We start from the raw sequence: 113,184 nt of genomic DNA on the forward strand, positions 1-113,184 counted from the left end.
GGCTTTGGCGCCTCCCCGCGCGCTCCCGGAAGCGGGATTGCCGGGCTGTAGCGGCGGAAATGCCTTCGCGACCAAGGCATCGCAGGCGCGCGCCACCTGCACGTCGATCGCATGCGCGGGAACCATTGCGCTGGAGATCATGATCACGGCTGAGGCGATCGCAAAACCCGAGATAACTCGCATTGCCACACTCCGTTCCAAACTGAATCAGTTTTTTTCTCGAGCCCGGACTCGCAATGAGCGCACTAAAGCATGATCCGGAGAAGTGCGAAGCGGTCTTCCGTCGCAACAAAACGCGGATCGCGTTTGCGCGAAGATCAAGCTCTGACTGCGAGCTGAAACACGACGACGCTTCTCGCGGCGCCTAGGTCCGATCGACGTCGTGATAGGCCCGATACCAGGCGACAAACCTGGCAATGCCATCCTCGATCCGCGTCTGCGGGCGGAAGCCGATTTCACGCTCCAGGTCGGAGACGTCGGCCGACGTCTCCAGTACATCTCCCGGTTGCATCGGCATCAACTGCTTTTCGGCCTGCCGCCCCAAGCCCTGCTCGAGCAGCGCCACCACATGCATCAGTTCTTCCGGCCTGCTGTTGCCGATATTGTAGACCCGCCACGGCGCCCGGCTCGAGCCCGGATCGGGATGCGCTCCCGACCAGTTGACGTCGCCTTCCGGCGCGCGGCCGATCAACCGCACCATCGCCTCAACCACGTCGTCGACATAGGTGAAGTCGCGCCGCATGTTGCCGTTGTTGAACAGCTGGATCGGCTTGCCCTTGGTGATCGCGTCGGCGAACGCATAGAGCGCCATGTCCGGCCGATACCACGTCCCATACACGGTGAAAAACCGCAGCCCGGTTGCCGGTACGCGATACAGATGGCTATAGGAATGGGCGATCAACTCGTTGGCCTTCTTGGTCGCGGCGTACAGGCTGACCGGATGGTCGACATTGTCGTGGACCGAAAACGGCAATTTGGTGTTGGCGCCATAGACCGACGATGAGGACGCAAACAACAGGTGCTTGCACGCGGTGTGTCGGCAGCCCTCGAGGACGTTGAGGAAGCCCTCCAGATTGGAATCCGCATAGGCGTGGGGGTTCTGCAGGGAATAGCGCACGCCGGCCTGCGCGGCGAGATGCACCACGACCTCGAAGCGATAACGCTCGAACAGCGCCTTCATGCCGGCTCGGTCGGCGAGGTCGAGCTCCACGAAGGTGAAGCCACGGTGCTGCTTGAGCAGATCGAGGCGCGCGCGCTTGAGCGCCGGGTCGTAATAGTCGTTCAGATTGTCGAGGCCGATGACCGGCTGCCCTGCCCGCAGCAGATGCTCCGCCAGATGGAAGCCGATGAAGCCGGCGCAGCCCGTGACGAGTAGATTGCCTGCGATCACCACGTCTTGCCCGTGCCTTTCGCCTTGCGCCGGACCATTCGAATAAGCCGTTACACGCGGCAGCCGCAGCTGTCTTCGCGTTGCGCGCCGCCAGGCGTCAGTTGCTGGCGGCCGGAGGCTTGTAGTCTGGAAAGCGGCTCAGGACCGCGGCCTTCATGAACTTGAAGTGCGCAATCTCGGTCGCCAATTCCTTCAGCCGGCGCTGGCCGTTGGAGATCTCGGCGTCAAACAGGTCTTGATGATAGTTGTCAAGCGCCTCGCGTTCCAGATATTCGTCAGTGCCGTTGCCGAGAGTCACCGCGGCACGGGCCAGAACATCATCGACGCGGCGGCCAAGACCGGATTGCTCGCTTTCGGCCGCCTGCAACGCGGCCTCGATCGCGGCCATGATCGATCCGATCCGGGCGCGATCGGTCTCGGCATCGCGCTCGGCCGAGCGTGCCTTGAAACCTTCCTCGCCGCGCCGCGATTTGATCAGGTCCTGCGCGCGAGACCGCAAAAACAGCTGAAACATCTGTCAGTATCCGGCTCGGGCCCATTGAGGCAGCACAGGTCAAAATCGCCCGGTCTTAGTTAAAAAAGGGTGAATTGCCCTCGTGCCCGGCCCTCAGGTCGGCTTTCCACTTGATCCAGGCCTTGTCGTGCTTGTCATAGAGCTCGAGCCACCGTCCCTCACCGGCTGACGGCACCAGGCCCGTCCCGTTATCGTGCCCGTCCGCCAGTCCCGGCAGCGAGGAGTCCAGGTCCTCGAACTCCGACGTCTCCTCAAGCGTCAGCCCGACCAGCACACGCTTGCCACTGACATCGACGACATACCGCCTTGGCGAATGCCCCCTGAGATCACTCATGACGTGAAAGTTCCCTTGCGATCCGCGGGGCTGGCGACGAGATCAGGGGCACGCTGGCATGCAACCAACCCGCCTGCCCAACGGACGCCGACATGATGACCGATTGCATGTTGCCAGCCAACCCCAACTCACCGCACACCGTCGCGCTACCTCGATCGAACTACTCCGCTAGAACGCGCGACGCATGTGGCCGAACGCACTGACCGGCTGTTCCCGCCTCGCCGATTTCGCGGCTGATGGCGCCACATACGGTGCATAGATCCGATATTGCGCGCGGCGCTTGTGCGACCGCCACGAGCGCGCGGCGAAACCGGAGAAGAAGCCTGCGACGAACACCGCCGCGAGAATCAGAGCAGGAGAAACCATCACAACCGTCCACGTTCGCCCCGATGTTATTAACATTCGAAGTTGTGACGACATCATGATTGGACGCGCCGAAAGATTGTTCAGCCGCTGGAATTTTTGTGCAATCGAACGACGCATCAATGATCAGGCGTCGACAATAATTGTTCTCGCGAGAGAACGTCTCAGGAGAACCACCAGAGCATGAATTTCAGGAACATCGAGCTGAGAAGATAAATCCACCCCGCCATCGCCAGCACCGTCAGTCCGACGAAGACACCTGAAACGCTTTTCTCCTTGAAGCGCGCCAGCAACGAGTTTTTTTCTTCTTGCGAATAGAACATCTCAGGCTCAAGGCGTAACTGATTCAAATCAGCTAGCAGTCAATTTCGATGATCTCGTGACGCGTCGCAGCAGCCATTCGCATCGCGCATCACAGATCACTGCTGCAAAACGCCGCCAGGCCGCACGCCATCGCGCAGTGGAAATTCCGTTCGACACGATCAGGAATTTTACGTCGGCGATCGCGGCGGCCCGCGCGCCGGAATTTCCCTTCGGATCCTCGCCCGATCGACGTCACATACGTCGATCAAGACGGTCGTGCAGCTTGACCAGGCGATGTGGCCGGCATGCAGGATAGCCGCGCGCCGGAGGCCGGCGCGACCGAACGGATTCTTCCCGGGAGCAATCTGCCCGCTTCGCCCTGCCTCTCAGTTTAACAATCAAGTCCTCGCACGCGGTCAACCAATGATAATCGCCTCACACGCGGAAAAAGGCGAACCAGACAATGCCGAGGATCAGGACGGCCAGCCCTGTCGAGGCCGTGAGCAGCGCGAGAACCGAAGGTCCAGGCTCGGCCTGCCGCGCCTCGGTCGGGGTTTCGACGATTTGGCCGTGTCGTTCCGTTGCCATGGCAACCTCTTTGCTTAAGTGCCTGTAATTCCGGCGTTTGCCGCGCCCCTTCGACAGCCAACGCGTGATCGGGAGCGATGTTCCGAGAGCGTTGACGGCTGGGCCGACGGCAGTCCCGCCCGCCGCGTCAAACGGGCGCAGCGCGAGGACACGGTTAACGCCGTTGCGAGATTCACCGGGCCGTGTTGTTTCAAACTGGGGTTCCCGGTGTTATCCTTGACCGTTCCGTCGGTTGCGTAATCGGAGTTTCCCTGGAGTTTCCCCATGGCCCCTCGCGCCAATTGGAAGGGCTTTTTGCGCCTTTCGCTCGTGACTTGCCCGGTTGCCCTGTACCCGGCGACATCGGATACCGAAAAGGTCTCCTTCAACCAGATCAACCGTAAGACCGGCCACCGGATCAAATACGCCAAGGTCGACGCGGAGACCGGCGAGGAAGTCTCCACCGAAGACATCATGAAGGGCTACAAGGTCGACACCGACACCTATATCGAGGTCACCAAGGAAGAGCTCGACGACATCGCGCTGGATTCGACCCGCACCATCGAGATCGACGAATTCGTGCCGCGCAGCGAGATCGACAGCCGCTATCTGATCCGCCCCTACTACCTCGTTCCCGACGGCAAGGTCGGCCACGACGCCTTTGCGGTGATCCGCGAGACCATCCGCAGCCTGAACAAGGTCGCGATCGGCCGCGTGGTGTTGACCAATCGCGAGCACATCATCGCGCTCGAGCCGCTCGACAACGGGCTGATGGGCACACTGTTGCGCTACCCGTATGAAGTGCGCAGCGAGAAGGAGTATTTCGACGACATCCAGGATGTGAAGATCACCAAGGACATGCTCGATCTCGCCAGGCACATCGTCGAGCAGAAGTCCGCCGACTTCGATCCGGAGGAGTTCGAGGACCGCTACGAGCAGGCGCTGATCGACCTGATCAACCAGAAGCGCAACGGCATCAAGGTCGCCAAGCCCGCGGCGAAGACCAGCGGCAACGTCATCAACCTGATGGACGCGCTGAAGAAGAGCCTTGCCAACGAGAAGCAGGCCGCGCCCGCCAAGGCCGAGGCAAAGGCCGCGAAGGGCAAGAAGCCGAAGAAGCGCATCGAGGGCCAGCGCGAAATGCTGCTGCCGATCTCGGGCAGCGGCAAGCGCGAGCCCAAGGAGGCCGCCAAACCCGAGCCGAAGAAGGCCGAGAAGACAACGCGCGCCCAGGGCACCGCGGCGCGCAAGAAGGCAGGCTAGCGCAGCGACCGCAAGATGAGCCCGGTCCACAGCGCCTGAGATGTTCCGGTCGAGATGCCCTGGTCGACGCCGTTTGACGAACCGATCGCGCTGCATCACGGCGGCACACTGGTGACGCTGCAGCACGCCGCCGACTACATCATGAAGCTATCGGAAGACACCCAGCAGGAAACGCGCTGGCAGATCGCGGTCGAGCATCTGATCAATGCGGCGGAACAAGGCGCCGGCTGGTTGATGTTCGCGCGCATCGCGATGCTGCGCGCGTTGAACGGGGACGACTGAATCCGGAAAATGCCGAGCTGCCGGCAGGGCTTACTTGAATGCCGAGCTGACGGCATTGAATTGGCCGCTCACGCTGGTGCCGATGCCCCTGACGCCGGCGACGATCACGATGCTGATGCCTCCGGCGATGATGGCGTATTCAATGGCCGTCGCCCCGACCTCATCACGCAGAAACCTTGCCATCAACGCGCGCATGAAAAGCTCCTGTCCGACGCTCGCGGCTTTTTCTCCCGCGCCGTAGTAATATGCCGGCCAAACTAGGCCACATTGGTTGACGGCCCATTGAGGGAAAGGATGAACGGTCGCTTAAAAGTTGCAGCGAATTTCCGTGCTAGTTCTGCCTGCATCGGGTTGCCGCCGGGCGAGGCACTTGGCCGCGGCCGGAGCGCTTTCCAGCGAAGTGGACACCGGCTCGCGCAAAGAAACGCGTCAAAACAAGTATCTAGAGCTCCGTTCTGATCCTGTCTGACCGGAAACAGCTCCAGTCGTAAACGCATATCAGAACTACCTGATCCGGCCCCGGCCGCGCTTTACCGGTGCCGCGGAATCCTGTTCCTTTATCGGACAGGCGACAACGAGGCCGGAACGAACCGGCCGCATGCAAAGGGAGTGACCGTCATGAAGCTCGGCACCGCGATCGCGGAAATCATGAAGCGCGAGGGGATCGAGATCCTCACGGGCTACCCGGTCAACCACCTGATCGAATACGCCGCCAATGCCGACATCCGCCCGGTGATGGTGCGCCAGGAGCGCATCGGCGTGCACATGGCGGACGCGATCTCCCGCGTCACCTCGGGCGAGAAGATCGGCGCCTTCTGCATGCAGCACGGCCCCGGCGCGGAGAACGCGATGGGCGGCGTCGCGCAGTGCTACGGCGAATCCGTGCCCGTCCTGGTGCTGCCGATGGGCTATGCGCGTCGGCTGGCGAATATCGACCCGAACTTCAATTCCAGCCAGGCGATGAAGGCGTTTTCAAAATCGTCGGAGCCGATCAACATCGCAGCCGAGGTCTGCAACATCTTTCGGCGGGCGTTTACAAAATTGAAGAACGGCCGCGGCGGGCCGGTCATCGTCGAAATCCCCGCCGACATGTGGAACGAGGAGGTGCCGGAGCCTTTGAACTACACGCCGGTGCTGCGCACCCGCTACGGCGCCGACCCCGTCCATGTGAAGGAAGCAGCCGCCCTGCTCGTTGGCGCCAAGCGTCCGGTGATCTATGCCGGCCAGGGCGTGCATTATGCAAAGGCCTGGCCGCAGCTGAAGCGCCTCGCCGAACGGCTCGCGATCCCGGTCACCACCAGCCTCGGCGGCAAGTCGTCCTTCCCCGAGACGCACCCGCTCTCGCTCGGCTCCGGCGGCCTCGCGGTGCCGCGCGCGGTGCCGAAATTTCTTTCCGAAGCCGACGTGATCTTCGGCATCGGCTGCTCCTTCACCGAGACGTCATTCGGCATCGCGATGCCGAATGGCAAGACCATCATCCATTCGACGCTCGATCCGAACCACATCAACAAGGATGTCGAGGCCAAGGTCGGTTTGGTCGGCGACGCCGGCCTGGTGCTCGACGCGCTGCTGGAGGAGATCGGTAAGACCGTGACCTCGGACCGCAACGCAAGTGCGGTCGCCGAGGAGATTGCCGCTTCCCACAAGGAGTGGCTCGCCAAGTGGATGCCGAAGCTGACGCACAACGACGCGCCGCTCAATCCCTACCGCGTGCTGTGGGACCTGCAGCACACCGTCGACATCCACAACACCATCATCACCCACGACGCCGGCAGCCCGCGCGACCAGCTCTCGCCGTTCTGGAAGTCCGTCGAGCCGCTGTCCTATATCGGCTGGGGCAAGACCACGCAGCTCGGCTACGGCCTTGGTCTCGCGATGGGCGCCAAGCTCGCCAAGCCGGACAAGCTCTGCATCAATGTCTGGGGCGACGCCGCGATCGGCTTCACGGGGATGGACTTCGAGACCGCGGTGCGCGAGCGGATTCCGATCATGTCGATCCTGCTCAACAATTTCTCGATGGCGATCGAATTGAAGGTGATGCCGATCTCGACCGAGAAATACCGCTCGACCGACATCTCCGGCGATTACGCCGCGATGGCCCGCGCCTTCGGCGGCTACGGCGAACGGGTGACCAAGCCCGAGGACATCATCCCCGCGATCAAGCGCGGCATCCAGAAGACCAAGGAAGGCGTGCCGGTGCTGCTGGAATTCATCACCAGCAAGGAGACCGAGGTGTCGCGGCCGGGGACGTGACGGCACCTCACACGCCGCTCTGCCACTTGATTTGACCGCGCCAGCGCAGGCAAGCTCCCTCCGGTGCAACTTCGGAGGGAGAGATGGCGCGCATCCTGGTGCTGGGGGCCGGCTTTGCCGGGCTATGGGCCGCGCTCGGCGCAGCCCGCAAGCGCGACGAGATCGGTGCACGGGCAGCGGACACCGAGATCCTGGTCGTCGATCGCAACGCCTATCACAACATCCGGGTGCGCAATTACGAGGTCGATCTCGGCGATGTCGCGCTGCCGCTCAAGGACCTGCTCGATCCGGTTGGCGTCGGCCACATGGTGGCCGAGGTCGCGGCGATCGATTCGGCGACGCGCGCGGTCACGATCAAGACCAGCGCGGGCGCGGAGGTTGTGAGCTACGACCGGCTGGTGCTAACCACCGGCAGTGAGCTGGTCCGCCCCGCCATTTCGGGCCTTGCCGCCCACGGCTTCGATGTCGACACGTATGAGGCAGCGATGCGGCTCGACGCGCATCTAGCGGCGCTCGGCAACGAGCCGCCCTCAGAAGCACGCGCGAGCATCGCGGTCGTCGGCGCAGGGTTCACCGGGATCGAGGTCGCGACCGAGATGCCGGCCAAGCTGGCGCACGCCGGCATCACCGGCGATCATCGGGTCATCCTGATCGATCCCAATCCCGTCGTCGGCGCGACCTTCGGCGCGCATGGCCGCCCGGTCATCAACGAGGCGCTGGCCACGCTCGGCGTCGAGACGCGGCTGAACGTCCGGGTCAGTGCCGTCGGCGCCGACAGCATCACGCTCGATAGCGGCGAGATCATTCCGACCAAAACCGTGGTGTGGTGCGCCGGCATGCGCGCCAGCCCCCTCGCCGCCTCGCTGCCGGCCAGGCGCGACGCGCTCGGCCGCATCAAAGTCGACCACACCATGCGCGTCGAAGGCCTTGCGGACGTCTTCGCCGCCGGCGACGTCGCCGCCTGCCTGATCGACGGCGAGCACCCGACCGTGATGTCGTGCCAGTTCGCGCGGCCGATGGGCCGCTTCGCCGGCCACAATGTGGTGGCGGACCTGTTTGGCGAGAAGTTGCTGCCGCTCAATATCGACTGGTATGTGACCGTGCTCGATCTCGGCGCCTGGGGTGCGCTCTACACCACCGGCTGGGACCGCGAGGTGCACACCACAGGCGCCGCCGCCAAGCTCACCAAGCAGACCATCAACCAGCAGCGCATCTATCCGCCACGCAACGGCGACCGCGCCGCGCTGCTCGCGGCGGCCGCGCCGACGATCCAGACGGCGCCGCCGACGCGCAAGTAGTTTGGGACTCACATTCGCCGATCGTCATTGCGAGCCACCCGGTCGGCGCGAAGCGCCGCCGGATGACAGGCTCCGCGAAACAATCCACCCCGGGATAGATGGATTGCTTCGTCGCTACAGCGCAAAATGGCTTCGCAATTTTGTCGCGAGCTCCTCGCAATGACGGCGCGTACGCCTGCTACTGCGACAGCTTCACGAAGTTCGGAAACTTCATCTGGCCCTCGGCGATCGCCTTCGGCCAGACCGTGATCTGCTTGCCGCCCTGCCACTGGAACACGAGGCCGGTCACCGCGCCCGGACCGGACTTGATGCCGTGGGTGAACTCGTCGTTCTTGCCGTAGAACTGGATCTTGCCGATCGTGCCCTCGAAGTCGGTCTTCTCGAGCTCGGTCACCATCTTGTCCGGATCGGTCGAGCCGGCGCGCTGGATTGCCTCGGCGATGATGTAGACCTCGTCATAGGCGGTGTAGCCGGTATAGGCCGGCGGCGTGCCGAACTTGGCCTTGAACGCCGCCGCGAACGGCTTGGTCTTCGGCGTGACGGCAACATCAGGAGTCGCCACCGCGAGCGAGGGCACGCCCTCGGCCGCGCCGTTGGTATCGCCCCAGAAGGTCGGGCTCAGCGCCTGCGCGCTGATGCCGAACATCGGGATCGGCACCTGCTGGTTCTTCCACTGCACGGTCGGCTGCACGCCGACATGGGAGATGCCGGTGACGATCACGTCGGGCTTGGCGGCTTCCATCTTGTTGAAGATCGGCGTGAAGTCGGTGGTGTCGGGCGAGAAGCGAATGTGCTCGACCACCTTCAGGCCCGCTTTCGGCAGGCAGGCCTCGTAGCCGACGTCGAGCGGCTTGGTCCAGGCCGCGTCCTCGCTCATGATCGCGACCGACTTGAACTTGAGCTGGTCGACCAACAGCTCCTTGGCCGCGTCGCAGACCAGCTGCGCCTGCGCGGCCGAGGTCAGGTAGCCGTGGAAGGTGTACTTGTTCTTCTCATAGTCGTTGTGCACCGCCTTGGTGATCTCGTTCGAGGCGGCGCCGGGCGTGATCAGCGGCATCTTCAGCCGCGCAGCCCACGGCTCGAGCGCCAGCACGACCTCGCTGATGTAACTCGCGATCACGGCCGAAACCTTGTCCTCGCTCACCGCGCGCTGGAAGGCGCGCACCGAGTCCGCCGACGAGCTCTTGTTGTCGTAGGTGACGATCTCGATCTTGCGGCCCATCACGCCGCCCTTGGCGTTGATCTCGTCGGCTGCGATCTGCGCGCCGCCCGGCGTCGCCGCGCCCGCGATCGACTGCACTTCGGCAATGATACCGATCTTGATCGGGTCCTTGGACTGCGCATAGGCCGGTGCCGCGAGGCAGAGCGCGAGCGCCGAGGCCAACAGGCTCACGCGGGTCGCGGTTGAATATGCTGTCATCATGATCTCCCTTGCTTTGCTTTCTTCTTTTCAAACTGCGAACGTCAGAGAAAGTCCTTGCCGGCCTCCGCGGCGAACCGGCCCGGATCGCCCTCCCAGACGATCCGCGCGTGCTCCAGCACATAGACGCGGTCGGCATGCGGAAGCGCAAACGTCACGTTCTGCTCGCCCAGCAGCACCGTGATCTTGGTGGTCTGGCGCAGCTTCTCCAGCGCCTTCGACAGCAGCTCGAGGATAACCGGCGCAAGCCCCAGCGTCGGCTCGTCCAGGATCAGGATCTGCGGCTGCATCATCAGCGCGCGGCCGATCGCCAGCATCTGCTGCTCGCCGCCGGACAACGTCTGCGCCATCTGGCCCTGGCGTTCCTTCAGGATCGGGAACAGCTCGAACAGCCAGGCGAGTTGCTTGGCCCGCGCCGCGTCGTCGAGATGTTGGCCGCCGAGGTCGAGATTTTCCCGCACCGTCATCTCGCCGAACAATTCGCGCGATTCCGGACATTGCACGAGGCCGGAGCGAGCGATCTTCGCGGGTCCCGTGCCGCGCAGTGGCTGCCCGCCGCGCAGGATCTCGCCGGTATACGGCAGGAAGCCCGAGATGGTGTTGAACAGCGTGGTCTTGCCGGCGCCGTTGAGGCCGACGACGGAGACGAATTCGCCCTCATGGACGTGGATCGAGACGTTCTCCAGCGCCTGCGCCTTGCCGTAATGCACGCTGACATTCTCGACCTGCAGCAGCGGCACCTTATCCTTGAACGAGGTCTCGGGCCGCGCGTGGGTCTCGATCGCGCCGCCGAGATAGACCCGCCGCACGGTCTCGTTCTTCATCACGTCCTCGGCTCGGCCGGTCGTGATCTCCTCGCCGAGATACATCGCGAGCACGCGGTCGACCAGCGCCGCGACGCTCTTGACGTTGTGATCGACCAGCATCACCGCGCGGCCCTCGTCGCGGAAGCTGCGGATCAATGCGGAGAAGGTGCCGACCTCGGCGCTGGTGAGACCGGCGAAGGGCTCGTCGACCAGCACGACCTTGGGGTCACGCGCGATCGCCTTGGCCAATTCCAGCCGGCGCAGGTCGGCGAACGGCAGCGTCGGCGGGCGGCGGTCCATCACCGCCCCGAGGCCAACACGCTCGGCGATCCATTTGGCGCGCTCGGTCAGCGCCTTGTCGGGAAACAGCATGAACAGGCTGTCGGGCAACAGCGCGACCATGATGTTCTCCAGCACGGTCTGCCGGTTCAGCGGCCGCGAGTGCTGGAACACCATGCCGAAGCCCTTGCGCGCGATCTTGTGCGCAGGCAGCCCGGCGACGTTCTCGCCTTCGAACAGCACCTCGCCTGCGGTCGGGCGCTCGATGCCCATCACGCTCTTCATCGCGGTCGACTTGCCCGAGCCGTTCGGCCCGATCAGGCCGAGGATCTCGCCGGGATGCAGATCGAACGAGAGGTTCTTCACGGCGGTCAAGCCACCGAATCTTTTGGTCAATCCGCGGACGGTGAGCGTTGCTGTGGTCACAGTCTGATCCATTTAAGAGCGCGCCTCGCGTGACAGGGCCGCTCCGAGGAAACCGCCGGGGAAGAACAGGACGACGAGCAGTGCCACCGCCGAGACGATGAAGGTCGCAAGCTCGCCGGTCGGGCGCAGGAATTCGCCGGCCACGATCAGGAAGATCGCGCCCAGCGCGGCCCCCAGCACCGTGCGCCGTCCGCCGAGCACGGCGGAAACGATCACGTTCACGCCGACCGCGACGTCGACCACGGTGCCGACCGAGGCGGTGCCGAAGTAGAACACGAGCAGCGCGCCCGACAGTCCCGAGAAGAAGGCGCTGACGATGAAGGCCGCGAGCTTGTGCTTGACGATGTTGAAGCCGAGCGCGCCGGCCTGCACCGGGTCCTGCCCGCTCGCCTGCAGCACGAGACCGACCGGCGATTGCGACAGGCCATAGAGGATGGCCGCGCTCACGGTCATGAAGCCGAGCGCGATCCAGTAATTGGCACCGGCATTGATGGTGATGACGTCAGGAATGGTGAGCCCGATCTCGCCGCCGGTGAGATCTGCGAACACCACGACGAAGTTCTGCAGCATCAAGACCGCCACCAGCGTGGTCAGGCCGAAATACGGCCCCCTCACCCGCAGCGCCGGCAGCGCCAGCACGAAGCCCGCGACGACCGAGGCCAGAGCGCCGAGCAGGATACAGACATAGACCGACCAGCCGAACTGGTTGTTGAGGATCCCTGCGGTGTAGGCGCCGGTGCCGATCAGGAAGGTCGGGCCGAAATTCACCTCGCCGGCGAAGCCGAACAAGAGGTCCCAGGCCATCGCGAACACGCCGAAATAGAACGCGACGGTCAGCAGCCCGAGGATGTAGCCCGAGACGTAGAACGGCAGCGTCGCGGCGACCACCACGCAGAACAGCGAAATGAAGAACAGGCGCGAGGAAAAGAAGCTGGCCATCTCAGCGCCTCCCGAGCAGGCCCTGAGGCCGGACATACATCACGAACACCAGAAGCAGCAGCGCCGGAATGGTGCGATAGGCTGGCGAGATCATGTAGGCCGTGATGGTCTCGAGATAGCCGACGACGAAGGCTGCGATCAGCGAGCCCGACACGCTGCCGAGGCCGCCGAGCACGACGATCGAGAACGCGCTCGCGGTCAGCGGCCCGACGCTGTAGGAGCTGACGCCGAGGAACATGCCGAGCAGCACGCCGGCGATGCCGGCGAGAATGCCGTAGATGCCCCACACCACGATGTAGATCTGGGTGAGCTCGAGCCCGAGCAGCGTGACGCCGCGCGGGTTCATCGAGGCCGCCAGTACCGCCTTGCCGGTCCTGGTGCGGTTCACCAGGAGCCACAGCAGGCCGATCACGAGGCAGCAGACCAGCGCGGTGAAGATATTGTTGCGCGGTGTACGGTTGCCGAAGATATCGACGACACCCTCGACGATCGGCAGCACCGTCTTGGCGTTGTTGGTGAAGAAATAGGCGATCAGCTCCTGGATCATGATGCCCCACAGCAGGGTGCCGGTGAGGACGAAGATTTCCTTTTCCTCGTTGGGGATCCGCGTTGAATTCTGGATCGGCTTGACGACCGCGAAATAGGTCGCGAACGACACGATCAGCGCGACGCCGACACCGAACAGCGCGCCGGTGTAGATGTCGAGGTGCAGCACGCTGGCCGCGGCCCAGGCCGCGACCGCCGCGGCCACCATGATGGCACCGTGGGAGAGATTGAGGACGCCGGAGACACCGAAGATCAGGGTGAAACCGGTGGCGCCGAGCGCATAGAGCGCGCTGATGGCAAAGCCATCGATCAGGATTTGTAAGGCAAGCATCTCAGATTGGCCGCGGCAGCAGGGCTGCCTGTTGTGGAGGACACAGAACCGAACAGGGATGCTCCCGGGTGGGGCCCGGGAGCATGATCATCAGTCAGTTCGTGGTGACCTTGATGAAGCTCGGGAACTTGAGATCGCTTTTGGCGACCTCCTTCGGCCAGACCGCGACCTGCTTACCGCCCTGCCACTGCAGCATCAGTCCGGTGATCAGGCCCTTGCCGTATTTGATCGAATGGGTGAACGGATCGTCCTTGCCGTAGAACTGGACGCGTCCGATGGTGCCTTCCCAGTCGGTCTTCTCCAGCGCATCGACCATCTTGTCGGCCTCGACCGAGCCGGCGCGCTTCACCGCATCGGCGATGTAGTAGACCTCGTCATAGGCGGTGTAGCCCGCGTAGGACGGATAGTTGCCGTAGCGCTTCTTGAAGCCTTCCGCGAACGGCACCGACTTCGGCGTCACCGCGACGTTCGGGCCGGATACGCCCTGATACAGCACGCCTTCCGCCGCATCGTTGGTGTCCTTGCCGAAGGTCTCGTTGGTCGCCTGCGAGGAAATGCCGAACATCGGGATCGGCACCTGCTGGTTCTTCCACTGCACCGTCGGCTGCACGCCGACATGCGAGATGCCGGTGATGATCACGTCGGGCTTGGAGCCTTCGACCTTGTTGAAGATCGGCGTGAAGTCGGTGGTGTCGGGCGAGAAACGGATATGGTCGACGACCTTGAGCCCGATCTTCGGCAGGCACTCCTCGTAGCCGACATCGAGCGGCTTGGTCCACGCGGCATCCTCGCTCATGATGACCGCGGTCTTCATGTGCTTCTGATCGACCAGCAGCTCCTTGGCGGCGTCGCAGACCGACAGCGCCAGCGCGGCCGAGGTCAGGTAGCCGTGGAAGGTGTACTTGTTCTTCTCGTAATCGGCGTGGACGCTCTTGCTGATCTCGTTGGAGGCGGCGCCGGGCGTGACGAACGGCGTCTTCAGGCGCGAAGCCCAGGGCTCGAGCGCCAGCACCACTTCGCTGATGTAGCTCGAAATGACGACGTTGACCTTGTCTTCGTTGACCGCGCGCTGGAACGCGCGCACCGAATCCGCCGAGGACGAGTGGTTGTCGTAGCTGACGATCTCGATCTTGCGGCCGTCGATGCCGCCCTTGGCATTGATCTCGTCGGCGGCCAGCTGCGCCGCCTGCGGGATCGATGCACCGGCAATCGCCTGCGCTTCGGCGATCACGCCGATCTTGAGGGTGTCGGCAGCCAGCGCTCCGCTCGGCGCCGCAGCCAACAGGCCCAACACGGCCGCTCCTGCAAGTTTCTGCATCGCGTGCACGGGGAGTCGCAATGTTCTTGTCACCCTGTTTCTCTCCTCTTTTTCTTCGGCTGCTTCGAGCTCTTGGGGCGCGACTATAGCCGCGACAAAATGCGCAGCAAGTGAAACTGCGCGCAGATCGCCATGCAAGGACGGCGACTAAAGTAGTGGGTCGGCGCTCACCAAATGAACAAACATGAGGCAGCGGGGGAATAAAGTGGTGGTGCACCGATCGCTCAGATCGTCATTCCCCGCTGCGCAAATTACGCGGGGCGAGCGAAGCGGAGAGAGCGGAACGAAAAGCACGGCTCGGGCAATTCATGTCGCGAGAACGCGGATTGTTGCCCGCTGGCCGTGCGACAAGCTCAGTGCCGTCCCTGCGAAAGCGGGGACCCACAACCACGGATGCTCATTGTTACGCGATTTGGAACGACGAGTCCGATTCACAACATCCGCCGCGGCGACGACAGCGGTGTATGAGTCGACTGCCTCTACTCCGCCATCTCCGCCGGCGGGTGGGCGGCGGGACCAGCGAGCGGGCGCTCTTCCATCGTGATCATGCAGATCGAGGCGGTGGTCAGCAGCACGGCGGCGGCGCCGAACACGTAGCGGAACGCATGGATCATGTCGGCCATCGGGATCGCGCTGACGGTGCCGGCGGAGGCGGCATGATGCTCGCCGGCGAGCGAGATGTCGGTCCCCAGCGTCATCAGCAGGATGGTGGTGAAGGCGGCGACCGTGAAGGAGGCCATCATCGCGCGGAAGAAGTTCATCGCGCCGGTCACGGTACCGACCTGCGGCCGCGCCACCGCGTTCTGCAACGACACCACGCTGATCGGGAATGTGGTGCCGAGGCCGAGCGCGAACACGCTCATCAACAGCAATAATCCCCACAGCGGCAGCGTCGTCACCGCCATGCCGACGGCACAGATCGCGGCCACCGAGGTGCCGACGATGGCGACGCGCTTGTAGTGCTTGGCCTTCGCCATGGTCCGGCCGGCGATCGCCGCACCGAAGGTCGAGATCGCCGCGAGCGGGATCAGCGCGAGGCCGGCCTCGCTGGCGGTGAGATGATAGACCACCTCGTAATAGAGCGGCAGATGCACGGTGAGGCCGACCATGGCGCCGAGCGCACAGCCGCCCGCCCCCATCGCGAACGGCACCACCGAGCCGCCGAGCAGCGACAGCGGCAGGAACGGCTCGTCGGCGCGGCGCGCGTGCCAGACGAAGGCGCCGGCGAGCGCGATCGAGGCGCCCACCATCGCGGTGATGGTCGGCGACAGCCAGGACAGACGGGTGCCGCCCCAGGTCAGCACCAGCATCAACACGACGGCCGAGGCCATCAGCAGGATGCCGCCGAGCCAGTCGACCTTGCGCTTGCGGTGGAACACCGGGATCTTGCCCATCTTCGGCAGCAGCAGCGCCAGCGCCGCCGCCGCGAGCGGCAGGTTGATCCAGAAGATCATCGACCAGTGCAGATGCTCGGCGAACACGCCGCCGACCACTGGGCCGAGAATGCCGCCGGCCATCCAGACGCTGGAGAAATAGGCCTGATAGCGGCCGCGCTCGCGCGGGCTCACCACGTCGGAGATCACGGTCTGGACCACCGGCATGATGCCGCCGCCGCCGAGCCCCTGCAGGCCGCGGGCAACGATCAGCATCGTCATGCTGGGCGCGATCGCGCACAGCACCGAGCCGACCACGAACAGGCTGAGCGAGGTGATAATCATGACGCGGCGGCCATAGATGTCGCTCAGCGTGCCGAACACCGGCGCCACCGCCGTCGAGGCCAAGAGATAGGCCGTGATCACCCAGGACAGATTGGTGACGTCGTGAAACTGGCGCCCGATCGTCGGCAGCGCGGTCGCGACGATGGTCTGGTCGAGCGCGGCCAAGAACATCGTCAACATCAGGCTGATGACGATGGTGCGGACTTCGTCCGGATTGAGCGGTGCCGGCGGCGCCAGCGGCGGCGCTTCGCTGAGTTCGATCACCTCGCTCGGAAGGCGTGACAGCTCTTCGGCAATGTCGTCGGGCAATGTCGCTTGGTCGGCAGGAATCCGGCTCTGCCGTTCATACTTGTTCATTTGAGGCGTAATGCTGCTGCGCGGGCGCGTCCCGCGATGGAATCATTCTCTGCTTCGCAATTTATGCAGCAATTGAATGCTGAGGCAGGCACCGCAGCGCATGGGTGCATCCCGCCGCGATGTTCTCGCGGTGACGTGATCGCGGACGCGGCGACGACGTCACGCTTTGGTCGTCTTGCCCAGCGTTTTCGGCCGCTTCTTCAATTGTGCCCGTTTCGGCAGCAGCGCCGGCCATCGCACGATATGATCCTCGAGATCGGCGTCGTTGACATCGAGCTCGGTGCCCTCCACCCGCCCGCGCACCGAGACGCCGGCTTCATGGACGGTGTTGGGATCGCCCGAGATCAGCGGATGCCACCAATAGAGGTCCCGCCCCTCGGCCACCAGCCGGTAGCCGCAGCTCGGCGGCAGCCAGTTCAGCGTCCGGACGTTTTCGGGCGTCAGGCGGACGCAATCCGGAACCTGGTCGGAACGGTTCGGGTAGTCCTTGCAGGTGCAGAGGCCGGAATCGAGCAGCTTGCAGGAGATATGGGTGAAATAGATCTTGCCGGTGTCCTCGTCCTCGAGCTTCTCCAGGCAGCACCGTGCGCAGCCGTCACACAGGCTCTCCCATTCGGCGTTGGACATCTCTTCCAACGTCTTGGTTTTCCAGAAGAATCCCTCCTGGCCCGACGGGCGCTTGGGCGATGCGGTCATGATATCCCTGAAATGGCGGTGCAACTCTTCTTGGGATGCCGGCAACGCTTGCGCAAGGGGGTGGTATTGCGGGGTCGAAAAAGCCGGTGGGCAGCGTTAGGGCTCCCATTAAATTCACAAGCCGCGCCATTGGTTTATGGCAGCCGCTCGGATAGAACAACGAACGAGTCCCCATCGACGCAAAAGCGCCTTGGGATTGCCGCAACATCGAAGCAAGACGCTGCCCTGTGCCCGGTTTGGGCGCCCGCAGCGCAGTCGAACTGATCAAGGGTCCGGTCCTTTCAGATCATGCCGTCCCATTGGAAACAGAGGGTCCGGAACTTCTTCCTGGACCTCGATGCGCGTATCGACTCGACGCTGTTCTCGTCGGGCAAGGGCCTGCGCGAGCTCTACGAGCGCTATTCCACCTTCATGGACCGCTTCTATGTCGGCCGCTGGAAGCGCTGGGTGTTCATCGAACCGCTTTCGGAGGCCGCAACCCTTGGGCTCGGCGGCATGATCCTGATGCTGACGCTCGCGATCCCCGCCTTCCGCGAGACCGCCGACGAGGACTGGCTGAAGAAGTCCGACCTCGCGGTGACGTTCCTCGACCGCTACGGCAACCCGATCGGCAGCCGCGGCATCAAGCACAATGACTCGATCCCGCTGGAAGATTTTCCGGACAATCTGATCAAGGCGACGCTCGCGACCGAGGACCGCCGCTTCTACGATCATTTCGGCATCGACGTGCCGGGCCTTGCCCGCGCGCTCGTCACCAACGCGCAGGCCGGCGGCGTCCGCCAGGGCGGTTCGTCGATCACCCAGCAGCTCGCCAAGAACCTGTTCCTGAACAACGAGCGCACCATCGAGCGCAAGGTGAAGGAAGCCTTCCTCGCGATCTGGCTGGAGACGCGGCTCACCAAGAACGAGATCCTGAAGCTCTATCTCGACCGCGCCTATATGGGCGGCGGCACCTTCGGCGTCGACGGCGCGGCGCATTTCTATTTCAACAAGTCGGTGCGCGACGTGAATCTCGCGGAGGCCGCGATGCTCGCCGGCCTGTTCAAGGCGCCGACCAAATACGCCCCGCACATCAACCTGCCCGCGGCCCGCGCCCGCGCCAATGTCGTGCTCGACAACCTCGTCGATGCCGGCTTCATGACCGAGGGCCAGGTGTTCGGCGCCCGCCGCAATCCGGCGGTCGCGGTCGACCGGCGCGACGAGAACTCGCCGAACTACTATCTCGACTACGCCTTCGACGAGATGCGCAAGCTGGTCGACACCTTCCCGAAATCCTACACCGAGCGCGTCTTCGTGGTCCGCACCGCGATCGACATGAACGTGCAGAAGGCGGCCGAGGAAGCGATCGAGAACCAGCTGCGACAGTTCGGGCGCGACTATCACGCGACGCAGGCCGCGACCGTGGTGTCCGATCTCGACGGCGGCATCCGCGCCATGGTCGGCGGACGCGACTACGGTGCGAGCCAGTTCAACCGCGCCACGGACGCCTATCGCCAGCCGGGCTCATCGTTCAAACCCTATGTGTACACCACGGCGCTGCTGAACGGCTTCACGCCGAACTCGAAGATCGTGGACGGCCCGGTCTGCATCGGCAACTGGTGCCCGCAGAACTATGGCCATTCCTATTCGGGTCAGGTCACGCTGACGCAGGCGATCACCCGCTCGATCAACGTGGTGCCGGTCAAGCTCTCGATCATGATGGGCGGCAAGGAAGGGCCGAAGGCGGGCCGCGCCAAGATCGTCGAGGTCGCGCGCCGCTTCGGCCTCAAGGCGCCGCTGCCCGATACGCCGTCGTTGCCCATCGGCTCCGACGAAGTCACGGTGCTGGAGCACGCGGTCGCCTATGCGACCTTCCCGAATCGCGGCAAGGCGGTGACGCCGCATTCGGTGCTCGAGGTGCGCACCGGCGCCGGCGACCTGGTATGGCGCTGGGACCGCGACGGTCCGAAACCGCGGCAGGCGATTCCGCCGAACATCGCCGCCGATATGGCGGGCATGATGAGCCACGTGGTCAGCGAAGGCACCGCGCGCCGCGCCGCGCTCGACGGCATTCCGACCGCCGGCAAGACCGGCACCACCAACGCCTATCGCGACGCCTGGTTCGTCGGCTACACCGGCAACTTCACCTGCGCGGTCTGGTACGGCAATGACGACTATTCGCCGACCAACCGCATGACCGGCGGCTCGCTGCCGGCGCAGACCTGGCACGACATCATGGTCGCGGCGCATCAGGGCGTGGAGGTCAAGGAGCTCGTCGGCGTCGGCATGGGCCAGAAGCTGCCGCCGCAGCCGGCCCAGGCCAGTGCCCAGGCCAACGCGGCGCCCCGCGTATTGGAGACCAAGCCGGGCCCGCCGCCGGTTCTGACCAAGCGCGGCGCGGATATCCTGGTGCGGGTCGAGAAGCTGCTCGACGACGCGGCCAGGACGGCTGAGAAGACCACCGGCAAGACCACGCTGAACGAGTCCTCGAAGACCGGCAAGGCCGAGTCCTCGAGCGCGCTGGCGTTCCCCGAAAACTACGTTGCCGCGGCCGGGCCGGACGGCGCGACACCGGCACCGCCACGCAAGAACTGACGTGCGGCTCCTCCTCACCACCTTGTTGGCACTCGTCATCGCCACCGCCGTCGGCCTCGGCCTGACCTACGCGACGGCGACCCGCGGCACCGATCTCGGCACGCTGAAGATCGGCGCCTGGACCGCGCGGCCGAAGAGCGGCACCTCCGATGTCGATCCCTACTCGCGCGCCACCATCGCGCGCAGCGGCGAGTTGCCGATCGGCACCGGCGACGGCATCGCGTTCTCGGCGACCACAGACGACAAGAACAAGCCGCTCGACGGCCGCTGCGACATCGTGGTCAGCGGCGTGACGCCGGCGGCGCGGTTCTGGACGCTGACGCTGTTCGACCGCAAGGGGCACCTGGTCGCCAACACGCTGCAGCGCTACGGCTTCACCAGCCAGGAGATCATGCGCGCCTCCGACGGCACGTTCGAGATCCACATCGCCTCGCGCTCGCGCGCCGGCAACTGGCTGCCGACCGGCGGCATCGAGCGCTACGCGCTGATGCTGCGGCTCTACGACACGCCGGTCGGGGTCGCGACCCGCACCCAGCGCGACGCGCCGATGCCGTCGATCACAACGACGGGCTGCCCATGATCCGCGTGCTGCTCACCATCCTCGCAGGCGTGCTGCTCGGCGGCGTGGTGCATCTCGTCAGCGTGCTGGCGCTGCCGCGCATCGCCTCGCAGGACGCCTATTCGCGGCTGACGCCGATGACCAAGCTCAACGAGGTGACGCAGCTGCCGCTGGCCGACCCGAGCCACTCGCCGATGCCGCTGATGGATCCGGCCTTCGCGGTGGCGATCTGCCGCTACGATCTCTCGACCGGGCCGCTCAAGCTCACCGTGCCGGTCAGCCAGGCCTATACGTCGGTGTCGTTCTACACCCGCAACGAGGTCGCCTATTACGCGATCAACGACCGCTCGGCCGGCAAGAAGGTGATCGAGCTCGACCTGATGACGGAAGCGCAGCACAACGAGCTGCCGGAGGACGAGGAAATCACCGCTGCCGACCGGCTGATCATCGACTCGCCGACCTCAACCGGCCTGATCCTCCTGAAGGCGCTGGCGCCGGAGCCCGGCCTGATGCCGCAGGCGCAGGCCTCGCTCGCCGCCTCCTCCTGCAAGGTGCAGACCGAGCCGGTCGCGGCCAAGCAGGAGGCGCCGCCGCCGCTGCCTGTGCCGGCCCCGCCGCCTGCGGCACGCAAGCGCTAGCTCGCGGCGAGCGCGTGCCGGCCGCAGCGGCAGGTCTCGTAGTCGACGGGATCGTGGCTGTTGACGATCGTCACATCAGCGCCATGCGCCGCCTTCAATTGCCGCAGCCGCTCCTGGTTCTGGATGCGCATCGCGCGATCCATGTCCGCCCGGCGCTGGAACATGCCGAGCACCAGCGGGATCCGCGGCCTGGCGTCGAGCTGCGCGTGGTGGAAATAGGCGTCGCCGGCGTGCAGCAGCCAGCTGTCCTTGTCGCGCACCGCGATCCCGCAATGGCCGAGCGTGTGGCCCGGCAACGGGATCATCAGAATGTCCGGCTCGCGGTCGCCGAGCGCGCGCACGCCCTTGAAGCCGAACCAGTCCTCGCCGCCGGCACCGTAGAACGCCCAGTCCGGCCCGTGCTGCCACTGCGCCGTGATGTAGCGCCCCTGCGGCGGCGTGACCTGATGCGTTACCGCCATGTCGTACTCCTTGCGATCGACGTGCACCCTGGCCTTCGGAAAGTCCGGCACGCCGCCGGCGTGATCGCGGTCGAGATGCGTCAGCAGCACATGGCGCACATCGTCCGGCGAGAAGCCGAGCGCCTTGACCTGCCGCACCGCCGTCTCGGCCGGATCGAGCCGCGGCGTCGTCTGCCGCACCCATTTGCGTCCGAGCCGCGGCGGGTCGCCGATGTCGTCGAGCCCGATCCCGGTGTCGACCAGCACGAGGCCATCATTGCTCTCGACCAGCAGGCAATGACAGACCATCCGCGCCCGCTGGAAGATGCTGCCGCTGCCGTTCACGAGCCGCTTTCCGATCGGGCACATCGTGCCGGTGTTGAGATGGTGGATGCGCATGACAGGTCCTCCGCTGTAACAGGCGCAGACTTGCCACTCGCGTTTCCATAGGTAAAATATTGTCTTTCTATCCATGTGATAGGATACACCTATGGATATCCGCGAACTCCGCTACTTCGCCGCAGTCTACCGCGAGCGCAATCTGACCGCCGCGGCGAAGCGCTGCTTCATCTCGCAGCCGTCGATCTCGGCGGCGATCACCAATCTCGAGGCCGAGCTCGGCACCACGCTGTTCATCCGGCACAAGAAGGGCATGGCCCCGACCGCCTCAGCCGCGCAGTTTCACGGCATCGCCCGCAGGATCATCGACGAGGCGGACGCGGCGCGAAATCTCTTCCGCAAGCCCGCGACGCGGCAGGCGCTGACGCTCGGCCTGTTGCGGACGCTCGATCAGACCCGGACCATCGCGCTGCTGAAGCCGCTGACCGGCAATACCGATCTTGCGCTCCGGCTGGTCGGCGCCAGCGAGAAGGCCGACGCGCGGATCGTCGCCAAGACCATGGTCGGCGCCGGCGAGCACTTCATCCCGCTGTGGAGCGAGCGCTATGTCGCGGCATTGCCGCCCTCGCATCCCCTGACGCTGAAGGAGACGCTCCGGACCACCGACTTCGCCGGCGTTCCGATGATCGATCGTTGCCATTGCGAGCAGCAGGAATTCTTCAAGGGTGCCTCACCGCCGCGCAAGCCGGTGGCGATCGCGGAATCCGAGGAATGGGCGATGGCGCTGGTCGCGGCTGGGATCGGCGTCGCGATCGTCCCCGAGGGCGTGGCGCGCGGCAATCCGGACGTCGCAATGCGCGCGATCGATATCGACGTGACGCGCCAGGTCGGCCTCGCCTACCCCTCGGCCCACCCGCCCTCCGATGCGCTGAAGGCATTCATTGCGAGCTTGCCACGGCAAGCCAACAGTCGCCGGGTCAAATCGACGGCGAAGAAAACGAAGCGTGCCTAGACTAGCCCTTCGTCACCACGGCCTGGCCTGTCACCGGCGCGGATATGAGCGGCGCATTGGCGGTGAGCCGGGCGAGCTCGTTGATCTGGCGTTCGGCGTCGGCGGCCATGCCGTCGGGCGCCTGGATCACCAGTCGCTCCAGCGCCCAGCGATAGGACGAGATCCGCCGCTCCAGGGCCTGCTGGACCCATTGCACGATCAGCGTGTTCTCTTCCATCCGCGCCACCGCATCAGCCCGCTCGCGCGGCGACACGTCGGCGATCATGTGGAGGCTGGCATTGCGCTTGCGATCGAGCTCGATCACCTGGAGCGCGGTGGCGAAGAACGGCTCGAAGCGGGTGATGTCGTCGCGCACCTCGTCGATCAGCAGCGAATAGCGCGAGGCGAACGAGCGATGCGGCTCGTCGATCAAATTGCGGCCATAGGCGGTGCGATCGAACACGACCCTCTGCCGCCACGGCGAAGGCAGCGGCTGGTAGTCGCCGAATACGCTCTTCCACGCCGGACGCGACAGCGGCGGCTCGATGAACTGATAGGCGAGGTCGCGCAGCTGACGTTCGTGTTCGGTGAGCTGGAATTGCGAGGCGTTCTTGCCGATGCTGCCGGTCGCCTCGGCACCGATCCAGCGATGCATATCGTCGTTGCGGAAATCGGCCCGGGTGCGGCCGAAATCGCCGCCGCTGCAGCCGGCGAGCGCCGAGCCCGCCAGCAGCAGGATCAGCGCCGGGAGTGACCGCCGCGCGACGGTCCGCTGCACAAGCTCCGGCATTGCCCGATGTCCGCGATCAGGAGCGGCGTCGGCGACGGCGGCCCTGCGCAGTGCCCTGCTCCGGTCCGCGACCACCGCCGGTCTCCTCCATCGTTCGCTCGATCCGGACGACGGGAAGGATCAGTACGGTCCCCATGCCTTCGCCAGCAGCACCGGCCATGCTCGGCCGCCGTGCAGCCGCATCCGCCGGAAACTCAACGATGGTGCCCATGTTCCGTTCTCTCTGGCCCCGCACGGACATGATTTGCCCCGCGCATGCCGAGTTAAGAACGCGCATGGTTAATGACATCTTAAGCCGCCGGTACGGACGGTTACGGATATGGCGCTGTGCCTTAATAGACACGCGCAAATTCGAGCATTCACCTTCACGGCTTGTTTTCCTTAACTGCCTCTTAAAACAGCCTGCGTAGGCTCGCTGCCACAAGGCTTTCAAACCGAAGTTCACTGGCAAGTCGCGTACGCCCGAGATGAGCGCAGCTCCGCTATTTCCTGGTTTCGATGGGCTGATGACGCTCTCCCGTCGCGAGGGCGTCGACATCCGCCCGACGCTGCTGCGCGTCCTGACCGACCTCTATGTGCAGGCGAGCGCCCACTCCGCCGATGAAGAGCGCCAGTTCGTCGAGTTGACGACGCGCCTGATCGACGAGGTCGACGACGCGACGCGTGCCGCGGTCCGCGCGCGGCTTGCGATCTATCCGGCGACGCCCGCGCGGATCGTGGACAAGCTCGGGCTGCGCCGCGTCGGTCCCGACCAGCCGATGCCGGCGGCCACGCCAATTCCCGCGCCCGCCCCGTCAGCGCTGCCGGCCAAGGTCCCGACCGAAGCCGAGCTGCGGATGGCCGCGAGCCTTGCCATGCGGCCAAACGATGCCGCCGAAATCTCCGACATGTTCTTTGCCGCCAGCACGAGGGAGCGCGCGCAGATCCTGCACAATCTGCAGGAGACGCCGCTGAAGGCTGCGGCGCGGATCCCGGCCGCGCGCGCCGCGCGCGCGATCCATATCCTGGAGATGGCAGCGTTTGCCGAGGACCTCGATAACTTCACGCTCGAACTCGGCGAGGCGCTGATCCTGCCGTCGCGGATCGCCGCGGACGTCGTCAACGATCCCGGCGGCGAGCCGCTCGCCTGCGCGATGCGGGCGCTTGACGTGTCGAGCGCCGCGTTCCAGCGGATCCTGATGTTCCTCAATCCGGAAGCCGGCTCCTCGGTCAACTACGTCTATCGGCTGTCGCGGCTCTACGATCGCCTGAGCGAGCGCTCGGCGTTGGTGATGCTGGCGGCGTGGCGCGGCTCGACCATGGCGGTGGCCCGCGCCAGGTATCGCTCGTCGCTCTATGACGATGAGCGTCATCGCGTGCGCGCGACGGCGTCGCAGACGCGCCCCGCGTTGCAGCCCGGCAGCGCGCCCGCCATTCGCAACCAGAAGTCCGGAAGCTAGCTTTTCGCCAGATCAAGAAAGTGCCGGCCGGCACGGTCCTCGGTCTCGACGATCCAGGCGTCGGGATCGAAGCGGAGCTCCTTGGTCAAGCGCTCCTCGACAGATGGCTCGGAAACCGGCTGTGGTGCCGTCGGCACGAACAGCCGCTCGACCGGACGGCTGTCGTCATAGACCGTCTGCGGCGCCGGCGCATACAACATCGCGTTGCCGTCCATCAGCGCCACCTTGACGAACACGGCGCCGGCTTCCTCGGCGCCCTTCTTGCGGACTGCGCCGAACACGCCTTCGGTCTGGCAGCGGCGCAGATACGCCGCGACCCATATGCTGGTTTTCAATCGCATGCGCCGAGCTATAGGCCAGCGGCGCGGCCACGTCCAATTGTCACAGATGTCGTCACGCAGCGGCGGGTTGACCGAACCAATCGTCACCCATATCCTTGCATCTGCGGTGCAAGCCGCGCCCGGGTCCACGGGAAGGGTTGAACCCACTTGCACCAATTGAGCGGCCAACCAAGCCTTTGTGCAGCCGGTTTTGTGGACCATCGGCGATGATGCACGGAGGTTTCCATGGACCGATCGCCCGGGCGATTGAATCTCGAACATCTGAAGAAGCAGGCCAAGGAGCTCATCCGCCTTTATCGGCGGCAGGCGCCAGAGGCCTACGCGCGTTTCCGGCATGCGCTTCCGGCTGCGGCCGGGCGCAGCGACGATCAAATCGCCGCGCTCAATCTGCGGCTGCACGATGCGCAGTCCTGCGTGGCGCGCGATCTTGGCTTCGCCTCCTGGCCGGACCTGCGGCGCTATGTCGACGCACAATTGCCGTCCGGTAAAAGCAAGGCCGATCGCGTGCGGCGATGGCTGCAGCTGGTCTATGCCGCGGACGTCGCCGGGACCACCGACCGCGCCAATCCGCGCGTTGCGGCGCGGATGCTCACCGAGGATTCCAGTCTTGTCGCCGACGATCCCTATCTCGCCTGCGCCATCGGTGACGAGGAGACAGTGCAACGCACCGCCAACGACGATCCCACATGGGTCAACCGTGCCGGCGGTCCGTTCAAACTGCCGCCGCTGGTCGCCGTGACGCATTCCAGCCTGCTGCAGATTCCGGAATTTGAAGCGCGGCTGCATCGCTGCGCACGCCTGCTGCTGCAGGCCGGCGCCGATCCCGACCAGCACATCAGCAGCCGCTGGCCGCCCGGAACGCTCGACGCACCCGATGACAGCAATCCGCTGTCAGCGCTGTACGGCGCCGCCGGCCGCAACCACGATCTCGAACTGACCAAACTGTTGCTCGAAGCGGGCGCCAATCCGAACGACAATGAATCGCTCTACCACTCGCTCGAAGGCTCGGTGACGACTGGCCTGCTGCTCGAGCATGGCGCACGGATCGCCGGCACCAACGCGATGTACAAGGTGCTCGATGACGAGAACGTGGCGGCGCTCGACCTGCTGCTGCGGCACGGCGGCAATCCAAACGAACCCGCCGGCAACGCGCCGCTGACCGAATGCGGCTCGCCGTTGCTGTGGGCGATCCGCCGGCGGCGGTCGCGAACCTGCATCGCGATACTGCTCGACGCCGGCGCGGATCCGCGCATCACGACACCAGGCGGGCTCAGCGCCTACAGGTACGCGCTGCAGTTCGGACTGACCGAGGTCGCCGAGTTGCTCCGCGAGCGTACCGGCGACGAGACGCTTGCCGATGATGAGCGGTTCGTCGCGGCGTGCAGCAGCGGTGACGAGAGCGAGGCGCGGCGAATCCAGGCCGGTCGGCCCGATCTTCCAGGTTCACTTTCACCGCGGCAATTGCGGTTGCTCCCGGAGTTCGCCGCGGCAGGCGGCGACGATGCGGTGCGGCTGATGGTCGAGCTCGGCTGGCCGATCACGGTGCGCGGCGGCGATTGGGATGCGTCGGCACTCAATCACGCGGTGTTCCGCGGCAATGCCGGCCTGACGCGATTCCTGCTCGAGCACGGCGCGGAGTGGACCGAGCAGCACGGCTTCGGCGACAACGCGTCCGGCTCCTTGTCATGGGCCTCCTGCAACGAGCCGGTCAGGGGCGGCGACTGGGTGGCCTGCGCGCAGGCCCTGCTCGATCACGGCATGCCGCGCGCTATTCCGGATCGCGACGATCCGGAATGGGTGCTGGTGGCCGGCCGCAGGAAGCTGTTCTCCGACGAGGTCAGGGACGTTCTGCTGGGCGATGCGCCTTAACTCGTCATGGCCGGGCTTGTCCCGGCCAACCACGTCTTGGCTGCAACAAGTCTCAAAGACGTCAATGCCCGGGACAAGCCCGGGCATGACGAATACATATTCAATGCCTTCGCAGAGAGATTACTCGATCGAATGGCCGATCATCGCGCCGAGCTCGCGCACCAAGCGATCGGACATCTGTCCGGTCACCGGCAGCTTGCGGGCGCGCTCGAACTTCGCGATCGCGTGCTGGGTGTCGGCGCCGATCGTGCCGGTCGGCTTGAGCTGGCCGTAGCCATACTCGGTCAGTGTACGCTGGACCGCGGCGATGCGTTTTCCGGCCGGGCTCAGATGCTGTGTCGGAATCGACGCCGGCGGACGAATGACGCTGGACGGCGCGGCGGCCGGGGACGGTGCTGCGGCCGGTGGCGCAGTGGTCGATTTCAGCACCAGATTGGCCATCGGATCGACCGGCTTGGCCTCGACCTTGGGTTCTGCTGGCTTGGCTTCGACGGACCTGGTCTCGGCCGGCTTGGTCTCCACCGGCTTCACGTCGACGGGCTCGGCCGATCGGGCAGCCGCCTCGGCCGGACGCGGGCGCGGTATCGGGCTGGTGGCCGCGGCAACCGGGGCCGGCGGCGGCAGCGTCACAACCGAACCGCCGAACATCGGCGACGGATGACGGCCCGCCTGCAGGAACAGCGCATTGATCAGGATCGCAACGATGGCAGACGTCGCCAGCACGCCGGCGACCAGATCCTTCGGACTGTGCAGCAGCAGGCGCAGGACGAGGCCACGTTCCTCCTCGGCCGCGATGGCCACTGCCTTGGCGCCGCGGCGACGGCGCGGCGTTTCATCGTCATCCAAAGTCTGTCTAGGCACTCTTCTTCACCTGATGGGTTTGCTCTTGTAGTCCGGAACGCAGCGCGGGCTTCAGGGTCGAGACATTGCTGGACGGCTCGACGGCGGCGGGCGGGGTGAACGCCAGCGGCAGCGCGACCGATACAATGGTGCCCTCGCCCACCTTGCTCTCCACATTGATTTCGCCGTGGTGCAGGCCGACCAGCCCCTTCACGATGGAAAGACCAAGACCGGTGCCCTCGTGGCGGCGCTGATAAGTCTTGCCGGCCTGGAAGAACGGATCGCCGATCCGCTTGAGATCATCGGCGGCGATGCCGACCCCGGTGTCCGAGACACGCAGCACCAGCCGCGATCCCTCGACGCCGGCCGACACGGTGACCTTGCCGCCGCGCTCGGTGAACTTGATGGCGTTCGAGACCAGATTGAGCACGATCTGCTTGAACGCGCGCGGATCGCCGTTCACGATCGGCAGATCGTCGGGCACCCGGGTGACGAGATCGACGCCGCTCTCGCGCGCCTTCAACGCCACAAGATTGCAGCAATTGAGCAGCGCCGGCCGCGGCGCAAACGGCTCCGGCGAAATCTCGAAATTGCCGGACTCCATCTTCGACATGTCGAGGATGCCGTTGACGACCGACAGCAGATGCTGGCCGGAATCGTTGATCAGCTGCGCGTATTCCTTGCGGCGGGCCACGTCGAGGCCGAGCACGTCTTCCTGCGCGATCATCTCGGAGAAGCCGATGATGGCGTTGAGCGGGGTGCGCAGTTCGTGGCTCATGGTGGCCAGGAAGCGCGTCTTCGACGCATCGGCCTGCTCGGCCACATTGCGCGCCTGTTCGAGCGCCTGCTCCTGCACCTTGCGATCGGTCACGTCGCGGATCACGGCGACGACCTCGGCATCGGCGGCGGCCTGATCGAGCGGGCGGCAGCGCATCTCGGCCCAGATGAATTCGGCGACGGCTTCGCCCCGCGCACCGTCACGGCGCACGCGGAACTCGACGCTGCGGGAGTCACCGCGCGCGGCGTCCGACAGCGCCGTGAGATAGGCCGGGCGATCGGCGACATGAACGCGGTCGAACAGGCCATGGCCCAACAGCCGCGATGCCGGCACGCCGAGCATGTTCTCGGCCGTGGGCGAAATGAAGCGCACCGCGCCGTTGCGGCTGTGCCGCGACAGCACGTCGCTCATGTTATGCGCGAGCAGGCGGTAGCGCTCTTCCTCGACATAGAGCAGCGCCACGCTGGTGCGCGCCAGCGACTCCGCACCGAAGGCGAGCCCGGCGGCGTAGAAGATCGCCGACACGACGCCGAAACCGACCAGCGTGCTGTTCGAAGCAACCGTGGGATCGACGACCGGCAGTACATGATAATGGCCGAGCACGCTCAGCAGCGCCGCGCAGATCATCGCCAGCGCGAACGCAAACGCCACCACACGCCGCGAGGCCGACAGCGCCGCCTCGATCGGAATCACGACGAGCCACACGGCGGCGAACGAGGCGATGCCGCCGGTCGTCGCCGCGATCATCATCACGAGACCGGCGAGCGCCAGCGACGACAGCACATGCGCGCCTTCATAGCGGCCGGTGCGCGACAGGAACCACGACAGCAGAATCGGCGCGATCAGCCAGGCGAATGCCGCGACCTCGATCGCCGTCGGCGCACCGCGCATCGCAAGAAAGGCAGGGAACGAGGCAAGCGCCGCCAGGCTGCCGAGCAGCCGCGGCGCCATGAAGGCACGATGGCGCGCACGCGTCAGCGCATCATATTGCGCCGACGGATGCAGCAGCGCATCCAGGCAATCGCGGATCAGACTCAAACTACTCACAGCACTCGCGCTTCGGCTCAATCGTCAACACAGACGCGCCGGAACGCCTCCTTCGTGATTGCAGGTCAACGTGTCAGAGCGAACTTAAGCGAACGCTAAGGCTGGGCGGCCTGCCGCCAAACACCGTGCATTGGAGTGGGTTTGACCCGCTATTCACCGGCCATTTGTCGGGGATGGTGAACGGCTGGTTTCCGGATGCGACAATCTATGGTTTCGAAATGGTGGACGGGGCGAATCCTGCGTATCCGGCGCGCGTCGGCCGCCATCAATCGAAAATTTACGGCGAATCAATTCAGGCGAATTTTCCGCGATTTTTCGGCGGATTTACTTCAATGCAGATACTTCCGATTTATCGACCGATGCTAACTCTCAAGGCCAATAGCGGCATCGACCGCGCAAGAAGCAAGACAGACGACCGGGATCGCGCCATGTTCTTCCTGCTGCGTTTGGCATTCTGGCTCGGGCTTGTGCTCGTGCTGCTGCCGAGAGACAAAACACCTGAAGCGGACAAGGCGCCGCAGATCAGCGCGTCGGACGCGGTGTCGGCCGCGACCGCGACGATCAACGACATGGGTCAGTTCTGCAAGCGCCAGCCGTCCGCCTGCGAGGTCGGCGGCCAGGCCGCGACCGCAATCGGCCAGCGCGCGACCGACGGGGCGCGCAAGCTCTACCAGATCATCACCGACAAGAAGCCACCCGATCACACCGGCTCGATCGGCCAGGACAATACCGATTCAGCCACCGCGTTCCGCGACACGCTGACCGCAGAGGATCAGTCGATCGAATTCCGCCTGCCGCCGACGCCGTGAGCGGAAACCAAGGCGCTGTCGAGCGAGGCAGGCACCGGTTCGCGTGAAGAAAACGCGTCAAAACAGCCGGGAACCGGTTCCATTTTCATCGCTTTCGCGGCCCGCCTTCCTATATAAGCCGTCAAGGACAGGACGCGGGCCACGATGACGACGATCGACGAAATCAGGGACAATTTTGCGCTGCTGGACGAGTGGGACGACCGTTACCGCTATGTCATCGAGCTCGGCCGCACGCTCGAACCGTTGTCGGAGGCGGAGCACTCGGCCGAGAACAAGGTGCAGGGCTGCGTCAGCCAGGTCTGGCTGTCGAAGCGGATCGAGCGCGATGCCAACGGCGAACCGCGCCTGATCTATATCGGCGACAGCGACGCCCACATCGTGCGCGGCCTGGTCGCGATCGTGCTGACGCTGTTTTCCGGGCAAACGCCCAAGAAAATCCTCGGCACCGACGCGCTCGCGCTGTTCGACGAATTCGGCTTCCGCGACCATCTGACGCCGCAGCGCTCCAACGGCCTGCGCTCGATGGTCGACCGCATCCGCAACGATGCGCGCGAGGCGCTGGCGTCCGCCGCGTAATCTCCTATTTCCGCTTCCGCGCCTGCTGGCCGAGGCCCATTTTCTTGGCAAGTTGCGAGCGCGCCACCGCATAGTTCGGCGCCACCATCGGATAGTCGGCCGGCAGGCCCCATTTGTCGCGGTACTGTTCCGGGGTCATGTTGTACTGGGTGCGCAGATGGCGCTTCAGCGACTTGAAGCGCTTGCCGTCCTCGAGGCACACCAGATATTCGGGCGTGATCGACTTCTTCATCGACACCGCAGGCTTGGCCGGCTCGCTCGGCGTGTCGTTGCGTCCGCTCGACACCCGCAGCAAGGCGGAGTGGACCTGGCTGATCAGGTTCGGAATGTCCGAGGCCGGCGTCGGATTGTTGCTGAGATAGGCCGAAACGATGTTGGCGGTCAGCTCGACCGGCGTTTTGCCTGACGTATCGGACATGGCTCAATCTTCCCCGTGCTATCGACAGCCCGGCGCCCACCGGACAGTATCCATGCGCAGCAATACATTAATGGAATCGCGTACTACTTTGCGAATATGCACGAATTGCTGCAAATCTGACAACAACGGCTGCGTTTCCGGCTTCGGGCCGGCCGCGCGCAAGTATTGGCCCGGATCTTAAGGCCGCTGCTCCAGATGCGACCTGAGCTCGTCGATCGAGGCAAATCGCATCATGCCCTCCGGCATCTGCGCCTCGATTGATCCGTCCGAATAGAGCGAATAGGCCATGCCGTCGACGACGCCGGATTTGAGCACGGTCACCGGCGGCTGCTCCTGGGGCGGCGGCGGATGGCCCGACGACGGCGAGGCGGCGGCGGCCGACTGGGCCTCGCCGAAGGTCGATGGCGTCCGGGGGCCGCGCCGCGGGGCGACGTCGACCGGCCGCGGCCGGTCGGCCTTCGGCCAGGCATCGTCGAAGGTTGCCGACGCCGGTTCGGCCGAACCACCCGGATTCGGACGCAGTTCCGGCGACAACAGATCCGGCGTGAGCGGCTCGGCGGCACGCCCCTGGCTCCGCTCGCGCTCCTTGCGCGAGGAGGAAAACAGCAGATTGCGCCGCTTGGGCGGCGCAGCGCCATCCGCGGGCGCGGCCGCCGGTGCAGGCGGCGGCACCTCGCCTGATGCGCCGCGCGAGGCGATCTCGTCGTGCCAGGGCGGCGGCGCCGCGGGAGCGGATGGCGGGAACGCTGGAGCCAGCGGCGGAGGCGCCGAGACCTTCGGCTCAGGCGGCGGGAACACCGGATCGTCGGGAGTGCCGCGCGGGGAAGTTGCAGACGGCGACCCGGACCGCAGACCCACCGCCACGACGGCATCAAGCCGGTCGCCCATGGCCTGGAGTTCGCGAAGGATGGCGGCAAGGGCCACAACAATCACGCCGGTACATGCGCCGGTCACGCCTGTTGCGATCAACGTGCCGCCGACGCTGAATTCCTTGTTTGGAATTCCGAGGCCGATCGCCGCCAGGCCCGCCACGACCAGGCCCGCGCCGACGACCAACAGACCAACCTTCATCGAACTAACCCCCGGGAGACCCGACCGAAAATCGGCGCGGGCCACCAACGCCACGATACCGTCATATTGCCCACACCGCCAACCGCCAATTGTAGACAGAGTTCCCTAAAATCCCGCTTAACCAAGCCGCGATGCGTTGCTTCACCGCAGCCGCAGTGGCTATCGGGCAGCCAGCTCCCGTAGATTTACTGGCTACGAATTGCTGCCAATTTATTGCAACGCATCTGGGAAATTACGCCACAATTACCAATTACTCGGAAACGGAACTGCGCTATGGATGCCGGGGAATGAGGCCCTAAAGCGCCAATCTGGGCCACAGGCACGCCGGTATCACTAGCTATGTCATCGATTACGACGTCTGCCCTCGAGGCGCCTGCGCGGCGCTCGGTGGAGAAGACCTGCGACGATCTCGCTGTCCTCGTCCTCGGCGTGGTCGCCGTGGTCGCCGGCTTGACGTTCCGCGATTACGGTCTGGGCTGGGACGATTACACCCACGCTGAATATGCCGACCTCCTGCTGCGCATGTACGAGTCCGGGTTCAAGGACACCGGCGCGCTGTCGTTTGCCAATCTGTATATGTACGGCGGCGGCTTCGACATGGCCGCGGCCTTGCTGCACAAGCTCATTCCGCTTGAACTGTTCGAGACGCGCCGCCTGCTCGGCGCGATCGTCGGCGTTATCGGCCTTGCCGTAACCTGGCGCCTGGCACGCCGTGTCGGCGGCCCGCTGGCGGGACTGGCGGCGCTGCTGCTGCTGGCGCTGTGCCCGACCTTCTACGGCCACATGTTCATGAATCCGAAGGATGCGCCGTTCGCCGTGGCGATGGTGGTCCTGATCATGGGCCTGGTCCGCCTGATCGAGGAATATCCGGCGCCCTCGCCGCGCACCATCCTGATCGTCGGCCTGGGGGCCGGCCTGTCGATCGGCTGCCGCGTGCTTGGCGGGCTCGCATTGATCTACGCCGTGGTCGGCTTCGTCCCGCTCCTGATCGAGGAATTCCGCAAGCAGGGCCCGCGCGAGGCGACCCACCGCTTTGCCCATGTCGTCTATGTGCTGCTGCCGGGACTTCTGCTGGGCTATCTCGTGATGGGCCTGATCTGGCCGTGGTCGATCATGGAGCCCGGACATCCGCTCGAAGCGGTAACCTATTTCTCGCACTTCTTCGAGAAACCGTGGAAGGAGATGTTCGACGGCGCGCTGGTGTCGGTGCCGGACATGCCGTGGTCCTATCTGCCCACCTTGTTCGCGCTGCAGCTTCCCGAAGTGCTGCTAGTGCTGCTGGCCGCCGCCGTCGTCATCACCTTGATGTCGCTGTCGCGCTATGACGTCACCGCGAAGCGCAAGTCGATCATGCTGATGCTGACGCTGGCGGCGACGCTGCCGCTGGTGATCGCGATGGTGAAGCGGCCGGCGCTCTATAACGGCATCCGCCACTTCATCTTCGTGATTCCGCCGATGACGGTGCTGGCCGGCGTCGCATTCGCGCGCGGCATGGACTGGCTCGGCGAGAACCGCCGCGCCTGGCAGCCCGCGGCGCTCGCCATGTTCGCATTCGGCCTCTTGCTGCCGCTCAGCGAAATGATCCGCCTGCATCCGTATCAGTACACGCACTTCAACCACATCGCCGGCACGGTGCGGACCGCGGACAACTTCTTCATGCTGGACTATTGGGGCCTGGCGCTGAAGCAGGCATCCGACGGACTGCGCGAGCAGCTGGCGGAGCGGCAGGAAGTGCCGCCGCAGAACCGCAAGTGGAAGGTCGCGGTGTGCGGACCGCAGCGCCCCGCGCAGGTCGCGCTCGGCCCTGATTTCACGATCGGATGGGACAGCAATGCCGCCGACTTCGCGATGACACTCGGCGAATTCTACTGCAAGGGGCTGGCCGCGCCGGTCATGGTCGAGATCAAGCGCGACGACGTCGTGTTCGCCCGCGTCTACGACATCCGCGGCCGCAGCATCTCGAGCCTGCTGGCGATCCCAGCGCCGTAACGCATCACGCTGCCCACTGACGATTGCCGTTCCGATCGTGGGCCGCATGCCGACATGACTGTCACGCCGTTACCCTGCCTTGCTGCGGTCCGGCGGCGGCGCTACGCTTGGACCAAGCAATAACGCCATCAATGGAGCAATCGGTCATGTCGCCAGCGGAAGCGCGCCTGAAGGAAGTGCCGTCGGATATGAGTGCGGCGGAATGGGAGCAGCGGATCAATCTTGCTGCCTGCTACCGGCTGGTCGCGCTCTATGGCTGGGACGATCTGGTCGATACCCACATCTCCGCGCGCGTGCCGGGGCCCGAGCATCACTTCCTGATCAACCCCTACGGGCTGATGTTCGACGAGATCACCGCGTCGAGCCTCGTCAAGGTTGACCTCGACGGCAACCAGCTTTCGAAGAGCGACTACAGCATCAACCCGGCCGGCTTCACCATCCATTCGGCGATCCACGAGGTGCGCGAGGACGCCGGCTGCGTGCTCCATCTGCACACCGTCGACGGCACCGCGGTGTCGAGCGGCCCCGACGGGCTGCTGCCGCTGAACCAGACCGCGCAGCTCGTCACCCACGACCTCGCCTATCACGACTATGAAGGCATCGCGCTCGATCATGACGAGCGCCCGCGCCTGCAGCGCGATCTCGGCAGCAAGAACCACATGCTGCTGCGCAATCACGGCACCCTGACGGTCGGCCGCTCCGTCGCCTCCGCGTTCGAGCGGATGTACCATCTGGAGCGCGCCTGCTCGATGCAGGTGGCGACCCGCGCGCTCGGACCGATCGCCTATCCGGTCGACCAGCATGCGATCGACAAGAACACCGAGCTGCTCTCCAACCCGGACCGCGCCGAGCTGCGCTCGACCCAGCTGGTCTGGCCGCCGCTGCTGCGCAAGCTCGACCGGGTCAATCCCGGCTACCGTGATTGAAATTTCATAATCTTCGGGTAGGCTAACGGCCAACACCCTCTGCACTACCGAATCAAAACGCCGCCCAATTCCGGGCGGCGTTTTTACGTGAATTGCCGTTGCGCTATTTGGCGTCGGCGAACGCCGCCAGGATCCGCGCCCAGGAGCGGATGCCCTTGTGGTAGCTCTTGAGGTCGTACTTCTCGTTCGGCGAATGGATGTTGTCGTCGTCGAGCCCGAAGCCGATCAGCACACTGTCGAGGCCGAGCGTGTGCTTGAAATCGGCAACGATCGGGATCGAGGCGCCGGAGCCGATCAGCAGCGCCTCCTTGCCCCATTCGTCGGTCAGCGCACGGCGCGCGGCTGCCAGCGGCTTCATGTTCCAGTCGAGCGCGATCGCCGGCGCGCTGGAATGGTCGGTGAACTCGGCCTTGCAGTCGGCCGGCAGGCGCGCCTTCACATAGTCGCGGAACGCCCTTCGGATCTTCTCGGGATCCTGTCCCTCGACCAGGCGGAACGAGACCTTCGCTGACGCCTCGGCCGCGATCACCGTCTTGGAGCCCTCGCCGGTATAGCCGCCGACGATGCCGTTGATGTCGCAGGTCGGGCGCGAAGAGACCTGCTCGATCAGGAGCCGGTCCCTTTCGCCGGCGGGCACCGAGAGGCCGATCGGCTTGAGAAAGCTCTCCGGCGTCAGATTGAGCTGCTTCCACTGGGCCAGAATATCCGGCGGCAAATCCTTCACGCCGTCATAGAAACCGGGGATGGTGATGTGGCCGTTCTCGTCATGCAGGCCGCCGAGGATCCGCGTCAGCACGCGGATCGGGTTCTGCGCGCCGCCGCCGAACACGCCGGAATGCAGATCGCGATTGGCGGCCTTGATCTTGACCTCGTCATAGACCAGGCCGCGCAATGAGGTGGTGATCGCCGGCGTATTCGGGTCCCACATGCCGGTGTCGCAGACCAGCGCGAAGTCGGCCTTGAGGTCGTCCTTGTTCGCCTCGAGGAACGGCACGAAATTCTTCGAACCGATCTCCTCTTCACCCTCGATGACGATCGTGATGTCGACCGGCAGCGATCCCATCACCGTCTTCCAGGCACGGCACGCCTCGACGAAGGTCATCAACTGTCCCTTGTCGTCCTCGGCGCCGCGCGCGACGATGATCTTGCGCCCGTCGGCATGGTCGGTCACGACAGGCTCGAACGGCGGACGGTGCCAGAGATTCAAGGGATCGACCGGCTGCACGTCGTAGTGGCCGTAGAACAGCACGTGCGGGCGTCCGTCGGTCGAGCCGTTCAGCTTGCCGACCACGGCCGGATGGCCGGCAGTCGGCCGCACTTCGGTCTTGAAGCCGAGGGTTGCGATGTCCTTGGCGAGATGATCGGCAGCCGCCTTGCAGTCATCAGCGAAGGCCGGATCGGCCGAGATCGATTTGATCCGCAGCAGCGTGAACAGCCGCTCGAGACTGTTGTCGAAATCGGCGTCGATGCGGTCGAGGACGGGCTGCAGCTTGGCGTTGGACATCGCGGATATCCTTTTTGTTGGACGTTGCGCCAGGTTGTAGCGCGCCGGCCGCGGGAGGCAAAGCCGGTCTCCCGCTTCAGCCGACCGGCGCGGTGCTATCTGCGCAGCAATCCGCCGAGCGCGCCGCGCACCAGCGCCCGGCCGATCGAGCCGCCAACCGAACCGCCGAGCGATTTGCCGAGATCGGCGGCCACGCCGCCGATCACCTTGTCGGTCACCGAGCGCGTGACGCTGCGCGCGATCACCTGTCCGGTCGACATGCGGCCGCGCTTGACGTTGGTGCCGAAGATCGTGGACGCGATCGAACCGAGCTGGCCGAGGATGCCGCCACCCTCGCCGCCAGCGCTGCCGTCCGCCGGCGCCGCCGTCCCGGCGAGCCGCTTCTGGATGATCTCGTAGGCGGATTCGGCATCGACCGCGGTGTCGTATTTGCCCTTGACCGGGCTCGCATCCATGATCGCCTTGCGCTCCTCCGGCGTGATCGGCCCGATCCGCGCCGACGGCGGGCGCACCATGACGCGCTCGACCATCGACGGCGTGCCGCCGCCCTCGAGGAACGACACCAGCGCCTCGCCCTTGCCGAGCTCCATGATCACCCGCGCGGTGTCGAGCTTCGGATTGGGCCGGAAGGTCTGTGCGGCCGCGGCAACCGCCTTCTGATCGCGCGGCGTGAAGGCGCGCAACGCGTGCTGCACGCGGTTGCCGAGCTGCGCCAGTACCTTGTCCGGCACGTCGATCGGATTCTGCGTGACGAAATAGACGCCGACGCCCTTGGAGCGGATCAGCCGCACCACCTGCTCGATCTTGTCCATCAGCGCCTTCGGCGCGTCGGTGAACAAGAGATGCGCCTCGTCGAAGAAGAACACCAGCTTCGGCTTCGGCAGGTCGCCGGCCTCCGGCAATTCCTCGAACAATTCCGAAAGCATCCAGAGCAGGAAGGTGGCGTAAAGCCGCGGGCTCTGCATCAGCTTGTCGGCGACCAGGATATTGACGATGCCGCGGCCGTCGCGGTCGGTGCGCATGAAATCCTTCAGCGTCAGCGCCGGCTCGCCGAAGAACTTGGCGCCGCCCTGGTTCTCGAGCACCAGGAGCTGACGCTGGATCGTTCCGACGGTCGCCTTGGATACATTGCCGTAGCCTTGCGCGGCCTTACGGATCGGCGCCAGCGGATCTTCCTCGTCGTCGGCAGCCTTCTTGCTGCCGTCCGGGGCGATCGCATCCAGCAGCGCTCGAAGGTCCTTCATGTCGATCAACGTGAGGCCGTTCTCATCGGCGACACGGAAGGCAACATTGAGCACGCCCTCCTGCACGTCGTTCAGATCGAGCATCCGCGAGAGCAACAGCGGTCCCATCTCGGTGACGGTGGCGCGCACCGGATGGCCCTGCTCGCCGAACACGTCCCAGAATACGGTCGAGAACTGATCCGGCTGGAAGGTCAGGCCCATCTCCTTGGCGCGCTTCAGGATAAAGTCCTTGGCCTCGCCGACTTCGGAGATACCGGAAAGATCGCCCTTGATGTCGGCTGCGAAAACCGGAACGCCGGCGCGCGCAAATCCTTCAGCCATGACCTGCAGCGTGACGGTCTTGCCGGTTCCGGTCGCACCGGTCACAAGGCCGTGGCGGTTGGCCAGCGCAAGCGTCAGCCAGGCTGTTTCCTCGCCCTTGCCGATAAAGATCTTCTCATCGGTATCGGCCAACTTGGTGTCGGACGTCGCCATCGCTTCGCCTCTTAACGCGATTTTAAATCGGCTCGATCCATTCGAACCGATGACATCATATTGCATCTTGCAGGTCGATTGAAACCATCGGCGCGCACTGATGTATATTGTCGCTGCACCAGTTCCTCATACTTTATTCCCGGCCAAGATTCCGGGCCAAGTGACGAAAGGCATTGCGCATTGCGACAAGATGGTGTGAATCCGCCGCTCAATCTTGCAGAGGTGCAACACTCCCGACGCGATCGAAAAAGAAAACGAACTGAAATGCGCGGATCGCTTGTATTTCGTGACACAGGCGCTCAAGATAAATCTTCAAGAATGATCCGGCAAAAACCGGTTGAGGCGGGGCAATATGGACGAATTGGTTGGGCAGCTGGCCGCGAAGGCCGGCATCGACGGTGCTGTCGCTGAAAAAACCATCGGCATCGTTCTGGGTTTCCTCCGTAACGAGGGACCTTCCGACAAAGTTCAGGCTCTGATCGACCAAATCCCCGGCGCCGAAGCGGCAATCGCCGCCTCCAACAACAGCGGTGGCCTATCGCGGTTGATGGGTGGCGGTCTGATGGCTGTCGGCACCCGGCTGATGGCGCTCGGATTGAGCATGAGTGAGATTCAGAACGTCGCGCGTGAACTTTTCAGGTTCGGCCGCGACAAAATCGGAGCGGATCAAATGGGCGAGATCATCTCGGGGACGCCGGGCCTCAGCCAGTTTGCCTGAAGCATTCTCCCAAAACGCCATTGCACGTGCGCTCCCTTCTACCTGCATACGAGTATCATGACATACCCCCTCTCCGAGATCGAAGGCCTGTCCGCCTATTGCGCCACCAAACTGAAATCGCAGGGTATCCGCACGACCGACGCACTGCTTGAAGCCGCCCGCACCGTCAAGGGACGCAAGGCGCTCGCCGCCAAGACCGGGATCAGCGAACAACAATTGCTCGAATGGGCCAACATCTCCGACTACATGCGGATTCCCGGCATGGGCAAGGCGAAGGTCGGTCTGGTCCGCGCCGCCGGCGTCACCACCGTGCGCGAGCTCGCGCACCGCAACCCGTCGCGGCTCGCGCAGAGCATGAAGGACGCCAATGTGCGGCGTAAGCTCGTCCGCGTGATGCCGTCGGAGAAGTCGGTCGAGCTGCTGATCGAAGAGGCACGCAAGCTGCCTCCCAAGATCACCTATTAGCCTGTCTTAACGGCATTCGGCCGCCGGCCGCGTCACCCGCCATCGCCACACCTTGACTTGCCGCTGCGGTCAGCGCAAAGCCACCGCATGATGGCGAGCAAGCCCATGGCATCGACGGTGACCGGCCCGGCCGTATCGGCGCTGCTGCCGGCGCTGTTGTCGCGGCCCTATCCGGCCGTGATGGGCATCCTGAACGTGACGCCGGACTCGTTCTCCGACGGCGGCCAGTTCGCCGCACCCGAAGAGGCGCTGGCACAGGCCCGCAAGCTGGTCGCCGAGAGCGCCGATATCATCGACATCGGCGCAGAATCCACCCGTCCCTACGGCTCGCAGCCGGTCACCGCCGAGGCCGAGATGGCGCGGCTGAAGCCCGTGCTTGCCGACGTGATCGCCCTTGGCGTGCCGGTCTCGATCGACAGCATGAAATCGGAGGTCGTGGCCTGGGCGCTCGACCAGGGCGCTGTCATCGCCAACGACGTCTGGGGCCTGCAGCGCGATGCCGGCATGGCGCCGCTCGTCGCCGCGCGCGGCGTGCCCGTGATCATCATGCACAATCGCGAGCAGGCCGATCCGGCGATCGACATCATGCAGGACATCGCCGCCTTCTTCGAGCGCTCGCTCGCGATCGCCGCAAGCGCCGGCATTTCGCCCGACCGGATCGTGCTCGATCCCGGCATCGGCTTCGGCAAGACCCCGGAGCAGAGCATGATCGCGCTGGCGCGGCTTGCCGAGCTCGACGCGTTCCACCTGCCGCTGCTGGTCGGCGCCTCGCGCAAGCGCTTCATCAGCACGGTCGCGCCGTCGGAGCCGCAACAGCGGATCGGCGGCTCGATCGCGGCGCATCTGATCGCCGCGCAGAATGGCGCCCGCATCATCCGCGCGCATGACGTCGCCGAAACCGTTCAGGCGCTGCGCGTGGCCGCAGCAATCGAGGGACAGCAATGACCGATACGATCTTCATCACCGGGATCGTCATCCATGCCCGTCATGGCGTGATGGAACATGAAACGGAGGTCGGGCAGCGCTTCGTCATCGATCTCGAACTCTATACCGACCTCTCGGAATCCTCGCGCACCGACCGCCTTTCAGATACGGTCTCCTATTCCAACGTGGTGGCGACGGCGACATCGGCATTCAAGAACACCAACTACAAGCTGCTGGAGCGCGCCGCCGGCGCGGTGGCCGAGGACATCCTGGCGAGCTTCCCGCGCATCCGGGCGGTCAAGGTCACGGTGCACAAGCCGCACGCGCCGATCGCCGCGATCTTCGACGATGTCGGCGTCGTGCTGACCCGCTCGCGCCATCAACCGCCCCAGGGTTGAACGCAGATGGCTGACGTCCTGATCGCCCTCGGCGGCAATGTCGGCGACGTCCGCACCACGTTTCGCAAGGCGATCGCCAATATCTGCGGCATGACCCAGGCCGCGCTTATCGCACGCTCGTCGGATTATTCGACGCCGCCCTGGGGCGAGCAGCAGCAGGACAGCTTCATCAACGCCTGCATCGAGATCGAGACCAGTCTCGATCCGCATGCGCTGCTGTTCACGCTGCACAAGATCGAAGCCAAATTCGGCCGCGACCGCGCCAATGAGCAGCGCTGGGGGCCGCGCACCCTCGACCTCGACCTGATCGCCTATGACGACGTCACACTGAACAAGCCGGAACTGACGCTGCCGCACCGGCGTTTGTTCGAACGCGCCTTCGTCTTGGTGCCGCTCGCCGAGATCGTTCCTGACCGCGTCATCGCCGGGCGCCGCGTCGCCGATGCGCTGGCGAAGGTCTCTACAGACGGTATTTTCCGTCTAGCGGACCTCGATTAAAGCGAAACCACCGCAAACAACCGTTTGGCTTGGCCGCCCGCCCGTGGCAATTTCCGGCCAAATCAAGGGGCCCCGCGCGGGGCCGGTGAAGGACGATTTGGGCGGATGACGACCTCGACTGACGATTTGGCTCTGGCTTCGGATTTTCGACCTGCGACCTATGACGACTGGCGCAAGCTGGTCGACGGCGTGCTGAAGGGCGCCCCGTTCGAGAAGCTGGTCGGCAAGACCTATGACGGCCTGAAGATCGATCCGATCTACCGCCGCGCCACCAATTCAAGCCCGCTTGCCGGCCGCGCCGCCGCTGCACCCTGGCAGATCCTGCAGCGGGTCGATCATCCCGATGCCGCACAGGCCAATGCGCAAGCGCTGCAGGATCTCGAGAACGGGGCGACCGGCCTCGAATTCGAGTTCGCCGGGGGTCCCGGTGCGCGCGGCTTCGGTCTTGCCGACGCCAGCAAGAAGACGCTGGCGCGCGCCTGCGGCGGCGTCCATCTCGATGCCGGCATCATGATCGCGCTCAATCCGGTGATCGGCCGCGAGAACGCCGGCGAGACCTTTGCCGACATGGTCGAGGCCCGCAAGCTCGACCCGGCCAAGCTCGATCTGCATTTCAATTACCAGGCGCTCAGCACCATGGCCGTGCGCGGTGCTGCGGCCATCGCCTGGCCCGACTACGAAAAGTCGTTCGGCCAGGTCGTCAATGGCCTCATCAAGCGCGGCTTCAAGGGGCCGTTCGTGCTGGCCGACGGCCGGCCGGTCCATGATGCCGGCGGCTCCGAGGTGCAGGAACTCGCGTTCACGCTCGCGCTTGGCCTCGCCTATCTGCGCATGCTGGAGGGCGCCGGCATCGAGCTCGACGCGGCGCGCGCGGCGATCTCGTTCCGCCTCAGCGCCGACGCCGACCAGTTCCTGACGATGGCGAAATTTCGCGCGCTGCGGCTGCTGTGGGCACGTGTCGAGCAAGCCTGCGGACTTGCGCCGAAGCCGATCTTCGTCAACGCGCAAACCGCCTGGCGGATGCTGACCCAGCGCGATCCCAATGTGAACATGCTGCGCGCGACGATCGCGACCTTTGCGGCCGGGCTCGGCGGCGCCAATGCGATCACGGTGCTGCCGCACACGCTGGCGCTCGGCCTGCCTGATGACTTCGCCCGGCGCGTGGCGCGCAACACGCAACTCGTGCTGCTCGATGAATCCAACCTGGCAAAGGTGTCCGATCCCGCGGCCGGCGCCGGCGGCATCGAGACGCTGACCTCGCAGCTCTGCGAGGCGGCGTGGACGCTGTTCCAGGAGATCGAGAAGGCCGGCGGCATCTTCGCCGCACTCGAGCAGGGACTGCTGCAAAACAAGGTCACCGCGACGCGCTTGCTGCGCGAGACCAATGTGGCGAAGCGCCGCGACGTGCTGACCGGCGCCAGCGAATTTCCGGATCTGCGCGAGGCCGCCCCCGCGGTGCTGGATGTGAAACCATCAGCGCCGGCGTCCCTCGCCGGCGCCAAGGTGAAGTTCGACGCCCTCGCGCCGATGCGGCTTGCCGAACCGTTCGAGGCGCTGCGCGACAAGTCGGATGCCGCGCTGAAGGCGCATGGCGCACGGCCGAAGATATTCCTGGCCAATCTCGGCACCGCCGCGGACTTCACGGCCCGCGCGACCTTTGCCAAGAGTTTCTTCGAAACCGGCGGGATCGAGGCCATCGACAGCGAGGGCTTTGCCGACGCGGCGGCGCTGGCCGCGGCCTACAAGGCCTTGGGCGCCGCGATGGCGTGCATTTGTTCCTCGGATAAGGTCTATGCCGCCAGCGCCGTTGAGGCCGCCAGGGCCCTTCAAGGCGCCGGTGCAAGGCATATCTATCTGGCAGGGCGGCCCGGCGACCAGGAAGCGGCGCTGCGGGCGGCCGGCATCGGCGAGTTCATCTTCGCCGGCGGTGATGCGCTGGCGACATTGCGCGACGCCTATCGGCAGATGGAGCAGACATGAGCGCAGAGGCACCATCGACACCCGTTCTGACCGGCGGCTGCCAGTGCGGCGCCGTCCGATTTGCCGTCTCGGCGGCACCGACCCGGATCAGCATCTGCCACTGCCGGATGTGCCAGAAAGCGTCTGGGGCGCCATTTGCCTCCTTCGCCGACATCGATCGCAACGACTTCAAATGGACCCGCGGCAAACCCGCCGCGTTCAGGTCCTCCTCGATCGCCGAGCGCGACTTCTGCGCCGCCTGCGGAACACCCCTGAGCTTCCGCCGCATCGACGGTCCGCGGATCGAGATCATGACCGGCGCCTTCGACCGGCCCGACCGGGTGATACCGACGCAGCAATTCGGAACCGAGTCCCGCCACGGCTGGGTGGTCGGCATCGCCAATCTGCCGAGCCAGACCACGATGCAGAATTACGGACCGGATAAGATGGCGACCATCGTCAGCCATCAGCATCCGGACCACGATTGAGTTAGAAGCTACAGCGATTGATCGAACGCAATCGCCAGTTTGAGGAAGCCCAGGAATGACCCGCATTCCCAATTTCGCCGATGTCGCCTTCCAGCCCGTTGCCACCGCGGCCCCGGCGGCGAGCGCCGAGCCGTGGCTGACGCCCGAGGGCATCCCGGTGAAATCCGTCTACGGCGAGGCCGATCTCGAAGGCATCGACTTCCTCGAGACCTGGCCGGGCATCGCGCCCTATCTGCGCGGCCCCTACCCGACCATGTATGTCAACCAGCCCTGGACCATCCGGCAATATGCCGGCTTCTCCACGGCAGAGGACTCCAACGCGTTCTATCGCCGTAACCTCGCGGCCGGACAGAAGGGCCTGTCGGTCGCCTTCGACCTCGCCACCCACCGCGGCTACGACTCGGATCATCCGCGCGTCTCCGGCGACGTCGGCATGGCCGGCGTTGCGATCGATTCCATCTACGACATGCGCACGCTGTTCGCCGGCATCCCGCTCGACCAGATGAGCGTGTCGATGACCATGAACGGCGCGGTGCTGCCGATCCTCGCGCTGTTCGTCGCGGCCGCCGAAGAACAGGGCGTGCCGCCGGAGAAACTGTCGGGCACCATTCAGAATGACATTCTGAAAGAGTTCATGGTGCGCAACACCTACATCTATCCACCTAGCCCCTCGATGCGGATCATCTCCGACATCTTCGCCTACACCTCGCAGCGGATGCCGAAATACAATTCCATTTCCATTTCCGGCTACCACATGCAGGAGGCCGGCGCGACGCAGGACCTCGAGCTCGCCTATACGCTGGCCGACGGCGTCGAATATCTGCGCGCCGGGCTTGCCGCGGGCCTCGACGTCGATCGTTTTGCCCCTCGCCTCTCTTTCTTCTGGGCGATCGGCATGAACTTCTTCATGGAAGTCGCCAAGATGCGCGCCGCGCGGCTGTTGTGGGCCAAGCTGCTCAAGCAGTTCAATCCGAAGGATCCGCGCTCGCTGTCGCTGCGCACCCATTGCCAGACCTCGGGCTGGTCGCTGACCGCCCAAGACGTGTTCAACAACGTGATGCGCACCACGATCGAGGCGATGGCGGCAACCCAAGGCCACACCCAGTCGCTGCACACCAACGCGCTCGACGAGGCCCTGGCGCTGCCGACCGACTTCTCGGCGCGCATCGCCCGCAACACCCAATTGTTCCTGCAGCAGGAGAGCGGCACCAACCGCATCATCGATCCCTGGGGCGGCTCCTATTATGTCGAGCGGCTGACCCGCGATCTCGCGCAGAAGGCCTGGGGGCACATCCAGGAGGTCGAGGCGCTCGGCGGCATGGCCAAGGCGATCGAGGCCGGCGTGCCGAAGCTCAGGATCGAGGAAGCTTCCGCCAAGACGCAGGCGCGGATCGATGCCGGCCGGCAGGCGGTGATCGGCGTCAACAAGTTCAAGCCCGAGAACGAGAAGCCGATCGACGTCTTGAAGGTGGAGAACTCCACCGTGCGGCGGCTGCAGATCGACAAGCTGGCGCGGCTCAAGAAGGAGCGCAACCAGAAGGACGTCGATGCGGCGCTCGCCGCGCTTACCCGCTCGGCGGGCGAAGGCAACGGCAATCTGCTGGCGCTCGCCATCGACGCCGCGCGCGCCAAGGCCACCGTCGGCGAGATTTCAGACGCGATGGAAAAGGTGTTCGGCCGCCACCGTGCCGAGATCAAGTCCATCACCGGCGTCTACAAGCGAGAGGCAGCGGCGATGTCCAACAAGGTCGAAAAGGTGCAGGCGCTGATCGATGCGTTCGAGGAGGCCGAGGGTCGTCGTCCCCGCATCCTGGTGGCAAAAATCGGCCAGGACGGCCATGACCGCGGCCAGAAGGTGATCGCGTCGGCGTTCGCCGATGTCGGCTTCGACGTCGATATCGGACCGCTGTTCGCAACCGCCGACGAAGCTGCGCGGCAAGCGGTCGAGAACGACGTCCACATTCTCGGCGTCTCCTCGCTCGCCGCGGCACATCTCACCGCGGTGCCCGAACTGAAGGCCGCGCTGAAGAAACACGGCCGCGACGACATCATGATCATCATCGGCGGCGTGGTGCCGCCGCAGGATTACGACGCGCTGTATGCCGCCGGCGCCGAGGCGATCTTCCCGCCGGGCACGGTGATCTCGGATGCCGCCGAGGAGCTGATCCACAAGCTCAACGCCCGGCTCGGCCATAGCGCTGCAGCGGAGTAACGCTGCCGCGCTTGCCCCCTGCCACCTGGAGTTTTTCATGCGCGCCGATCGCTTGATGACGCCTGCCCGCATCATGGCTTTTACCGGCCTGCTGGCCTGCCTCTGCCTGCCCGCCATCGCCGCCGATCCGAAGCCCGACGCGTCGATCAAGAATGCGAGCATCGAGGCGAGCGTCTATCTCGACGACAGGATCAAGGCGGATAGCGCGCTGGCGGCCGATTGCCTCGCCGAAGGCAAGACGTGGATCGACAAGAATGCCGCCGAGGCTGCGGCCGACCGCAAGCAGGAGCCTGACCTCTTCAAGGATCGTGGTGGCTACTCGTTCGACCGCAAATACTCGGAGCGCTCCGTCGTCGACGGCCGCTATGTGAGCGTGCTGCGCGATGACTACATGGACACCCACGGCGCGCATCCGAACTCCGACGTCAACACCATCCTGTGGGACACCACCGCGAAGAAGCGCATCAGCATCCGCCCGTTCTTCACCGAGACCGCAGACAACGGCCCAACCCTGACGGCGATGCGCAAGGCGGTCATCGCCGCGCTGAACGCCGAGAAGAAGCGGCGCGATGCCGGCGAGACCGCAACAGCCGAGTGGTACAAGGAGATGAAGCCGACCCTGCTCAAGATCGGCGCCGTGACGCTGGCGCCGTCGACCGAAGCGGGCAAGAGCTCCGGCCTCACCTTCCACTACCCGCCCTATGCCGTCGGCCCCTACGCCGAGGGCCAATACGTGATCTTCGTGCCGTGGGAGACGCTGAAACCCTATCTGACACCGGAAGGCGCAAAGATCTTCGCCGGCGCACGGCCGAAGGGCGATGCGGACGAGCAGCAATAGTTCGTAGCCCGCATGAGCGAAGCGATATGCGGGGCCGGTTTCCCCTGACATCGCGGAGCCTGTCATCGGGCGCGCGTTCGCGCGACCGTTGGCTCACCCGGGCTACGGGTGTCTGCACGATTTCTGGATAATGGAAGAATGCCGCTGAGTTGCCCGACGTGTCAAGTAGCCTTGTCGCACGTGCCTTGTCGCACGCCGGCTGCCAGCCGCCGGCTCCTTTGCATGGGGTTGTTTTCGACATTTTGGCAGTGCGCCCCTGCGACGTGCCGATCCGCGTTCCCCTCGCCTGCCATGGCCAGCCGTTGTAAACCAACACCATGACCTCACCGAAGCCTGCCGCTCCCGACATCCGCGCCCTCGCCAAGGACCTCCGTGCCGGCCACCGTGCCGCGCTGGCGCGGGCGATCACGCTGGTCGAGAGCCGGCGCAGCGACCACCAGGCGGCGGCGCGCGAGCTGGTGCAGGCGCTATTGCCCGACACCGGCAAGGCGGTGCGGGTCGGCATCACCGGCTCGCCCGGCGTCGGCAAATCGACCACCATCGATGCGCTCGGCATGTTCCTGATCGAGCGCGGCCACAAGGTCGCGGTGCTGGCGGTCGATCCCTCCTCGGCGCGCACCGGCGGCTCGATCCTCGGCGATAAGACCCGGATGGCGCGGCTCGCCGTCTCCGACCAGGCCTTTATCCGTCCCTCGCCCTCCTCGGGTACGCTCGGCGGTGTCGCGGCGAAGACCCGCGAGGCGATGCTGCTGTGCGAGGCGGCCGGCTTCGACGTCGTGCTGGTCGAGACCGTCGGCATCGGCCAGTCCGAGACCGCGGTCTGCGATATGACCGATTTCTTCTTGGCCTTGATGCTGCCCGGTGCCGGCGACGAGCTGCAGGGCATAAAAAAGGGCCTTGTTGAGCTCGCCGACATGATCGCGATCAACAAGGCCGACGGCGACAACCTCAAGCGCGCCAACCTCGCCGCCGCCGACTATCGCAGCGCGCTGCACATCCTGGCGCCGCGCTCCGAGCATTGGCATCCGCCGGTGGAGACCTATTCCGCGCTGACCGGCGCCGGGCTCGACCGGCTCTGGCAGAAGATCCTCGACCACCGTACCGCGATGAACGCCTCGGGCGAGTTCGCCGGCCGCCGCCGGGAGCAGCAGGTGAAGTGGATGTGGTCGATGCTGGAGAGCCGGATGATGGCGCGGCTGCGCTCGGATGCCGCGATCCGCGCCAAAGTGAAGAAGATGGAGGCCGAGGTCGCCGGTGGCCGCATCTCGCCCGCGGTCGCCGCCGAACAGATCGCGGAGATGCTGCATTGAGCGGCAGGCTGCGCATCCTCGTCACCGGCTTCGGGCCGTTTCCGGGTGCGCCGTTCAACCCGACCATGCCGTTGGTGAAGCGGCTGACCGCCCTGCGCCGCCCGGCCTTCGACGACGTCGCGCTGTCGAGCCACATCTTCGACGTCACCTACGCGGCCGTCGATCGCGAATTGCCGGAGCTGATCGCAGAACACCGCCCGCAGGCGCTCTTGATGTTCGGCCTCGCCGGCCGCACCGACTATCTGCGGATCGAAAGCCGTGCCCGCAACGCGGTGACCACGCGCTTCCCCGACGCCGGCCGCCAGCATGCACGCAAGGGATCGATTGAGGGCGGCGCCGATGCGCGCATGTTCGGGCCTCATACTGAAAAATTACTGCGCGCCGCGCTGGCGACCGGGATCGACGCGCGAGCCTCGCGCGACGCCGGCAGCTATCTCTGCAACTATCTGAGCTGGCGCGCGATCGAGGCCGTCAACGGCGACAATGACTTGCGCCTCGCGCAATTCGTCCACGTCCCGCCGCTCGCCCATGACGGCACGGCTGCACCCGGCAAATCATCGATCACGCCGGAAGCGCTCGTCGATGCCGGCGAGGCCATGCTGATGGAGCTGGTGAAACTGACCCGGCAGGCCTCGCGCGCGTGAGCGCGCGGATCGGGCGGTGTAAGTACACGTCCCTAGTTGGCATCCTCCAACTCACGCGTACGCAAGCTGCGCATCATTTCAATGAACTCAGGCTCCGCAGGATCGATCTTGCGGAATCTGTAAGGCTCGAACCCAATCATCGGAGGAGGTAGCGCGACGCCCGCTAGCCCGACGGTCAGACTCCCCGTCCAGGTCGTCCCGATGAAATTGACACGGTAGATGCGCCCCTTGTGCAGCAGATGATGGATGGGCACTACCGGCCCAATGGCTCCTTTCTTCGGGCCATTGTCGATGCAGACAACCGGGTCTCCTACGTCAAACACCGGTCTCTCCTCTCAAGCCAGCGGGCGAGCAATACTCCAGACGCGTCAACCGTGGACCCCGGCAAATACTAAAATTGGATCGAATGACGAGGTCTGCAACGGGTTGAATTCAGTGTCGTCCCGGCGAAGGCCGGGACCCATAACCACGAAAGATCATCGTCGCTGCGATGATGAGTAGCGTTCACAACACAAGCCGCGGCGTATGGGTCCCGGTCTTCGCCGGGGCGGCCTGGGAACGAGTCGTGGGCCCGCATTCTCCCCGGTGTCAGGCCCGCGAAGGCGGGGCATCCAGTACGCCGCGGCCTCTCAATTCAAGCACCGGCGGCTCTGGAATTCTGGATCACCCGCATGCGCGGGTGACGATACCGAGGAACGACTGTTTGACAACGTGAATCGGTTGCACCCGCGATTAACCCTACCGCCAACAATCGCCGCGCTGCCTCGGCGTGTTCACCATGCCGCGCCGCCTTTCGCGCTACCACTCGACCCGCGAACGTCACCGCTCGCGAATGTTGCGAGGGCCTTGCCCATGGACGTCAACCGCCGCCATCTGATCGGAGTAACCGCCGCCGGCGCAGCCGGCGCGCTTGCGATGTCGCCGGACGCCGCGCATGCCGCCGCGCCATCGACCGGCTCGCTCGGCCGCGACGTCACGCAATATGGCGTGCACCCCGGCAGCCCGGACGACCAGACCCGCAATCTGCAGCGCGCGATCGACGACGCCGCGCGGGCGCAGGTGCCGCTGGCGTTCCCGCCCGGCGTCTACCGCACCGGCCTGTTGCGGCTTGCGCCCGGCAGCCAGCTAATCGGCGTGCGCGGCGCCAGCCGGCTGGTGTTCAATGGCGGCGCCTCGCTACTGGAGGGCGAAGGCGCCGGCGGCGTCGTCCTGATGGGCCTCAGCTTCGACGGCGGCAACGTCCCGCTGCCGAACCGGCGCGGCCTCGTGCACTGCCTGTCCGGCCGCGACATCCGCATCACCGATTGCCGGTTCACCGGCAGCGGCGGCAACGGCATCTGGTTCGAGCAGATGTCGGGCGACGTCAGCAACAACGTCTTCACCGACATCGCGACCACGGCGCTGGTGTCGTTCGACGCGATCGGCCTGATGGTGTCGCGCAACACCATCAAGGGCACCAACGACAACGGCATCGAGATCCTGCGCACCGCGATCGGCGACGACGGCTCGATCGTCGCCGACAACCGCATCGAGGACATCAAGGCCGGCCCCGGGGGCTCCGGGCAGTACGGCAACGCCATCAACGCCTTCCGCGCCGGCAACGTGATCGTGCGCGGCAACCGCATCAAGAACTGCGACTTCTCGGCGGTCCGCGGCAATTCGGCCTCCAACATCCACATCACCGACAACAGCGTCAGCAATGTCCGCGAGGTCGCGCTCTATTCGGAGTTCGCGTTCGAGGCCGCGGTGATCGCCAACAACACCGTCGACGGCGCCGCGATCGGCGTCTCCGTGTGCAATTTCAACGAGGGCGGCCGCATCGCTGTGGTCCAGGGCAACATCATCCGCAACCTGCTGCCGAAGCGCCCTGCAGGCACCGACCCGAACGACGGCGCCGGCATCGGCATCTATGTCGAGGCCGACAGCACCGTGACCGGCAATGTGATCGAGAACGCGCCGACCTTCGGCATCGTCGCCGGCTGGGGCAAGTACCTGCGCGACGTCGCGATATCAGGCAACGTAGTCCGCAACGCCTTCGTCGGCATCGGCGTCTCGGTGGTGCCGGGCGCCGGCACCGCGCTGATCAACAACAACATGATCTCGGAAACCCCCCGCGGCGCGGTGGTCGGGCTCGACCATGCCCGCCCGATCACGCCGGATCTGTCGGCAGGCGGCGCCCAGCAATATGCGCAGCTCGTGGTCGGCGCGAACGCGGTGCGGCGCTAGATCCGGAAAAGGGCGAAGCGGTTTTTCCTCGCGACAAGCACGGAGATCACGCTCAAAAAATAAGCGAGAGCGGTCGCCTACAGCGTGTTGCGCAGCAGCGGATAGCGCCGCTGGATGGTGTCGAGATCGAGCACCGGCGGCGGCGCAGCCGGAGCGGGCATTTCCAGCGGCGGCGCGTCGGCGACCGTGGGCGGCTGCTCCAGCACCTCGGCCGCCGTTTCCAGCGCGGCCGCGACCGCTTTCATCGCCGCCTCGGCCAAGACCGAGGCCTCCGGCCGGCGCTCGAGCGGCGGCGAGATGTGGGGCGGCGGCAGTTTCGACCTGCCGCGACCGAGCCAGGACAGATCGATCGGCGAATTGTCGAGCGAGGCTTCGCGGGTCAGCAATTCGCGCCAGATGTCGACCGCGGCGCGGGCTTCCCTGATGTTCTCGAGAAAGGCCTGCTCGCTGTGATAGCGCCGCCAGCGCCCGGTATCGAACAGTTCGGTAAGGTGCTCCAGCCTTTGCTCGGCGAGGTTGCACCAGCGTGCAACGATCTCCTGGCCTCTGGCCACGTCGGTCCGATGTGTCATTCAAATTGCCCGCAGGAAAAGAAACGGACGCAGACGCAACCGAACGAACCGAACCGAATCAACTGGACGCGACGCCGATATTCTGTGGAAAAGGTAAATAAAGTCTAACTAAATTCTTAATCGCGAACGGGCGATCGAAGAAGTCCGCTCTACTACGGAGTTTCTCGCTCGAACTGCCTCAAGTCATCGACTTGCCGTGGTGGCGATGCGCACCGCTCCTGGGGCGGAATGATCCACAGCAAACCGTCGCAGCCGTCGCGCGTTTGCCCATCCCGTTGCGATCGGTCGGCGCCATCGCGCCGCGCACCGTCGAGTCCGTCATGCAAGGGTGCCCCCAAATGAAAGACCCGTCCGGGGGGACAACCGGACGGGTCAAAGCCATATGGGCGCTTGGGGTGGATGGGCGCTCGCGCCTGATATAGCCGGGGAGGGTTAAACCGCTCCCACACACATAAGTCGTGAGAGGAAGGCGGACGTTCAAATCGCCGGCGATTTTTTTAACCTTCTCGCGCCGCGGTTCCATCGCACCGTTGCAGGCGTTCGGCGTCGAAAATCACTGCGCAGCACGGCGATTTGCAGCGGAATCCTCCGATGCGATCGACGGCGCGGGTTCATTCGGCGTGCGGCTCACGGAAGTGTTATTGCCGTCGGCCTGCTGTGCAGGCTGCGACGGTTTGTCCGCGGCAGAGGCAACGGTCGCCGCCATCACCGCGCCAAGCGCATCCGCTTCCCCCGCACCGAACAGATCGTCACGTCCTGGTGTCCCGAGATCGCGCGCCGTGCTGGTCAGGACCCGTCGCACCTCGGCGGGCTTCAATGCCGGATTGCGTTCCAGCACCAAGGCCGCGATGCCGCTGACGAACGCGGCCGAAAATGATGTGCCCGACATCAGCTGGTATTTGCCGGCGGGCACCGGCACGAGGAGGTCGGCGCCCGGGGCCGCCAGCGCGATATGGCTGCCGCGGTTCGAGGCCGCCATCAGCCGGTCGCCGGCATCGGTGCCACTCACCGCGATCACATCGGGATGGGCGGCCGGATACAGCGGCGGCGATGTCGGACCGGCATTGCCGGCCGCGGCGACCAGCACGACGTCCCGTGCCGCGGCGGCTGCCACGGCGCGTCCGACAAGTGCGTCCTGCGGTCCGGCGAAGCTCATGTTCACGATCTGCGCGCCATGCGCCACCGCGTAGTCGAGGCTCCTGAGGATCACATAGGAAGTGCTCCCGGCGCCGCCCGCGACCGCACCGAAGGCGCGGATCGCCAGGATCCGCACTTCCGGCGCGCTCCCCGTGAGCCTGACACGCGCCGCAATCGCGCCGGCAATGGCGGTGCCGTGGGCGTTTGGAGCATCCTTGCTGCCGAGCGCATCGAACGTATCGGCGACCGTGTTCGCCAATTCCGGATGGGCGGCGTCGACGCCGGAGTCGATCACGGCAATGGTGACATTCATCCCGCGCGCCAGCTTGTGAGCCGCGGGCAGATGCAGCTGTGTCTGGGCATATTGCGCCGGATCGCTGCCGCCCGACGCCTTCTGGTCCTGCAGCGCGTAACGGTAGTTGGGCTGTACGGAGCGGACGCCGGCATCGCTTGCGAGCTCGCGGCTCGCCGTTTCGGCCGAACGATTGCCCAGGATGCGGAACAGGCCGATCGTCGCACCCAGCAGCGCGACATTCTGCGAGGCGATCCGCCTCAACCCATGACGGCGTGCGAGTGCATCTGCTTCCGCCTCCGTCAATGCACCGTCGATTTCGGCCACGAGCTCATTTGGCACGGTTCGCACGCTCGACGCATCCTGTGCACGCAAACTGCCGCCACCGCCGGCCCTGCCCTTCCGCGTTGCGCCCTTGCCGCCGTTGCCGGCGACCGGCCGGTCGGAACATTGGCCTCGATCGCCGTCATCGCAATTAGCGGAGAGACGGGGCGCGGGGCGCACAGGGGGCGGCACGCGCGGTCGCGGCCCATCGTCGGTCCACGACGTGGCCGGGCCACGGTCCACCGATAGCGGCGGCATGCGGCCAACTGGGCCGCCGAACCCGCCGGCGGGATTGCCACCAAGCTTTCCGATGCCGGGATTGGCCCGCAACCCGGGCGAGACCTGTGGCGCGCCGCCACCGGTCGGCGATCGCATGAAATTCTGGGCGGAGGCGGAGCCGGCAACACAGACCAGCAACAATGCTGTGGCTGCGGCGATCGCGTGGTTCGTCGATCTGGTCCGGCCGTTGGCGGCCATGGTGACCTCAACTCGGCGCAGACCGTCAGCCGCCGATTACGGCGTTTCGACCGCGAGGCTGACGATCTTCTCCTTCTGCAAACGCGCAATCAGCGCAGCGACGCTGCTCTTGTCCATTGCGCGGAACTGCAGCCGGAACATCCCGCCCTTCCCGTCGAGGATCGAGGCCTGGTAATTGTCGAGCAGCGACGTGATGTCGGCGACCCTGGCATCGGGTGTGAAGCGCACCAGCAGCCGGGTCGGCGTCGCCGCCACGCTGGCGCCAAGGTCGCGCGTGATCGGCGCACTGGGCGCGACCGGCGCACTGCGCTCGGCGACATCGAGCGACGCCGTCTGGAACAAGGCCGGCTGGCTGCGCATCAGCACCGCGCCGATCACACCCGCCTGCAACAACACCACGACCGCACCGAGGCCGGACGACCACGCCAGCGTCCGCGGCGACAATTTCGAAAAGAACTCCGTGACAGAGGCCGACATGCGCGCGCCCATCGACGGCTTGTGCTCCGGCTCGGCATCGATCGCGGCGAACAGCTTCTGCATCGCGCGCGCCGAGGGCGCACCGAGGCTCTCGTTGAGGCCGATGGTCTCGGCATATTCCTCGCGAATGACGGCATATTGCCGACCGAGCTCCGGATCGCTCGCAAGCGCGTCCTCGACGCGGCGCGTGTCACGCGCGTTCAGCGTGCCGGCCGCGTGCCAGGGCAGCAGCATCTCGATATCGTCAGGCTCTTGCACCTTTGTTCTCGCAGCCATCATGGCCAACCTCGCTCGACACCGGCTGCCTTCAGCAACTCGGCAAGTTTCTTGCGCGCATAGAACAGGCGCGTCTTCACGGTATTCTCCGGAATCCCCACGATCTCAGCGACGTCTTCCACGGATTTCTCGTGATAGTAGACAAGATCGACAATTTCCCGATGTTCCGCCGATAGTCCCGTCAGGCACCTACGCAGCGTGTCACCGGTGTCCTTCTTCTGCACCACCGTTTCCGGATCGTCGGACGTGTCCTCGATCGCGTTCGCGGCCTCATCGTCCAGCTCGGCGTCCTTCCTTCGCCGCAGCGAAGACAACGCCTTGAACCGGGTAATCGCCAGAAGCCAGGTCGAAACGGCGGATCGTCCCTCAAACTTGCCCGCCTGACGCCACACGTCCAGGAAGACCTCGCTGATGAGATCTTCCGCCACCTGCTCGTCCCGCACGAGCCGAAGCCCGAAGCGGTACACCCTGACATGGTGCCGCCCGTACAGCACCTGCATGGCAAGCCGGTCGCCTTGAGCGATCCGAGCGATCAGAACGTCGTCTGAAGCCGCCTGTGTCGCGCTCAATGCCCGTCTCGCAAAGTTGGTCTGAAGGGGGCGGTGCGTGGTTCGACGCGAGAGCCAAGATTCTTCACATTACGGCAATGTCCGCACTGCATGTGTGATCTATGCCACAGTCGGCGCTTCCAATGAGGAAAAATCAGCCGAGACTCGATAAACGGTATCATAGTAGTTAAAACTCTCGCGGACAGGCACCATCCGGCGCGACCATACCAAGGCTTTATCGGCACGCCAGCACCGTCACGCAGTCCGCCACGGCGCAGGCTTGCCGCACATTGCTCCCGCCTCGCCTCTGCGAACGGATTCCCCTTACGAAACAAGGGCGATGACCGGGTTACACCGGGGTAGATTCGGTTCCAAAAGATACCAAACCTAAAGGCTTTCCCACGTAGATTTTTGCCGGATTTCACCAATGGCGAGACCATGGGCAGCGCTGCGTCGTCACTTCCCAGCCCGATCGCGGGCGCATCGGAAAGCGGCCGTCCCAGGCTGACGGCCGAGCGCCTGGCGCGCCGGGCCAAGCAGCGCCGCCAGATCCAGTCGATGATCGCGGCCTGCTTCGTGCTCGACGCCGTAGTGTTGCTGATCTACGCGCACGGCGGCACCACGTCGGCTTGGGTGGCGGCCGCCTACGCGCTGACCGGTCTGTCTTTGGTCGCCGTCTATGTGGTGCTCTCCGAGCGCGGCTTTCACGAGCGCTTCCGCGACCACTATCTGGTCGCGCCGCAATCGGCGATCAACATGGTGAACCTGCTGGTGTTCACCTACATCGCGCCGGAAGTCGGCGTGCTGTTTCTCTGCAACCTGTTCGTGGTGTTCGGCTTCGGCGCGCTGCGCACCTCGGCGCGGCAGACCGCGATCGTCTGGACCGTCATGGTGCTGGGCCTCGCCGCGCTGTTCCTCGGCACCGACAAGGCGATCGGGATGCCGACCGCGACCCGGATCGATCGCCTCGCCACCATGCTGGTGTTCGCGCTGACGATCGGGCGCTGCATGTGCCTCGGCATCTTCTCCAGTTCGATGCAGCAATCGCTGTACCAGAGCGGACTGAAGCTGAAGGAGGCCTATCGGCGCATCGAGGAGCTCGCGGAGCTCGATGAACTGACCGGCGCCTCCAATCGCCGCAGCATCATGCGCACGCTCGAGGAGGAGATCGCGCGCTGCGCGCGCAACGGCAGCTCCTGCGCGGTCGCGCTGATCGACCTCGACCATTTCAAGCGCATCAACGACGTCTACGGCCATCCGATCGGCGACGAGGCGCTGCGCACCTTCGCCATCGGCATGTTCGCCAACCTCCGCAGCGTCGATCGCTTCGGCCGTTACGGCGGCGAGGAATTCTTGCTGGTGCTGCCCGACCTGTCGCAGGATCAGGCGATGCGCGCGCTCGAACGGCTGCGCGCGATCATCGCCGATCTCGACTGGAGCGCATTCTCGCCCGGCATGCGGGTGACGATCTCCGCAGGCGTCACGACGCTCAAGCCGCGCGAAAACTCTGACACATTGCTCGCCCGCGCCGATGGCGCGCTTTACGCAGCCAAGGCCAGGGGACGCAACCGCATCGCCAGCGCCTGAAATCCATTTCCCTCTTCGGCGCCGGAGAAGCCGTCGCCACCGCTCCAGGATAGAGTCATGAGTTTGAAGCCCGAGACCGCCCCCGAAAGTCTGCTCGACGAGCTGCAGACGACGCTCGCGCACGGCACCGTCGCACGCCGCGTCGAGACGCTGCGCCGCGTGACCGACCTCTTCATCAACGGCTCGGTGAACTATTCCAACGAGCAGATCGTGCTGTTCGACGATGTTTTCCAATGCCTGCTCGAGCACATCGAAAACTCGGCCAAGGCGTTACTCGCCGACCGCCTCGCCCCGATCGACACCGCACCGCCGCAGACCATCCGCACCCTTGCCTTCGACGACCTGATCGAGGTCGCGGGCCCCGTGCTGACGCTGTCGCCGCGGCTCGACGACGACACCCTGATCGAAACGGCGCGCAGCAAGAGCCAGGCGCATCTGCTCGCAATCTCGAACCGCAAGACGCTGAGCGGCGCCGTCACCGACGTGCTGGTGCTGCGCGGCAATGACGAGGTGATCCAGAGCGCGGTCAACAATCCCGGCGCGGAATTCACCGAGCGCGGCTTCACCCGCCTGGTCAGCCGCGCCGAGGGCGACGACAACCTGTCGACCTGCGTCGGCCTGCGCCCGAACATCCCGCGGCATCTCTATCTCAAGCTGGTCGCCAAGGCCTCGGACGCGGTCAGGCAGCGGCTTGAGGCTGCCAATCCGCAGCAGGCCAAGGAGATTCCGATCGCGGTGAAGGAAGCGACGCGGCGCGCGCGCTCGGCGCCGGCCGCCGTGACGCCGAACACCACGATCGCGCATGCCTTGGTCAAGTCGCTCTACCAGGATGGCCGGCTCGACGAATTCCAGCTCGCAGCCTTCGCCGAGGCCGGCAAGTTCGACGAGACCAACGCCTCGCTCGCCGCACTCGCCAACGTCTCGGTCAGCGTCGCCGAGAACATGATGATCGAAACCCGCGCCGAGGGTGTCATGATCCTGGCCAAGGTCTCGGGCCTGTCATGGTCGACGGTGCGGGCGATCATCAACCTGCGCGACGACATCTCGGGCGGCGAGCCGACCGATCTGCAGGCCTGCAAGGACACCTATGAGCGGCTGCGGCCGTCGACCGCGCAGCAGGTGCTGCGCTTCCATCGCATGCAGCAGTCCGCGCCAGCGGCCTAGTAGCGTAGCGCCCGGTTTCCCATCAGTGCGCCGACGCTCGCAACGATCGCGGTCGCCAGCGTGTACCAGGTGGCGACGAACAGCGGCGAGTCATCCGTGCAGTGCGACGCGTAGACGGTTGCCGCGAGCCCCGCCGAGAGCAGGCCGGCTATCGCACCCGCGACCGCCGGCCGCGCCGGCGCGCCCTGCCGCAGCCCGTACAGCGCGCCGACCAGCAGCGGCAGCGACATCGCGGGGATCGCGGTCATGCAGGCCATCGAATTCTTGCCGATCAGCCGCGTCATCATCGGCGTCCGCTGCGGCATCATCATCTCGCCGCTGATGGCGGCGACGAGGATGCCGGCGGGAATCAGCAGCCACCAGCCGAAGCCGCGCAGCGAAGCCTCCGGGCGCGACAGATGCAGGCTGACCGCGATCGCCGAGGCGGCAAGCGCCAGCGTCACGGCGAATTTCAGGTCGAAGAACGGATTGTGCATCGCGATCATCACGTCGGGCCGCACGCCGAGTTCGGCGAAGAAGATCAGGAGCGAGACCGGCGCCGCCGCCAGTAGTGCCAGCATCAGCGCAAGACCGATCGGACGCGCGCGATAGGCATTGTCGGCGGCCAGGGTTCGAATGAGTTGATCGGTGTCCATGCTCATCGATCCCGTAATTTCGCAGTGAGGCTCGCAAGCCCGCGATGCAGCGCGACTCGCACCGCGCCCTCGGTCATCGAGAATTTCGCCGCGGTGTCCTTGATCGAGGCGCTGTCGACCGCAATCGATTGCAGCACCTCGCGCTGCCGCGCGGGCAAAGCCTGCAACTGGGCGCTCACCTCGCCCGGTGAGGCCGTCGGTTCCGGTGTTTCCCCGGGCAGCGTCTCGGCGAAATCATCGATGTTGACGAAGATCCGCTTGCCGCGGCGGCGCAGCGCGTCGATCAGCTTGTTGCGCGCGATCGCGAACAGCCACGGCGCGAACGCCGCGCTGGTGTCCCAGGTCTGTCGCTTCAAATGTACCGCCAACAAGATGTCCTGCACGATGTCCTCGGACTGATCGACCGGTTGTCCCGCGCGCGCCAGGCCGCGGCGCGCCGCAGCACGGAGTACCGGCGTGATGGCCTTGAGCAGGCGATGGTACGCCGCATCATCGCCTGAAATGGCCGACCGCATCAGGCCGGTCCATTCATCCTCACGTTCGCGCACGCAGGCTCCTGAATTGCAATTCGGCCGATCTTTCAGTTCGTTACGCGGCATGCCAGACGATCACGAATTCGTGATCTCTATCCTCCAGCAAGACCGCGCCGAGGATCGGCCTCAAAGAATCGCTCCGGCGGGTTTCCAGACGTCACGGCTCATAACACCGATCGGTCCGACAAGCATCGGTGCTGCTGCCGTCGATGGGCCACTGGGAAGAAATTGCCCAGCTTTTGCCCCCGGATGCCCGAAGATTCCCTTTTTCTGCCCCGGTGTGGACACGCAGCGGGGTCTCTTTTCGCCCTTGGGCGGGCGACATGGGGAGATCATCAAAATGAAGATCAAAGCCAGCGGGCGCTTGGCATTGATGGTTGCGACAGGACTGACAGGGCTTCTTGTGTGTCTCGCGGCTCCGTTGCCGGCGCATGCGGCCGGATCGGACGCATCGGCATCGAAATCCGACAGCGCAACGACCGACAAGTCCGCCGGGCAGAGTTCGCGGCATGGCCGGCGCTCGGCACGCCACCGGTCCTCCAGGACCGCTGACAAGACCGCCGACAAATCCGACAGCAAGAAGGCCACCAATAACGACGCCGGCAGGGTCACCTCGGCAGGCATTCCCGCCACCGTCGCCAACGCCAATGCGGAGCTGACCTCCGGCGACGACAATGCAGCGGCGACGCCGGTGAAAGCCAATGTGTTGATTGCCGCGGCCGACAAGCCCGCAGACCAGTCCGACGGTAATGTGGTCGCATCCGACCAGCTCAACGAGGTCGACCGAGCCCTGCAGCAGGAGCAGCCGGCGGAACAGCCGCAGCCGGCCCAGCCGCAGACCGCTCAACAGGAGGCATCGCCGGCGCCGCCGCCGACGGTTACCGTGGCTGCACCCAAGCCGGCCCCGGTTCTGGCGAGCAGCGACAGCGCGAGCTGGGACCAGACCTCGCTGATCGGGAAGATCTTCATCGGGTTCGGCGCTTTGCTCACGGTGGCCTCCGCCGCGCGCATGTTCATGGCCTAGCGGAGGCGCCTGCGGTGCGGCGCGGGGGGCGCCGCACCGCAGCCCAAAGCCTCGTTTCAGCCACTTGAAGCGCATCCCGTCAGCGGGCACATTGCCCGGCAAATCAGGCACGGGGTTTGCGTCCATGGCTACGTTCGAATTCATCATTGTCGAAAGCAAGGGACCAGTCGGCGTCATCACGCTGAACCGGCCGAAAATGCTGAATGCGCTCTCGTTCGGCGTGTTCCGCGAGATCGCCGCGGCGGTCGACGATCTCGAGGCCGACGACAAGATCGGCTGTATCCTGATCACCGGCAGCGAGAAGGCCTTCGCGGCCGGCGCCGACATCAAGGAGATGCAGCCGAAAGGCTTCATCGACATGTTCAACAGCGATTTCACCGCCATCGGCGGCGACCGCGTCGCCCGTTGCCGCAAGCCGACCATTGCCGCGGTCGCGGGTTATGCGCTCGGCGGCGGCTGCGAGCTCGCGATGATGTGCGACATCATCATCGCCGCCGACACCGCCAAGTTCGGCCAGCCGGAAATCACCCTCGGCACCATTCCCGGCATCGGCGGCACGCAGCGCCTGACCCGTGCGATCGGTAAGTCGAAGGCGATGGACCTCTGCCTGACCGGGCGGATGATGGATGCGGCGGAAGCCGAGCGCTCGGGCCTCGTGTCGCGGATCGTGCCGGCCGACAAGCTGCTCGAGGAGGCGCTCGCGGCAGCCGAAAAGATCGCCTCGATGTCGCGCCCGGCGGCCGCGATGGCCAAGGAAGCCGTCAACCGCGCGTTCGAGACGCCGCTCGCAGAGGGCATGAATGTCGAGCGCAATCTGTTCCACTCGACCTTCGCGCTCGAGGATCGCTCCGAGGGCATGGCGGCGTTCATCGAGAAGCGCAAGCCGGTCAACAAGAACCGCTAAAGCATGATCCGGAAAAGTGCGAAGCGGTTTTCCGGACAAGATCATGCTCAGACAACAGGCTAAGGCGCGATGATCTCATCGCGCTTTAGCCATTCGGCTCCGTTGCAATGCCGCGGTGACGAGCGCGCGATAGGCGCGCTCGGCGAAATGCGTCGGCTTGTCGAGACCGAGCCGCGCCAGGCATTCGCGGTCGGCGGCATCGGGCGGATGTCGCATGCCCTGCCACAGCAGGCCGGCGAGTTGCAGCGGCGTGTGCTGCGCCTGCTGCAAGATCTGCAAGGCCGGAATCAACCGCTGCTCGACATCGGTGAAGTCGCTGCCGAACGGGAATGACGGCAGCAGCCCGGCATCGCGCGCGGGCCTCAGCGCATCGCCGATGCGCTCGGGATAATTTTCGCGATGCGCCGCAGGAATCTCGTAGCTGAGTTGCAGCTTGCCGGCATCCTTTGCCCGCCGCATCAATTCGCCCTGGAAGCGGGAGTCCGAGACCTGCAGCATCGCGGCGATCACGTCGGCATCGGATTTCCCCCTGACGTCGGCAACGCCATATTCCGTGACAAAGACATCGCGCAGATGCCGCGGGATGGTCTCATGTCCATAGGACCAGCGGATGTTCGACTGCGCTTGCTTGCCGGACTGACGGGTCGCCTCCAGCGCCAGCACAGAACGTGCGCCCTCGAGCGCGAATGCTTGCGCCACAAAATTGTACTGGCCGCCGACCCCGCTCACGACCTGGCCGTTCTCGAGACCGTCCGAGATCGCAGCGCCGAGCAGCGTCGCCATCATCGCATTGTTGACGAAGCGCGCATCGACCCGGGCGCGACGCTTGCCGTCCTCGTCGCCGAAGATCTCGTTGGTGAAGGAAACCGGCATCATCTGGATTCGCGCCAGCTGCTCCGGTGCCATCTCGCGCAGCGCCCGGTAGAATGATGGCGGGCCCAGGAAGAATGCGCCGTGCAGGATCACGCCGCCGACCTCGCGCTTGAGGATGCCGGCGTCGATCAACCCGAGGAACGCCTCGAACAGCATCTCGCTGACGCCGTAGAGACCCTTTTCGAACGACCCGGTCTCGGCCGCGGCGAGTTGCCCGGTACCGGGCGCAAGGCGCTGCATGATGCCGTGGAATTGGGCGTTGTCGCGATGGCGGACCACGAGCCCCTGCGCCAGCGCGTCGCCGACCTGCCCGATGCCGATCTGCAACGTGCCGCCGTCGCGGACCAGACCGGCGGCGTGCAAGCCGATCGCATATTTGGTGTCGCTGATCGGCTCGGACGGCGGCGCGAACAGCGGGAAATCGGTCTCGGGACTGTCGAGCACCGCGGCGAGTTCATCCGCCGGCAGGTCGCCGGCGCCGGGCATGAAGGGCAGCTCGGAATTGACCTGGCCGATCAGCTTGAACGACGCCCGCCCCTGCGCACGGGCGCGCAGCACGTCGAGCGTGGTGTCGGTGTTGCAGCTCAGGCTGTAGCGCGGCACGCCGTCGACCATGCGCTTGGCAACGAGCTGAGGCACGACATTCAGTCCGCGCGACAACAAATATGACGCCGCATGGGTGTAGTTGGCGGAAATGTAGTGCTGTTGCGCGAATGGCTGGTGCAGCCACTGCCCCGCGAGGAAGAAGAACTCGATCACCTTGATGTTGGGCGGAAGTGCGCCATGATGCAGCGCATCCGCGTAGGCGAGATCAGGATAGCCGCCAAACAGGCGGTCGATCACCGGACCGATGAAACGCCGTTCGAGCAGGCTCTTCGGTTTCGGCTTTTCCAGCGTCAGCGCGGAGAACAGCGTCAGGTTGATGGAGCGGTCGGCCACTGCTCGCGCATACAGCGCGTTGACGATGTGGTTGGCCTTGCCGAGGCCGAGCGGCAGCCCGACCACCAGTTCAGTTCCGACGTCACGAATGATGTGCTCCGCGATCGCCTCGGGGTCGGAGAAGAATATCGGCATCAGCAATGGACCCGGAAGAGACGGTGGATAACCGGCATCGTTGAATCGACGGCCGGCGGTTCAAACTTATACTTCATATGACCGATACGTGCGCCTGTGACGAACCGGCAACAGACAAGAACTGAAATGATGTGCAGATGTCGCGCGGCGGTTTGTCTGTGGCGGCACCGCCCCGTAAACAGGTAGATGTGTCGGCGGCGTCGGCGGGGGCGCACTGCCGGAGTTTTGGTTTGCGGGATCACATGGTTGAGCGTGCCGCGAGGGTCGGCGACGTAGCGAGGCGCGTGCTTTTGTCGGGCATCGGCCTTGGCGCGCTGGCATGTGCGCTGCTGACGGAGACCGCGGCACGCGCCGAGAGCCTGCCGGACGCCCTGGTCAAGGCGTATCAGACCAATCCGCAACTCAACGCCGAGCGGGCGCGCCAGCGTGCGACCGACGAGAACGTGCCGCAGGCGCTGGCCGGCTACCGTCCCCAGATCATCGCCGGCCTGTCGGTTGGTCTGCAAGCGGTGCGCGACCAGCTGCCCGGCAATGTGATCCAGACCGCAACGCTGAAGCCGTGGCAGATCGGCGTCACGGTGACGCAGACCCTGTTCAACGGCTTCAAGACCGCCAACAGCGTCCGCGTCGCCGAGTTGCAGGTGCAGTCCGGCCGCGAGGCGTTGCGCAATGTCGGCCAGGGTGTGCTGCTCGACGCGGTCACCGCCTACACCAACGTCCTGGCCAACCAGACCCTGGTCGAGGCGCAGCGCGCCAACGTCGCCTTCCTGAAGGAGACCCGGGCAATCACCGAACGGCGCCTTAATGCCGGCGACGTGACGCCGACCGATACCGCCCAGGCCGAGGCGCGGCTCAACCGCGGCCTTGCCGATCTCAACGCCGCCGAGGTCAATTACGCGATCAGCCAGGCCACCTATGCGCAGGTGGTCGGCAACGCACCATCCCAGTTGCGCCCGGCCGAGACCATCGACCGGCTGTTGCCGCGCAGCCGCGAGGATGCGATCGCGCTCTCGCTCCGCGAGCATCCCGCCGTCACCGCGGCAGGCTTCGACGTCGACGTCGCCTCGACCTCGATTCGCGTCGCCGAGAGCAGCCTGATGCCGAATGTCTCCGTGCAGGGCAGCGTCAGCCGCAGCCGCGACACCGACACCACGCTCGGCAGCTTCGGCACCGATCAAGCCTCGGTGATCGGTCAGGTGACGCAGCCGATCTATGACGGCGGCACCGCCGCATCGCAGACCCGGCAGACCAAGGAGGTCGCGGCGCAGAGCCGGCTGGTGCTGGATCAGGTCCGCAATCAGGCCAAGACCGCCGTGGTCAGCGCGTGGGTCGCCAATGAGGGCGCCAAGATCGCGGTGTCGGCTTCCGAGTCCGAGATGAAGGCCGCGGAGGTTGCGCTGGCTGGCGTGCAGAAAGAAGCCGCGGGCGGCCAGCGCACCACGGTCGACGTGCTCAACGCGCAGCAGGATCTGATCACCGCGCGAGCACGGCTGATCGGTGCGCAGCGCGACCGCGTGATCGCCTCCTACACGCTGCTCAGCGCGACCGGGCGCCTCGACGTCAAGACGCTGAACCTGAAGACGCCGGACTATCTGCCCGAGGTGCACTACCATCAGGTGCGCGACGCCTGGCACGGCCTGCGCACGCCGTCGGGACAATAGGCATCGTGGAACCGTTCGCACCGCGAACGGGCCCTTCCCGCCCGCTCTCTCCGCCGATAACCTCCGCCCCCGCCGGCAACCCATAATGCCGGCGCGCGTATGACGCGCATAACAGCCGAGCACGCAGGGAGACGTCCAATGCTGACGCGACGCGATATGATGCTGGCTTCCATCGCAGCCGGAGTGACCATGACCAGCAGCAACGCATTTTCCAAGGCAGCGCAGCCATCGACCGCGGTGAATTTCGACATGCCCGCCGGGGCGTGCGACTGCCACACCCACATCCATGGCGACCCCGAGAAATTCCCGTTCTTCGCCGGCCGCGTCTACACGCCGGAACCGGCCTCGCCGGAGGAGATGAGCGCGCTGCACAAGGCGCTCCATGTCGAGCGCGTGGTGATCGTGACGCCGAGCGTCTATGGCCCCGACAATTCGTCGACCCTGTTCGGCATCACGGCCCGCGGGCCAACCGCACGCGGCGTCGCCGTGATCGACGACAAGACCAGCGAGAGCGATCTCGATGCCATGAACAAGGCCGGCTTCCGCGGCATCCGCCTCAACCTCGCGACCGGCGGCGTCAACGATCCCAATGTCGGCCGGCAGCGCTTCTCGGCCGCGATCGAGCGGATGAAGGCGCGCGGCTGGCATGTGCAGCTGTTCACCAGCCTCGCCATGATCTCCGCAATCAAGGACCTCGTCGCTACAGCGCCGGTGCCGGTCGTGTTCGACCATTTCGGCGGCGCCGAGGCCGCGCTCGGCACAGGCCAGCCGGGATTTGCCGACCTGCTCGCGCTGGTCAAGTCCGGCAAGGCCTATGTCAAGATTTCCGGCGCCTACCGCGCCTCCAAGCTTGCGCCCGATTATGCCGACGCCACGCCGCTGGCACAGGCACTGATCGCAGCCAATGCCGAGCGCATCGTCTGGGGCACCGACTGGCCGCACCCGGATTCGGTGACGCCGCAAGGCAAGAAGGTCACCGACGTGACGCCGCTGTTTCAGATCGACGACGGCCGCCTCCTCAACCAGCTTCCGGTCTGGGCGCCGGACGCCGCGGTCCGCAAGGCGATCCTGGTCGACAATCCGGCGCGGCTCTACGGCTTCACCTGAGGCCGTCCTTCGGCCGGCGCGAGAAGTAGGAGATCAAGACCGGCAGCGTGATCAGGATCACCAGCGGCGCCAGCATCATGCCGGTGACAACGACGATGGCGAGCGGCTTCTGCACCTGCGAGCCGATGCCTTCCGAAATCGCCGCCGGCAACAGGCCGACGCCCGCCACCACGCAGGTCATCAGCACCGGACGCAGCTGCAGCTCGCCGGTGCGGATCACCGCGCGCATCCGGTCGTAGCCCTCGTCGATCAGCTGGTTGAACTGCGACAGGATGATGATGCCGTCCATCACCGCGATGCCGAACAGCGCGATGAAGCCGATCGCCGCCGAGACGCTGAACGGAATCCCCGAGATCAGAAGCCCGAGCACACCGCCGAAGATCGCCATCGGGATCACGCTCATCGCGAGCATGGTGTCGACCATCGAGCCGAAATTGAAGAACAGCAGCACCGCGATCAGCGCGAGGCTGATCGGCACCACGATCGACAGCCGCCTGATCGCATCCTGCAGATTGCCGAACTCGCCGACCCACTCGACGCGCGATCCCGGCGGCAGCTGCACCTGCTCGTCGATCTTCTGCTGCGCCTCCCGGATCGCGCTGCCGAGGTCACGCTCGCGGACCGAGAACTTGATCGGCAAATAGCGCTCCTGCTGCTCGCGGTAGATATAGGCAGCGCCGGAGATCAGGTTGATCGAGGCCACTTCGGAGAGCGGGATCTGCGTGATGCCGCCGTTGGCGTTGGCCACCCCGATCCGCAAGTTCTGGATCGCCTCCGCGCTCTTGCGATATTCCGGCGCAAGGCGGACGATAATCGGAAAGTGCCGGTCGCTGCCGGGCTCATAGAGGTCGCCGGCGCTGTCGCCGCCGACCGCAACCCGGATCGTGGCGTTGATGTCGCCCGGCGACAGGCCATAGCGCGCGGCGCGCGCGCGATCGACGTCGATCTGGATGGTCGGCTGGCCGAGCGAGGTGAACACCGCAAGATCGGTGACGCCCTGCACCGTCGACAGCACCGACTTGATCTTGTTGGCGGTGTCGGTCAGCGCCTGCAGATCATTGCCGTAGAGCTTGATCGAGTTCTCGCCCTTCACGCCGGACACCGCTTCCGACACGTTGTCCTGCAGATACTGCGAGAAATTGAATTCGACGCCCGGGAATTTCTCCTGCAACTGCGCCAGCAATTGCGCGGTCAGCACGTCCTTGTCGTGAGTATTTGGCCATTCGCTGGCCGGCTTCAGCGGCGCGAAGAATTCGGCGTTGAACAGGCCGGCCGCATCGGTGCCGTCGTCGGGACGGCCGTGCTGCGACACCACCGATACCACCTCGGGACGGCTGCGGATCAGCTTCCGCATCTCGTTGACATAGGCATTGCCCTCCTGCAGCGAGATCGTCGGCGGCAGCGTGGCGCGGATCCACAGATTGCCCTCTTCCAGCTTGGGCAGGAATTCGAGGCCGAGGAAGCGCGCGAAGATGATGGTCATGACCACGAGGCCGGCCGCGCCGGCCATCACCAGCTTGCGGTTGGCGATCGCCCAGTTCAGCACCGGCAGGTAGATCGCGTCGAGCTTCTTGACGATCCAGGTCTCGGTCTCGTGGATATGCGCCGGCAGGATGATCGCGCTGAACGCCGGAGTGACCGTGAACGTCGCCAGCAGCCCGCCGGCCAGCGCGTAAGCATAGGTGCGCGCCATCGGGCCGAAGATGTTGCCCTCGACGCCGGACAGCGTGAACAGCGGCAGGAACGCCGCGATGATGATCGCCGCGGCAAAGAAGATCGAGCGCGACACATCGGCGGCCGCCGACAGGATCGCGTGGCTCTTCATCCCCATCACCGTGTCCTCGGAGATGTGGCTTCGCTCGTGTTCCGACAGCGCGGTGGTCTGCGACAGCCGGCGGAAGATCGCCTCCACCATGATCACGGTGGCATCGACGATCAGGCCGAAATCGATCGCGCCGACCGACAGCAGATTGGCGGATTCGCCGCGCAGCACCAGGATGATCACGGCGAAGAACAGCGCGAACGGGATCGTCGCACCGACGATCAGCGCGCTGCGGAGGTCGCCGAGGAATATCCACTGCAACAGCACGATCAGGAGGATGCCGACCACCATGTTGTGCAGCACGGTGTGGGTGGTGAGCTCGATCAGGTCCTTGCGGTCGTAGATCCGCTCGATCTTCACGCCGGGCGGCAGGATCGAGGAATGGTTGATGTCGTGGACCAGCTGCTCGACGCGGGTAATCGTCGGCGAGCTCTGCTCGCCGCGGCGCATCAGGACGATGCCCTGCACGATGTCGTCGTCATTGTCGAGGCCGGCGATGCCGAGCCGCGGCTTCTCGCCGATCGTGACATGGGCGATGTCGCGCACCAGCACCGGATTGCCGCCGGACTGCGAGACCATGGTGTTGGCGAGGTCGTCGATCGAGCGGATCAGGCCGACGCCGCGCACCACGGCCGATTGCGAGCCGATGTTCACGGTGTTGCCACCGACATTGATGTTTGCGTTGGACACCGCCTGCAGCACCTGCGGCAGCGTCAGTCCGTTGGCGACCAGCTTGTTGAAGTCGACCTGGATCTCGTAGGTCTTGGTCTTGCCGCCCCAGCCGGTGACGTCGATCACGCCGGGCACCGCGCGGAAGCGGCGCTGCAGCACCCAGTCCTGCAGCGTCTTGAGGTCGAGCACGCTGTAGTTAGGCGGTCCCTTCAGGCGGTAGCGGAAGATTTCGCCGATCGGGCTGAGCGGCGAGATGCCGGGCAGCACGTTGCCCGGCAGCGGCGCGAGCTGCGACAGGCGGTTGAGCACCTGTTGCAGCGCCTCGTCATAGGTGTAGTCGAAGGAGAACTGCAGCTTGACGTCGGAAAGGCCGTACAGCGAGATGGTACGGATGGTCTTGAGGTTCTTGATGCCGGCGACCTGGGTCTCGATCGGGATCGTGATGTAGCGTTCGATCTCCTCGGCCGAGAGGCCCGGGCTCTGCGTCACGATATCGACCATCGGCGGGGTCGGATCGGGATAGGCCTCGATGTTGAGCTGCTTGAACGCGAGCAGGCCGCCGATCAAGACGGCCACGAACATGGCCACCATCAAGTAGCGGCGATTGACGGCAAGGGCGACGAGGCGATCCATTCAGATCGGCGCTTTCAACTGGAAGGGAATTTTCTTGTTGAGCGTGATCTCCGCGCAAACGCGCTCTGCGTTTGTCGCGAGGGAAAACCGCTTCCCACTTTTCCGGATCATGCGCTTAGGTGCCTGATGCGGCGCGGTCGATGAAGAGGCTTCCCTTCGTCACGATCTGCTCGCCCGGCTTGAGGTTGCCGGCCACCTCGACGAGGTCGCCATTGATGAGGCCGGGCTTGATCTGACGCAGCTCGATGGTCTTGTCGTCGGCCCTCGCGACCCAGAGCCGAACCTGGTCGCCCTCGTAGATCAGCGCCTGCTTCGGCACGCCGACTGCCGGGTGATCGCCCTTCGAATACAGCGTCACATTGGCGAACATCTCGGGCTTCAGCCGCTTGTCGGCGTTGTCGATGGTGGCGCGAACCAGGAGCCGGCGCGAGGTCGCGTCGATCGCCGCGGCGACATAGTTGACCCGGGCGTTCAGCGTCTTGCCCGGCAGCGCCATCACGCTGAAGGTGAGGTCCTGGCCGACCGCGACATTGTCTGCGTCGGATTCGCGGACAAAGGCGATCAGCCAGACCGTCGACAGATCGCCGATCACGTAGACCGGGTCGCTGGCGCCGGTCGAGACATACTGGCCGGGACCGGCCTTGCGCTGGACCACGGTGCCGCCGATCGGCGCGAACACCGTCGTCTCCGGATTGAGGCGGCCCTTCTGCCGCAGCGTCGTGATGTCGTCGTCGCCGAAGCCGAGAATGTGCAGCTTGTTCTGCGCCGCTTCCAAAAGCGTCTGCGCCGAGCGCGCATCGTTCTGCGCTTGCACGAGCGCGGTCTGGGCCTGCTGATAATCCTTCAGCGGGATCGCCTTGCCCTCGGACAGATCCTTGGCGCGCTTCTCCTGGATTTGCGCCAGGTCGAGCGCCGACTGCGCCTTGTTGAGGCCGGTCATCGCCGCGATGTAGTCGTTCTGTGCCTGCACGGTGTCGGCCGCCTCGATCACGAACAGCGGCTGGCCCTTCACCACGGCATCGCCCGGCCGCACCATGAGGCGGGTGACGCGCCCGGTATAGGGCGAGTAGACCGGGGTGGAGCGGTCCTCATCGATGCCGATCTTGCCCTCGGTCACCAGCTCGGAGCGGAAGGTGTGCTCGCTCACGGTCTGGAAGGTCAGGCTGGCCCACTCGGCCGCCGACGGCGCATAGCGCGCGCCGCCCTTGCGGGACTGGCTGGAGACTTCCGAAGATGTCTGCTTTTCCGAGCCGAAACGCGTGTAGCCATAGGCACCCGCGCAGGCAACCGCCAGCAGCGCCGCGGCCACGACCAGGCGCGGGCGGCTAAAGCTCTGCATTCTCTTGGTAAACTCTTTCACCATGCGGTCCGCGGGGTCAATCGTTGCAGCATCCGGCGGGACGGCCCCAGCGGTGCGCTAATAGTGCTGAATTGGCGTCTCAAACAACCTAAAAATCGCCCTTCGGCGATGCCTGTCGTTAAAGTTTGCATAGCCTGAACGGCAGCTGAATGTCTCATCCGGGAAACTCCGGGGCAGGAAACTCCGGAGGGTGGCTGCCGAGCGGCATGGCCGGACGGGACCAATGGGCCGGGGTCCTGGACAGCACGGCGGCATGCCGGACCGAGCTCAGCGTGCCAAAGCCTGACCGCAGCCGTTCGATGAAGGGCTGCACCGCATCCGCCTTCAGGTCCTCGGTCGCAAGGCCTCCTTCGAGGCGGCCGAGATTCCACAGCCAGCGTCCGGTCTGCGCCAGCGATACCCGGACGTGCCAGCTGCCGCCTTCGCGGGCCTGGCGGGCCTTCGCCATCATGGCACCGAACGCCATGAAATATCCGGTGGCGTGGTCGAGCATCTGGGCCGGCAATTCCTTCGGCCCATCTGTGCCGGCCGCCTGTCCTTCGGCATGATTGAAGCCGGTCGTGGTCTGCACCAGCGAGTCGAAGCCGCGGCGCCCGGCCCACGGGCCGGCATGGCCGTAGGCCGACAGTGTCACATAGACGATCCCGGGATTGATCCGCGCCGCTTCCTCCGGCGAGAAGCCGAGCCGCGCGATCGCCTGCGGCCGATAGCCCTGCGAGAGAATATCGGCCTGCGCCAACAGCCCCTGCATCACACCCCGCCCCTCCTCGCTCCGCAGTTCGAGGAAGCTCGTGAGCTTGCCGCGGCCGGTGTCGATGGTGAGCCAGGGGATCGCCGGCAGATCGGGACCGGAGATCAGGAGTACGTCGGCGCCATGCGCCGCGAGCGTGCGGCCGGCGACGGGACCGGCGATTACGCGCGACAGATCGAGCACACGGATGCCGGCCAGCGGCCGGTTGCCCGCGGGCCACGGCTTCGGTGCGGCCTCGCCGATCTTCTCGATCGAGATCAGCGGCAGTTTTGCCAGTTCTTTGGCATGCGTCGTCGCCGACCACTCGTCGTGCGAGCGCATCAAGGCGACGACGCCGCCGGCGGCGTAGGCCGCGGTCTCGAACGCCTCGCCGTCCCATTGCAGCAGCGCGGCCTGGACCTCGTCACGCTCGGCGTTGCAGCCGAGCACCTTGCAGACGGCGTCGCGATGATGCGGGAAATTGGTGTGCAGGCGGACAAAGCGGTTGTCTTTGACACGATAGACGCCGGCGATCTTGTCCCAGGCCGGCGGCGGCGGCTTGTCGTCGACGCGCAAATAGCGCTCGCTGCGGCATTCGACGACGGCATGGCGGATGTCGACCGCGACGTCCTGCTGCTCGCCGCTGCGGGCCTTCCAGATCTCGGCCGCGGCGAGGCCGGCTGCTGCGATCGGCGCCTGCGCTGCGGCTGCGACCCGAAACGACGACGGCAGCTGCGGCTCGCTGCCGGTCAATGTGACCGCATCGAGCGCGGCCGGCGCGCCGCCGGCGCCGGTCCAGACATCGGAAAGGATTTCACGAATGTCCTGCATGCGCATACCCGTTTGCGATTATCCTATGCCCGAGCATGATGACAAAAAGGCGGTGCCCGATCCCAACAATCATTTCCGGCCCTGCTTATATCCAGCTCTGCCCGACCCACACAGGAGTTGCAATGGCTGCCATCGATCCTCTCACCGCCGGCGCTGTCTTCCTCGCGACCGCAGCGACCGACGCGGTCTATGTCATGTTCACCTCGGCGGTCGTGGCGCGCAAGCGCGTGCCGGCGGCGACCTGGAGCAGCGTCTGGTATGTGCTCTCCTCCTATGCGGTGATCAGCTACACCGAAAACTGGCTCTACGTCGCCTTCGCCGCCCTCGGCTCGTGGGTCGGCGCCTACGCATCGATCACCTTCCTGCACCGCCCGCCGGGCGGACCGCCGGTCGGCGCCGCGGTGGAGTAGCATGCAGCGGCTGAGGAAGTCATCCGCCATCGATGCGACGGTGAGACCCGCCCGACAGGGACCAGCTGTAAGCTACGTGTCAGCATTGGCGTGTAGGCTACACGTTCGCATTCGCGCGACATCAGTCGATGAACCGACTGGATGGACACTGGCGTTCACGCCGCTGGACTCAGACAACCCATACGCCGCAGCGCACGTTGTAGCGGGGCTCGCCGTTGCAAGAGTGCATAGCAATTTGCTTCGGTGGTCCCAGGCGTCGTCCCGGCGAAGGCAGGGACCCATACGCCGCAGCGGATGTTGTGGATGGCACTCGTCGTTCCAGCAGAGCGTAACCATTTGCAACGGTGGTTGTGGGTCCCGGCCTTCGCCGGGACGACGATGAGTGTGTGGCGCGGTATGTGAGTCATGCTTCCGCGTTCTCACGACATGTTTTGTCCGAGCTTTGCATCTCGTTCCGCCCTCTCTTTTGAACAGAGGGCGCAGGGAAAGCCGGGTGCCGATCGCACCCATGGGCCCCGAGCAATGGGTAGAAAGCTCGGGGGTAGGACCACAGGTGTCCTCAGGGTGACGGTGAGAGAGCCGTCGCACGCGGTTCAATGAAAATCGCGGGACGGCGGCAGGATGCGGACGTTGCGTGGGTGGCGGATCTTTTGCGGCGAGTTGTCGCCGTGATCGCGGCGGTCGTCGTTGAGCGGCTCGATCAGCGCGGGGCCCGCCGGCACCGGATGCTTGCGGCTCAAGGATTCGTTGGCGAGGCCGATCAGATCGTGGGAGCGATCGGTCATGCGCTGCGCCACCAGATGCGTCACGCCCTCCGGGCTGCTCTGGATATAGCCCTCGACCAGGATCAGGCGCGCGCCCATCACCTCCTTGCGGTACTGCTCCATCACCTTCGGCCACACCACGATGTTGGCGATGCCGGTCTCGTCCTCCAGTGTCATGAACACGACGCCCTTGGCGCTGCCCGGCCGCTGCCGCACCAGCACGACGCCGGCACAGCGGACGCGGCGGCGGTCGTTGCTCCTGTTGATGGTGTGACAGGCGACGACGCGCTCCTTCGTAAAGGTGTCGCGCAAAAACTCCATCGGATGGCCCTTCAGCGACAGGCGGATGGTCTGATAGTCGGCGACCACCTGCTCCGGACGCGGCATCTCCGGCAGCGGCTTGGCGCCCTCATCCGGCTGCTCGCGTGCGGTGGCGGCCTCAAACAACGGCAGCGGCACGTCGTCGGGCAGCCGGCGCACCGCCCACAGCGCCTCGCGGCGGTCGAGCCCGAGCGAGCGGAACGCATCGGCGTCGGCGAGCAGGATCAGCGCGCGCTTGGGCAGGCCGGTGTCGCGCGCGAAGTCTTCCAGCGAGGTGAACGGCCGGCGGTTGCGCGCGGCAACGATGCGGTCGGCCCAGTCTGTCTCAACACCGTCATTCCGGGGATCGCGAAGCGAGAACCCGGAATCTCGAGATTCCGGGTCTGGTGCTAGCGCACCATCCCGGAATGACAGTTGAAGCTGTTTCAGCCTCTCCTCGTCCTCATCCAGCCAGTGAAATCCGTCGATCTGGCGAAAGCCGAGCCGCACCGCGCAATGATCGCCGACCTTCTCCTCGAGCGTGTTCTGCGCAAAGCTATGGGAGACATCGACTTCGCGCACCGTGACGCCGTTCTTGCGGACGTCGCCGACGATCTGGGCCGGGGCATAGAAGCCCATCGGCTGCGAGTTGAGCAGGCCGCAGCAGAACGCATCCGGATGATGGTGCTTCAGCCATGAGGAGATGTAGACGAGTTGGGCAAAGCTCGCGGCATGGCTTTCCGGGAAGCCGTAACTGCCAAAGCCCTTGATCTGGTCGAAGCAGCTGCGGGCGAAATCCGGATCGTAGCCGCGCGCCACCATGTTGCCGACCAGCTTCTCCTCGTAGCTGCCGATGGTGCCGAGATTGCGGAAGGTCGCCATCGAGCGGCGCAGGCCATTGGCTTCCTCAGAGGTGAAATGGGCCGCCTCGATCGCGATCCGCATCGCCTGCTCCTGGAACAGCGGCACGCCGAGCGTCTTGTGCAGCACGTTGTAGAGTTCGTCCTTGTCGCCCTGGTCGGGCGCTGGCGATGGATAGCTGACCTTTTCCTGGCCGTTCCGCCGGCGCAGATAAGGATGCACCATGTCGCCCTGGATCGGCCCCGGGCGCACGATCGCGACCTCGATGACGAGATCGTAGAAGGTACGCGGCTTCAGCCGCGGCAGCATGTTCATTTGCGCCCGGCTCTCGACCTGGAACACGCCGAGCGATTCACCGCGGCACAGCATGTCGTAAACTTTCTTGTCGTCCTGCGGGACCGAAGCTAGCTCCCAGTGCTCGCCCTTGTGGTCGGCGATCAGGTCAAAACATTTGCGGATGCAGGTCAGCATGCCCAGCGCCAGCACGTCGACCTTCATCATGCTAAGGGCGTCGACGTCGTCCTTATCCCATTCGATGAAAGTGCGGTCGTCCATCGCGGCGTTGCCGATCGGCACATAGGTGTCGAGCCGGTCCTGGGTCAGTACATAGCCACCGACATGCTGCGAGAGATGACGCGGAAACTCGATCAGCTCGGTGGCGAGCTCGACCGCGAGGTTGATCATCGCATTTTTGGGATCGAGCCCGGCCTGTCGCACCTGCATGTCGTTGAGGCCCTTGCCCCAGCTGCCCCACACGGTGTCGGCGAGCGCCGCGGTGACGTCCTCGGTCAGCCCGAGCGCCTTGCCGACGTCACGGATCGCGCTGCGCGGGCGATAATGGATCACGGTGGCGATGATCGCGGCGCGGTGGCGGCCGTAGCGGCGGTAGACATATTGCATCACCTCCTCGCGCCGCGAATGCTCGAAATCGACGTCGATGTCGGGCGGCTCCAGCCGCTCCTTGGAGATGAAGCGCTCGAACAACAGATCGACCTTGGTCGGATCGACCGAGGTGACGCCAAGCACGAAGCAGACCGCGGAATTGGCTGCCGAGCCGCGTCCCTGGCACAGGATGTTCTGGCTGCGCGCATAGTGCACGATGTCGTGCACGGTGAGGAAGTAATGCGCGTATTTCAGCTCGGCGATCAGCGCGAGCTCCTTGTTCAGGGTGGTGCGAAGCTTTTCGTCGATCTCGCCGCCGAAATATTTGTCGACACCGGCCCAGGTCAAATCTTCCAGATGCTGCTGCGCGGTCTTGCCCGGCGGCACCGGCTCGTCGGGATACTGATATTTGAGCTGGTCGAGCGAGAAAGAGATGCGTGCAGCAAAGCGCATGGTTTCCGCGATCGCGTCCGGCAGATCGCGAAACAGCCTGATCATTTCATGCGCCGGCTTGAGATGCCGCTCGGCATTGGCCTCGAGCCTGCGGCCGACCGCCTCGATCGTGGTCTTTTCGCGGATGCAGGTCAGCACGTCCTGCAGCGGGCGGCGCGCCGGATGGTGATAGAGCACCTCGTTGGTGGCGATGAGCGGCACACCGGCGTCGGTGGCGAGGCCATGCAGCCGCGCGAGGCGGCGCCTGTCGTCGCCGCGATAGAGCAGGCTTGCGGCGAGCCAGACGCCGTCGGCGGCGCTTGCCTTCAGCTTTGCAAGCAGATCGAGCGTGCCTGCCTCCTCAAAGCGATGCGGCAGCGCCAGCACCAGGAGCTGCCCCTCGACGAAGTCGAGGAGGTCGGCGAGCTTCAGATGGCACTCGCCTTTCTCGATCCGCACGATGTCGTCGCCGCGCTTGCCGCGGGTCAGGAGCTGGCACAGCCGGCCATAGGCGGCGCGATCGCGCGGATAGACCAGGATGTCGGGCGTAGAGTCGATGAAGACGATGCGGGCGCCGATCAAAAGCTTTGGCGGATGGGCAACCTTCTCGCTGTCGAGCTCCTTCCAGGCGCGCACCACGCCGGCCAGCGTGTTGTGATCGGCGAGCCCGATCACGGGAATCCCGAGTTCGCTCGCCTGATGCACATAGGCGCGCGGATCGGAACCGCCGCGCAGGAAGGAGAAATTGCTGGTGATGCCGATCTCGGCATAATCAGGTGGAGGTGCGCTCATGCGAACAGCCCATGCACATACCAGTTGGCCGGAACGGGCTTGCCCTCCTCGTCGCGCAGCTCGCTCTCGTAGAGACCGTCGCGAAAGATCCAGAAGCGCTGGCCTTCGGCATCCTCGACGCGGAAATAATCGCGCGTCAGCGACGCGCCGTCCTGCTTCCACCATTCCATCGCGATGCGCTCGGGGCCCTCGACCCGCACCACCTCGTGCTGCGCGCGCCGCCAGGTGAATTGATGCGGCGGACCGTCGGGCACGGTCGCGAACGGCACCTTGATCGGTTCGGGCTGCTCGAATAGCCGCAAGGGACGCAGCGGTGGTTCGCTCGCAACGTGCTCCGGCCAGGCGGCGGCGCTGGCCGCGGCCAGATGATGCTGCGCCGGCAGCGCGAGCGCCGATCGTTCGGGGATGTGGCTCTCCAGCGGCAGATGCACGACGACGCGTTTTCCGCCGATGCGGGCGGCGATGCGGTCGATCAGCGCCGAGAGCTCGTCATTGTCGTGTATGGTGGCGTCGAGATCGCGCTGCTGCTGTACCACGATCTCGGTACGCCCTGCGGCGAGGCGAATGAGATCGAAGCCGAAGCCGGGATCGAGCGGATCATTCAGCGCATCGAGCCGCTCGCGGAACAGGCGATCGATCATCTCGGGCCGCGTCACCGGACGCCCGGTCTCGACCATGATCGCGCGCACCGCACCGTCAGTGCGGAAGAAGCTCGCTTCCAGCTGCCGCGCACCTTTGCCCTGCTTGTCCATCGCCGCAACCAGCATCTTGGCAAGGCTTGAGAGCGTCAGCGCGATCACGGTGTCGGTCGCGATCGGCTCGGGGAAACGCTTCTCGACGATGTAATCGGGCAGCGGCTTGCGCGGGCTGATCGGGGCATCGCCCTGCCCGAGCGCGTGGCTGAGCAAGGTGGTGAAGGCCGCACCGAACCGCGCCGAGATTTCATGCGGCGCGCGCGAGGCGACATCGCCGATGGTCTTCAAGCCGGCGCGGCGCAGGCCGGTGGTGACAGCGGCATCGGCACCGAGCGCCGACACCGGCAGCGGGCCGACCGCCGCCGCTTCCTCGCTATCGGGGACAATCTTGCCCGAGGCGGTGCGCGTCAGCGTACGCGCCGCGATCGAGGTGCCGGCAATCGCCGCGCTGACGGCAAAGCCTCGCCGGCTCAGCGCCCCCGTCACGGTCTGCAGCAGCGCGCGCTCGCCGCCGAACAGATGCGCGCAGCCGGTGATGTCGAGAAACAGACCGTAAGGCAAATCGAGCGCGACCAGCGGCGTGAAGCGATCGCACCAGTCGGCGATGTCGTTCAGCGTCTTCAGATCGGCGGCGGGATCGGCATCATAGACCGTGAGCTCCGGACAGATCGCCCGCGCATTGGCGAGCGGCAGCCCGATCGACAGCCCGGCGCGCACCGCGGCCTCGTCGATCGCGTGCAGCAGGATGGCGTTGTGGTCTTTTGCGACGACGACGCTGGGGAGTTCTGCTTTCTTCGCCTCTCCCGCTTGCGGGAGAGGGAGCCCTGCCACCTCCCGTGCATCAGCTTGCGAGGCGATGTCCTGCGCGAGCTTGCGCTTGATGCGGTCGATGGGCAGGCGTGGCAGCCACAGGCTGAGGATACGCCGACGGTTCACTGAATTGGCACTCATCACATTTCCATTCCATGATCCATCGCCCGACCGGGCCATGACGATTGCGCACGAGTTCGGCCTCGAAGGACGGCGCGCCCCACACGCTCGCGGCATTGCCCGGCGGCGAATGCGCCGCGCGCACGATCCAGCGCGTCTCCGCGGTCGAGGGGATCGGGGTTGCCGCGATCCGCAGCACCAGCGCGGTGACGCCGGAGGCCTGCGCGGCCAGGGTCAATTTGCGGCTGGCGACGAGATCGAGCTGGCGCGCCTGGCCCCAGACCTCGAGCACGACCGCGCCGAGCGCATCGCAGGCGAGCGCGTCGGCCGCGGCGCGCAGGCCGCTATCGACATCGGCAGCGCGCACCGTGACCAAGAGGCGCGGATCGAGGCCGAGCTCGGCAAGCCCGCGCATCGATAGCGCGCCGTTTTCGCGATCGGAAAAATCCTGCCGCACCCAGACCAGCGGCTTGCGTGCCGACAGCCGTCCGGCGAGCCCCGCAATGAAGCCGGTCGCCGCGCCGCCTTGATGGCCGGCCGCGAACACCTCGTGCAATGCCGCCGGCGCAAGCCCGCCGCGCAGCATCGCATCCGCGCCGGCGTGTCCGAGCGCGACGCGGTTCGGCATCGCCGCATCCGATGGCGCCTCGATGCGCGCGATGCTGCCGCGCAGAGACGCAAGCGTACCCATGCGTGCGGCGGCGCATGATCCGCCAAAGTGTGAGCGGTTTGGCGACAAGATCATGCGCCTTTCTTAAAAAAGAGGAGCGCGATCGGACGCAAAACCGGCGACCACTTTTGCTGATCGCGCTCCGGCATATGCGCCGCTCCTTCCAACCAAAATTTGAGGCCGTCACTGGTCTGAACAGAGAACCAGGGACTGGCTCATTTGTTCATGATATGTTCTAATATAAAGCTAACAGGGCCCGCGGAGTCAATCGGATTGGTGAACTCATCGATTCATGAGTGGAATCAATGGGATTCAGCAGCCGCCGAACCGGACAGGCCCTGATCTTCCGCAAGTCAGGCACGCAGGCCCCGAAAATGACGGCGTGACGGAAACGGAGCAATCGCATGCGCATCATCGTGCTCGACAACGACACCGATTTCGAGGGCTGGCGCAAGGCCGCGCGGCGATTGGCGCTGAACGATGTGAAGCCCGCGGAGATCACATGGACCGTACGCAGCGACGACGAATTGTCGTCGGCATCCTGCGTGAATGAATTGCCGGATACGCCGCAGGCGCGGTTCAATGTGTCGGCCAAATTCGTCGAGCTCGCAAAGGCCGCGATCCTGCATCGCAGTGACGAACGCTTTGCCCTGCTCTATCGCCTGCTGTGGCGGCTGCGCAGCCGTCACGATCTGCTCAGTGCGACCGATGATCCCGATATCGCCGAGGTCCACGCGATGGCGCGCGCGGTCTATGTCGATATCGACAGGATGCATGCGCATCTGCGCTTCCGCGAGATCGGCCGCGAGCGGACGGCTCATTACGTCGCATGGTTCGAGCCGGAGCATCACATCGTCGAGCTTGCCGCGCCGTTCTTCGCCGGCCGCTTCGCCGACATGCCGTGGTCGATCCTGACCCCCGACGTCTGCGCACATTGGGACGGGCACGCGATCTCGATCACGCCGGGCGTCGCCAAATCCGAAGTGCCGACCGAGGACCGGCTCGAGGAGGCCTGGCGGCGTCACGACAACGGCCGCTTCAATCCCGCACGGCTGAAAGTGATGGAGATGCCGCAAGCCTATTGGAGGAACCTGCCCGAGGACTCGATCATTAAGCCTCTGATCGAAGACGCAATGCGCATGACCAGCGGCCCCTTCATCGCACGCAAGGCGGCCGAGCCGCAGAAGCGGCAGGATACGCCGATGCCCCGCAAGCAAGTTCAAGGCAAGCAAGTTCAAGGCAGGCAAGCTCACGACACCATCGCGGCCTTGCGCGAGGAGGCCGCCGATTGCCGCGCCTGCCCGCTGTGGAAAGACGCAACCCAGACCGTGTTCGGCGAGGGACCGCAAAGCGCAACGCTGATGCTGGTCGGCGAGCAGCCCGGCGACAAGGAAGATCTCGCAGGCCACCCCTTCGTCGGACCGGCCGGCCAGATGCTCGATCGAGCGCTGCAGGAAGCCGGCATCGATCGCCGCAAGGTCTATGTCACCAATGCAGTGAAGCACTTCAAATTCGTGCCGCGCGGCAAGATCCGGCTGCACCAGAAGCCGAGCACACCGGAGATCCGCGCCTGCCGCCAGTGGTATGAGCGCGAGCTCGCCACCATCAAGCCGGACCTCGTGATGGCGCTCGGCGCCACCGCGGCGCAGAGCGTGCTCGGCAAGATCACGCCGATCAACAAGAACCGCGGCCATCTGATCGACCACGACGGAACCAAGGTGCTCGTCACTGTGCACCCGTCCTATCTGTTGCGGCTGCCGGATGAAAAAGCCAAGGCGCTGGAATATCAGCGCTTTATCGACGACCTGAAAATCGCCGCACATCAGTTGCGCAGATCAGTCGATGCAGCTTGAGTTCCGTAAAACCAGCGGAACCTGAGGAACCACATCGCAACGAGAAATTGTTCTAAGCCGCGGACAAATACCTACAACCTTTAATTGATCCGTGGTAGGGTAGCATGTTCCGCAGGTATCGGGCGTCATGTTCACGCCATGACGTACCCTGAGGCGGGCGCGCTGCGCGGTTTGCTAGCCCCGATCGTGCGGCGCGCCACCTCATCTCTCAATCCCCCTCCCTCATTTCGCAACCTTCCACTCGCAGGCGCCCGCCGAATTCTCCGGCTGCCCGGCCGGCCGGATGCCGGTGTGATGTCCTCCGCACATTGTCTCGTCCCGCGAAACGCAGGCCAGAGGTTTCCGTCGCGATCGGCAATCCCTTTTTGCTGAAGATTGCCACGAGGCCGCGAAGGCACGTGCGCGCTCAATGCGTTGCACAAAACTTCGGCTCGATGTCCACCGCCACGGGAGACCGCGCGTCTCGCGGGCCGGATTTCAATTGCTTGTCATATGCATCGATCAAAATCGGGAGCATTGGGACAGGAGTTTACCATGAGCGATATGGCGTTACCCGGCTCGATCGAGCCCGCCCTGAAAAAGGGTCCGGACCTCGACAAGGGCTTTCATCCTCTCACCGGGGTTATCTATTTGGGCGTGGTTGCGGCCGCGCTGCTGTTCGTTGCCTACAGCATCTATGCCGATGTCGACGCCACCGGCACGCGCATCACCTCGTTCCTGCCGTATATCCTGCTGTTCGTCGCGCTGCTGATCGCGCTCGGCTTCGAATTCGTCAACGGCTTCCATGACACCGCGAACGCGGTCGCCACCGTGATCTACACCCGCTCGCTGCCGGCGCATGTCGCCGTGGTGTGGTCGGGCATGTTCAACCTGATCGGCGTGCTGCTCTCCAGCGGCGCCGTCGCGTTCGGCATCGTCTCGCTGCTTCCGGTCGAACTGATCCTGCAGGTCGGCAGCAGTGCCGGCTTTGCCATGGTGTTCGCGCTCTTGATCGCCGCCATCATCTGGAATCTCGGCACCTGGTGGCTCGGCCTGCCGGCCTCGAGCTCGCACACCCTGATCGGTTCGATCATGGGCGTCGGCATCACCAACGCGCTGCTGCGCGGCCGTGACGGCACCTCGGGCGTCGACTGGTCGCAGGCGACCAACATCGCGAAGGCGCTGCTGCTGTCGCCGCTGTTCGGCTTCGCGCTCGCCGCCGGCCTGCTCTACCTCCTCAAGATCGCGCTGCAGCGCGCGACGCCGGCGCTGTTCGGCGAACCGGTCGGCGACCAGCCGCCGCCGTGGTGGATCCGCGGCATCCTGATCCTGACCTGCACACTGGTCAGCTTCTTCCACGGCTCCAATGACGGTCAGAAGGGCATGGGCCTGATCATGCTGATCCTGATCGGCACCGTGCCGACCGCCTATGCGCTGAACCGCGCAATGCCCTCGAGCCAGATCGAGCTGTTCACGGCGCACTCGACCGCGGCCAGCAAGGTCATCGAAGGCAAGGCCGCCGGTTACAACGTGATCGGCAACCCGCGCCCGGCTGTGACCAACTATGTCGCGCAGCACCAGATCAACGAAGGCACCTTTCCGTCGCTTGCGGTGCTGGTGCGCGACATCGGCCAGCAGGTTGCCCAGTATGGATCGCTGGCCAAGTTCCCGGCTGACGCGGTCGGCAACACCCGTAACGACATGTACCTGGCGTCCGAGGCGATCCGTTTCCTGATGAAGGACAAGGAAGCCGAGCTGACCGCTGCCGACATCGCCACGCTGAACCAGTACAAGGGCTCGCTCGATGCCGCGACGAAGTTCATCCCGAGCTGGGTGAAGTTCGCCGTCGCCATCGCGCTCGGCCTCGGCACCATGGTCGGCTGGAAGCGTATCGTCGTCACCGTCGGCGAGAAGATCGGCAAGACCCACCTGACCTACGCGCAGGGCGCCTGCGCCGAGATCACGGCGGCCGCGACGATCGCGGCGGCCGACGGCTACGGCCTGCCGGTCTCGACCACGCACGTGCTGTCGTCAGGCATCGCCGGCACCATGGCCGCCAACGGCTCCGGCCTGCAATGGGCCACGATCCGCAACATCGCGATGGCCTGGGTGCTGACGCTGCCGGCCGCGATGATCATCTCGGGCGTTCTGTACTACGTGTTCTACCACCTGTTCTGACGCCCCACGCTTTCGGCGCAGCAACGCGCCGGACAAAGGCCCGCACTCCGGTGCGGGCCTTTTGCTTTGGACCTGCAGCCCGGCTCCTTGCTCAGGCGGCGCAGGCCTTCGCAACCTCGGCCAGCAGGCCGCGCGCCCATTTGTGCAAGCCGGATTTGGCCGTCCTGGCGCCCCAGTGCATGTCGATCGAGATCGGCACGCGGAACGGCAGCGCAGCGACATGGAGGCCGCCGCGCATCGCCCGCGCCAGATGATGCGGGATAGTCGCGACGAGCCTGGTGCCTGTGATGATGCGCTCCAGACTGTCGTGGTTGGGCAGGCTGACCACTGGCTCGATCTCGATCTTCCTCGCCCTCAGCGCCGCGAGATAGAGCGGCTGCCACTCACCGCTGTGGGTGATGAAGACATGCTCGGCCCTGGCATAGGCCGACAGCGCGATCCGGCCGCGCGCCAGCGGATTGGCCCGATCCATCACGCAGACGTAGTGGTCGGTGAGGATATGGCGCCGGAAGAAGCCTTCGCCGGCGATGCCGACCGGACCAAGCACGATGTCGCACTGGTTCTGCTTGAGATGGACATCGCCGTGGCCCGCGGCATCGAGCAGGACGAGACGGACTTGCGGCGCGCCGGCGCGCAGCCGCGTGCTGAACTGCGGGATCAGGGTCTGGCGTTCGTGATAGTTGCAGGAGATCGTCACGCTGCCCTGCGTCGTCGCCGGATCGAATTCCGCCGGTGAGGCAAGCCCGTCGATCTCGCCGATCATCTCCCGCGCCCAGGTAACCAGCGTCGCGCAGCGCTTGGTCGCCGTCACGCCATTGCCGCTGCGAACGAACAGCGGGTCATGCAGCGCGCCGCGCAGCCGCTCGATCGCATAGCTGATGGTGGACTGGTTGACGTCGAGCCGTTTGGCCGCGGCGGAGAACGACTGCAGGTCATAGACCAGCACAAGGGTCCGCAGAGTCCCGATGTCGATCGGATCGATCGAGGAATTGGCCGCCACCCTTGCACCTCCCGCATTGCTGGCGGCCCAGCCTAGCACAAGGTCATGGAATATTTCGATGGTCCGGATCAATCCCATCGAATTGAGCGATCGTGCACCCGGAGCTAGCCTTGGCGAAAAAGCGCTTCCGGGAGGACCAATGACCAGCGCCGTGCCTGTCGTCACCGATATCGCGTATCAGGATCTGCTCGACGACCCCTATCCGATCTTCCGCCGGCTGCGCGAGATCGCGCCGGCGGTCTTCGTCGCGCCCGCGAAGCTGACGCTGGTGACGCGCTTCGACGACATCATGCGGATCGAGCGCGATCCCGCGACCTACTCGGCCGATAATCCGGCCTCGCTGGTCAACAAGGTGATGGGGCCGACCTTCATGCGCAAGGACGGCGCCGAGCATGCGATCGGCCGCAAGGCGATCGAGCCCTCGTTCCGTCCGGCCACAATCAAGGAGCATTGGGCGCCGCAATTCACCGCGATCGCAGAAAAACTGATCGATGATCTGTTGGCGACCGAAGAGGCCGATCTGTTCTCCGCCCTTGCCGCGCCGATGGCCTCGCTCAGCCTGATGGCAATGATCGGGTTTCGCAAGATGCCGTGGCAAACCCTCGCCGAGTGGTCGCAGGCGCTGATCGACGGCGCGGGCAATTACGCCGCCGACGCCGAGATCGAGCGCAAGGCGATGCAGGCGAGCGCCGAGGTCGATGCCGCGATCGACGCGGTGCTCGACGATCACCGCCGCCAGCCGAATCCTTCGGTCCTGTCCTCGATGATCAATGCCGATCCGCCGATGCCGATCGAGGGCATCCGCGCCAACATCAAGGTGATCATCGGCGGCGGCCTGAACGAGCCGCGCGACGCGATCCTGACGCTCGTGCTCGGCCTCCTGGAAAACCCGCCGCAGAAGAACAGCGTGCTGGCAAAGCCGGATCTGTGGCCGGCCGCGCTCGAGGAAGCGGTGCGCTGGATCTCGCCGATCGGCATGTATCCGCGCCGCGTCACCCGCGATGTCGATCTTTCCGGCATCACGCTGCCGCAAGACCTTCAGATCGGCCTTTGCGTCGGCGCCGCGAACCGCGACGGCAGCCGCTTCGCCGAGCCGGATCGTTTCGACGTGACGCGGCCCAAGCAATCGCATCTGGCGTTCGGCGCCGGACCGCATTTCTGCGCCGGCACCTGGGTGTCGCGGCTGACCGTCGGCAAGATCGTGGCGCCGATGCTGTTCGCGCGCCTGCGCAATCTGCGCCTCCGCGCGGAGGCTCCGCCGGTCGTGCGCGGCTGGGTGTTCCGCGGTCCGGTGACGCTGCCGGTGCGCTGGGACGCTTGAGCCTCACGCCGCCAATGCGTTCTCGACGATCTTCACGAAATACGACGTGCCGAAGACGATCGCCTCGTCGTTGAAATTGTAGGCGGGGTGATGCAGGCCGGCGCTGTCGCCGTTGCCGCAGAAGATGAAGGCGCCGGGCCGCGCTTCCAGCATGTAGGAAAAATCCTCGGCGCCCATCAGCGGCGGCATCTCGTGCACGTTGGACGCGCCCGCGACCTCGCGCGCGATGCGGCTCGCGAATTCGGTCTGCGCCTCATGGTTGACGGTGACCGGGTAGCCGCGCTCATAGGTCAGATCGATCTTCGCGCCGGTCATCTTCGCAACGCCGTCGACCACCTCGCGCACGCGCTTCTCGATGAGGTCGCGCACCTCGCGGGTCAGCGTGCGCACGGTGCCGCGCAACTCCGCGGTCTGCGGGATCACGTTGCGGGCGTTGCCGGCGTGGAATTCGCACATCGAGATCACGGCGGAGTCGAGCGGATCGACGGTGCGCGCGACGATCTGCTGCAAGGCGGTGACGAGCTGCGCGCCGACCAGCACGGAATCGATGCATTTGTGCGGACGCGCGGCGTGACCGCCGAGCCCTTCGATCTTGATGTCGATCGCATCGGTCGCGGCCATGATCGGGCCGGTGCGGATCGCGAACGAGCCGATCGGAATCCCCGGACCGTTGTGCATGCCGTAGACCTGCTCGATGCCGAAGCGGTCCATCAGGCCGTCCTTGATCATCGCGGCGGCACCCGCTCCGCCCTCCTCGGCCGGCTGGAAGATCACGACCGCCTCGCCGGCGAAATTGCGCGTCTCGGCGAGATAGCGCGCCGCCCCCAGCAGCATCGCGGTGTGGCCGTCATGGCCGCAGGCGTGCATCTTGCCCGGCGTCTTCGAGGCGTAGGGCAAATTGGTCTGTTCGTGAATCGGCAGCGCATCCATGTCGGCGCGCAGGCCGATCACCTTGACGTCGCCCTTCGCCGGCCCCTTCTTGCCCTTGATGACCCCGACCACGCCGGTCTTGCCGAGCCCGGTCGCGACCTCGTCGCAACCGAACTCGCGCAACCGGTCGGCGACGAATGATGCAGTGCGGTGCACATCGTAGAGCAGCTCGGGGTTTTCATGGATGTCGCGGCGCCAGGCCTGGATATCGGGTTGCAGATCGGCGACGCGGTTCACGATGGGCATGAGAATTCTGGCCTCAGAGGTTGGACGTAAGTCATCTCTAGCATGCAAGAGCCGGTCCACCCAAACAGATGTGGCATGCTCGCGGCTGGAGCCTGCATTCGCAATCGGGATGCGGGCCGTCCCTCGCTGGACTTTGCGCAGACCTCAGGTCTGATATCATCGCATCCGACCAAAGCCTAATAGTGCGGCACATATCCCGCACGGATACTACCCCAGGTTTCCCGCACCGAAATCCTCTCGCCTTCCAACACGGAGCGGCTGCATGACGCCGGATCAAGCGGTCCTGTTTTCCACCATCATCCTGCTGGTGCCGATGGGATACTTCCTGCTGGCGGCGCCGGCGTTCCTGCTTGTGAAGCTCGACGTCCCGCCGGTCACACGGCTGCTGCGTGGCATGTTCAATGCCTACTTCCTGGTGCTCACTGTTTCGGGCGTGATCGGCACGCTCGCCTTTGCCACGGCCGGCCGGTTCGCCGTTGCGCTTGGCATCGCCTTGATCGCGGCGTTCGCGGTGCTGGCGCGCCGATGGTTCTTGCGGCGGCTCGATGCTGAGGCGGACGCGCGAGACTCGGGTGATCCCACCGCGGTGCGGCGGCTGCGCCAGCTGCATTGGGGCGGCATGCTGTGCAACGCGGTGCAGGTGTTCGCTCTGGTCGGCAGCATTCCCTACATGGCGCCGCTGCCCTGATCGCGGTTTGCTCGCTCGTCCGGATGCGGTTCCCGGCTGTCCGCTATGCGTCACGTTTCCGATGCGGATCGTACTTCGAAAGGACGTCCTTGAGATAATCCCGGCTTTTCCATTCCGGGGCGGGCGGCTCGTACCCGGGCCGAGGCACGTAAAGATTCGCCGGTACGTCCGCTGAGGCGCCCATCAGGTCCGGAACGTAGCGCGGGCAATTTGGAAAGATCTCGCATTTGACGCGCACGACGACCTTCGCGCCATGATGCCCGGCAAGCACTTCGGCGCTGTCGTGGATCGTTGCCTTGCCTCGGATGCGCGTGCGAAACGTCTTGCCGTCGAGCCGTACAAACAGCAACCCGACGTTCGGGTTGCGGTGAATATTGCCGAGCGTGCGGTACATGTTGTTGCCGTCGTATTCAGGGAATTCAAGCGTATCGGGCCCTGTGATCCTCACGAAGCCGGGATCGCCGGAACGCATCGAGCAATCGACGTTGTCCTGGTAGCTGGTCGCGATGAAAAAGAAGCGCGTCTCCTCGATGAGCTTGCGGTCCTGTTCCCAGAATTCGAAGTGGAGGCGATGCTTCTCGAGGCCGTCGGCGACACGCCGACCGTCGAAGCGGTCCTGCAACTCACGCATTCCGTCGTGATAGAAAGGGGCGCGGACTGGGTCGGCCACGGCAATCCTCCGGCAAGTTGAGCAATCGATCTGCACTTTGACGTGGCCGCGATTTTCCTTGGCAGTTCACCCGGCCAGCAAGGCGAAAGACTATTCATTCGGCATGGGCGTGGAAAGCCATCCAGGTCCGGAGCGGGTGAAAAGGCGTCGATAACGGCCGTCCCCTACCCTGATGTCAGCATCTGGCTGCGGATCTCCTGCGCGGTGCGGCGCAGCGGCAGCAGGAACTTCTTGCGCGCGCCGGCTTCGCTCACCGTCCCCGAGATCGTGTTGACGCTGAGCGCGGCGACCACCGCGCCCGCGGGATCGCGCAACGGCACCGCGATGCCGCAGATCGCCGGATCGAGCTCGCCATCGACCCAGGCATAGCCGTCGCTCTCGACGCGCGCGAGCAACTCGCCGAGACGCTCCGGATCGGTGACCGTGCGCGGCGTGACCTGCCTGAAGCCCCCGGTCGCGAGATAAGCCTCGCGGGTGCCGGGCGGCAGCGCCGCGAGCATGACGCGGCCGAGCGAGACCAGATGCGCGGGCAGCCGGCTGCCGACGCCAAGATTGGCGGAAAGAATCCGCCGCGCCGGCAGGCGCAGCGCATAGACGATCTCATCCTCGTCGAGTACCGCCATCGCGCAGGATTCGCCGATCTCGTTGCGCAGGTTTTCCAGCGCACGCTGCGCATGACCCCAGTATGGCAAGGCGTTGAGATAGGACAGGCCGAGCCCGAGCGCGCGCGGCCGCAGGCTGAAATAGCGTCCGTCGGAGGCGCAATATTTCAGCGCGATCAGGGTCGCGAGGATACGCCGCGCGGTGGCGCGGTTGAGGCCGGCAGTATCGGCGGCCTCCGCCAGCGTGTGCCGCCCCGGCGGCTTGCCGAGTGCCTCGATGATCGAGAAGCCGCGCGCAATCGCGCGCACGAAGCCGTCACTCTCTTTGCTCATGGCGGGCGCCCAGCTGGTTCCGTCATCGCGCTCATGACATCGCAGCCCGCATGGCGGCCTGCACATGACGCGGCCCTGCGCGCTTGTCAGGGGCTCCCGACCGCGCTAGCGTGAATTCATATAGCGAATGAATTGTTCGCCTGGCGAACTCAATAGCAGGAGGATGCACGATGGCGCAAGCAGAAAGTTCTGCGGCCACCCCGTTCGAAACCGATTTCTGGAAGGACGCGAAGCTGCGCAAGGTGTGGGACGACATCGTCCCCGGCGAGCCGCGCAAGACGCTGCCCTACAAGCTCACGCAGGAAGCGATCGCGCTGTACTGCCGCGCAGTCGGCGAGACCAATCCGCTCTATCTTGACGAAGCAGCCGCCAAGGCCGGGCCCTATGCCGGGCTGATCGCGCCGCCCGCGATCCATATCCTGCTGATGTTCGCCTGCACGCCGGCCGACGACTGGATGCGCTCGCCGGGCACCGTCAATGCCGGGCAGTCGTGGAGCTACAACATCCCGGCACGCCCCGGCGACACCATCACCCTGCAGGCGCGCGCGCTCGACAAGTTCATCAAGCGTGAGCGGTTGTTCGTGGTGCACGACAATGTCTTCTTCAACCAGCATGGCGACGTGATCTGCTCGGGTCGCGGCCAGACCATCCGTCCGATGTAAGGAGGATCACCATGACCACGGCGAATTTCGAATCTCTCAAGGCCGGCGACACCATCGACGGCCCGGCATTTGCGGTTTCGCGCGAATCGATCCGCCTGTTCTGCGACGCGTCGCTCGACTACAACCCGCTGCATCTCGACGACAACTACATGAAGGGCGATTTCGGCAAGACCAATTTCGGCGGCATCATCATGCACGGCATGAACAATTTCGGCCTGATCTCGCGCATGCTGACCGACTGGGCAACGCCTGCCGGCGCGATCCATCGCAGGCTCGAGACGCGCTGGCTGAAGCCGGTGAAGCCCGGCGACACCATCCGTCCGGCCGGCACCATCAAAGCCAAGCAAACGACCGCGAAGTCGCGCTGGGTGCTGGTCGACGTCGCCGTACAGAACCAACGCGGCGAGACGGTCGCAGCCGGCGAAGCGATGCTGGAGTTTCCGCCGAACGCGAAGGCAGGCTAGCCGCGCGCACTCGATCGGAGCAACGGGCTCTTTCGCCCCGCCTGCGGGGACAGGTCGGAAATGCATCGCTAGATGCATTCCGGGTGAGGGCGAGCCTCCGCGAGGGTTGCTGTCACCGTCTATGGGGAGACGGTCCCTCACCCCAACCCTCTCCCCCTAAGAACGGGGCGAGGGAGCCTACCGCCGTCGCGGCACCAACAAACAATCAAATAATCACTTGAGGAGACTTTCATGCAGGATGCGGCCCATTCGCGGCTCTATGGACGGATCGCCTGGCGCCTGATCCCGTTCCTGCTGGCTTGCTACACGGTTGCGATCATCGACCGCTTCAACATCGGCTTTGCCAAGCTGCAATTCCTGCACGACCTGCAGATCGACGACGCCGTGTTCGGGCTTGCTGCCGGCATCTTCTCGGTCGGCTATGTCGCGCTCGAAGTGCCGAGCAATCTCCTGCTGGTCAAGGTCGGTGTCCGCAAGACACTGCTGCGGATCATGGTACTGTGGGGCGCAGTCACCGTGCTACTCGCGCTGGTGCAGAACCAGTATCACCTCTATCTGCTACGCTTCCTGCTCGGCGCCGCCGAGGGCGGCTTCTTCCCCGGCATCCTGTATTATCTGACGCTGTGGTTCCCGGATCGCGTGCGCGGCCGCATGACGAGCCTGTTCGTGATGGCGGTCCCGCTCGGCGGCGTCATCGCGGGTCCCTTGTCGGGCCTGATCATGGATCACATGCAGGGCGTCCATGGCCTGCATGGCTGGCAGTGGCTGTTCATCCTCGAAGGCGGCCCGGCCGTGCTGCTCGGCATCGCCGCCTATTTCTACCTCGCCGACGGACCGCAGGTCGCGAGCTGGCTGAGCGCCGACGAGCGGCGGCAGGTCGCAAGCGATCTCGCCCGCGACCGCGCCGCCGTTCCCGGCACCACGCGGAGCTTCGCGGCGGCGCTGCGCGAGCCGCGCGTCTATCTGCTCTCCTTCATCTACTTCGCGTTCTTCTGCTCGCTCAACACCATCCTGCTGTGGACTCCGACGCTGCTGAAACGCGTCGGCGTGGCGACCACCACCGAGATCGGCTGGCTGAGCGGCGCGATCTCGGTTGCGTCCGCGATCGGCATGGTGCTGATCGGCTACAGCTCCGACCGCACACGGGAACGGCGCTGGCACGTGGTCTGCTGCGGCCTCGTCGCAGCGGCCTGCTTCATCGCCTTGCAGGCCGCGCAAGACAGCGTGCTCCTGACCGTCACGCTGCTTGCCGTCGCCTCGATCGGCATCTTCGCGATCCTGTCGCTGTTCTGGACGATTCCGAACGCGATGCTGGAGGGCAGCGCCGCGGCCGGCGGCATCGCGCTGATCTCGGCGATCGGCTCGTTCGGCGGCGCGGTCTGCCCTGCCCTGATCGGCTGGATGACTGCCGCAACCGGGAGCATCTACGCACCGCTCGCCCTCGTCGGCGCCGTGCTCGGCATCGGCATGCTGACGCTGATCGTCTGTGTTCCCCGCGCGAGCCATGAGGTCACACTGGCCGAACCGAGCCGCCCCTGATCATCCAGCGCACGCCCGGCATCCACTGCCGGGCTTGTGTCGGCCCGCTGCGTCTGGATAGAACTCGGTCCTGACTCTGTCAGAACCGAGTTCTATTTTCTTGTGTTGACGCGTTTTCTTCACGCGAACCGGGCTCCACTTCGCTCGAAAACGCTATAGAAGGGGCCCAACAAAAGACGCTTGCCGGGAACGAGGACATGCCGCGAAGGCTCGAGGGTGATTTCGACTACATTATCGTCGGCGCAGGCACGGCGGGCTGCATCATGGCCAACCGCCTGTCGGCCGATCCGAAGAAGCGCGTGCTGCTGCTGGAAGCCGGCGGCAAGGACAACTGGATCTGGTTTCATATCCCGGTCGGCTATCTCTTCGCGATCGGCAATCCGCGATCGGACTGGATGTTCAAGACCGAGGCCGAGCCCGGCCTCAACGGCCGCGCGCTCGCCTACCCGCGCGGCAAGGTGATAGGCGGCTCCTCCGCCATCAACGCCATGATCTCGATGCGTGGCCAGGCCGAGGATTACGACCACTGGCGGCAGCTCGGCCTCACCGGCTGGAGCTACAGCGACGTGCTGCCGGCGTTCAAGCGGCTCGAGGATCACTTCCTCGGCGAAAGCGAGCATCATGGTGTCGGCGGCGGCTGGCGCATCGAGGCGCCGCGGCTGTCGTGGCAGATCCTCGATGCGGTCGGCGATGCCGCCGAGGAGATGGGCATCAAGCGCATCCCGGATTTCAACACCGGCGACAACGAGGGCACCAGCTACTTCCACGTCAACCAGAAGCGCGGCCGGCGCTGGTCGTCGGCGCGCGGCTTCCTCAAGCCGGTGCTGAACCGCAGCAATCTCAGGCTCGAAACCGACGTGCTGGTCGACCGCCTGGTGATCGAGAGCGGCCGCGCCGCCGGCGTGCTGTTCCGGCAGGGCAATGAGACGGTGGAGGCGCGCGCCCGGGGTGAAGTGATCCTTTGCGCCGGTTCGATCGGAACCACGCAGGTGCTGCAGCGCTCCGGCATTGGTCCGTCCGAATGGCTGTCGCCGCTCGGCATCGACATCGTGCTCGACGTGCAGGGCATCGGCCATAATCTGCAGGACCATCTGCAGCAGCGCGCGATCTACAAGGTCTCCGGCGTGCGTACGCTGAACGAAACTTACTACAATCTCGTGCGCCGCGGCCTGATGGGCCTCGACTACGCATTCCGCCGCCGTGGTCCCCTGACCATGGCGCCGTCGCAGCTCGGCATCTTCACGCGCTCGGACGCGACGCGCTCGCGCGCCAATATCCAGTTCCACGTGCAGCCGCTGTCGCTCGACAAGTTCGGCGATCCGCTGCACCGTTTCCCCGCGATCACGGTGAGCGCCTGCAATCTGCAGCCGAGCTCGCGCGGCACCGTGCGCATCAAATCGTCCCTTCCCGACGACAAGCCGTCGATCGCGCCGAATTATCTGTCGACCGACGACGACCGCCAGGTCGCGGCCGACGCAATCCGCACCACGCGTAGGCTGATGAAGCAGAAGGCGCTGGAGAAACATCATCCCGAGGAATTCCTGCCCGGCCCCTCGGTCGGCGACGACGATGCTTCGCTCGCCAAGGCTGCCGGCGACATCGGCACCACGATCTTCCACCCCGTCGGCACCGCGAAGATGGGAACGGCCAATGATCCGATGGCCGTGGTCGACGAGCGGCTGCGCTTCTACGGCCTGCACGGCCTGCGCATCGCGGATGCCTCGGTGATGCCGACCATCACCTCGGGCAACACCAATACGCCGACGGCGATGATCGCCGAAAAGGCCGCGGCGATGATCCTGCAGGATGCACGATAAAACAACGATGAACGCCCCGAAGCGCTTTCTGGTCGGCGATACCGGTGCACAGGTTGCGGTGGCGCAATGGGGCGAGCCGGCCTCGGACAAGCCGCCGGCGCTGCTGCTGCACGGCACAGGCTTTGTCGCGGAGGTATGGACCGAGGTCGCGGAGGCGCTTGCTGCCGATCACGCCGTCTATGCGCTCGACCGCCGCGGCCATGGCTTGAGCCACAAGCCGCCGGCCGATCGCTATCACTTCCAGGATTTTGCCGAAGACGTCCGCATGGTGGTGGAGCGCCTCGACCTCCATGACATCTACGCCATCGGTCACAGTGCCGGCGCAACCGACCTGCTGCTCGCAGCCAGACTGATGCCCGGTCGCTTCGCGCGCCTGCATGTCACGGAGCCGACCGCGATGGATCCGCGCGCGCCGCGCGCCGGAGGCCTCAGCGACATCGCGAACGGCTCGGTGCAGGGCGTGCTGCGCCGCCGGGCCGAGTTCGACAGCGCCGACGATCTGTTCCAGCGGCTGCGCGCCGCGCCGGCCTTCGCACCATGGACCGAACGGTCGCTGTGGGCCTATGTCCATCACGGCTTTGCGCGGCTCGGCGACGGCCGCATGCGGCTGCTTTGTACGCCGGAAATCGAGTCGGCCCTGCTCGGGCCGATCTTCCAGGCCATGGAGCAAATCTACACCGGCGACGCCCGCGGTAATCCGTTCCCCTGGTTCTGCGACATTGCCTGCCCGGTCTGCATCGCGACCACCGAGCAGTCATGGCCAATCTACAAGGAAATGGCCGACCGCGCCGCGGCGCTGATCCCGCATGCGAGCCGCTGGACGTTCGACGGTGTCGGACATTGCGTCGCGCAGGAAGCGCCGGAGTTGATGGTGGCAGCGCTCACGACATTTGCCGCGCGTGCGCGTTAAGGCGTGCACGTATCAATGCGTTGCGTCTAGCCGTAGTGATCGAACTCGCTCAGGGCAATTCGGACCTCTCGCGCGAAATCGACCAACGACACGATGAAAGCCACAACGGCAACAATGAAGAGAATGGCAACGCCCCGCTCGTGCTGGATGTGAAGGAACGCACTCACAAAGCCGACGACGATGACAACGCTGATCGAAATGCTTCCCATGATGGACCAGAAGATCGCGCGATTGATCATGGTGGCGCGCCGAGCAAGACGCGGCAGGTCTGCCTTGAGCCGGCATCTCGCCTGATCCTGATCCGAAATTTGGTTCAGGTAAATCGATCTGTCGATGATCCGGTTCAGGCGGGAAATCAGCACCGCGATAAAGGCCGCCAATGCGCCAAGCAGAAATGCGGGCGCGGCCGCTTGAGAAATCACTTGAGAGAGCTGACTGACCGACGGCGTATCCGGTAACATCGACTCCACTTTCGGGTTGGCGCGGCTGAAACCAATCGGCCGAGCATTGGCAGCGTGGACCCTGCTGACAATCACGACGCCCGCGTATCGAACCGGCGTCGGCTAATTGCCGGGCGGCGTCCGAACGGCGGGCATCGACACGGTTGCGGCCCATAGTGGCGTGATCTCGGCACAATTGAAGGCGCCAGCAGCGCTGCTATTTTGTCACGACCCGTCGGGTCGGCGTCACGGTGCTGGTCGGCGCCATCGGAGAGATCGAGAACGTCAACCAGGTATTCCAGCCGGCCGGGCGATTCTCTGCTGCAAATTCTCCATACCCTTTGAGATTCAGATAACCCTGCATGTCGCCTACGGGAAACAGGAAGCCGATCTGCGGACCAACGCCAAGCACGCGGGACCGGAAGCCTCCCAGGACAGGGTGCTGGCCGAAATCGTCGGTGACCTGCTGATAGGCATATCCAACCAGGCCAACGAAAACCTGCTTTGACAGGAATTGGGAGGCGCCCCAATCCAGATGGAAGTCGACCCCGCTCTGGTACTGGGTATCCGGATTCTTGAAATTGTAGGTGAAGCCCGCGACCGCGGAAAATTCGTGGCCCGCCTGCTGGTTGAAGTAGGTGTAGCCGCCGCCGGCATCGATGGCCGCGTGACCGATGCCGAGATTGGCAAGGCTGCTCGGGCTGTATGCTCCGACCGGGATGTCTCCCGTTACATAGCTCATGAAATTGTGCACCCCGGCGTTCCACTTCAGCGTCGCCTGCGGGTAGAGGTCGCCGACCGATGTGATCGAATCGCCGAAGCTGCCGGTGCGGGTTGTCGCCAGCGGACCGACGGCCGCCGTCAGCGTCCCCGCAAGATCCGCGCTCGACCGTCCGAACAGCCCGGTCACGCCGATGGCAAGTTGGCCACCCAGCACCGGCGTTGCGAACGTATAAGTGGGATTGAGAAGGATGAGATCCGCCTGCGCGTTGAGATGCAGGTTTAGGTTGACGTTAGCCGCGGCGGGGATTCTGCCGACCTGGATCTCCCTGGCGGCCGCGGCATTGCCGAATGCACTTACGCTGGTGTGATAGTAGACCTCCGCCATCGACCAGCCAGGGACCTGCGGGGTCGCAGCGAGGCTGCCGAAGCGGCCGGGAAGCCAGTATGAGACGCCGGCCTCGTCGGCACGCGCGGTCTCAGACGAAACTGACGCCATGACCAGTATCATGGCGATGCCGACATCCCTGAGTGTCTTGCCTCGCCCGTTTGGTCGCCGCCTCATCGAAAGACCGCGAAGCCGCATGTCACGCCCCCTTTGGTGCGGTGCGACCTGTACGGCTCGCTCAAGCGCACGATTCGCCCCAAAATTGTAGCACATTGATTCATGCCGGCCCGGTTGGAGCCGGCATGAATCCAGTTTCTCAGGCCCCGATCTTCTTGGCGGCCGGAATCGTCCAAGTGCCGTTGATGATCGAGGGGTCGGTTTCCTGCGGCCAATACATCCGCAGCATGAGTATGAAATCTCCCTCGGGCGCAGGAAGCCAGTTCGATTCCTTGTCTTTGCCGGGCGAGTCTTTCTGAATATAGAGATCGGTCGAGCCGTCCGGATTTTCCTTCAGATTTTCCCGCGCGCTGATCGAATATCGGTTGAGCGGATTGTTCACAAAGAAGTAGCTGCTGTCGTACATGGTGAGCGACCAGAATCCCTCGACCGGAGGCAAGTGGCCTTTGGGAAACCGCATGACGTATTTGTTCGCACCATTGTACTTGCGGCCATCCGCATCCTTTTGCGAGGTCGGATAGACGGCATCCTGCGGGCGGTTGGCGCCGAGTCCGATCGCGGTTACCAGGGCCCGCATCGGGTAGTCCGTCCCGTAGATGCCGGTTTTCGTCGTGAACGCAAAGCCGTTCTCATCCGTGATGGCCTTGTTGACCTTGAACTGAAGCATGATCCTGTCGAATGACACCTCGGGCACACGCTTCAGGAAGTCCGCCTTCAGCTTGGTCTCGTCAAAGTCCCGCCCGGGTACGATGCCGATGCGGGCAAATTTGGCGAGCTGGGCCGCGTCTGCCGCGTTCGGCGGGTTGCTTTTCATGAGCGCGCATAGCAGCTTGAAATACGACACCGCGTCCATGCGATTGACCTGTTCGCGGACGGCCGTCTTCATGTCGATCGAAGGATCGACCTTTCCTGGAGGCGGTGTGTACGGCTTGCCGTAAGCACTGAGCGGAACGAGCTTGCACTCATCCTGCAGCTTGTGGACGGCGGCGTAGTCCTCCGGCGTTCCGGTGCAATAGATGCGGCCGAGCAGCCACACGATATTGGTGGGCGATTTGTACTCCTTCACGCCGTCCGGCAGCGTGCCCTTCCAGCCGGGCCCGGTGATGGCATAGGTTTGTGCACCGGTGCCGGTGGTGCGCTTTCCCGGCACCTGGAACACCGTCGTCCAGCCATCAAGCATGGGCATCAGGAAATAGCGCCCCTTCATGTCCGGGATGCTGAGGACCCACGGCTCTTTGCCGACGTCGAAGAAGGACGTGGTGTAGAGCGTGTCCGCGTTGGGCGCAGTGACGTCACGGAACGACGCGTCCGGATATTGACGCAGCTTGATGATATGGCCCATCGGCCCCCGCGTGCCCACGGGCTCCGCGACGTTGGTGATGATCCTCCGCGTCATCTCCATCGTCACCAACGGATAGCCGAATATGTAGGCGTCGCTCGCGAGCCAGAAGTCCTCCAAGCCCTGACCGACACCCAGGAAAGCTCCCTCCTCGGCGACGGCTGGTCGACCTATCGCCGCTCCGGTGAGCAGACCCATTCCGCCGAGCGCAAGATTGCGACGCGTGATCTCCATTGTTCTCTCCTTTGCAAATCGAATGGTCTTCAAACAATCGTCAGGCTGCTCCGACTGTCGGCCTGCCGTAAAAGGTGTCCGATCCCGCGGGTCAGGGCTGCATCCTGATCCCGAGCGCCGCTCTCATATCCTTGAAGACCGCCGCGATCGCTTCGATGATGAGTTGATCAGGATGCGCCTTGCAATGTTGGATTACTTCGTGCTCGGCCTCGCGGGACTTCTTGATGTCGAGGTAGTGCTTGCGCGCAAGCCCGTTGTACCAACCGCTGTACCAGGCAGTGAGAAGGTCGGCGTCTCCCTGCCATGTTCCGGCGAGTTGCGCGCAGGTCAGCTTCTGAACGTCCAGATAGCCTTCGGCGTTGGCGTAGGCGCTGAGGTCTGTCTGCGCGTGCGCCGACTGAATGCCGGCGACGATCAGCGATGCTGCGATCATAGCGGTTCGTCTCATGATGCTCTCCTGTGAGCTCGCGTGCCCGGCTTAGATCGCGGCCGATCTTCCACCTGTCGGCCCAGCGGCTTCGACGCGACGGTCGCGTTGCTCAGTAACAAGGCGGATAAGGATAGTATCCGCATCGGGGGGCGTAGTACGGATAGGCTGCCGCAGCTCCAAGCGCGGCCGCACCCGCGACTGCAGCGCCGCGGTAGTAAGCACCTCGCCAGGCGGTGCGGCGGGCAACGCCGGCAAAAGACAGCGGCGTGAATGGACGACCGATGATGTCGATAAAGATCGACGCCGGTCCATCAGCCCCCGCAAGGTCGCCTTCGAGCATATCGACATCGAAAGTCAGCCTGTCGCCTTCGAGCTTGGGCGATTTCAAGACGACGACGGCGTCCGCTACCGATGATCCGTCTTTCCTGAACCCGGACACCGTGGCGTTTGGAGGGTCCTTTGCGAAATTGTCACTGCCATTGCCCCAATCCTCGACAATGCGCGATGTGAGATCATGACCGGCTGCCCTCACGGGCCGATCGGCGAACACGATCGCATTCGGTGAAACCCCCGTCAGCACAAGCTTCCCGTCCTTCAAGCTCGCACCGCGCGAGTTGAGGACGAAGAGCGATGGCACGACTTCCGGCTTTGCCTGACCTATCGACTTCTCGAGCGGTACGTGTGGTTTGTTCTCGGGTGCAGTTTGGGAAAGCACCTTATGGGGAGCGGCAATCAATCCGGCGACGCAAAATACCAACAGAGCTGAGCGAAGGGTCATGTTTGTTATTCCTTTGGGGAGCGCTATCTCGGCAATCAGCTTCGCTAAGCATTTCGCGCCAATTCAAATCGCGCGTCTTGCCATTTCGCGCCAATGATCGGAATTGTCATGGCCCAGCGGTGTGGGATCTCTTGCGATGGCCCGCTTGGCCCTGCCGATCGGCAAGTTGCCGCTGCCTGTAAACGATAGGTTGGATTTTCATCAAACGGACGAACCTGCGGCTGAAGCTGCTGGCGTTGCTGTAGCCGACGAATTTCGCGATTTCCGACAGTCGCTTGCTTGAGTCTACGAGCAAGCGGCAAGCGATGTTCAAGCGAACCTCCGCGAGTATGTCGCTGTGGCTGGTGCCCAGGCGACCAAGGTGTCGCTGCAACGTGCGCGAGCTGATCTTGAGGGCGCGAGCGGTGCTATCAAGAGTTGCGTCACCGTGTCGCAGCGACGCGACAATGACTGCGCGGACCGCCTGGGCTGAAGGCAATCGGACAGCTCTCATCGGTTGGTTTGAGGCGTGAAGCCCGTGCTCCTGCAAGAAAAACGACGCTTCAAGATAAAGCAGCTTCGTCCACCGATCTGGCCATCGGCCGCCAAAACTTTCGCGAACCGGAATTCGTCGAACGCGTCGTCGCAGCTGGTTTCGCGATAAAGACAACGCAAGACGAGTTCCGGCCTGCTAAGCTGCGATCGCGGCAAAACTTCTTGGGTAGGTAGTAATGACCGTCATTCCATTGACCCGTTGTCAATTTCTGATCCCGTTCGCTGAGCTCCATTCTGAAATAGGCGGCCCGACGGCAGCACTTCTCGCCAGATTTCAACTCCCGACGTCCTTTGAAGAAAAAGCGGATCATTACGTGCCTTTGCTGCCGGCGGTTCGGTTCGCGACGGCCGCTCAGCAAAAGCAGGGCCTATCGGAAATCGCCTTTCGCGCAGCCCAGCGGCTCTCGTTCGAACATTTGAGCGAAGCCATGCGGGCGCGGGTGCGCCATGCGCCAACGCTTCTGGTTGCCCTGCAGCAAATTTGCCGGTGGGCGCCGTGCGAAGATACGATCCTCCAGCTATGGCTCGAGCCAAGCGGCGAGAGCTTGAAGATTTGCAGCAAGCTTACTGGAACGGAGGGCATTTCCCATCTTGAGATATCCCAGTGGCTTCAGAACATATTCGTCCTGCACATCGTCCGTCAGTTCGCCGGGATCAGTTGGTCTCCGAGAGTGATTGCGTTTGAAGCACTCTATACGCCGAGCCCGGAGGTCCAGTCGCATTGGCCGAACACGCGCTTCATGTCGGGTCAAAAGGCGTCATGGATCGAAGTGCCGGCAGAACTCCTCAGTCTTGCAAATCCCGCAAACGACGTTCGGCCGACGCCCGCCGATCACGAGCCGCAGTCATTCGGAAAGGACGTCGTCAGCGCACTGAAGCTAAGCTTGCCCTCCTACCTTGATCAAGGAGGCCTCACGATCATGCAGGCCGCCGAGATGATGGGCGTGAGCACCAGGAGTCTGCAGCGGAGGCTTTCGCTCGCTGGTCTGACATATTCGGGTCTGCTTGAGCAGGCTCGCTTCAACAATGCGGCCAAGCTTCTGGGCAGCACAGAAATCAAGATCATCGACGTTGCATTCTCGTCGGGCTATGCCGACCCTGCCCACTTCACGCGGGCTTTCCGCCGGATTTCCGGCTGCACCCCACGGGAGTTTCGGCAAAGGTCGAGCAACGGACAAGCCACGATCGATCGGCCTGCCTCCCGATCCAATGGCAATCGCCGCGCCTAGGCAAGGTTCTCGCCTTGAACGCGCCGCCACGTAACAACGCGGGGCTCCTGGCTCCCGGATCGATCTTGAGCGCGGCATTGTGCGCGCTGCTTATTGCCGTCCCGGTTGCGCAGGCCTTTGCCGCAAACGATGATGGCCTTGCCAATGCTTCGGTGCCGACGATCTATCTCGACCTCAGGACGATCTACGCACAGGTTCCGGCAGGATCGCTCGCGTTCGGCTTTGGCCATCCGACGCTGTTCAATACGCAGACGCTTGCGACATCAGGCGGCGCGGTATTTCCGGTCGGCCTGCCAGCAGCGAAATCTCTCAATATGGATTTTCCGCTGATGGTCGATGTCACCGAGAGCGCCTCGCTTTATGCCGGCGTCTCCGGTAGTTCGACGAGCTTTGGAAGCGCCGGCTTTTCGTCCTTTCAAATCACAAGCTGGAACATCGGCTTCCAGGCCGACCTTTACGAGCAGAACGGTGGAACCTTTCCTACCGTGACGCTGCAGTCGACTATCACAAAGTCGATTCCCGATGGTCCACTGAGCACAACCTCCTTCAACAACATTCTCGAATTTGACTATGCGCTCGATTCCGATGAGACCAGAGGCTTCCTCGGCGGTTTCCAATACACGCGAACCGACGTCGACGGTGCGCTGGGAAGGATCAACCCGAACACGATTGCCTATGTCGGCGGCTACTATCAATGGCCGAACAATTGGAAATTTACCGGCCGCGTGGGCGTGCAATCCTTCGAGGGCGCGCAGCTTCTGAACCTCGCATCCATTCAGCCCTTTGCGCAACCGATCGTGCGGATCGATCTCGACCGCGTGGACGATAATGACAACCGACTGTTTGGCGTCACAGCCGAAATCATGTGGGTGCCGAAACCGGCCTATCAACTGACGTTCAGAACGCCTCTGTATGCCGTCAAGAACTAGCCGACGCCCCGGCGCCCGAGCAAGCCAGCACCGAGACCATCCGACGAGGGTGCGAGCGACCCGCCCACGGCCGTACTCCGACGACAGGTAGTTCTGCCCAGGTCACTTTGTCCTCTGCGGCCATCACCGGGTCGGCCATCGCCCCGTCGGGATGCTGCGCCAATCGGTGCAGTGACACGGCCAAACAGTCATGGCGTCAGCCGTTACCTCAAAAACCGAAGCGCGCTCGCGGCAACCAATCGTCCGGCTATTGTTGATCGTCGATCGGTTTGACCGAGTAGGCCGGCGCGCGCACCGGCTGGATCGTCAGCCGATAGGCGATCAGGTTGGTGCCATCGAATGCCTCGAGCAAGTAGTCGCAAACGGGACAGTGATACTCACCTTTGGCGCCAGGTTCGGACCATAGCTCCAACCGCCGGAAACCTGCGCCACAGCACGCGCACGTCACATCCGCTTTCCGCACGTTGATCCTCTTGGCTGCGTTCTGCAGGACGTAAAAGCACCAGGTGAACTCGGCAAAGAAACGACGGCTGTCGCCTGACTGAGGCGAAAGCAAATGTCATGGAACTCACGTTCGCATTCCAGGCAAGATGCTTCGGCAGCAAAGTACAGATTGTGCCTGGGGTTGATGACAGCTGCCTGACCCTTTTCGAACGCGCGCCCTGCTGCATTCCGTTGATCTACGTCAATCTCGCGAGGCGAAATTGTCGCAGTGTCGCCGTTCGCAAATTGTCCCATAGGGAGGACACGCCATGCTTCGTTGCATCCTCGCCGCTCTGGCGGCTCTGGTTCTCGTCGCTGTCTGCCTGATTCCTGATGACGCCTATGCCCGTCGCGGAGGAGGCGGCGGCTTCCGCGGCGGCGGAGGCGGCTTTCACGGCGGCGGGATGCGTGGCGGTGGCATGCATGTAGGCGGCGGAAGAGTTCACGGTGGAGGATATCGCGTTGCCGGCCGTCCAGGTGGCCGACCGATTGCAGGGCGTCCGGGCTATCCCGGTCGACCGATTGCAGGGCGCCCTGGCCGCCCGGTCGCCGGCTATCCCGGCTACGGCAGAGGCTACTATCGGCCGGGCTGGGGTTATGGTGCTGCCGCCGTCGGCGCTGCAGCCGCAGCCGGCGCGTATGGCGCCTATGGCTACTACGGCAACCAAAGCTGCTACTACAATGAATACGGGCAAATGGTCTGCCCGCAGTATTGATCCGGCTGAGCTGCAATGGATGGACGTGCGGTTGCACCGCACCGGCTCGCTGTCGAGCTTCGGTCAGGCATCGGCATGTCCATGTTGAATGGATCGATCGCAAAGAGACGCCATGATCGCCATCGTGGCGGTCCCTTGCATTTTGCTTTTCCAAGGAGACGGCTCGATGGAGTACGACGCCTTCACCGACGCGAGCCTTAAGATGATGTACGAGGCTGTTCGCGGCGCGCTCGAAGCCGACGATGAGTTTGAGGCAAACGGTGAAGATCCAAAATTCCGGGTCCGGTCGACGGCCGAATGGAAGCGGCATGCCAGCAATCTTGAGGCCGAGATTCTGAAACGGGGGCTCCAGATCGACATCATCGACTGGACGCGCGGTCAGAGCGAGCTACCGCTCTAAAGCCATCAGGGGTCCGCGTGAACGCGACGAAGAACACGCGCCCTCGTCCGGATTGGTGCCGGCAACGCTCGCCGTTGATCAAACCGGGCCGTGCGATCCAGGTGGCACCATGTACAGGGTCATGGCGAAAATCACATAGATGAGCACGAGCAAGGCGCCGATAAACCATGCCGACCGTCCGCTGTTGGTGATGAAGCAGGACGTCACGGAGGCGATCATGACCATCGTCACGGCGCCCGGCCAGAACTGCAAATCCATCGGCTTCGGACCGACGACGTAGCTCAGAAGCACCAGTGCCGGCGCGACAAACAAGGCGATTTGAGACGCGCTGCCGAGCGCGATGCTGACGCTCATATCGAGACGGTTCTTGCGCGCCGCAGAAAACGCGACCGCCATTTCTGCCGCGGCGCCGACCAGCGCGACGATGATGAAACCGACGAACGCCGGGCTCAATCCCAGCGTCTCGCCCGCTTTCTGCACCGAGCTGACGAATATTTCGCTGACCAGCGCAACCAGCACCGTGACGACGAGAAGGGTGCCTAACGCAAGTCCGATCGGCCAGCCGGCGCCGCCGGTTTCGCCATGCTCCTCGCTTGCGAACAGCTCCTTGTGTGTCTTGAGCGAGAACAGCAAGCCGAGCCCATAGGCGCATATCAGTAGCACAGCGAGGCCCGTACTGAGAGCCAGCGCCATGGCCTCGCCGCGCGCCGGATCGAGGTCGGCGACAGCCGAGGGCGCAAGCAGCGCAATCGTCGCCATCAGTAGCAGCGCTGCATACATCCTCCCGCCGGCCCGGTTATATTCCTGAACGTGATGGCGGAGCCCCCCGAGCAGGAACGATGCGCCGAGCATGAAGAGTGAATTGGTGACGATGGCACCAGCGATCGATGCCTTCACCAGCATGTATTCGCCGGCATGCAGCGCAGCGATCGCGATAATCAGCTCGGTCAGATTGCCCAGGGTTGCGTTGAGCAAGCCTCCGATTGCGTCGCCCGTTTTCTCCGCGACGCTTTCCGTCGCGTGGCTGAGAAGGGCAGCCAACGGCACGATGGCCAGCACGGCGAGCACAAACAGTGCTGTGTGGGCGGACGGAGCTGCCGTCTCGACCACCAGCACAATCGGCACGAAGACAAGCATCCAGAATAATGGATTGTGACGAATTTCCTTGAGCAGAAGGTGCATGGGACCGCCCGGTCGGTGGGAGTTGGACAGCAATTTCTGAACACCATGGACCGCCCGCGCTTAATCTAGCTCAACCCGCAAACAGCCGACGTCGCTCGGTATTTTGCGAACGGTCAGAAGAGCGTTCCTGCCTCCGGCTCCCTGCCCCTTTGACCTAGATCAACCGGCAGCCGATCCGGCTATGTTTTCCTTCTCGGGACGTCCAAGAAAAGCAGCTCAGGAGTTTGCAATGACGAGGAACGCAGCCGCCGCAGCGATTGCACTTTTGATGACAACCTCGTCTCTCGCCATCGCAGCAGAGACATCCCCGACTGTCGGCGTTGCGCCACCCAGCGCCGCCGACCTGAAGAGCCTGACCGACATGCGCGTCGGCATCGTCAAGGCCGCCTTGCAGCTGACTCCGGATCAGGAGAAGTACTGGCCGGCCATCGAGGATGCGATCCGCACCAGAGCGAAAAATCGGCAGGCTCGGTTGGAGCGCATTGCCGAATTGCACGAAAACGGACCGATGGACGGAATGCATGAAGGCAATCCGGTCGAATTCATGCAGCGCAGGGCGGATCGGCTGATTCAGCGCGGGACCGACCTCAAGAAGCTCGCCGATGCCTGGGAGCCGCTCTACAAGACATTGAGCGATGATCAGAAGAGAAGGATGGCGTTCGTGTCGTTCGCTGTCATGCGTAGCGTGCGAAATGCAATCGAGCAGCGCGGCGGTCCGGAAGACGAGGACGAGTAAAGCCAAACGGGCGCAGGCGTCTACGTTGCGGGGCGATTCCATGTCGCGGCGCGCATCGCCTCTTCGCCAGAGGCCGCGCCGCGTTCATCAACCGGCGGTCATTCCGGCGGCGGAAAGCGGTCGAAGGTCGGCAGCTCATGCGCATCCTCCATCCAGCGCAGCCGCTCCGCGACCTGGATATGCATCGTGGCCGGCACCGCGTCGGGATCGTCATAGGTGCCGCTCTGGATGTCGATGAACCCGGGCAGCATGTTGCCATTGGTATAGAAAAGTCCGCTGCCGCAGTTCGCGCAGAAGTGCCGCCGGCCATGCTCCGAGGATCGGTAGATCCTGGGCTGCCCCTTGGTCACCTTGACCATGTCCTCGGCAACCATGATCCAGCCAACCATCGGCGCGCCGGCGTGGCGCCGGCAATCGGTGCAGTGGCACAAAGCATGGACGACCGGTTCGCCGGTCACCTCGTAACGGATCTCGCCGCAGTGACAGCCGCCGGTGACGTCAGCCATGTTTTCCTCCGCTTGATCAGTGGTTTGCCGGATCGATAACGCTGCGAGAAGCAATGCTTCAATTGCGTATCTTGCCCTTGCGTCGAGCTGTCGCGCGGTCCCCTGCGCCTGCCGATCATGCGGGCCGGCGTCGCACCTCACGAAATCGTCATCCCTGCCCTCGGCCCCGCCGAGGCCTCGGGAATAAAGCCCCAGCCCCGCCGATCACCTCCCCGGAAACCCAATCCCTGGGCCCACGGGAGACTTGCCATGAGCGGACACGATCACGACCATCGCGATGAGGAAAAAGGCGTCAGCCGACGCAAGGTGCTGGAATGCATGACCTGGGCCGGCACCGGCGTGCTGTGGACCGTCACCGGCGGCGTGCCGCATTCGCTCGGCATCGTCGGCTCGGCCGCGGCTGCGGAAGCTGCGCCCGGCATGACCTTCATGCAGATCAGCGACAGTCATGTCGGCTTCGACAAGCCGGCCAACCCGAACGCCATCGGCACGCTGGAAGAGGCCATCAACAAGGTCCGGGCGATGCAGGTCAAGCCGTCCTTCATGATCCACACCGGCGACATCACGCATCTGTCGAAGGCATCCGAATTCGATGACGCCGATCGCATCATCTCGCAGGCCAAGCTCGACGTGCACTACGTGCCGGGCGAGCACGATTTCATCGACGAGGAGGTCAAGCTCTACAAGGAGCGCTACGGCCGCGGCACCAAGGGTCCGGGCTACTATTCGTTCGATGCCGGCGGCGTGCATTTCATCGGCCTCGTCAACGTCGTCGACCTCAAGGGCGGCGGCCTCGGCAATCTCGGCAACGAGCAGCTCGAATGGCTGGAGAACGACCTCAAGGGCCGCTCGAAGTCGACGCCGATCGTGCTGTTCGCCCACATCCCGCTGTGGACGGTCTATCCGCAATGGGGCTGGGGCACCGAGGACGGCGCCCGTGCGCTGGAATACGTCAAGGGCTTCGGCTCGGTCACAGTGCTTAACGGCCACATCCACCAGGTGATGCAGAAGGTCGAGGGCAACGTCACCTTCCACACCGCGCGTTCGACCGCCTTCCCGCAGCCGGCGCCGGGCTCCGCCCCCTCGCCCGGCCCGATGAAGGTGGAGGATGCCAAGCTGCGCAGCATGCTCGGCGTCGCCAGCATCAACTTCAAGCAGAACAGCCAGCCGCTGGCGATCATCGACACGCCGCTGCAAGGCTGAGGGACAAGACCGATGAGTTCGATCAATCGACGCGACTTCGGGATCGCCGTGGTCGCGACCATGCTGCTGCCGGTCACGGCGGCCCGCGCCGAAGATACCGCGGTTCACATCGACAACTTCTCGTTCACCCCGCCCCAGCTTGACGTGAAGGTCGGCACGACCGTGACCTGGACCAACCGCGACGACATCCCGCACACCGTGGTGTGCGCGGGCAAATTCCGCTCCAAGACCATGGATACCGACGGCACCTTCTCGTTCACCTTCACGGAGCCCGGCGAGTACAAGTATTTCTGCTCGCTGCATCCGCACATGACAGGCAGTGTCAAGGTTGGGTAACGTGACAACTCATACAATCACAACCATGCCCGGCCGGTGGCCCTCCGCCCCCGGCCGGGCACGAGCCGTCTCTCGACATGCCGGACAGGACACGATGGTTGTCAACGCGTCGCAAGACGATCCCGAAAAGGCGCGGCGCTTCCGCGAGGCCGCGCTGCCGTACCTTGACGACGCCTATACGCTGGCCCGCTATCTGCTGCGCGATGCCGCCGACGCCGAGGATGCGGTGCAGGAATGCTATCTGCGCGCCTACAAGCATTTCGACAGCTACCGCGGACCTGCGATGAAGCCGTGGCTGTTCGCCATCCTGCGCAATGTCTGCCGTGCCGAATATGCAAGGCGCAAGACCGCCCCGACCGCGGTCGAGGAGTTGCCCGAAGGCGGCGAGCAGACCCCGTTATGGAATGAAGCCCCGGAGACCCCGGAAAAGCAGCTGCTGCGCCGCTTCGACGGCGAAACCGTGCGCAAGCTGGTCGCGGCGCTTGCCGAGCCGTTCCGCGAGACCTTCGTTCTCAGGGAAATCCAGAATCTTTCATACCGCGAGATCGCCGATGTCGCCGCCGTGCCGGTCGGCACCGTGATGTCCCGCCTCGCGCGTGCCCGCGCCATGCTGCGATCGGCCTGGCTTGCGGAACAGGAGCAAGCGAAATGACCTGCGAGGAAGCCGAAGTGCTGATCCACGCGCTGATCGACGGCGAACTCGACGCCGGCCATGCGCGCGAAGTGGAAGTCCATGTCGAGGGGTGCGCGCATTGTGCCGCGCTCATGAAGGAGTATCAGGAGATCCGCCAGGCGATCGCCGAGAGCGATTTGCGCTACAAGGCGCCGCTCGAGCTGCGCCGCAAGATCGAGAAGTCACTGCCGCAACCGCAAGCGCAGGCGGCGCCGACCCGGCGCTCGGTGCTGCGCGGCTTCGCGCTGGGCTCCGCGGTGTCGGCGATGGCAGCGACCGGCCTTGTCGCGATCGTGCTGCGCAACGATGATGAGCAGCGCATCGAGAACGAGGTGGTGTCGGCGCATCTGCGTTCGCTGCAGGCCGGCCACCTCACCGACGTGATCTCGACGGATCAGCATACGGTCAAGCCCTGGTTCAACGGCAAGCTCGACGTCTCGCCGCCAGTGATCGATCTCACCGCGCAGGGCTTCACGCTGATCGGCGGCCGGCTCGACTACGTCAACGCCCGCGAGATCGGCGCCGTGGTCTACAAGCGGCGCCAGCACGTCATCAACCTGTTCGTGGCGCAGACCGCGAACACCGAACGCAAGGCGGCGAAGATCTCGACACTGCAGGGCTTCAACATCCGCCGCTGGAGCGACCGCGGCCTGAACTACTGGGCGGTCAGCGATCTCGGCGCCGACGAGCTGAGCGAGTTCGGCGACAAGTTCGAGGGCGCAATGCGCGCCAACAAGGAGGGGTGAAATCTTGTAGCCCGGATGGAGCGAAGCGCAATCCGGGAACGGTCTTGCCGGTTGTGAGAATCCCGGATTTCGCTTCGCTCCATCCGGGCTACATCGTGAGGCCTACGCCGACTTGCGCACCGCGTTGTCGACCAGCGTCTTGCCGAGCGACCAGATCGCGCCGGGCACCTTGTGGCTGCCGGCGATCACGTCGTCGAACGACTTCTCGATCCAGGTGCAGTCCTCTTCGGTGATCATGAGCGGCGGCAGCAGCTTGATGGTGTGGAGGCCGTGGCCGGCGACCTGGGTCAGGATCTTGTGATCCTTGAACAGCGGTACCGTGATCAGCTGGCAGAACAGGCCCTTGTTGGCGGTCTCCAGCAGATTCCACGACGCCTTGAGCCGCAGCGATTTCGGCGGACCGAACTCGACGCCGATCATCAGGCCCTTGCCGCGCACTTCCTTCATCAGTTCATAGCCGGGCACCATGCGCGTCAGCGCAAGACGGAGCTCGGCGCCGCGTTTGGCGGCGTTCTCGACGAGCTTCTCGGCCTTGATGACGTCGAGCGTGGCGATGCCGGCGGCCATCGCCAGATCGTTCTTGGCAAAGGTCGAGCCATGCACGACCGCGCGGTCCATCTGGTTGAAGATCTTGTCGAAGATGTTCTTGCGCGTCAGCAGCGCGCCGATCGGCACATGACCGCCGGATAGCGCCTTCGCCAGCAGCACCATGTCGGGCTCGATGCCCCAATGCTCGATCGCGAGGAATTTTCCGGTGCGGCCGATGCCGGTCTGGATCTCGTCGGCGATGAACAGCGTGCCGTATTTGCGGCACAGCGCCAGCGCGCCGGGCAGGAACTCGTCGGTGGGCATGTTGACGCCCTTGCCCTGGATCGGCTCGACGATGAAGGCGCCGACCTGGCGCGACGACAGCGCCTTCTCCAGCGCTTCGAGATCGTTGAAGGGAATCGGAGTGCAGCCCGGCAGCAGCGGCTCGAATCCGCCGCGGAAATTCGAATCATCCGTCAGCGACAGCGCGCCGTAGGACAGGCCGTGGAACGAATGCCCGCAATAGACGATACCGGGGCGGCCGGTCGCGCCACGCGCGAACTTGATCGCGGCTTCGACGGTTTCGGCGCCGGAATTGGCGAAAAACACCTTGTCCAGGTATGGAACATGTTCCAGAAGACGTTCAGCGAGCACGCCGGCGAGCGTCGAGACATCGAGCTGCACGAGATTGGGCAGATCGGCGTCGAGCACGCTCTTCAGCGCCTGGCGCAGGGCCGGATGATTGCGGCCAATCGCAAAAACGCCAAATCCGCTCAATAGATCAAGGTAACGAGCCCCCTGACGATCGAAGAGGTATTGGCCTTGCCCCTTCTGGAAGCCGACGTCGTAGCCGATGGTCTTGAGAACGCGAACGAGCTGCTCGTTGAGGTGACGCGTGTGCATGGCACCGCGCTGCCCCTCGCGCTCCACAAAAATCTCGGAAACGTCTAAATTGGAACTTACCATTCGTTACATACGTCGGTTGATGGCCATCTCGTCAACTTAAAACGCTCGCTAGCGGCGTTTTGACCCCCGCTCGGATCGTCCAGTCAAGCACAGGTTTGGACCATGTTGCACTGCCCAAGAACTTTCGCGCGTACAATAGCCTTTTCAGGTTTATTTTTGGCCACCGTATTATCACCGGCACTTGCAGCGGACCCGACCGGCGACTGGAAGGTCGCTGACGGTGTCGCCACCATCCGCGTCGCCCAGTGTAATGGCAGCATGTGGGGTGCGGTGTCCTGGGAAAAAACCCCAGGCGGCAAGGATAAGAACAATCCTGATCCTGCGAAGCAGAGCAGGCCGACGCTCGGCATGCCGATCCTGATCGACATGAAGAAGAAGGCCGGCGCGGATGCGTGGGAAGGTCAGGTCTACAACGCCAAGGACGGCCAGCTCTACAGCTCGACCATCAAGCCCGTCGGCACCGATCAGCTCGAGATCCAGGGCTGCGTGCTCGGCTTCCTGTGCGGCGGCGAGACCTGGACCCGCGTCGGTCCGCCGATTCCGGTGAGCGCCGCCGGCAGCCCGGCGGCGAAGGGCACCCAGCCCAAGTCAGCAGCACCGCAGAAAACCACCGGTGCCGTGGCGCCGGCCACCAAGCCGGGGCAAAAGCAGGCCCCGGGCAATGCCAATGCGCAGGCTGACGCCGTGGGCGATATCTGCCTGCTCCCCGACATCGCGCGACCGACGCATTAGCGGAAACCTGCGGGAACACCGTCCGCTGACATCGCGGCTCGGCGGCGCCTGCCGCCAAGCCGGTTCGACAGCGAATCGCCAACGCGTCAGGTGACGTCGTTGGCGATGTCCTCCTCCTTGACCTCGCGCGGCTTGCCCATCAGCGCCGGCTGGAACAGCAACACCGCCGCGAGCGTGGTGACCAGCGAGAGCGCCAGCAGCTTGCCCATGCTGGCGGTGCCGGGATGGCTCGACAGCCACAGGCTGCCGAACGCGGTCGCCGTGGTCAGCGCGCTGAAAAAGATCGCGCGTGTCAGGCTCGACTGCAGCAGATTCGTCCTGCCCTGGCGCCACGCCGTGACATAGTAGATCTTGAACGCCACGCCGACGCCGAGCAGCAGCGGCAGCGCGACGATGTTGGCGAAGTTGAGCGGCAGCCCGATCAAGACGCAAATCTCCAGCGTGACGATGCCGGCGACGAGGAGCGGCACCAGCGTCATCAGCACGTCGACGACGCGGCGCAGCGTGAGCCACAGCAGCAGGCTGATCGTGACCAGCGCCAGAATGCCGGCGTGGATGAACGCCTTCACGATGACGTCGCCCGACTTCAGGATCGAGACCGGTCCGCCGATCGCGGTCGGCTCGGCGGCGAGCACGGCGTCGGCAAAGCGACGCAGATTGTCGTTGTCGTTCGGATCGCCCTTCGGCTCCACCTCGACACGCATCAGGCCGTCCTTGGTCTTCCAGCTGGCGACGAGTTCCGGCGGCAGGTTCTGCAGCGTGACGGTCTGGGCCTGCAGGGTATTGCGGAGCTGATCGAACACGATCTTCATCGGCGCGACGAATACGTCCTGCGCCTTGTCGCGGGTCGCCTCATTCGCATCGGCGAGCTTCTGCAGCGCGTCGGCGAGCCGGCGCGCGGCCAGCGCACCCGGCCCCTTGCCGTCGCCCGCGGTCTTGCGCAGGCCGTCGACCGAGCTCTTCAGCGCCTCGACATTCTCCTGATCCGACGGCGCCGGATCGACCGAATCCGGGTTGAGCGCGGGGCCGAGCGTCTTGGCCGCCTGCGCGATCAGCTTCAGCTTGGCCGGCTGGTCGTCGGGCACGAAGCTGTCGAGCGACATCACGCGCGACACTTCCGGCAGCTTCTCGAGCTTGGCCTCGATCTTCTTGGCGTCGGCTTCCGAGCGCGTCATCACATTGATGGCATTGGCGCCGGTGTTCGGATCCTTCCTCAGGTCGAGGAAGGTCGCGATCGATTCCACCTTGGAATTGCGCAGATTGATCGGGTTGAAGTCGAACTTCATGTAATGGAGCAGCGGCAAGCCCGCGACCGTGACCAGCAGCGTGCCGACGATGATCGGAACGCGATGCTTCTCCAGGAAGTTATCGAGCGGCGCCAGGAAGGCGTAGCCGACCGGCTCCTTCTCGCCGGGCGGATTGAGCAGATCGAGCAGCGCCGGCAGCACCGTGATGCTGGTGACGAACGCCACCAGCATGCCGGCGCCGGCGATCTTGCCGAGCTCCGAGATGCCCTTGTAGTCGGTCGGCAGGAAGCAGAGGAAACCGGCAGCGGTCGCCATCGCGGCGAGCGACAACGGCACCGCCGAGCGGCGCGCCGCGTTTTCCAGCGCCAGCGTCAGATTGTCGTTCTTGAAGCGCTCGGAGCGGTAGCGGACGCTGAACTGGATGCCGAAGTCGACCCCGAGGCCGATGAACAGCACGGCGAAGGCAATCGAGAGCAGGTTCAGCGAGCCGACCATCATCAGGCCGACCGCCGTGGTGATGGCAAGCCCGATGAACAGGTTCACGAACACGGCGAAGATGATCTTGCCGGAATGCAGCGCCATCCAGAGGATGACCAGCACGATCACCACGGTGCCGATGCCGTTGGTGATCGCGCCGTCCTGCACGGTGGCGTATTCCTCGTTGGCGATCGGCACCGGTCCGGTCAGGCGAACGCGCGCGTGATATTCAGTCGGGAATTTCAGATCGGCCGCCGCCTGGCGGATCGCATCGGTCGCGGCCTTGCCCGGCTCCAGCGCCGAATAGTCGATGATCGGCTTGATCTCGATGAAGGCGCGCTTGTCCGAATCGGTCAGCGGCTTGTCGCTGGTGAGCTCGCGCCACGAGAAGGTCGCGTTGCCCTTGGCGAGGACGGTCTCGACCGTCTCGGAGATCAGGTTGAAGGGCGGCGCGGCATTGTCGAGCTTGACCTGCCCGCGCTTGACGCCGGCAAGGCCGGTCTCGAGCGCGCCGGTCAGGCCGCGTATCGAGGGATCGCCGGCCATGATCTCGATCAACGGTGCAGCCGATTCGAGCTGGCCCGCGACCTTGCCGACCTCTTCGGTCGGCAGGAACAAGAGGCCATTCTTCTCGAAGAATTCGCCGGAGCCGAGCGCGGTGATCGCTTCGAAGTT

106 protein-coding genes (2 of these 106 cut by a window edge) are annotated in these 113,184 nt (G+C 64.7%); 52 read left to right on the forward strand and 54 right to left on the reverse strand.

Going from position 1 to position 113,184, the window contains the following annotated elements:
- From J2R76_RS13825 to J2R76_RS13855, 7 genes are all read right to left on the reverse strand, one after another.
- A protein-coding gene (locus tag J2R76_RS13825; RefSeq protein WP_225641843.1) for a hypothetical protein crosses the window boundary here: on the reverse strand, positions 1–183 show its 5' portion. The gene continues 75 nt to the left of window position 1, outside the view; the window shows 183 of its 258 coding nt (coding positions 1–183); its start codon is at positions 181–183; its stop codon lies off the left edge, out of view.
- 181 nt (positions 184–364) lie between these two features.
- The gene (locus J2R76_RS13830; protein WP_141342556.1) at positions 365–1,393 is read right to left on the reverse strand and encodes an NAD-dependent epimerase; all 1,029 of its coding nucleotides are present in this window, start codon (positions 1,391–1,393) and stop codon (positions 365–367) included.
- Between the two features lie 94 nt (positions 1,394–1,487).
- The gene (locus J2R76_RS13835; protein ID WP_057020208.1) at positions 1,488–1,904 is read right to left on the reverse strand and encodes a hypothetical protein; all 417 of its coding nucleotides are present in this window, start codon (positions 1,902–1,904) and stop codon (positions 1,488–1,490) included.
- Positions 1,905–1,959: 55 nt separating this feature from the next.
- Positions 1,960–2,238 (reverse strand): hypothetical protein, encoded by a 279-nt coding sequence (locus J2R76_RS13840; protein WP_057020207.1) that lies wholly within the window; start codon positions 2,236–2,238, stop codon positions 1,960–1,962.
- A 168-nt stretch (positions 2,239–2,406) separates the two neighbouring features.
- The gene (locus tag J2R76_RS13845; RefSeq protein ID WP_076833203.1) at positions 2,407–2,604 is read right to left on the reverse strand and encodes a hypothetical protein; all 198 of its coding nucleotides are present in this window, start codon (positions 2,602–2,604) and stop codon (positions 2,407–2,409) included.
- Between the two features lie 161 nt (positions 2,605–2,765).
- Positions 2,766–2,924, reverse strand: coding sequence for a hypothetical protein (locus J2R76_RS13850; protein ID WP_168856472.1), 159 nt, complete (start codon positions 2,922–2,924; stop codon positions 2,766–2,768).
- Between the two features lie 415 nt (positions 2,925–3,339).
- On the reverse strand, positions 3,340–3,492 hold the full coding sequence (locus J2R76_RS13855; RefSeq protein ID WP_016841798.1) for a hypothetical protein: 153 nt from the start codon (positions 3,490–3,492) through the stop codon (positions 3,340–3,342).
- Positions 3,493–3,756: 264 nt separating this feature from the next.
- On the opposite strand from J2R76_RS13855, the gene J2R76_RS13860 reads away from it, so the two are divergent.
- Positions 3,757–4,734, forward strand: a complete 978-nt coding sequence (locus J2R76_RS13860) for a Ku protein (RefSeq protein WP_057020206.1) — start codon at positions 3,757–3,759, stop codon at positions 4,732–4,734.
- Between the two features lie 54 nt (positions 4,735–4,788).
- Positions 4,789–5,016 carry a hypothetical protein gene (locus tag J2R76_RS13865; RefSeq protein ID WP_076833200.1) on the forward strand — a complete coding sequence of 76 codons (228 nt, stop codon included), beginning with the start codon at positions 4,789–4,791 and terminating at the stop codon, positions 5,014–5,016.
- Between the two features lie 30 nt (positions 5,017–5,046).
- Here the strand turns inward: J2R76_RS13865 and J2R76_RS13870 are convergent, their stop codons facing one another.
- Positions 5,047–5,211 carry a Flp family type IVb pilin gene (locus J2R76_RS13870; RefSeq protein WP_016841801.1) on the reverse strand — a complete coding sequence of 55 codons (165 nt, stop codon included), beginning with the start codon at positions 5,209–5,211 and terminating at the stop codon, positions 5,047–5,049.
- 423 nt (positions 5,212–5,634) lie between these two features.
- Here J2R76_RS13870 and J2R76_RS13875 point away from each other — a divergent pair, with 423 nt between their 5' ends.
- Together J2R76_RS13875 and J2R76_RS13880 are read left to right on the forward strand one after the other, a co-directional pair.
- A complete protein-coding gene (locus J2R76_RS13875; RefSeq protein WP_057020205.1) occupies positions 5,635–7,269 on the forward strand; it encodes a thiamine pyrophosphate-requiring protein in 1,635 nt (544 codons plus the stop codon).
- An 83-nt stretch (positions 7,270–7,352) separates the two neighbouring features.
- Positions 7,353–8,567 carry an NAD(P)/FAD-dependent oxidoreductase gene (locus J2R76_RS13880; RefSeq protein WP_076833198.1) on the forward strand — a complete coding sequence of 405 codons (1,215 nt, stop codon included), beginning with the start codon at positions 7,353–7,355 and terminating at the stop codon, positions 8,565–8,567.
- 178 nt (positions 8,568–8,745) lie between these two features.
- Here the strand turns inward: J2R76_RS13880 and J2R76_RS13885 are convergent, their stop codons facing one another.
- From J2R76_RS13885 to J2R76_RS13915, 7 genes are all read right to left on the reverse strand, one after another.
- A complete protein-coding gene (locus J2R76_RS13885) occupies positions 8,746–9,990 on the reverse strand; it encodes an ABC transporter substrate-binding protein (protein WP_076833195.1) in 1,245 nt (414 codons plus the stop codon).
- Positions 9,991–10,031: 41 nt separating this feature from the next.
- The gene (locus J2R76_RS13890; protein WP_028331621.1) at positions 10,032–11,510 is read right to left on the reverse strand and encodes an ATP-binding cassette domain-containing protein; all 1,479 of its coding nucleotides are present in this window, start codon (positions 11,508–11,510) and stop codon (positions 10,032–10,034) included.
- Positions 11,511–12,437 carry a branched-chain amino acid ABC transporter permease gene (locus tag J2R76_RS13895; protein WP_076833577.1) on the reverse strand — a complete coding sequence of 309 codons (927 nt, stop codon included), beginning with the start codon at positions 12,435–12,437 and terminating at the stop codon, positions 11,511–11,513.
- A 1-nt stretch (position 12,438) separates the two neighbouring features.
- Complete coding sequence (locus J2R76_RS13900; protein WP_076833192.1) at positions 12,439–13,314, reverse strand: branched-chain amino acid ABC transporter permease; 876 nt, start codon at positions 13,312–13,314, stop codon at positions 12,439–12,441.
- 94 nt (positions 13,315–13,408) lie between these two features.
- Positions 13,409–14,632, reverse strand: coding sequence for an ABC transporter substrate-binding protein (locus J2R76_RS13905; protein ID WP_076833190.1), 1,224 nt, complete (start codon positions 14,630–14,632; stop codon positions 13,409–13,411).
- Positions 14,633–15,111: 479 nt separating this feature from the next.
- A complete protein-coding gene (locus tag J2R76_RS13910; protein WP_076833187.1) occupies positions 15,112–16,707 on the reverse strand; it encodes an MDR family MFS transporter in 1,596 nt (531 codons plus the stop codon).
- Positions 16,708–16,866: 159 nt separating this feature from the next.
- Positions 16,867–17,403: a YcgN family cysteine cluster protein gene (locus J2R76_RS13915; RefSeq protein ID WP_076833185.1), complete on the reverse strand. Its 537-nt coding sequence runs from the start codon at positions 17,401–17,403 to the stop codon at positions 16,867–16,869.
- Between the two features lie 288 nt (positions 17,404–17,691).
- Between J2R76_RS13915 and J2R76_RS13920 the strand changes: the two genes are divergently transcribed.
- The 3 genes from J2R76_RS13920 to J2R76_RS13930 are packed head-to-tail and all read left to right on the forward strand — an operon-like array spanning position 17,692 to position 21,174.
- Positions 17,692–19,977 carry a transglycosylase domain-containing protein gene (locus J2R76_RS13920; RefSeq protein WP_076833182.1) on the forward strand — a complete coding sequence of 762 codons (2,286 nt, stop codon included), beginning with the start codon at positions 17,692–17,694 and terminating at the stop codon, positions 19,975–19,977.
- 1 nt (position 19,978) lies between these two features.
- Complete coding sequence (locus J2R76_RS13925; protein WP_057020198.1) at positions 19,979–20,557, forward strand: DUF1214 domain-containing protein; 579 nt, start codon at positions 19,979–19,981, stop codon at positions 20,555–20,557.
- A complete protein-coding gene (locus J2R76_RS13930) occupies positions 20,554–21,174 on the forward strand; it encodes a DUF1254 domain-containing protein (protein ID WP_057020197.1) in 621 nt (206 codons plus the stop codon). The genes J2R76_RS13925 and J2R76_RS13930 overlap by 4 nt, the downstream gene beginning before the upstream one ends.
- On the opposite strand, the gene J2R76_RS13935 is transcribed toward J2R76_RS13930, so the two are convergent.
- Positions 21,171–22,013, reverse strand: coding sequence for an MBL fold metallo-hydrolase (locus J2R76_RS13935; RefSeq protein WP_076833179.1), 843 nt, complete (start codon positions 22,011–22,013; stop codon positions 21,171–21,173). The genes J2R76_RS13930 and J2R76_RS13935 overlap by 4 nt on opposite strands.
- Before the next feature lie 91 nt (positions 22,014–22,104).
- Here J2R76_RS13935 and J2R76_RS13940 point away from each other — a divergent pair, with 91 nt between their 5' ends.
- On the forward strand, positions 22,105–22,965 hold the full coding sequence (locus tag J2R76_RS13940; RefSeq protein ID WP_076833176.1) for a LysR family transcriptional regulator: 861 nt from the start codon (positions 22,105–22,107) through the stop codon (positions 22,963–22,965).
- 1 nt (position 22,966) lies between these two features.
- Here J2R76_RS13940 and J2R76_RS13945 read toward each other — a convergent pair whose 3' ends face one another.
- Together J2R76_RS13945 and J2R76_RS13950 are read right to left on the reverse strand one after the other, a co-directional pair.
- On the reverse strand, positions 22,967–23,734 hold the full coding sequence (locus tag J2R76_RS13945) for a hypothetical protein (RefSeq protein ID WP_076833173.1): 768 nt from the start codon (positions 23,732–23,734) through the stop codon (positions 22,967–22,969).
- Between the two features lie 16 nt (positions 23,735–23,750).
- Positions 23,751–23,945, reverse strand: a complete 195-nt coding sequence (locus J2R76_RS13950; RefSeq protein WP_076833575.1) for a hypothetical protein — start codon at positions 23,943–23,945, stop codon at positions 23,751–23,753.
- A gap of 295 nt (positions 23,946–24,240) precedes the next feature.
- Here J2R76_RS13950 and J2R76_RS13955 point away from each other — a divergent pair, with 295 nt between their 5' ends.
- Positions 24,241–25,173, forward strand: coding sequence for a DUF2336 domain-containing protein (locus J2R76_RS13955; protein WP_143271184.1), 933 nt, complete (start codon positions 24,241–24,243; stop codon positions 25,171–25,173).
- Here the strand turns inward: J2R76_RS13955 and J2R76_RS13960 are convergent.
- Positions 25,170–25,514, reverse strand: a complete 345-nt coding sequence (locus J2R76_RS13960) for a DUF1491 family protein (protein ID WP_074131034.1) — start codon at positions 25,512–25,514, stop codon at positions 25,170–25,172. The genes J2R76_RS13955 and J2R76_RS13960 overlap by 4 nt on opposite strands.
- A 225-nt stretch (positions 25,515–25,739) precedes the next feature.
- On the opposite strand from J2R76_RS13960, the gene J2R76_RS13965 reads away from it, so the two are divergent.
- Complete coding sequence (locus tag J2R76_RS13965; protein WP_076833169.1) at positions 25,740–27,383, forward strand: ankyrin repeat domain-containing protein; 1,644 nt, start codon at positions 25,740–25,742, stop codon at positions 27,381–27,383.
- 120 nt (positions 27,384–27,503) lie between these two features.
- Here J2R76_RS13965 and J2R76_RS13970 read toward each other — a convergent pair whose 3' ends face one another.
- Entirely contained in the window at positions 27,504–28,244 is a 741-nt protein-coding gene (locus J2R76_RS13970) for a peptidoglycan-binding domain-containing protein (RefSeq protein ID WP_199805192.1), read from the reverse strand.
- A complete protein-coding gene (locus J2R76_RS13975; RefSeq protein WP_076833163.1) occupies positions 28,237–30,048 on the reverse strand; it encodes an ATP-binding protein in 1,812 nt (603 codons plus the stop codon). Before J2R76_RS13975 ends, J2R76_RS13970 begins: the two co-directional genes overlap by 8 nt.
- Positions 30,049–30,476: 428 nt before the next feature.
- On the opposite strand from J2R76_RS13975, the gene J2R76_RS13980 reads away from it, so the two are divergent.
- Positions 30,477–30,857 carry a DUF5330 domain-containing protein gene (locus J2R76_RS13980; RefSeq protein WP_057015747.1) on the forward strand — a complete coding sequence of 127 codons (381 nt, stop codon included), beginning with the start codon at positions 30,477–30,479 and terminating at the stop codon, positions 30,855–30,857.
- Positions 30,858–31,001: 144 nt separating this feature from the next.
- Positions 31,002–31,433 carry a SufE family protein gene (locus tag J2R76_RS13985; RefSeq protein ID WP_076833160.1) on the forward strand — a complete coding sequence of 144 codons (432 nt, stop codon included), beginning with the start codon at positions 31,002–31,004 and terminating at the stop codon, positions 31,431–31,433.
- 4 nt (positions 31,434–31,437) lie between these two features.
- Here the strand turns inward: J2R76_RS13985 and J2R76_RS13990 are convergent, their stop codons facing one another.
- Positions 31,438–31,851, reverse strand: a complete 414-nt coding sequence (locus tag J2R76_RS13990; RefSeq protein WP_057015640.1) for a MucR family transcriptional regulator — start codon at positions 31,849–31,851, stop codon at positions 31,438–31,440.
- A gap of 177 nt (positions 31,852–32,028) precedes the next feature.
- On the reverse strand, positions 32,029–32,922 hold the full coding sequence (locus J2R76_RS13995) for a hypothetical protein (protein ID WP_076833157.1): 894 nt from the start codon (positions 32,920–32,922) through the stop codon (positions 32,029–32,031).
- A 339-nt stretch (positions 32,923–33,261) separates the two neighbouring features.
- On the opposite strand from J2R76_RS13995, the gene J2R76_RS14000 reads away from it, so the two are divergent.
- Both J2R76_RS14000 and J2R76_RS14005 read left to right on the forward strand, forming a co-directional pair.
- The gene (locus J2R76_RS14000; protein WP_076833154.1) at positions 33,262–34,911 is read left to right on the forward strand and encodes a glycosyltransferase family 39 protein; all 1,650 of its coding nucleotides are present in this window, start codon (positions 33,262–33,264) and stop codon (positions 34,909–34,911) included.
- 146 nt (positions 34,912–35,057) lie between these two features.
- A complete protein-coding gene (locus J2R76_RS14005; protein WP_028331642.1) occupies positions 35,058–35,837 on the forward strand; it encodes a class II aldolase/adducin family protein in 780 nt (259 codons plus the stop codon).
- A 103-nt stretch (positions 35,838–35,940) separates the two neighbouring features.
- Here the strand turns inward: J2R76_RS14005 and J2R76_RS14010 are convergent, their stop codons facing one another.
- Both J2R76_RS14010 and J2R76_RS14015 read right to left on the reverse strand, forming a co-directional pair.
- Entirely contained in the window at positions 35,941–37,341 is a 1,401-nt protein-coding gene (locus J2R76_RS14010; protein ID WP_076833151.1) for a M20/M25/M40 family metallo-hydrolase, read from the reverse strand.
- 95 nt (positions 37,342–37,436) lie between these two features.
- Complete coding sequence (locus tag J2R76_RS14015) at positions 37,437–39,059, reverse strand: helicase HerA-like domain-containing protein (protein ID WP_076833148.1); 1,623 nt, start codon at positions 39,057–39,059, stop codon at positions 37,437–37,439.
- A 352-nt stretch (positions 39,060–39,411) separates the two neighbouring features.
- Between J2R76_RS14015 and J2R76_RS14020 the strand changes: the two genes are divergently transcribed.
- From J2R76_RS14020 to J2R76_RS14070, 11 genes are all read left to right on the forward strand, one after another.
- On the forward strand, positions 39,412–39,777 hold the full coding sequence (locus J2R76_RS14020; RefSeq protein WP_016841849.1) for a hypothetical protein: 366 nt from the start codon (positions 39,412–39,414) through the stop codon (positions 39,775–39,777).
- Between the two features lie 57 nt (positions 39,778–39,834).
- A complete protein-coding gene (locus J2R76_RS14025) occupies positions 39,835–40,242 on the forward strand; it encodes a DUF4332 domain-containing protein (protein ID WP_018270650.1) in 408 nt (135 codons plus the stop codon).
- A gap of 105 nt (positions 40,243–40,347) precedes the next feature.
- Complete coding sequence (gene folP, locus J2R76_RS14030) at positions 40,348–41,187, forward strand: dihydropteroate synthase (protein WP_244558963.1); 840 nt, start codon at positions 40,348–40,350, stop codon at positions 41,185–41,187.
- On the forward strand, positions 41,184–41,564 hold the full coding sequence (gene folB / locus J2R76_RS14035) for a dihydroneopterin aldolase (RefSeq protein WP_016842351.1): 381 nt from the start codon (positions 41,184–41,186) through the stop codon (positions 41,562–41,564). Before folP ends, folB begins: the two co-directional genes overlap by 4 nt.
- A 6-nt stretch (positions 41,565–41,570) precedes the next feature.
- Complete coding sequence (folK, locus tag J2R76_RS14040; RefSeq protein ID WP_076833143.1) at positions 41,571–42,062, forward strand: 2-amino-4-hydroxy-6-hydroxymethyldihydropteridine diphosphokinase; 492 nt, start codon at positions 41,571–41,573, stop codon at positions 42,060–42,062.
- 105 nt (positions 42,063–42,167) lie between these two features.
- Positions 42,168–44,042: a methylmalonyl-CoA mutase family protein gene (locus tag J2R76_RS14045; protein WP_076833140.1), complete on the forward strand. Its 1,875-nt coding sequence runs from the start codon at positions 42,168–42,170 to the stop codon at positions 44,040–44,042.
- A complete protein-coding gene (locus J2R76_RS14050) occupies positions 44,039–44,509 on the forward strand; it encodes a GFA family protein (protein ID WP_028331649.1) in 471 nt (156 codons plus the stop codon). Before J2R76_RS14045 ends, J2R76_RS14050 begins: the two co-directional genes overlap by 4 nt.
- A gap of 55 nt (positions 44,510–44,564) precedes the next feature.
- On the forward strand, positions 44,565–46,721 hold the full coding sequence (gene scpA / locus J2R76_RS14055) for a methylmalonyl-CoA mutase (RefSeq protein ID WP_076833137.1): 2,157 nt from the start codon (positions 44,565–44,567) through the stop codon (positions 46,719–46,721).
- Between the two features lie 37 nt (positions 46,722–46,758).
- Positions 46,759–47,559: an RsiV family protein gene (locus J2R76_RS14060; RefSeq protein WP_083715176.1), complete on the forward strand. Its 801-nt coding sequence runs from the start codon at positions 46,759–46,761 to the stop codon at positions 47,557–47,559.
- Between the two features lie 317 nt (positions 47,560–47,876).
- Complete coding sequence (gene meaB, locus J2R76_RS14065) at positions 47,877–48,869, forward strand: methylmalonyl Co-A mutase-associated GTPase MeaB (RefSeq protein ID WP_076833131.1); 993 nt, start codon at positions 47,877–47,879, stop codon at positions 48,867–48,869.
- The gene (locus J2R76_RS14070; protein ID WP_076833128.1) at positions 48,866–49,513 is read left to right on the forward strand and encodes a pyroglutamyl-peptidase I; all 648 of its coding nucleotides are present in this window, start codon (positions 48,866–48,868) and stop codon (positions 49,511–49,513) included. Before meaB ends, J2R76_RS14070 begins: the two co-directional genes overlap by 4 nt.
- Positions 49,514–49,545: 32 nt before the next feature.
- Here the strand turns inward: J2R76_RS14070 and J2R76_RS14075 are convergent, their stop codons facing one another.
- Positions 49,546–49,836: a hypothetical protein gene (locus J2R76_RS14075; RefSeq protein WP_143271180.1), complete on the reverse strand. Its 291-nt coding sequence runs from the start codon at positions 49,834–49,836 to the stop codon at positions 49,546–49,548.
- Between the two features lie 529 nt (positions 49,837–50,365).
- Here J2R76_RS14075 and J2R76_RS14080 point away from each other — a divergent pair.
- Positions 50,366–51,739, forward strand: a complete 1,374-nt coding sequence (locus J2R76_RS14080) for a TIGR03808 family TAT-translocated repetitive protein (protein ID WP_076833123.1) — start codon at positions 50,366–50,368, stop codon at positions 51,737–51,739.
- Between the two features lie 77 nt (positions 51,740–51,816).
- Here J2R76_RS14080 and J2R76_RS14085 read toward each other — a convergent pair whose 3' ends face one another.
- The 4 genes from J2R76_RS14085 to J2R76_RS14100 all read right to left on the reverse strand — a co-directional run bounded on the left by J2R76_RS14085 (position 51,817) and on the right by J2R76_RS14100 (position 55,863).
- The gene (locus J2R76_RS14085) at positions 51,817–52,311 is read right to left on the reverse strand and encodes a TIGR03809 family protein (RefSeq protein WP_076833120.1); all 495 of its coding nucleotides are present in this window, start codon (positions 52,309–52,311) and stop codon (positions 51,817–51,819) included.
- A gap of 553 nt (positions 52,312–52,864) precedes the next feature.
- The gene (locus J2R76_RS14090) at positions 52,865–54,541 is read right to left on the reverse strand and encodes a S8 family serine peptidase (RefSeq protein ID WP_253624107.1); all 1,677 of its coding nucleotides are present in this window, start codon (positions 54,539–54,541) and stop codon (positions 52,865–52,867) included.
- Between the two features lie 36 nt (positions 54,542–54,577).
- Complete coding sequence (locus tag J2R76_RS14095; RefSeq protein WP_076833116.1) at positions 54,578–55,297, reverse strand: hypothetical protein; 720 nt, start codon at positions 55,295–55,297, stop codon at positions 54,578–54,580.
- Positions 55,294–55,863 carry a sigma-70 family RNA polymerase sigma factor gene (locus J2R76_RS14100; protein WP_016843228.1) on the reverse strand — a complete coding sequence of 190 codons (570 nt, stop codon included), beginning with the start codon at positions 55,861–55,863 and terminating at the stop codon, positions 55,294–55,296. Before J2R76_RS14100 ends, J2R76_RS14095 begins: the two co-directional genes overlap by 4 nt.
- 417 nt (positions 55,864–56,280) lie before the next feature.
- Here J2R76_RS14100 and J2R76_RS14105 point away from each other — a divergent pair, with 417 nt between their 5' ends.
- Positions 56,281–57,429: a GGDEF domain-containing protein gene (locus J2R76_RS14105; RefSeq protein WP_057015657.1), complete on the forward strand. Its 1,149-nt coding sequence runs from the start codon at positions 56,281–56,283 to the stop codon at positions 57,427–57,429.
- 57 nt (positions 57,430–57,486) lie between these two features.
- Entirely contained in the window at positions 57,487–58,593 is a 1,107-nt protein-coding gene (locus tag J2R76_RS14110) for a DUF2336 domain-containing protein (RefSeq protein ID WP_076833113.1), read from the forward strand.
- On the opposite strand, the gene J2R76_RS14115 is transcribed toward J2R76_RS14110, so the two are convergent.
- On the reverse strand, positions 58,590–59,228 hold the full coding sequence (locus J2R76_RS14115; RefSeq protein WP_076833110.1) for an NrsF family protein: 639 nt from the start codon (positions 59,226–59,228) through the stop codon (positions 58,590–58,592). The two genes, J2R76_RS14110 and J2R76_RS14115, sit on opposite strands and share 4 nt — an antisense overlap.
- Before the next feature lie 2 nt (positions 59,229–59,230).
- Positions 59,231–59,776: a sigma-70 family RNA polymerase sigma factor gene (locus J2R76_RS14120; RefSeq protein ID WP_076833573.1), complete on the reverse strand. Its 546-nt coding sequence runs from the start codon at positions 59,774–59,776 to the stop codon at positions 59,231–59,233.
- Positions 59,777–59,825: 49 nt separating this feature from the next.
- Between J2R76_RS14120 and J2R76_RS14125 the strand changes: the two genes are divergently transcribed.
- Both J2R76_RS14125 and J2R76_RS14130 read left to right on the forward strand, forming a co-directional pair.
- On the forward strand, positions 59,826–60,785 hold the full coding sequence (locus tag J2R76_RS14125) for a hypothetical protein (protein ID WP_244558962.1): 960 nt from the start codon (positions 59,826–59,828) through the stop codon (positions 60,783–60,785).
- 124 nt (positions 60,786–60,909) lie between these two features.
- On the forward strand, positions 60,910–61,689 hold the full coding sequence (locus J2R76_RS14130) for an enoyl-CoA hydratase (protein WP_076833105.1): 780 nt from the start codon (positions 60,910–60,912) through the stop codon (positions 61,687–61,689).
- Between the two features lie 75 nt (positions 61,690–61,764).
- On the opposite strand, the gene J2R76_RS14135 is transcribed toward J2R76_RS14130, so the two are convergent.
- Positions 61,765–63,636 carry an acetyl-CoA hydrolase/transferase C-terminal domain-containing protein gene (locus J2R76_RS14135; RefSeq protein WP_076833571.1) on the reverse strand — a complete coding sequence of 624 codons (1,872 nt, stop codon included), beginning with the start codon at positions 63,634–63,636 and terminating at the stop codon, positions 61,765–61,767.
- Between the two features lie 242 nt (positions 63,637–63,878).
- On the opposite strand from J2R76_RS14135, the gene J2R76_RS14140 reads away from it, so the two are divergent.
- Together J2R76_RS14140 and J2R76_RS14145 are read left to right on the forward strand one after the other, a co-directional pair.
- Positions 63,879–65,297, forward strand: coding sequence for a TolC family outer membrane protein (locus J2R76_RS14140; RefSeq protein WP_143271176.1), 1,419 nt, complete (start codon positions 63,879–63,881; stop codon positions 65,295–65,297).
- 138 nt (positions 65,298–65,435) lie between these two features.
- The gene (locus tag J2R76_RS14145; protein ID WP_076833103.1) at positions 65,436–66,404 is read left to right on the forward strand and encodes an amidohydrolase family protein; all 969 of its coding nucleotides are present in this window, start codon (positions 65,436–65,438) and stop codon (positions 66,402–66,404) included.
- Here J2R76_RS14145 and J2R76_RS14150 read toward each other — a convergent pair.
- From J2R76_RS14150 to J2R76_RS14160, 3 genes are all read right to left on the reverse strand, one after another.
- Positions 66,397–69,531, reverse strand: coding sequence for an efflux RND transporter permease subunit (locus J2R76_RS14150; protein WP_076833100.1), 3,135 nt, complete (start codon positions 69,529–69,531; stop codon positions 66,397–66,399). The genes J2R76_RS14145 and J2R76_RS14150 overlap by 8 nt on opposite strands.
- Positions 69,532–69,646: 115 nt before the next feature.
- On the reverse strand, positions 69,647–70,894 hold the full coding sequence (locus J2R76_RS14155; protein WP_057015665.1) for an efflux RND transporter periplasmic adaptor subunit: 1,248 nt from the start codon (positions 70,892–70,894) through the stop codon (positions 69,647–69,649).
- Positions 70,895–71,045: 151 nt separating this feature from the next.
- A complete protein-coding gene (locus J2R76_RS14160) occupies positions 71,046–72,452 on the reverse strand; it encodes a CoA transferase (protein ID WP_076833569.1) in 1,407 nt (468 codons plus the stop codon).
- A gap of 122 nt (positions 72,453–72,574) precedes the next feature.
- Here J2R76_RS14160 and J2R76_RS14165 point away from each other — a divergent pair, with 122 nt between their 5' ends.
- Positions 72,575–72,862, forward strand: a complete 288-nt coding sequence (locus J2R76_RS14165; RefSeq protein WP_018270628.1) for a hypothetical protein — start codon at positions 72,575–72,577, stop codon at positions 72,860–72,862.
- 593 nt (positions 72,863–73,455) lie between these two features.
- On the opposite strand, the gene J2R76_RS14170 is transcribed toward J2R76_RS14165, so the two are convergent.
- The 3 genes from J2R76_RS14170 to J2R76_RS14180 are packed head-to-tail and all read right to left on the reverse strand — an operon-like array spanning position 73,456 to position 79,209.
- Positions 73,456–76,893, reverse strand: a complete 3,438-nt coding sequence (locus J2R76_RS14170; RefSeq protein WP_076833097.1) for an error-prone DNA polymerase — start codon at positions 76,891–76,893, stop codon at positions 73,456–73,458.
- Entirely contained in the window at positions 76,890–78,539 is a 1,650-nt protein-coding gene (locus J2R76_RS14175; protein ID WP_057015666.1) for a DNA polymerase Y family protein, read from the reverse strand. The genes J2R76_RS14170 and J2R76_RS14175 overlap by 4 nt, the downstream gene beginning before the upstream one ends.
- Positions 78,430–79,209 (reverse strand): ImuA family protein, encoded by a 780-nt coding sequence (locus J2R76_RS14180; protein WP_143271174.1) that lies wholly within the window; start codon positions 79,207–79,209, stop codon positions 78,430–78,432. Before J2R76_RS14180 ends, J2R76_RS14175 begins: the two co-directional genes overlap by 110 nt.
- Before the next feature lie 383 nt (positions 79,210–79,592).
- Here J2R76_RS14180 and J2R76_RS14185 point away from each other — a divergent pair, with 383 nt between their 5' ends.
- Positions 79,593–81,041, forward strand: coding sequence for a UdgX family uracil-DNA binding protein (locus J2R76_RS14185; protein ID WP_076833091.1), 1,449 nt, complete (start codon positions 79,593–79,595; stop codon positions 81,039–81,041).
- A gap of 534 nt (positions 81,042–81,575) precedes the next feature.
- Positions 81,576–83,198, forward strand: a complete 1,623-nt coding sequence (locus J2R76_RS14190; protein WP_057015669.1) for an inorganic phosphate transporter — start codon at positions 81,576–81,578, stop codon at positions 83,196–83,198.
- 91 nt (positions 83,199–83,289) lie between these two features.
- Here the strand turns inward: J2R76_RS14190 and J2R76_RS14195 are convergent, their stop codons facing one another.
- Positions 83,290–84,198, reverse strand: a complete 909-nt coding sequence (locus J2R76_RS14195) for a LysR family transcriptional regulator (RefSeq protein ID WP_057015750.1) — start codon at positions 84,196–84,198, stop codon at positions 83,290–83,292.
- A gap of 139 nt (positions 84,199–84,337) precedes the next feature.
- Between J2R76_RS14195 and J2R76_RS14200 the strand changes: the two genes are divergently transcribed.
- Positions 84,338–85,519 carry a cytochrome P450 gene (locus tag J2R76_RS14200; RefSeq protein WP_057015670.1) on the forward strand — a complete coding sequence of 394 codons (1,182 nt, stop codon included), beginning with the start codon at positions 84,338–84,340 and terminating at the stop codon, positions 85,517–85,519.
- Between the two features lie 3 nt (positions 85,520–85,522).
- On the opposite strand, the gene J2R76_RS14205 is transcribed toward J2R76_RS14200, so the two are convergent.
- Positions 85,523–86,695 carry a M20 aminoacylase family protein gene (locus tag J2R76_RS14205; RefSeq protein WP_057015671.1) on the reverse strand — a complete coding sequence of 391 codons (1,173 nt, stop codon included), beginning with the start codon at positions 86,693–86,695 and terminating at the stop codon, positions 85,523–85,525.
- Between the two features lie 262 nt (positions 86,696–86,957).
- Here J2R76_RS14205 and J2R76_RS14210 point away from each other — a divergent pair, with 262 nt between their 5' ends.
- The gene (locus J2R76_RS14210) at positions 86,958–87,383 is read left to right on the forward strand and encodes a hypothetical protein (protein WP_057015672.1); all 426 of its coding nucleotides are present in this window, start codon (positions 86,958–86,960) and stop codon (positions 87,381–87,383) included.
- A 43-nt stretch (positions 87,384–87,426) separates the two neighbouring features.
- Here J2R76_RS14210 and J2R76_RS14215 read toward each other — a convergent pair whose 3' ends face one another.
- On the reverse strand, positions 87,427–88,053 hold the full coding sequence (locus J2R76_RS14215; RefSeq protein ID WP_141339524.1) for a pyridoxamine 5'-phosphate oxidase family protein: 627 nt from the start codon (positions 88,051–88,053) through the stop codon (positions 87,427–87,429).
- A 164-nt stretch (positions 88,054–88,217) separates the two neighbouring features.
- Entirely contained in the window at positions 88,218–88,988 is a 771-nt protein-coding gene (locus J2R76_RS14220) for an IclR family transcriptional regulator C-terminal domain-containing protein (RefSeq protein ID WP_076833082.1), read from the reverse strand.
- Between the two features lie 170 nt (positions 88,989–89,158).
- Between J2R76_RS14220 and J2R76_RS14225 the strand changes: the two genes are divergently transcribed.
- From J2R76_RS14225 to J2R76_RS14245, 5 genes are all read left to right on the forward strand, one after another.
- Positions 89,159–89,650 carry a MaoC family dehydratase gene (locus J2R76_RS14225; protein WP_057015674.1) on the forward strand — a complete coding sequence of 164 codons (492 nt, stop codon included), beginning with the start codon at positions 89,159–89,161 and terminating at the stop codon, positions 89,648–89,650.
- Positions 89,651–89,661: 11 nt separating this feature from the next.
- Positions 89,662–90,114 (forward strand): MaoC family dehydratase, encoded by a 453-nt coding sequence (locus J2R76_RS14230; protein ID WP_057015675.1) that lies wholly within the window; start codon positions 89,662–89,664, stop codon positions 90,112–90,114.
- Positions 90,115–90,345: 231 nt separating this feature from the next.
- The gene (locus tag J2R76_RS14235; protein ID WP_076833079.1) at positions 90,346–91,653 is read left to right on the forward strand and encodes an MFS transporter; all 1,308 of its coding nucleotides are present in this window, start codon (positions 90,346–90,348) and stop codon (positions 91,651–91,653) included.
- A 197-nt stretch (positions 91,654–91,850) separates the two neighbouring features.
- On the forward strand, positions 91,851–93,470 hold the full coding sequence (locus J2R76_RS14240; RefSeq protein ID WP_141339522.1) for a GMC family oxidoreductase: 1,620 nt from the start codon (positions 91,851–91,853) through the stop codon (positions 93,468–93,470).
- A 7-nt stretch (positions 93,471–93,477) separates the two neighbouring features.
- On the forward strand, positions 93,478–94,380 hold the full coding sequence (locus J2R76_RS14245) for an alpha/beta fold hydrolase (protein ID WP_141339520.1): 903 nt from the start codon (positions 93,478–93,480) through the stop codon (positions 94,378–94,380).
- A 26-nt stretch (positions 94,381–94,406) separates the two neighbouring features.
- Here the strand turns inward: J2R76_RS14245 and J2R76_RS14250 are convergent, their stop codons facing one another.
- From J2R76_RS14250 to J2R76_RS14275, 6 genes are all read right to left on the reverse strand, one after another.
- Complete coding sequence (locus J2R76_RS14250) at positions 94,407–94,916, reverse strand: DUF2721 domain-containing protein (RefSeq protein WP_229190019.1); 510 nt, start codon at positions 94,914–94,916, stop codon at positions 94,407–94,409.
- Positions 94,917–95,037: 121 nt separating this feature from the next.
- On the reverse strand, positions 95,038–96,039 hold the full coding sequence (locus tag J2R76_RS14255; protein WP_307720407.1) for a transporter: 1,002 nt from the start codon (positions 96,037–96,039) through the stop codon (positions 95,038–95,040).
- Between the two features lie 205 nt (positions 96,040–96,244).
- Positions 96,245–97,678, reverse strand: coding sequence for a DUF1254 domain-containing protein (locus tag J2R76_RS14260; protein ID WP_076833068.1), 1,434 nt, complete (start codon positions 97,676–97,678; stop codon positions 96,245–96,247).
- Positions 97,679–97,769: 91 nt separating this feature from the next.
- Positions 97,770–98,111, reverse strand: coding sequence for an HdeA/HdeB family chaperone (locus J2R76_RS14265; RefSeq protein WP_057015680.1), 342 nt, complete (start codon positions 98,109–98,111; stop codon positions 97,770–97,772).
- 106 nt (positions 98,112–98,217) lie between these two features.
- On the reverse strand, positions 98,218–98,886 hold the full coding sequence (locus J2R76_RS14270) for a hypothetical protein (protein WP_225163358.1): 669 nt from the start codon (positions 98,884–98,886) through the stop codon (positions 98,218–98,220).
- A 106-nt stretch (positions 98,887–98,992) separates the two neighbouring features.
- On the reverse strand, positions 98,993–99,379 hold the full coding sequence (locus tag J2R76_RS14275; RefSeq protein WP_076833065.1) for a helix-turn-helix domain-containing protein: 387 nt from the start codon (positions 99,377–99,379) through the stop codon (positions 98,993–98,995).
- 217 nt (positions 99,380–99,596) lie between these two features.
- Between J2R76_RS14275 and J2R76_RS14280 the strand changes: the two genes are divergently transcribed.
- Together J2R76_RS14280 and J2R76_RS14285 are read left to right on the forward strand one after the other, a co-directional pair.
- Positions 99,597–100,649 carry an AraC family transcriptional regulator gene (locus J2R76_RS14280; RefSeq protein ID WP_057015681.1) on the forward strand — a complete coding sequence of 351 codons (1,053 nt, stop codon included), beginning with the start codon at positions 99,597–99,599 and terminating at the stop codon, positions 100,647–100,649.
- Between the two features lie 62 nt (positions 100,650–100,711).
- The gene (locus tag J2R76_RS14285; protein ID WP_375166568.1) at positions 100,712–101,578 is read left to right on the forward strand and encodes a hypothetical protein; all 867 of its coding nucleotides are present in this window, start codon (positions 100,712–100,714) and stop codon (positions 101,576–101,578) included.
- 247 nt (positions 101,579–101,825) lie between these two features.
- On the opposite strand, the gene J2R76_RS14290 is transcribed toward J2R76_RS14285, so the two are convergent.
- Positions 101,826–102,134 carry a hypothetical protein gene (locus J2R76_RS14290; protein WP_253624109.1) on the reverse strand — a complete coding sequence of 103 codons (309 nt, stop codon included), beginning with the start codon at positions 102,132–102,134 and terminating at the stop codon, positions 101,826–101,828.
- Positions 102,135–102,330: 196 nt separating this feature from the next.
- Here J2R76_RS14290 and J2R76_RS14295 point away from each other — a divergent pair, with 196 nt between their 5' ends.
- Both J2R76_RS14295 and J2R76_RS14300 read left to right on the forward strand, forming a co-directional pair.
- Positions 102,331–102,777 (forward strand): hypothetical protein, encoded by a 447-nt coding sequence (locus J2R76_RS14295; RefSeq protein WP_076833062.1) that lies wholly within the window; start codon positions 102,331–102,333, stop codon positions 102,775–102,777.
- Positions 102,778–102,889: 112 nt separating this feature from the next.
- A complete protein-coding gene (locus tag J2R76_RS14300) occupies positions 102,890–103,177 on the forward strand; it encodes a hypothetical protein (protein ID WP_244558960.1) in 288 nt (95 codons plus the stop codon).
- Positions 103,178–103,255: 78 nt separating this feature from the next.
- Here the strand turns inward: J2R76_RS14300 and cax are convergent, their stop codons facing one another.
- Entirely contained in the window at positions 103,256–104,359 is a 1,104-nt protein-coding gene (gene cax, locus J2R76_RS14305; protein WP_076833060.1) for a calcium/proton exchanger, read from the reverse strand.
- A gap of 229 nt (positions 104,360–104,588) precedes the next feature.
- On the opposite strand from cax, the gene J2R76_RS14310 reads away from it, so the two are divergent.
- Positions 104,589–105,095 (forward strand): Spy/CpxP family protein refolding chaperone, encoded by a 507-nt coding sequence (locus tag J2R76_RS14310; RefSeq protein WP_057015685.1) that lies wholly within the window; start codon positions 104,589–104,591, stop codon positions 105,093–105,095.
- A gap of 98 nt (positions 105,096–105,193) precedes the next feature.
- Here the strand turns inward: J2R76_RS14310 and J2R76_RS14315 are convergent, their stop codons facing one another.
- Positions 105,194–105,601: a GFA family protein gene (locus tag J2R76_RS14315; protein WP_076833057.1), complete on the reverse strand. Its 408-nt coding sequence runs from the start codon at positions 105,599–105,601 to the stop codon at positions 105,194–105,196.
- Positions 105,602–105,850: 249 nt separating this feature from the next.
- On the opposite strand from J2R76_RS14315, the gene J2R76_RS14320 reads away from it, so the two are divergent.
- The 4 genes from J2R76_RS14320 (at position 105,851) to J2R76_RS14335 (ending at position 108,559) form a co-directional block, all read left to right on the forward strand.
- Positions 105,851–106,804: a metallophosphoesterase gene (locus tag J2R76_RS14320; RefSeq protein WP_057015687.1), complete on the forward strand. Its 954-nt coding sequence runs from the start codon at positions 105,851–105,853 to the stop codon at positions 106,802–106,804.
- A gap of 12 nt (positions 106,805–106,816) precedes the next feature.
- Entirely contained in the window at positions 106,817–107,140 is a 324-nt protein-coding gene (locus J2R76_RS14325) for a cupredoxin family copper-binding protein (protein ID WP_028338682.1), read from the forward strand.
- 94 nt (positions 107,141–107,234) lie between these two features.
- Positions 107,235–107,792 (forward strand): sigma-70 family RNA polymerase sigma factor, encoded by a 558-nt coding sequence (locus J2R76_RS14330; RefSeq protein ID WP_018270594.1) that lies wholly within the window; start codon positions 107,235–107,237, stop codon positions 107,790–107,792.
- The gene (locus J2R76_RS14335) at positions 107,789–108,559 is read left to right on the forward strand and encodes an anti-sigma factor (RefSeq protein ID WP_057015688.1); all 771 of its coding nucleotides are present in this window, start codon (positions 107,789–107,791) and stop codon (positions 108,557–108,559) included. Before J2R76_RS14330 ends, J2R76_RS14335 begins: the two co-directional genes overlap by 4 nt.
- A 102-nt stretch (positions 108,560–108,661) precedes the next feature.
- Here J2R76_RS14335 and hpnO read toward each other — a convergent pair whose 3' ends face one another.
- Positions 108,662–110,053 (reverse strand): aminobacteriohopanetriol synthase HpnO, encoded by a 1,392-nt coding sequence (gene hpnO / locus J2R76_RS14340; RefSeq protein WP_057015689.1) that lies wholly within the window; start codon positions 110,051–110,053, stop codon positions 108,662–108,664.
- A 102-nt stretch (positions 110,054–110,155) separates the two neighbouring features.
- Between hpnO and J2R76_RS14345 the strand changes: the two genes are divergently transcribed.
- A complete protein-coding gene (locus tag J2R76_RS14345) occupies positions 110,156–110,785 on the forward strand; it encodes a DUF2147 domain-containing protein (RefSeq protein WP_141339510.1) in 630 nt (209 codons plus the stop codon).
- Between the two features lie 86 nt (positions 110,786–110,871).
- On the opposite strand, the gene J2R76_RS14350 is transcribed toward J2R76_RS14345, so the two are convergent.
- Positions 110,872–113,184, reverse strand: the 3' portion of a protein-coding gene (locus J2R76_RS14350) for an MMPL family transporter (RefSeq protein ID WP_076833054.1). The gene runs 300 nt beyond the window's last position; 2,313 of the gene's 2,613 nt are visible here — the last part of the coding sequence; the start codon falls outside the window, past its right edge — the gene reads right to left on this strand; its stop codon occupies positions 110,872–110,874.

Origin of the sequence: Bradyrhizobium sp. USDA 4532, assembly GCF_024171315.1 — a bacterium.
Taxonomy (GTDB): Bacteria; Pseudomonadota; Alphaproteobacteria; order Rhizobiales; family Xanthobacteraceae; genus Bradyrhizobium; species Bradyrhizobium australafricanum.

Coding starts and splice junctions, on each gene's coding strand:
- J2R76_RS13835 (WP_057020208.1), bottom strand. CDS start 1,904: ATGTTTCAGCTGTTTTTGCGGTCTCGCGCGCAGGACCTGATCAAATCG.
- J2R76_RS13840 (WP_057020207.1), bottom strand. CDS start 2,238: ATGAGTGATCTCAGGGGGCATTCGCCAAGGCGGTATGTCGTCGATGTC.
- J2R76_RS13845 (WP_076833203.1), bottom strand. CDS start 2,604: ATGGTTTCTCCTGCTCTGATTCTCGCGGCGGTGTTCGTCGCAGGCTTC.
- J2R76_RS13850 (WP_168856472.1), bottom strand. CDS start 2,924: ATGTTCTATTCGCAAGAAGAAAAAAACTCGTTGCTGGCGCGCTTCAAG.
- J2R76_RS13855 (WP_016841798.1), bottom strand. CDS start 3,492: ATGGCAACGGAACGACACGGCCAAATCGTCGAAACCCCGACCGAGGCG.
- J2R76_RS13860 (WP_057020206.1), top strand. CDS start 3,757: ATGGCCCCTCGCGCCAATTGGAAGGGCTTTTTGCGCCTTTCGCTCGTG.
- J2R76_RS13865 (WP_076833200.1), top strand. CDS start 4,789: ATGCCCTGGTCGACGCCGTTTGACGAACCGATCGCGCTGCATCACGGC.
- J2R76_RS13870 (WP_016841801.1), bottom strand. CDS start 5,211: ATGCGCGCGTTGATGGCAAGGTTTCTGCGTGATGAGGTCGGGGCGACG.
- J2R76_RS13875 (WP_057020205.1), top strand. CDS start 5,635: ATGAAGCTCGGCACCGCGATCGCGGAAATCATGAAGCGCGAGGGGATC.
- J2R76_RS13880 (WP_076833198.1), top strand. CDS start 7,353: ATGGCGCGCATCCTGGTGCTGGGGGCCGGCTTTGCCGGGCTATGGGCC.
- J2R76_RS13885 (WP_076833195.1), bottom strand. CDS start 9,990: ATGATGACAGCATATTCAACCGCGACCCGCGTGAGCCTGTTGGCCTCG.
- J2R76_RS13890 (WP_028331621.1), bottom strand. CDS start 11,510: ATGGATCAGACTGTGACCACAGCAACGCTCACCGTCCGCGGATTGACC.
- J2R76_RS13895 (WP_076833577.1), bottom strand. CDS start 12,437: ATGGCCAGCTTCTTTTCCTCGCGCCTGTTCTTCATTTCGCTGTTCTGC.
- J2R76_RS13900 (WP_076833192.1), bottom strand. CDS start 13,314: ATGCTTGCCTTACAAATCCTGATCGATGGCTTTGCCATCAGCGCGCTC.
- J2R76_RS13905 (WP_076833190.1), bottom strand. CDS start 14,632: ATGCAGAAACTTGCAGGAGCGGCCGTGTTGGGCCTGTTGGCTGCGGCG.
- J2R76_RS13910 (WP_076833187.1), bottom strand. CDS start 16,707: ATGAACAAGTATGAACGGCAGAGCCGGATTCCTGCCGACCAAGCGACA.
- J2R76_RS13915 (WP_076833185.1), bottom strand. CDS start 17,403: ATGACCGCATCGCCCAAGCGCCCGTCGGGCCAGGAGGGATTCTTCTGG.
- J2R76_RS13920 (WP_076833182.1), top strand. CDS start 17,692: ATGCCGTCCCATTGGAAACAGAGGGTCCGGAACTTCTTCCTGGACCTC.
- J2R76_RS13930 (WP_057020197.1), top strand. CDS start 20,554: ATGATCCGCGTGCTGCTCACCATCCTCGCAGGCGTGCTGCTCGGCGGC.
- J2R76_RS13935 (WP_076833179.1), bottom strand. CDS start 22,013: ATGCGCATCCACCATCTCAACACCGGCACGATGTGCCCGATCGGAAAG.
- J2R76_RS13940 (WP_076833176.1), top strand. CDS start 22,105: ATGGATATCCGCGAACTCCGCTACTTCGCCGCAGTCTACCGCGAGCGC.
- J2R76_RS13945 (WP_076833173.1), bottom strand. CDS start 23,734: ATGCCGGAGCTTGTGCAGCGGACCGTCGCGCGGCGGTCACTCCCGGCG.
- J2R76_RS13950 (WP_076833575.1), bottom strand. CDS start 23,945: ATGGGCACCATCGTTGAGTTTCCGGCGGATGCGGCTGCACGGCGGCCG.
- J2R76_RS13955 (WP_143271184.1), top strand. CDS start 24,241: ATGACGCTCTCCCGTCGCGAGGGCGTCGACATCCGCCCGACGCTGCTG.
- J2R76_RS13960 (WP_074131034.1), bottom strand. CDS start 25,514: ATGCGATTGAAAACCAGCATATGGGTCGCGGCGTATCTGCGCCGCTGC.
- J2R76_RS13965 (WP_076833169.1), top strand. CDS start 25,740: ATGGACCGATCGCCCGGGCGATTGAATCTCGAACATCTGAAGAAGCAG.
- J2R76_RS13980 (WP_057015747.1), top strand. CDS start 30,477: ATGTTCTTCCTGCTGCGTTTGGCATTCTGGCTCGGGCTTGTGCTCGTG.
- J2R76_RS13985 (WP_076833160.1), top strand. CDS start 31,002: ATGACGACGATCGACGAAATCAGGGACAATTTTGCGCTGCTGGACGAG.
- J2R76_RS13990 (WP_057015640.1), bottom strand. CDS start 31,851: ATGTCCGATACGTCAGGCAAAACGCCGGTCGAGCTGACCGCCAACATC.
- J2R76_RS13995 (WP_076833157.1), bottom strand. CDS start 32,922: ATGAAGGTTGGTCTGTTGGTCGTCGGCGCGGGCCTGGTCGTGGCGGGC.
- J2R76_RS14000 (WP_076833154.1), top strand. CDS start 33,262: ATGTCATCGATTACGACGTCTGCCCTCGAGGCGCCTGCGCGGCGCTCG.
- J2R76_RS14005 (WP_028331642.1), top strand. CDS start 35,058: ATGTCGCCAGCGGAAGCGCGCCTGAAGGAAGTGCCGTCGGATATGAGT.
- J2R76_RS14010 (WP_076833151.1), bottom strand. CDS start 37,341: ATGTCCAACGCCAAGCTGCAGCCCGTCCTCGACCGCATCGACGCCGAT.
- J2R76_RS14015 (WP_076833148.1), bottom strand. CDS start 39,059: ATGGCGACGTCCGACACCAAGTTGGCCGATACCGATGAGAAGATCTTT.
- J2R76_RS14020 (WP_016841849.1), top strand. CDS start 39,412: ATGGACGAATTGGTTGGGCAGCTGGCCGCGAAGGCCGGCATCGACGGT.
- J2R76_RS14025 (WP_018270650.1), top strand. CDS start 39,835: ATGACATACCCCCTCTCCGAGATCGAAGGCCTGTCCGCCTATTGCGCC.
- folP (WP_244558963.1), top strand. CDS start 40,348: ATGGCATCGACGGTGACCGGCCCGGCCGTATCGGCGCTGCTGCCGGCG.
- folB (WP_016842351.1), top strand. CDS start 41,184: ATGACCGATACGATCTTCATCACCGGGATCGTCATCCATGCCCGTCAT.
- folK (WP_076833143.1), top strand. CDS start 41,571: ATGGCTGACGTCCTGATCGCCCTCGGCGGCAATGTCGGCGACGTCCGC.
- J2R76_RS14045 (WP_076833140.1), top strand. CDS start 42,168: ATGACGACCTCGACTGACGATTTGGCTCTGGCTTCGGATTTTCGACCT.
- J2R76_RS14050 (WP_028331649.1), top strand. CDS start 44,039: ATGAGCGCAGAGGCACCATCGACACCCGTTCTGACCGGCGGCTGCCAG.
- scpA (WP_076833137.1), top strand. CDS start 44,565: ATGACCCGCATTCCCAATTTCGCCGATGTCGCCTTCCAGCCCGTTGCC.
- J2R76_RS14060 (WP_083715176.1), top strand. CDS start 46,759: ATGCGCGCCGATCGCTTGATGACGCCTGCCCGCATCATGGCTTTTACC.
- meaB (WP_076833131.1), top strand. CDS start 47,877: ATGACCTCACCGAAGCCTGCCGCTCCCGACATCCGCGCCCTCGCCAAG.
- J2R76_RS14080 (WP_076833123.1), top strand. CDS start 50,366: ATGGACGTCAACCGCCGCCATCTGATCGGAGTAACCGCCGCCGGCGCA.
- J2R76_RS14085 (WP_076833120.1), bottom strand. CDS start 52,311: ATGACACATCGGACCGACGTGGCCAGAGGCCAGGAGATCGTTGCACGC.
- J2R76_RS14090 (WP_253624107.1), bottom strand. CDS start 54,541: ATGGCCGCCAACGGCCGGACCAGATCGACGAACCACGCGATCGCCGCA.
- J2R76_RS14095 (WP_076833116.1), bottom strand. CDS start 55,297: ATGATGGCTGCGAGAACAAAGGTGCAAGAGCCTGACGATATCGAGATG.
- J2R76_RS14105 (WP_057015657.1), top strand. CDS start 56,281: ATGGGCAGCGCTGCGTCGTCACTTCCCAGCCCGATCGCGGGCGCATCG.
- J2R76_RS14110 (WP_076833113.1), top strand. CDS start 57,487: ATGAGTTTGAAGCCCGAGACCGCCCCCGAAAGTCTGCTCGACGAGCTG.
- J2R76_RS14115 (WP_076833110.1), bottom strand. CDS start 59,228: ATGGACACCGATCAACTCATTCGAACCCTGGCCGCCGACAATGCCTAT.
- J2R76_RS14125 (WP_244558962.1), top strand. CDS start 59,826: ATGCCAGACGATCACGAATTCGTGATCTCTATCCTCCAGCAAGACCGC.
- J2R76_RS14130 (WP_076833105.1), top strand. CDS start 60,910: ATGGCTACGTTCGAATTCATCATTGTCGAAAGCAAGGGACCAGTCGGC.
- J2R76_RS14135 (WP_076833571.1), bottom strand. CDS start 63,636: ATGCCGATATTCTTCTCCGACCCCGAGGCGATCGCGGAGCACATCATT.
- J2R76_RS14140 (WP_143271176.1), top strand. CDS start 63,879: ATGGTTGAGCGTGCCGCGAGGGTCGGCGACGTAGCGAGGCGCGTGCTT.
- J2R76_RS14145 (WP_076833103.1), top strand. CDS start 65,436: ATGCTGACGCGACGCGATATGATGCTGGCTTCCATCGCAGCCGGAGTG.
- J2R76_RS14150 (WP_076833100.1), bottom strand. CDS start 69,531: ATGGATCGCCTCGTCGCCCTTGCCGTCAATCGCCGCTACTTGATGGTG.
- J2R76_RS14155 (WP_057015665.1), bottom strand. CDS start 70,894: ATGGTGAAAGAGTTTACCAAGAGAATGCAGAGCTTTAGCCGCCCGCGC.
- J2R76_RS14160 (WP_076833569.1), bottom strand. CDS start 72,452: ATGCAGGACATTCGTGAAATCCTTTCCGATGTCTGGACCGGCGCCGGC.
- J2R76_RS14165 (WP_018270628.1), top strand. CDS start 72,575: ATGGCTGCCATCGATCCTCTCACCGCCGGCGCTGTCTTCCTCGCGACC.
- J2R76_RS14170 (WP_076833097.1), bottom strand. CDS start 76,893: ATGAGCGCACCTCCACCTGATTATGCCGAGATCGGCATCACCAGCAAT.
- J2R76_RS14175 (WP_057015666.1), bottom strand. CDS start 78,539: ATGAGTGCCAATTCAGTGAACCGTCGGCGTATCCTCAGCCTGTGGCTG.
- J2R76_RS14180 (WP_143271174.1), bottom strand. CDS start 79,209: ATGGGTACGCTTGCGTCTCTGCGCGGCAGCATCGCGCGCATCGAGGCG.
- J2R76_RS14185 (WP_076833091.1), top strand. CDS start 79,593: ATGCGCATCATCGTGCTCGACAACGACACCGATTTCGAGGGCTGGCGC.
- J2R76_RS14190 (WP_057015669.1), top strand. CDS start 81,576: ATGAGCGATATGGCGTTACCCGGCTCGATCGAGCCCGCCCTGAAAAAG.
- J2R76_RS14200 (WP_057015670.1), top strand. CDS start 84,338: ATGACCAGCGCCGTGCCTGTCGTCACCGATATCGCGTATCAGGATCTG.
- J2R76_RS14205 (WP_057015671.1), bottom strand. CDS start 86,695: ATGCCCATCGTGAACCGCGTCGCCGATCTGCAACCCGATATCCAGGCC.
- J2R76_RS14210 (WP_057015672.1), top strand. CDS start 86,958: ATGACGCCGGATCAAGCGGTCCTGTTTTCCACCATCATCCTGCTGGTG.
- J2R76_RS14220 (WP_076833082.1), bottom strand. CDS start 88,988: ATGAGCAAAGAGAGTGACGGCTTCGTGCGCGCGATTGCGCGCGGCTTC.
- J2R76_RS14225 (WP_057015674.1), top strand. CDS start 89,159: ATGGCGCAAGCAGAAAGTTCTGCGGCCACCCCGTTCGAAACCGATTTC.
- J2R76_RS14230 (WP_057015675.1), top strand. CDS start 89,662: ATGACCACGGCGAATTTCGAATCTCTCAAGGCCGGCGACACCATCGAC.
- J2R76_RS14235 (WP_076833079.1), top strand. CDS start 90,346: ATGCAGGATGCGGCCCATTCGCGGCTCTATGGACGGATCGCCTGGCGC.
- J2R76_RS14240 (WP_141339522.1), top strand. CDS start 91,851: ATGCCGCGAAGGCTCGAGGGTGATTTCGACTACATTATCGTCGGCGCA.
- J2R76_RS14245 (WP_141339520.1), top strand. CDS start 93,478: ATGAACGCCCCGAAGCGCTTTCTGGTCGGCGATACCGGTGCACAGGTT.
- J2R76_RS14255 (WP_307720407.1), bottom strand. CDS start 96,039: ATGGCGTCAGTTTCGTCTGAGACCGCGCGTGCCGACGAGGCCGGCGTC.
- J2R76_RS14260 (WP_076833068.1), bottom strand. CDS start 97,678: ATGGAGATCACGCGTCGCAATCTTGCGCTCGGCGGAATGGGTCTGCTC.
- J2R76_RS14265 (WP_057015680.1), bottom strand. CDS start 98,111: ATGATCGCAGCATCGCTGATCGTCGCCGGCATTCAGTCGGCGCACGCG.
- J2R76_RS14270 (WP_225163358.1), bottom strand. CDS start 98,886: ATGACCCTTCGCTCAGCTCTGTTGGTATTTTGCGTCGCCGGATTGATT.
- J2R76_RS14275 (WP_076833065.1), bottom strand. CDS start 99,379: ATGAGAGCTGTCCGATTGCCTTCAGCCCAGGCGGTCCGCGCAGTCATT.
- J2R76_RS14280 (WP_057015681.1), top strand. CDS start 99,597: ATGACCGTCATTCCATTGACCCGTTGTCAATTTCTGATCCCGTTCGCT.
- J2R76_RS14295 (WP_076833062.1), top strand. CDS start 102,331: ATGCTTCGTTGCATCCTCGCCGCTCTGGCGGCTCTGGTTCTCGTCGCT.
- J2R76_RS14300 (WP_244558960.1), top strand. CDS start 102,890: ATGATCGCCATCGTGGCGGTCCCTTGCATTTTGCTTTTCCAAGGAGAC.
- cax (WP_076833060.1), bottom strand. CDS start 104,359: ATGCACCTTCTGCTCAAGGAAATTCGTCACAATCCATTATTCTGGATG.
- J2R76_RS14310 (WP_057015685.1), top strand. CDS start 104,589: ATGACGAGGAACGCAGCCGCCGCAGCGATTGCACTTTTGATGACAACC.
- J2R76_RS14315 (WP_076833057.1), bottom strand. CDS start 105,601: ATGGCTGACGTCACCGGCGGCTGTCACTGCGGCGAGATCCGTTACGAG.
- J2R76_RS14320 (WP_057015687.1), top strand. CDS start 105,851: ATGAGCGGACACGATCACGACCATCGCGATGAGGAAAAAGGCGTCAGC.
- J2R76_RS14325 (WP_028338682.1), top strand. CDS start 106,817: ATGAGTTCGATCAATCGACGCGACTTCGGGATCGCCGTGGTCGCGACC.
- J2R76_RS14330 (WP_018270594.1), top strand. CDS start 107,235: ATGGTTGTCAACGCGTCGCAAGACGATCCCGAAAAGGCGCGGCGCTTC.
- J2R76_RS14335 (WP_057015688.1), top strand. CDS start 107,789: ATGACCTGCGAGGAAGCCGAAGTGCTGATCCACGCGCTGATCGACGGC.
- hpnO (WP_057015689.1), bottom strand. CDS start 110,053: ATGGTAAGTTCCAATTTAGACGTTTCCGAGATTTTTGTGGAGCGCGAG.
- J2R76_RS14345 (WP_141339510.1), top strand. CDS start 110,156: ATGTTGCACTGCCCAAGAACTTTCGCGCGTACAATAGCCTTTTCAGGT.